The sequence below is a fragment of the Escherichia sp. E4930 genome, assembly GCF_005845405.1.
In the GTDB taxonomy this organism is placed as follows: domain Bacteria; phylum Pseudomonadota; class Gammaproteobacteria; order Enterobacterales; family Enterobacteriaceae; genus Escherichia.
In genome coordinates this window covers 57672-151379 of sequence record NZ_VCDZ01000030.1, presented here as the reverse complement: position 1 = coordinate 151379, position 93708 = coordinate 57672, and the positions used below count along the sequence as shown (strand labels likewise).

Here is a 93708-nt window from a genome sequence, read left to right as displayed (position 1 = left end):
CGTGTCGTGCGATTCATAAGCAGTTGAGTGATCTACATCGAAATTTTTGTTGCGCTCAAGTCTGAAATCAGTAATATATGCCGCCGTTGCCACGGGATATCAAACAAACCGAAAGCAACGAAAAAGTGGGTCGTTAGCTCAGTTGGTAGAGCAGTTGACTTTTAATCAATTGGTCGCAGGTTCGAATCCTGCACGACCCACCAATTTTAACATCAAACTCAGATGTTAAGCGTGAAGGATAACGTTGCGCTAGCAGCGGCCCGTAGGGCGAGCGAAGCGAGTCATCCTGCACGACCCACCAATCTTAAAGATTGGATTCGAGTAAAAATCATTCAGGTAACACCCATATGGGTCGTTAGCTCAGTTGGTAGAGCAGTTGACTTTTAATCAATTGGTCGCAGGTTCGAATCCTGCACGACCCACCATCCTGAAATGATTAAAGCAGCATAATCCCGCAAGGGGTCGTTAGCTCAGTTGGTAGAGCAGTTGACTTTTAATCAATTGGTCGCAGGTTCGAATCCTGCACGACCCACCAATGTAAAAAAGCGCCCTAAAGGCGCTTTTTTGCTATTCAGGCATCCCTCAATTTCAATTCTTGACCCTGATGACATACTCCGCGCTTGCTGCGTAAACAACTCTACGTCGGAGGAATAAGACGCAAAGTATGGCATTCGGCATCTCATACGTAATTCGAGTGACTTTTCCCCACCACTCGACTATCTTGTTTAGCATATAAAACAAATTACGCCGATAATAGCGAATATCACGCTTATGTCGGTTTTAACGTTAAGCCTGTAAAACGAGATGGCCAAATGAGCGTGATGTTTGATCCTGAAACGGCGATATATCCTTTCCCCCCGAAGCCAACGCCGTTAAGCATTGATGAAAAAGCGTATTATCGCGAGAAAATAAAACGTCTGCTGAAAGAACGTAATGCGGTGATGGTCGCCCACTACTATACCGATCCCGAAATTCAACAGCTGGCTGAAGAAACCGGCGGCTGTATTTCTGATTCTCTGGAAATGGCCCGCTTCGGTGCTAAGCATCCCGCTTCTACGCTGTTAGTTGCTGGGGTGAGATTTATGGGGGAAACCGCCAAAATTCTTAGCCCGGAAAAAACAATTCTGATGCCAACACTTCAGGCTGAATGTTCACTGGATCTCGGATGTCCGATTGAAGAATTTAACGCATTTTGCGATGCCCATCCCGATCGTACTGTCGTTGTCTACGCCAACACTTCGGCTGCGGTAAAAGCGCGTGCAGATTGGGTGGTAACTTCAAGCATTGCCGTCGAACTCGTTGACCATCTGGATAGTTTGGGCGAAAAAATCATCTGGGCACCAGACAAACATCTGGGGCGTTACGTGCAAAAACAGACAGGCGCAGACATCTTATGCTGGCAAGGTGCCTGTATCGTTCATGACGAGTTTAAGACTCAGGCGTTAACCCAATTACAAAAACAGTACCCTGATGCTGCCATACTGGTGCATCCGGAGTCACCACAAGCTATTGTCGATATGGCCGATGCTGTTGGTTCCACAAGTCAGTTGATTAACGCTGCAAAAACATTGCCGCATCAGCAACTGATTGTGGCGACTGACCGGGGCATTTTCTACAAAATGCAGCAGGCAGTGCCAGAAAAAGAATTGCTGGAAGCGCCAACCGCAGGCGAGGGCGCTACCTGTCGAAGTTGCGCTCATTGTCCGTGGATGGCAATGAATGGCCTTCAGGCCATCGCAGAGGCGCTGGAACAGGGAGGAAGCGATCACGAGGTTCATGTTGACGAAAATCTGCGAGAGAGGGCGCTGGTGCCGCTCAACCGCATGCTGGATTTTGCGGCTACACTACGTGGATAACTGACAATGAGGCGTCATGCTACGCATTGGGGGAAAGATGGATTTTTTTAGCACACAGAACATTCTGGTTCATATACCGATCGGTGCTGGCGGTTACGATCTCTCATGGATCGAAGCGGTGGGGACGATCGCTGGGTTACTGTGTATTGGCCTTGCCAGTCTGGAGAAGATCAGCAACTACTTTTTTGGCCTGATCAACGTTACCCTGTTTGGCATTATTTTCTTTCAGATTCAGCTGTATGCCAGCCTGCTGTTACAGGTGTTTTTCTTTGCCGCTAACATTTATGGCTGGTATGCCTGGTCGCGACAAACCAGTCAACATGAAACCGAGTTGAAAATTCGCTGGTTGCCATTGCCGAAGGCGCTAAGCTGGTTGGCGGTTTGCGTTGTTTCGATTGGTCTGATGACGGTATTTATCAATCCGGTGTTTGCATTTTTGACCCGCGTGGCAGTCACGATTATGCAAGCATTGGGTTTGCAGGTAGTGATGCCAGAATTGCAACCGGACGCCTTCCCATTCTGGGACTCCTGCATGATGGTACTCTCCATCGTGGCAATGATTCTGATGACGCGTAAATACGTCGAAAACTGGTTATTGTGGGTCATCATTAACGTGATTAGCGTGGTGATTTTCGCCTTGCAGGGCGTCTATGCCATGTCGCTGGAGTATCTGATCCTGACCTTTATTGCCCTCAACGGCAGCCGGATGTGGATCAACAGCGCACGCGAAAGAGGTTCACGCGCGCTGTCCCATTAATGGTGATGATGTGAATGGCCAGACACCCCTTCATTCAGGTGGCAGTCTGGCCCATGACAAGGTTGATATTCCATCTGGATGGTGGCGTGCTCAATCTGATAGTGATCCATCAGATAGTGTTGGATCTGATCTAACAAGGCATCGTGATCGTGTGGCGGGATCACCTGCACATGCAGCGTCATCACTGGCTTTTCGCCCACCATCCACACATGTACATGGTGCACATTGCGGACTTCCGGGATTTCCCGGCACATGCGGCGTTTCATTTCAGCAATATCCAGCGAAACGGGCGCACCTTCAAGTAATTCATTCACGCTGTCTTTCAATAATCGCCACGCGCTGCGTAGAACCAGAAGCGACACGAGTATCGAGAGAATGGGGTCCGCAGGTGTCCAGCCGGTCCAGATAATTATCAACGCGGCGACGATAGCACCAACGGAACCCAGCAGGTCCCCAAGCACATGCAGTGCCGCTGCTCGCACGTTGAGGTTTTTCTCTTCACTACCGTGATGAAGTAACCAGAAAGAAAGTATATTTGCCAGCAATCCCGCCACGGCAATCGCCATCATCATACCGCCTTCAACCGGACGCGGCGTGCGGAAACGTTCTATCGCCTCCCAGACAATCAAAATCGTAATCACCACCAGGGCGATGGCATTCACAAACGCCGCGAGCGTGGTCAATCTTAGCCAACCGAAAGTGTGGCGAATGGTGGGAGGACGACGTGAAAATTGCACGGCGAGTAGGGCGAAAAGCAGGGCGGCAGTATCGGTCAACATATGTCCGGCATCAGCCAGCAATGCCAGAGAACCGGAAAGAAAACCGCCAATGACTTCTACCAGCATAAACCCGGCAGTCACGCCGAAAGCATACAACAAGCGACGAGCATTATTATCTTCTGGCAGGTGTGGGGAAGTGTGTGAGTGCGCCATGACGAGTCATCCCTTAATTTATCTCACTTAACTTTATGACATCATACTTCTTTTAGAAGGGAAAAATTAAAAAGGAGAGCCTCCGCTCTCCCATTATCAGCTATATATCCTGGCTTACTGCGTAGTACCGTCGGTTTTGGTATCGACATCATTATTGATGCCATCACCGGTTTGTACCTTTTTATTGATGTCCGGGCAGCGACCGTCTTTGCACATGGTGTTTTTGTGCTCTTCGTCTTTGGTCATGCCGTCATTATTCATGGATGAACCATTCGGGTGCAGCATAGTCCCGCCCGAGTTGGTATTAACCCCGTTATTGTCGACGTTATTTGGTGCGACATTTTCACGAGCGTCCGGGGCAACCTGGCCCGCATCAGCTGCGGCGTTTGCCTGGCCGTTATTGGTTTGCGCTCCACTATCGGCAGCCAGTGCGGCACCGCTGGCAAGGCTTAGAGTGGCAGTCAGAAATAGTGTGGCCAGTTTTGTCATTTTCATAGGATGCTCCTGTTATGGGCGTTATGTCGGATAACCTCTTCCAACAGTGCATTTGCAGGTGAATATAAGGCAATGGTTGAAGATTTCAGCCAGAAGAAGAGATCCAGCAGAGAATCGTGAAAAAATTAATAAACAAAGAAGTTACAGTTAGAAATTGTAGGAGAGATCTCGTTTTTCGCGACAATCTGGCGTATTTCTTACCGATTCCAGGATTATTCCGTCCATAGTGTAAAACCCCGTTTACACATTCTGACGGAAGATATAGATTGGAAGGATTGCATTCACCAAGATAAGTATGGCAACACTGGAACAGACATGAATTATCAGAACGACGATTTACGCATCAAAGAAATCAAAGAGTTACTTCCTCCTGTCGCACTGCTGGAAAAATTCCCCGCTACTGAAAATGCCGCGAATACGGTTGCCCATGCCCGAAAAGCGATCCATAAGATCCTGAAAGGTAATGATGATCGCCTGTTAGTGGTGATTGGTCCGTGCTCAATTCATGATCCTGTCGCGGCTAAAGAGTATGCCACTCGCTTGCTGGCGCTGCGTGAAGAGCTAAAAGACGACCTGGAAATCGTAATGCGCGTTTATTTTGAAAAGCCGCGCACCACGGTGGGCTGGAAAGGGCTGATTAACGATCCGCATATGGACAACAGCTTCCAGATCAACGACGGTTTGCGAATTGCCCGTAAATTGCTGCTCGATATTAACGACAGCGGTCTGCCAGCGGCGGGCGAATTTCTCGACATGATCACCCCTCAGTATCTCGCTGACCTGATGAGCTGGGGCGCAATTGGGGCGCGAACAACCGAATCGCAGGTGCATCGCGAACTGGCGTCTGGTCTTTCTTGCCCGGTAGGTTTCAAAAATGGCACAGACGGTACGATTAAAGTGGCTATCGATGCCATTAATGCCGCCGGTGCGCCGCACTGCTTCCTTTCAGTGACCAAATGGGGTCATTCGGCGATTGTGAATACCAGCGGTAACGGCGATTGCCATATCATTCTGCGCGGCGGTAAAGAGCCTAACTACAGCGCGAAGCACGTTGCTGAAGTGAAAGAAGGGCTGAACAAAGCAGGCCTGCCAGCACAGGTGATGATCGATTTCAGCCATGCTAACTCGTCCAAACAATTCAAAAAGCAGATGGATGTGTGTGCTGACGTTTGCCAGCAGATTGCCGGTGGCGAAACAGCCATTATTGGCGTGATGGTGGAAAGCCATCTGGTGGAAGGCAATCAGAGCCTCGAGAGCGGCGAGCCGCTGGCCTACGGTAAGAGCATCACCGATGCCTGCATCGGCTGGGAAGATACCGATGCTCTGTTACGTCAACTGGCGAATGCAGTAAAAGCGCGTCGCGGGTAAGGTTTAATTGTCGGATGCACCGCCAGAGTGGCGTATCCGATGAATCACCATAGGCCTGATAAGATGCGCAGCGTCGCATCAGGCAATGTGCTCCATTGTTAGCAACAAAAAAGCCGACTCACTTGCAGTCGGCTTCCTCATTATTAAACGAATGACGTTTACTTCGCTTTACCCTGGTTAGCAACCGCCGCTGCTTTCGCTGCGATCTCGTCAGCATTACCCAGATAATAGCGTTTCAGCGGTTTGAAATTCTCGTCGAACTCATACACCAGCGGCACGCCAGTCGGGATATTCAGCTCAAGAATCTCTTCTTCGCTCATGTTATCAAGATATTTCACCAGCGCACGCAACGAGTTACCATGAGCGGCGATGATTACGCGCTCACCGCTCTTCATACGCGGCAGAATGGTTTCATTCCAGTAAGGGATCACGCGGTCAATGGTCAGCGCCAGGCTTTCAGTCAGCGGCAGCTCTTTCTCGCTCAGTTTCGCGTAACGCGGATCGTGGCCCGGATAACGCTCATCATCTTTAGTCAGTTCCGGCGGAGTCACCGCAAAACCACGACGCCACTGTTTCACCTGCTCGTCGCCATACTTTTCGGCGGTTTCTGCTTTGTTCAGACCCTGCAACGCACCGTAGTGACGTTCGTTCAGTTTCCAGGATTTCTCAACGGGCAGCCATGCCTGATCCAGTTCGTCCAGCACATTCCACAGGGTATGGATAGCGCGTTTCAGCACAGAGGTGTAAGCAAAGTCAAAGCTGTAACCTTCCTCTTTCAGCAGCTTACCTGCTGCTTTTGCTTCGCTTACGCCTTTCTCAGACAGATCCACGTCGTACCAACCGGTGAAACGGTTTTCTTTGTTCCACTGACTTTCGCCATGACGAACCAGAACCAGCTTAGTTACAGCCATATACTTACTCCTCAAATCATCTTTTAATGATAATAATTCTCATTATATTGCCGTGACGAAGCAACAGCAATGCTTACGCATAACCATAGCGAAAATAGTGTCGCAGTGTAAGGTTGTTGTGAATATTGAGTTGCAAATATGTCGGTATTTGCTGGTGATTTGAACAATATGAGGATAAAGCCCTCATGACGAGGGCTTAACATTACTCAGCAATAAACTGATATTCCGTCAGGCTGGAATACTCTTCGCCAGGACGCAGGAAGCAGTCCGGTTGCGGCCATTCAGGGTGGTTCGGGCTGTCCGGCAGAAACTCGCTTTCCAGCGCCAGCCCCTGCCAGTCGGCGTAAGGTTCAGTTCCTCTTGATGGCGTGCCGCCGAGGAAGTTGCCGGAGTAGAATTGCAGAGCCGGAGCGGTGGTGTAGACCTTCAGCTGTAATTTTTCATCTGCTGACCAGACATGCGCCGCCACTTTCTTGCCATCGCCTTTGGCCTGTAACAAGAACGCGTGATCGTAACCTTTCACTTTGCGCTGATCGTCGTCGGCAAGAAACTCACTGGCGATGATTTTGGCGCTGCGGAAATCAAAAGACGTTCCGGCGACAGATTTCAGGCCGTCGTGGGGAATGCCGCCTTCATCAACTGGCAGATATTCGTCCGCCAGAATCTGCAACTTGTGATTGCGCACGTCAGACTGCTCGCCGTCGAGGTTGAAATAGACGTGATTAGTCATATTCACCGGGCAAGGTTTATCAACTGTGGCGCGATAAGTAATAGAGATACGGTTATCGTCGGTCAGACGATATTGCACCGTCGCGCCGAGATTACCCGGGAAGCCCTGATCGCCATCATCTGAACTCAGGGCAAACAGCACCTGACGATCATTCTGGTTCACAATCTGCCAGCGGCGTTTGTCGAACCCTTCCGGGCCGCCGTGCAGTTGGTTGACGCCCTGACTTGGTAACAGCGTCACGGTTTCACCGTCAAAGGTATAACGACTATTGGCGATACGGTTGGCATAACGACCAATAGAGGCCCCAAGAAATGCGGCCTGATCCTGGTAGCATTCCGGGCTGGCGCAGCCGAGCAGCGCCTCGCGGACGCTGCCATCGGAAAGCGGAATACGGGCTGAAAGTAAAGTCGCACCCCAGTCCATCAGCGTGACTACCATCCCTGCGTTGTTACGCAAAGTTAACAGTCGGTACGGCTGACCATCGGGTGCCAGTGCGGGAGTTTCGTTCAGCACTGTCCTGCTCCTTGTGATGGTTTACACACGTAAAAAGTCTCTTTAATGCCTGTTTTTGCTTCATATTGTCCAGCGACAGCTTGCTGTACGGCAGGCACCAGCTCTTCCGGGAGCAGCGCGACGATACAGCCGCCAAATCCGCCGCCGGTCATGCGTACGCCACCTTTGTCGCCAATCACAGCTTTTACGATTTCGACCAGAGTGTCAATTTGCGGCACGGTGATTTCGAAATCATCGCGCATAGAGGCATGAGACTCCGCCATCAACTCGCCCATACGTTTCAGGTCGCCTTGCTCCAGCGCGCTGGCAGCTTCAACGGTGCGGGCGTTTTCAGTCAGGATATGACGCACGCGTTTCGCGACGATCGGGTCCAGTTCATGTGCAACAGCGTTGAACTCTTCAATGGTGACATCGCGCAGAGCTGGCTGCTGGAAGAAACGCGCACCGGTTTCACACTGCTCACGGCGAGTATTGTACTCACTGCCAACCAGGGTACGTTTGAAGTTACTGTTGATGATGACCACAGCTACGCCTTTCGGCATGGAAACTGCTTTGGTCCCCAGTGAGCGGCAGTCAATCAGCAAGGCATGATCTTTCTTGCCGAGTGCGGAAATTAGCTGATCCATGATCCCGCAGTTACAGCCTACAAACTGGTTTTCTGCTTCCTGACCATTAAGCGCGATTTGTGCGCCGTCCAGCGGCAGATGATAAAGCTGCTGCAATACGGTTCCGACCGCGACTTCCAGTGAAGCGGAAGAACTTAACCCGGCACCCTGCGGCACATTGCCGCTGATCACCATGTCCACGCCGCCGAAGTTGTTGTTACGCAGTTGCAGATGTTTCACCACGCCACGAACGTAGTTAGCCCATTGATAGTTTTCATGAGCGACAATGGGCGCATCAAGGGAAAACTCGTCAAGCTGATTTTCATAATCGGCTGCCATTACGCGAACTTTACGGTCATCGCGTGGCGCGCAGCTAATGACGGTTTGATAATCAATCGCGCAGGGTAGAACGAAACCGTCGTTGTAGTCGGTGTGTTCACCAATCAAATTCACGCGGCCAGGCGCCTGAATGGTGTGAGTGGCAGGGTAGCCAAATGCGTTGGCAAACAGAGATTGTGTTTTTTCTTTCAGACTCATTTCTTACACTCCGGATTCGCGAAAATGGATATCGCTGACTGCGCGCAAACGCTCTGCTGCCTGTTCTGCCGTCAGATCACGCTGGGTTTCTGCCAGCATTTCATAACCGACCATAAATTTACGTACGGTGGCGGAGCGCAACAGAGGCGGATAAAAGTGCGCGTGCAGCTGCCAGTGTTGATTCTCTTCGCCATTAAACGGTGCGCCGTGCCAGCCCATAGAGTAGGGGAAGGAGCACTGGAAGAGGTTGTCATAACGACTGGTCAGCTTTTTCAATGCCAGCGCCAAATCGCTGCGCTGGGCGTCGGTCAAATCGGTGATCCGCAAAACGTGGGCTTTGGGCAGCAGTAGCGTTTCGAACGGCCAGGCAGCCCAGTAAGGCACTACGGCTAACCAGTGTTCGGTTTCGACAACGGTACGGCTACCGTCTGCCAGCTCGCGCTGAACATAATCCACCAGCATTGGCGATTTCTGCTCGGCAAAATATTTTTTTTGCAGGCGGTCTTCGCGCTCAGCTTCGTTAGGCAGGAAGCTATTTGCCCAAATCTGTCCGTGCGGATGCGGGTTAGAGCAGCCCATCGCCGCGCCTTTGTTTTCAAAGACCTGCACCCATGGGTACGTTTCCCCCAGTTCTGCGGTTTGCTCCTGCCAGGTTTTGACGATTTCCGTCAATGCCGCAACGCTCAGTTCTGGCAACGTTTTACTGTGATCCGGTGAAAAGCAGATCACCCGGCTGGTACCGCGCGCGCTCTGGCAACGCATCAAAGGATCGTTGCTTTCTGGCGCATCTGGCGTGTCAGACATAAGGGCCGCAAAGTCATTGGTAAAAACGTAAGTCCCGGTGTAATCGGGGTTTTTATCGCCAGTCACCCGCACATTACCTGCGCAGAGGAAGCAATCTGGATCGTGCGCAGGTAACACCTGTTTGGCTGGCGTTTCCTGCGCCCCCTGCCAGGGGCGCTTAGCGCGGTGCGGTGAAACCAGAATCCATTGCCCGGTGAGCGGGTTGTAGCGGCGATGTGGATGATCAACGGGATTAAATTGCGTCATGGTCGTTCCTTAATCGGGATATCCCTGTGGATGGCGTGACTGCCAGTGCCAGGTGTCCTGCGCCATTTCATCGAGTGTGCGCGTTACGCGCCAGTTCAGTTCGCGATCGGCTTTGCTGGCGTCCGCCCAGTAGGCTGGAAGGTCGCCCTCGCGACGCGGTGCAAAATGATAGTTAACCGGTTTGCCGCAGGCTTTGCTGAAGGCATTAACCACGTCCAGCACGCTGCTGCCTACGCCTGCGCCGAGGTTGTAGATGTGTACGCCAGGCTTGTTCGCCAGTTTTTCCATCGCCACGACGTGACCGTCCGCCAGATCCATTACGTGGATGTAATCGCGTACGCCAGTACCATCTTCGGTCGGATAATCGTTACCAAAAATTGCCAGCGAGTCGCGACGGCCTACAGCAACCTGGGCAATGTACGGCATCAGGTTATTCGGAATGCCTTGCGGATCTTCGCCCATATCGCCCGACGGATGCGCGCCAACCGGGTTGAAGTAGCGCAGCAGGGCAATGCTCCAGTCCGGCTGGGCTTTTTGCAGGTCGGTGAGGATCTGTTCCACCATCAGCTTGCTTTTGCCGTAAGGGCTTTGCGGCGTGCCGGTCGGGAAGCTTTCAACGTATGGAATTTTGGGCTGATCGCCATAAACGGTGGCGGAGGAGCTGAAGATAAAGTTTTTGACGTTAGCGGCGCGCATGGCGCTAATCAGACGCAGAGTACCGTTGACGTTGTTGTCGTAATATTCCAGCGGTTTTTGTACCGATTCGCCAACGGCTTTTAACCCGGCGAAGTGGATCACGGTGTCGATAGCGTGATCGTGCAGGATCTCGGTCATCAACGCTTCGTTACGGATATCGCCTTCAACAAACGTTGGATGTTTGCCGCCTAAACGCTCGATAACAGGCAGTACGCTGCGCTTACTGTTACAGAGGTTATCAAGAATGATGACATCATGACCGTTTTGCAGTAATTGCACACAGGTATGACTTCCAATGTAACCGCTACCACCGGTAACCAGAACTCTCATAATTCGCTCCATTAGGCTTATGGTATGAAATAACCATAGCATAACAAAGATGCGAAAAGTGTGACATGGAATAAATTAGTGGAATCGTTTACACAAGAATTTAGCCGTTTTTTATGCGCGATTAAGTGATTATAAAACAGAGGGTTTATGAATGATTGCGCTTTTTATCTGAAAAAAAGATGCGGTTTCATGCCTGGATGCGTCGAACTGTGGGCCGGATAACGCGTTTACGCCGCATCCGGCACAGTCAGCATTACCGACTCAATTTATTTTTGTCAGCGCATAACGATAAAGGTCACCGTCCGGCACGAATTCCAGTCGATGGGTAATACAGGCAGGCGCATCTTCAGCATGGTGCGAAACAAACAATAATTGCGTTTCACCTTCGCTAATTAGCACGTCAACAAAACGGCGGATAAGCTGGCGATTGAGCGGATCCAGCCCCTGTAGTGGTTCATCGAGAATAAGCAAAGTCGGATGTTTCACCAGTGCGCGGACGATCAGCGCCAGGCGTTGTTGCCCCCAGGAAAGACTATGGAAAGGAGCGTCAGCCGTACGTTTATCAATGCCGAGAATATCCAGCCACTGCTGCACCAGCTTTTGCTGACGATCCGAAACGGCCTGATAAATGCCAATCGAATCAAAATAGCCAGAAAGGATCACATTACGCACGGTAGTGCTGACCCGGTAATCCAGATGCAAACTACTGCTGACGTAACCGATATGCTTTTTAATATCCCAGATGGTTTCGCCGCTGCCGCGACGTCGGCCGAAAAGCGTCAAATCGTTGCTGTAACCTTGCGGATGATCGCCAGTAATCAGGCTTAATAATGTCGATTTTCCCGCGCCATTTGGCCCGATAATTTGCCAGTGTTCGCCAGGATTCACCTGCCAGCTAAGGTTATTAAGAATGGGGCGATCGTTATAAGAAACCACGCCGTTGTTCAGCACAATGCGCGGTTCGTTGGCGGGTAAGGCGTGACGTGCTGAAGGTTCATCCGGCTCCGGCAGTTGCACACCTTCAAGCTGTTCGCTATGCGCCAGTTGCGCGACGAGTGCTTGTTGGAGCAGTTCCTCTTTAGCGCCCGTTTCCGCTAACGTGCAATCCGCCAGCACACCAGCAAACTGGACAAATTCCGGGATCTCATCGAAGCGATTGAGCACCAGTACCAGAGTAATACCGGACTGATGTAACGAGGCGAGTAATTCTGCCAGCTGCTGACGTGAGGCAACGTCAAGACCATCGAACGGTTCATCAAGAATCAATAAGTCAGGCTTCGACATCAGCGCCTGACAGAGCAGGGTTTTACGCGTCTCGCCAGTGGAAAGATATTTAAAACGTCGGTCGAGCAGGGCGGTAATGCCGAACTGCTGCGCCAGTTGCGCGCAACGCGGTGCATCCTTAACTTCATCCTGAATGATCTCAGCCGTGGTGCGCCCGGTGTCATCTTCGCCAGGGCCGAGCATATCGGTGTTATTCCGCTGCCATTCGTCGCTGACGAGCTTTTGCAATTGCTCGAAGGAGAGACGAGTGATGTGGGAAAACTGGCTGTGCCGTTCACCTTTCAAAAGCGGAAGTTCACCGGCCAGTGCGCGGGCCAGCGCCGACTTCCCACTTCCATTCGAACCGACAAACGCCCAACTATCGCCCGCGTTTAACGTTAGCTGAGGCAATTGCAGCGTTTTTGTGTCGCTAAGACGAAACGTGCCTTGCAAAATTTGCAACGATGACATTTTATATCCCATTTTTTGCAGCGATTACTGACAGGGATACGTGTTTCATAACAAATTGTCAACACGCTTAGCACAGTGTGGCGATAATCACGCTGTCGGCATTAAAGTAGGCCGTGACATTCTGTCCTTGCTCAAGAGAAGCCGCTTCATTTACCGGCACCGTGGCGCACAGGGTTTGCCCGTCGGGTAGCGCCATTAATACTTCGCACTGTTCTGCGCCGCGCTCTATATGGCGAATAATGCCCGGCAATTGGTTGTCGGCACTCTGGGCTACGGTGTCATCCTGGGTAATGTTCACCCACGGCGCTTTCAGCAGAATCAACACTTCTTTGCCTTCATCCAGCCCCAGACGCGCGCCACTTTGCGCGGTAATCGCGACTTTCAGACGTGTTTTACCATCGGCCAGTAAGACATCAACATGCTGTTGAACGTCATCATGATCGCGGGCGGTGATGGTGCCGAACCATTGGTTACGGGCGCTGGTTTGCAGTGAAAAACGTGAGATCGCGGCCAGCAGGCTGTTCAGCGGCAGGGCGTCATCGTCACTTAACACATCAAAGGCTTTTTGCTGGATCTGGGCGAGAAGATCGTAAAGCTGAATCAGTCGTTGGCCATAGCGGGTCAGCACAGCACCGCCACCGCCTTTTCCGCCCGTAGCTCGTTCAACCAGCGTATGCTCACTTAACTGATTCATTTCGTTAATGGCATCCCAGGCGCTTTTATAGCTGATACCAGCATCTTTCGCCCCCTGGCTGATGGAACCGGAAAGCGCGATGTGTTTTAGTAGCGAAATGCGGCGTGGGTCGGCAAAGAGCTTTTGTTGAAGCTTAAGGGTGAGAAGGATTTCGGCCTGCATAACAATGTCCTGGCAAAAATCTTATTGTGACGGAAAATGCGCGCCACGCAAAGCTGACCGCACAAAAGGGGAGTGCTTTTCTGTGCTTAACGGTTAGAATAGTCAAAGGACTACATCTGGAGTTGACCATGTTAGAGTTATTAAAAAGTCTGGTATTCGCCGTAATCATGGTACCTATCGTGATGGCCATCATCCTGGGTCTGATTTACGGTCTTGGTGAAGTATTCAACATCTTTTCTGGTGTTGGTAAAAAAGACCAGCCTGGACAAAATCATTGATTCCATGAATGCCCGCTGAGTCGGGCATTTTCTTTTTCTCAACTTCCTGCTTTTCCTGCCGATATTTTTTCTATCTACCTCTCAAAGGTTAACAATAACTGCTGGGAAAATTCTGAACTTACCGCTATATTGACGCCTACATAACGTTAAATAAAGGGGTTACAAATGGCTCGTAAATGGTTAAACCTGTTTGCCGGGGCGGCGCTCTCTTTCACTGTTGCTGGCAATGCGTTGGCGGATGAAGGAAAAATCACGGTTTTTGCTGCAGCATCACTGACCAACGCGATGCAGGATATCGCTACGCAGTATAAAAAAGAGAAAGGCGTAGACGTCGTTTCTTCTTTCGCCTCTTCTTCTACTCTGGCTCGTCAGATTGAAGCAGGTGCGCCTGCGGATCTGTTTATTTCTGCCGATCAGAAATGGATGGATTATGCAATTGATAAAAAAGGAATTGATACCGCCACGCGTCAAACATTGCTCGGCAATAGCCTGGTCGTTGTAGCACCGAAAGCCAGCGAGCAGAAAGATTTCACCATCGACAGCAAAACTAACTGGACCTCTCTGCTGAATGGCGGCCGCCTGGCGGTTGGCGATCCGGAACATGTTCCAGCTGGCATTTATGCGAAAGAAGCTCTGCAAAAACTGGGCGCATGGGATACGCTCTCCCCGAAACTGGCTCCGGCAGAAGATGTTCGTGGGGCGCTGGCGCTGGTCGAACGTAATGAAGCGCCGCTGGGTATTGTCTACGGTTCTGACGCAGTTGCCAGCAAAGGGGTAAAAGTGGTCGCCACTTTCCCGGAAGATTCGCATAAAAAAGTGGAATATCCGGTTGCCGTCGTGGAAGGGCATAACAACGCGACAGTGAAAGCATTTTACGATTATCTGAAGGGACCGCAGGCTGCGGAAATCTTTAAACGTTACGGATTTACAACTAAGTAATGATACTGACCGATCCAGAATGGCAGGCGGTTTTATTAAGCCTGAAAGTTTCTTCCCTGGCTGTGCTGTTTAGCCTGCCGTTTGGGATCTTTTTTGCCTGGTTACTGGTGCGTTGCACGTTTCCGGGCAAAGCTCTGCTCGACAGCGTACTGCATCTACCGCTGGTGTTACCGCCCGTGGTTGTCGGTTACTTGCTGTTAGTTTCTATGGGACGGCGCGGATTTATCGGCGAACGCCTGTATGACTGGTTTGGCATTACCTTCGCGTTTAGCTGGCGCGGCGCGGTTCTCGCTGCCGCCGTCATGTCTTTTCCGTTGATGGTGCGGGCGATTCGTCTGGCGCTGGAAGGGGTTGATGTCAAACTGGAACAGGCCGCAAGAACGCTGGGGGCCGGGCGCTGGCGCGTTTTCTTTACTATCACGTTACCGCTGACGTTGCCGGGAATTATCGTCGGTACAGTACTGGCTTTCGCCCGTTCGCTCGGTGAATTTGGCGCAACCATCACCTTTGTTTCTAACATTCCAGGTGAAACGCGAACCATTCCTTCTGCCATGTATACCCTGATCCAGACCCCAGGCGGTGAAAGCGGCGCAGCGAGACTGTGCATTATTTCTATTGCGCTGGCGATGATCTCCCTGTTGATTTCAGAATGGCTGGCCAGAATCAGCCGTGAACGGGCGGGGCGCTAATCATGCTGGAACTGAATTTTTCCCAGACCTTGGGCAACCATTGCCTGACCATTAATGAAACGCTGCCCGCCAATGGCATCACTGCTATCTTTGGCGTCTCCGGTGCCGGAAAAACTTCGCTGATTAACGCCATTAGTGGACTGACGCGCCCGCAAAAAGGGCGGATTGTCCTCAATGGTCGGGTACTAAATGATGCCGAAAAAGGTATCTGCCTGACGCCGGAAAAGCGTCGCGTTGGTTATGTGTTTCAGGATGCACGGCTGTTCCCGCATTACAAAGTGCGTGGCAATCTGCGCTACGGCATGTCGAAAAGTATGGTCGATCAGTTCGATAAGCTGGTGGCGCTTTTAGGCATTGAACCGTTGCTTGACCGTTTACCGGGCAGCCTGTCCGGAGGCGAAAAACAGCGTGTGGCAATTGGTCGGGCATTGCTGACGGCTCCGGAATTATTATTGCTGGATGAACCACTGGCGTCGCTGGATCTTCCGCGCAAACGCGAGCTATTGCCTTATCTGCAACGGCTGACGCGGGAAATCAACATTCCGATGCTGTATGTCAGTCATTCGCTGGATGAAATCCTCCATCTGGCGGACAAAGTGATGGTACTGGAAAACGGCCAGGTGAAAGCTTTCGGGGCGCTGGAAGAAGTGTGGGGCAGTAGCGTGATGAATCCGTGGCTGCCGAAAGAGCAACAAAGCAGCATTCTGAAAGTAACGGTACTGGAACATCATCCGCGTTACGCAATGACCGCGCTGGCGCTGGGCGATCAGCATTTATGGGTTAATAAGCTGGATGAACCGCTGCAAGCCGCGCTACGCATCCGCATCCAGGCTTCCGATGTTTCTCTGGTTTTACAACCGCCGCAACAAACCAGCATCCGCAATGTGCTGCGCGCAAAAGTCGTCAATAGCTATGACGATAACGGCCAGGTGGAAGTGGAACTGGAAGTCGGCGGTAAAACGCTGTGGGCGCGAATAAGCCCGTGGGCCAGGGATGAACTGGCGATCAAACCTGGCCTGTGGCTATACGCGCAAATTAAAAGTGTGTCGATAACCGCCTGATTAAATCAGGTGGCTATAAATAAACTGGGCGATGCTGTCGGTGGTATTGTCACCAATCACGATATTGGCGCGTGCTTTTACCGCATCATCGGCATTGCCCATCGCTACACCCGTTCCGGCAGCCTCCAGCATACTGATATCATTGAAGTTATCGCCGAATGCGACTACGTTTTCCATCGACCAGCCTTGCGCCTCAACCCATTTCGTCAGGCGTTTGCCTTTACTGTTGCCGCCGCGCGCAATATCAACCTGATCGTGCCAGGACCATTCACACTCCAGACCCAACTCATGTTCAACATGCTTACCAAAATGCTGTAACTGCGGCAGGTCATCGTGCGTCAGAGCGAACTTCCACACGGCGTTAACTTGTTGCGCCGTTTCAGCCAGAGAAGCGACTTGTGTGAAAGTCGGGCGCTGTTCCGGCGGCAAAGTCTGCGCCCAGTTAGACGTGCGAATGACATGTCCGGTCGGATGCTCATAGACCATTGCGTCATCCACATACATCAGACCGTGAATGTGGTGTTCATTCAGCATCTCAATGAGTTGCAGGGCTTTGTTAACGGGCATTGGATCGGCTTCAAGCACAGTTTTTGCATGATAATCATACAAATAGGTGCCATTACAGCAAATAGCAGGTGTATCCAGCGCCAGCGCCTGATAAAAAGGATGAATAGCGACGTGATGGCGACCCGTGACGATAATCAATTGGTAACCTGCTTCGCGAGCGCGAGCAAGGGCTTCAATTGATGAGGGAAGCAGAGTCTTTTTGGGTGTCAATAAGGTGCCGTCTAAGTCGAGAGCAATCACGCGTGTGGTCATGGCGTTTTCCAGATTAAGGTTAAGAATTTTCGTCTGCGCGAATGGTACACCGATACCACTATTGGACAAAATTCTGCGTTTTAATTCAGCATTCACCGCCAAAAGCGACTAATTTTAGCTGTTAAAGTCAGTTGCTAAATGCAAAGGAGCATTCATGAAGCAAACAGTTTATATCGCCAGCCCTGAGAGCCAGCAAATTCACGTCTGGAACCTGAATCATGAAGGCGTGCTGACGCTGACACAGGTTGTCGATGTGCCGGGGCAGGTGCAGCCAATGGTGGTCAGCCCGGATAAACGTTATCTCTATGTTGGCGTTCGCCCGGAGTTTCGTGTTCTGGCGTATCGCATTGCACCAGACGATGGCGCACTGACCTTTGCCGCAGAGTCTGCGCTGCCGGGTAGCCCGACGCATATTTCCACCGATCACCAGGGTCAGTTTGTCTTTGTCGGCTCTTACAATGCGGGTAACGTGAGCGTAACGCGTCTGGAAGATGGCCTGCCAGTGGGCGTTGTCGATGTGGTTGAGGGACTGGACGGCTGTCATTCCGCCAATATTTCACCAGATAACCGCACCCTGTGGGTTCCGGCATTAAAGCAGGATCGTATTTGCCTGTTTACGGTCAGCGATGACGGTCATCTGGTGGCGCAGGACCCCGCAGAAGTGACTATCGTTGAAGGGGCCGGTCCGCGTCATATGGTGTTCCATCCAAACGAACAATATGCATATTGCGTCAATGAGTTAAACAGCTCAGTGGATGTCTGGGAACTGAAAGATCCGCACGGCAATATCGAATGTGTCCAGACGCTGGATATGATGCCGGAAAACTTCTCCGACACCCGTTGGGCGGCAGATATTCATATCACCCCGGATGGTCGTCATTTATACGCCTGCGACCGTACCGCCAGTCTGATTACCGTTTTCAGCGTTTCGGAAGATGGCAGCGTGTTGAGTAAAGAAGGCTTCCAGCCAACGGAAACTCAGCCGCGCGGCTTTAATGTTGATCACAGTGGCAAATATCTGATTGCTGCCGGGCAAAAATCGCACCATATCTCGGTATACGAAATTGTCGGCGAGCAGGGGCTGCTGCATGAAAAAGGCCGCTATGCGGTAGGGCAGGGGCCAATGTGGGTTGTGGTGAACGCACACTAACCGCTGATTTACCCGGCGCTGAATCTCCTGCGCCGGGAGTATTAACCTATCTCTTGTAACGCGTGTCTCTGGCGTTCGACGATATTGGTCCACAAATTGTCTTTATCGTCAGTCCATAAATTAATCAGCAAGGCAAAAAAGCGTTCTGCTGCTGGAGAAAGTACGGCATCTTTACGGCGAATTATTCCCAATGTCCGACGTATAACGGGTTCCACCAATGGGATACCAATAATCGAAGAATAGGGCGCATGAGGCATTGCCAGGCCTGGAAGCGCCGAAATCCCCAGTCCCGCTTCCACCAATCCTAATGACGTCGAAAGATGACGCACTTCATAAAACCAGTCCAGTTTCCAGGGCTTATCGGACAATTTTTGCTCAATCAACAGTCGGTTGCCGCTGGAGGAACGCACGCCAATCATTTTGTAACCTACTAACTCCTGCCATTCCACCAGCTGCTTTTTGGCCAATGGGTGGTCACGCCGACAGGCCAGCACGAACGGCTCATTGACCAGTGGGGTAAAGTCAATGGATGAATTTGTGACATTGTTCATGTTTATGCCAAAGTCAGATTCATTGCACAGCACCGATTCCATGCAATTATTCGTGCCTTGTTCCAGAATCCGCACTTTAATATTGGGATACAGCTCATTAAATTTACCGATTGCCAGTGGTAAAAAATAAAATACCGCGGTCGGAATACACGCTAACGTCACCATACCACGATGATAAGCATTCATATCACGAATATTAAAAAGCGTTTCATCGAATTTCTTTATTAATTCCCGAGCTTCCGGGAGCAACCTTTTTCCTGCTTTTGTTAACGTAACCTTGCGAGTTGTACGCTCAAAAAGTTGAATGTGTAAATCTTCTTCCATCTTTTTTATTCTGCGCGTTAATGCAGGTTGCGTAATATTAAGTAATTTAGCAGCATTGTTAAATGAACTGGACTCTGCCAGCGTAACAAATGCCTTCATACTTGATAATTCATGCTTCATTATTACTCCGAAAAATGGAAGCGGTGCGTTTTAGTGATTTACAGTTAAACAGTTTAACTGCAATTTAATCACTTAAATTAATGAAAAAATGTTATTAATCGTGGAGCTAAAGTCATTAGAGATGCTTTGCCCTTAATGTAACCATATCGCAATAAGTTATGTTTTTAAATTGAGGGCATTATTATGAAAAAAATACCCTGCGTGATGATGCGAGGTGGAACCTCGAGGGGCGCGTTCCTGTTAGCGGAACATCTACCCGAAGATCAAACGCAGCGCGATAAAATATTGATGGCAATTATGGGTTCCGGTAACGATCTGGAAATAGACGGTATCGGCGGCGGTAATCCGCTGACCAGTAAAGTCGCCATTATTAGCCGCTCCAGCGATCCGCGTGCAGATGTCGATTATCTGTTTGCTCAGGTTATCGTCCATGAGCAGCGTGTCGATACCACACCTAACTGCGGCAATATGCTGTCTGGCGTTGGGGCATTCGCCATTGAAAATGGTTTGATTGCAGCGACTTCGCCAGTTACCCGCGTACGTATCCGCAACGTCAATACGGGTACGTTCATCGAAGCTGATGTGCAAACGCCAAATGGTGTTGTCGAGTACGAGGGTAGCGCCAGAATTGACGGCGTACCGGGTACTGCCGCACCGGTCGCTCTCACTTTCCTGAATGCCGCAGGAACAAAAACCGGAAAAGTCTTCCCGACTGATAATCAGATTGATTATTTTGACGATGTTCCAGTGACCTGTATTGATATGGCGATGCCAGTCGTCATTATTCCGGCTGAATATCTGGGCAAAACAGGCTATGAATTACCGGCGGAACTGGATGCCGACAAAGCATTATTAGCCCGCATTGAATCTATCCGTCTGCAAGCGGGTAAAGCAATGGGCTTAGGCGATGTCAGTAATATGGTTATCCCTAAACCTGTGCTTATTTCTCCAGCGCAGAAAGGCGGGGCAATTAATGTGCGTTATTTTATGCCGCATTCTTGCCATCGCGCGCTGGCGATAACTGGCGCTATTGCCATTTCCAGTAGCTGTGCATTGGAAGGCACCGTCACCCGACAAATCGTCCCTTCTGTGGGGTACGGCAATATCAATATTGAACACCCCAGTGGTGCGCTTGACGTTCATTTAAGTAATGACGGTCAGGATGCCACAACGTTACGTGCATCTGTTATTCGGACGACCAGAAAAATATTTTCCGGTGAAGTTTATCTTCCCTGAAAAATTTCGTTGTCGTGATAAGGACAATCAAAAAAGGACTTCTGTATGAGTCATACAGAAAGAACAGGATTTTAAATGAATAAGAAATCGTTATGGAAGCTAATTCTGATATTAGCGATCCCATGTATTATTGGCTTTATGCCAGCCCCGGCAGGATTAAGCGAACTGGCATGGGTACTTTTTGGTATTTACCTGGCGGCGATTGTGGGGCTGGTTATCAAGCCTTTCCCGGAACCTGTCGTACTGTTAATTGCCGTTGCTGCCTCGATGGTGGTGGTTGGTAACTTATCCGACGGTGCGTTTAAAACCACCGCCGTATTAAGCGGTTACTCTTCAGGTACCACCTGGCTGGTGTTCTCGGCGTTTACCTTAAGCGCCGCATTTGTGACCACCGGCTTAGGTAAACGTATTGCCTATTTGCTGATTGGTAAAATTGGTAGCACTACCCTGGGTCTGGGTTACGTTACGGTATTCCTCGATCTGGTACTGGCTCCGGCAACACCGTCTAACACCGCGCGTGCGGGCGGCATTGTATTACCGATCATCAACAGCGTGGCGGTGGCTTTGGGGTCAGAACCTGAAAAAAGCCCGCGTCGTGTCGGACATTACTTGATGATGTCCATTTACATGGTCACCAAAACCACCAGCTATATGTTCTTTACCGCAATGGCGGGAAACATTCTGGCGCTGAAAATGATCAACGACATTCTGCACCTGCAAATTAGCTGGGGGGGATGGGCGTTGGCCGCCGGTTTGCCGGGTATCATTATGCTGCTGGTCACTCCGCTGGTGATTTACACCATGTATCCGCCAGAAATTAAAAAGGTGGATAACAAAACCATCGCCAAAGCGGGCCTTGCTGAACTGGGACCGATGAAAATCCGTGAAAAAATGCTGCTCGGTGTCTTTGTGCTGGCGCTGCTGGGCTGGATTTTCAGTAAAACGCTCGGGGTTGATGAATCCACTGTGGCAATCGTTGTTATGGCGACCATGCTGCTGCTAGGAATCGTTACCTGGGAAGACGTGGTTAAAAATAAAGGCGGCTGGAATACATTAATCTGGTACGGCGGTATTATCGGCTTAAGCTCCTTATTATCGAAAGTTAAATTCTTCGAATGGTTAGCTGAAGTCTTTAAAAATAACCTGGCATTTGATGGTCACGGTAACGTTGCTTTCTTCGTTATTATTTTCCTTAGCATCATCGTGCGTTATTTCTTCGCTTCCGGTAGTGCCTATATCGTTGCCATGTTACCGGTATTTGCCATGCTGGCGAACGTCTCCGGTGCACCGTTAATGTTAACCGCGCTGGCACTGTTGTTCTCCAACTCCTACGGCGGCATGGTTACTCACTATGGTGGCGCGGCTGGTCCGGTCATCTTTGGTGTGGGTTACAACGATATTAAATCCTGGTGGTTGGTCGGTGCGGTACTGACGATATTAACCTTCCTGGTGCATATCACCCTCGGCGTATGGTGGTGGAATATGCTGATCGGCTGGAACATGCTGTAAATATACTCGTCATACTTCAAGTTGCATGTGCTGCGTCTGCGTTCGCTCACCCCAGTCACTTACTTAAGTAAGTGACTGGGGATTCACTCGCTTGTCGCCTTCCTGCAACTCGAATTATTTAGAGTATATCCATTTATTATCTTTCTGCGCACTTCACGGTGCGCAGATATCTGGAGCATTTGATGATCAAGTTATCTGAAAAAGGCGTGTTTCTCGCCAGTAATAACGAAATAATTGCCGAAGAACATTTCACCGGCGAAATAAAAAAAGAAGAAGCAAAAAAAGGCACCATTGCCTGGTCTATTCTCTCTTCTCATAATACGTCCGGAAATATGGATAAACTTAAAATTAAGTTTGATTCATTAGCCTCTCACGATATTACCTTTGTTGGTATTGTACAGACCGCTAAAGCGTCCGGTATGGAACGTTTCCCGCTGCCGTATGTGCTGACCAACTGCCATAACTCACTCTGTGCTGTGGGCGGCACCATTAACGGTGATGACCATATTTTTGGTTTATCGGCGGCCCAGCGTTATGGCGGTATTTTTGTGCCTCCGCATATTGCGGTCATCCATCAATATATGCGTGAAATGATGGCAGGCGGCGGCAAAATGATCCTCGGGTCAGACAGCCACACCCGTTACGGTGCATTAGGGACAATGGCAGTCGGTGAGGGCGGCGGCGAGCTGGTAAAACAACTGCTTAATGACACCTGGGATATCGACTATCCGGGCGTGGTTGCGGTGCATCTGACCGGAAAACCTGCGCCGTATGTGGGGCCGCAGGATGTGGCGCTGGCGATTATCGGCGCCGTGTTTAAAAACGGCTACGTCAAAAACAAAGTGATGGAATTCGTAGGTCCCGGTGTCGCTGCGTTCTCTACCGATTTCCGTAACAGCGTTGACGTAATGACTACCGAAACGACCTGTTTAAGTTCTGTCTGGCAAACTGATGAAGAAGTGCATAACTGGCTGGCGCTTCACGGTCGCGGCCAGGATTACTGCCAGCTTAACCCTCAACCGATGGCGTACTACGATGGCTGCATCAGCGTTGATTTAAGTGCCATCAAACCAATGATTGCGCTGCCGTTCCACCCGAGCAACGTGTATGAAATCGACACGCTGAACCAGAACCTGACCGACATTCTGCGTGAGATTGAAATTGAGTCCGAACGCGTGGCGCACGGTAAAGCCAAACTCTCGCTGCTGGATAAAGTGGAAAATGGTCGCCTGAAAGTGCAGCAGGGGATTATCGCGGGCTGTTCTGGCGGTAACTATGAAAACGTTATCGCCGCAGCAAATGCGCTGCGCGGTCAATCCTGTGGCAATGACACCTTCTCGCTGGCGGTTTACCCGTCATCACAGCCGGTGTTTATGGATCTCGCCAAAAAAGGTGTGGTAGCAGATTTGATTGGCGCAGGCGCAATCATCAGAACCGCGTTCTGCGGCCCATGCTTTGGCGCGGGCGATACGCCAATCAACAACGGTTTGAGTATTCGCCACACCACACGTAACTTCCCGAACCGCGAAGGCTCTAAGCCAGCCAATGGGCAGATGTCAGCGGTGGCGTTGATGGACGCTCGTTCTATCGCTGCGACTGCGGCAAACGGTGGCTATTTAACCTCTGCCAGCGAACTCGATTGCTGGGACAACGTGCCGGAGTACGCCTTCGATGTAACGCCGTATAAAAACCGTGTTTATCAGGGCTTTGTTAAAGGGGCGACTCAGCAACCGCTGATCTACGGACCGAACATCAAAGACTGGCCGGAATTGGGCGCGCTGACTGACAATATCGTCCTCAAAGTGTGCTCGAAGATCCTCGACGAAGTGACCACCACTGACGAATTGATTCCTTCCGGTGAAACCTCTTCGTATCGTTCAAATCCGATTGGTCTGGCGGAATTTACCCTGTCACGCCGTGATCCGGGTTATGTTGGCAGAAGTAAAGCCACTGCCGAGCTGGAAAATCAGCGTCTGGCGGGGAATGTCAGCGAACTGGCAGACGTTTTTGCGCGCATTAAGCAGATTGCTGGTCAGGAAAATATTGATCCGCTGCAAACTGAAATTGGCAGCATGGTCTATGCGGTCAAACCAGGCGATGGTTCTGCGCGTGAGCAGGCGGCGAGCTGCCAGCGAGTGATTGGCGGTCTGGCGAATATTGCCGAGGAGTACGCGACTAAACGCTACCGTTCCAACGTCATCAACTGGGGGATGTTACCGCTGCAAATGGCGGAAGCACCGAACTTTGACGTAGGTGATTACATTTACATCCCTGGCATTAAAGCGGCGCTGGATAATCCAGGTACGACATTTAAAGGTTATGTGATCCATAAAGATGCGCCGGTAACGGAGATTACGCTCTATATGGAAAGTCTGACTGCTGAAGAGCGCGAGATTATCAAAGCGGGTAGTTTGATTAACTTCAATAAAAACCGTCAGATATAAAAAGCGCCATGTGAATGTAGGTCGCATCCGGCACTTATTGTCGGATGCGATGCTGACGCATCTTATCCGACCTACGAATCGCATCGAACCGTAGGCCGGATAAAGCGTTTACGCAGTATTCGGCACTTATTGTCGGATGCGATGCTGGCGCATCTTATCCGACCTACAACTTGCATCGAACCGTAGGCCGGATAAGGCGTTTACGCCGGATCCGGCAAATAGTTAATAGCTCTTACTTCTTCGCTTCTGCAACCACTTTGCTACCCACGCCGCGGTTATTGTATTCCCACATGCGGTTGTAGTTAGTGTCATTCAGATTGCGCTGTACTTCGTCGCTATCGTCAACGCTGCCGGTATTACCCGCAAATGGACGATTGGAAATCACCGCATCGGCCCACGGTTTAGCCGTGTTAAAACCTTCGTTGATGGCGCTATCACGGATCACCACCTGACCGTTGGTATTAGCATCAACATCCAGCGAGCGGCCCAGTTGCGCCACGCCATCACCGGAAGCATTGAAACGGCTGTTTACGGCGAGGAAACCGTAATAGATGTTAGACAGCGTAGCCGGTGCAAACACATACGCTTCTTGCTGGGTACGGGAGTTCACCACGCGGAATTCGGTGTTATCGAACACCACCGCGCCGCGACCAGAAACGATATCCACATCCCCTTCAATGTAGCTGTTGGTCACCAGCGTACGCGGCTGACGGTTGGTTTCCAGACGGTTTTGCACACCGCTGTTGGTGACAAAAAAGGTGTTCTGACGACCGAGAATGTTGACGTTATTGATCTGCACTTTGTCGCCATCAGTACGCAGTGCCACCGCCGGATGGTTACCCGCATCTACGCTATCGCCCAGTGTGTTTTCGATGGTCAGGTTTTGCAGTTGCAGGCCATTGTTTTGTGACCAGAAGACCGCAGAACAGAGCACGCCGATACTGTCGCTGCGTTTGCTCTGGCAGCTATCGTACATATACCACGCTGGTTTACCTGGCATATATTTGCCGCGTGGGTTGACGTCGTGACGCCAGTCGGCAGGGCTCATGCCACCATCAAGGGAAAGCCCAATCTTCACATCAATCGGTTTTTCGCCTGTACCGTACAGAGTAATTCCACCCGGAGCGGCAGGGACATAGACCGTGCCTTCATACTCACCAGGCATCACGGCAATATACTGGCGCTTGTTGGTACGCTTGATAATTGCCGCATCCACCGCTGCCTGAATCGTGGTATGCGTTACACCTTGAGTACCCGCCGGGCCGACAACAAAGTCAGGTTGCGCAGGCAGGGTAATCGGGGAAGGATTCCACGCTGCCGCACCTGGTGTCAGGGATGCAAAATAGTGTTGAGCATCGAAATTCTGCGCTTCTTTTGCCGACAGAATCGGGCGAGAAGAGGTACCAGGCGCGGTTTGATCAGAAGGACGTTGATCGGGCGGTGTTGAGCTACAGGCGGTCAGCGTCACGCCAAAAGCCAATGCCAGCGCCAGACGGGAAACTGAAAATGTGTTCACAGGTTGCTCCGGGCTATGAAATAGAAAAATGAATCCGTTGAAGCCTGCTTTTTTATACTAACTTGAGCGAAACGGGAAGGTAAAAAGACAAAAAGTTGTTTTTAATACCTTTAAGTGATACCAGATGGCATTGCGCCATCTGGCAGAGTGATTAACTGAACATCGCGGTAATCGAGGCGCTGGCCAGAGAGTGGAAATGGACGTTAAACCCGACCATCGCGCCGCTGGCACCTTCATCGACATCAATACGTTCTACATCCAGCGCGTGAACGGTAAAAATGTAGCGATGGGTTTCGCCTTTCGGCGGCGCTGCACCATCGTACCCGGTTTTACCAAAGTCGGTACGCGTCTGCAAAACGCCGTCTGGCATTGCTACCAGACCAGAGCCAAACCCTTGCGGTAATACGCGGGTATCAGCGGGTAAGTTAACAACTACCCAGTGCCACCAGCCGGAGCCGGTTGGCGCGTCCGGGTCATAGCAGGTGACAACAAAACTTTTGGTTCCCGCAGGAACATCATCCCACGCCAGATGCGGTGAAATATTATCGCCATCGTAACCCATGCCGTTAAAGACATGACGATGCGGCAGCTTATCGCCATCGCGCAGATCGTTACTGATGAGTTTCATTAGAATGCCTCCGGGAAACCTCGGCCTTCAGGCCGGGGAGGAAAGGAGGCGGTTTTCCGACTAACTGTACTTTGCATAATCACATTTTCCTCTTTAGTATGTGAACACATGAAACGCGCATATAAATACCGGTTTTACCCGACAACTGAGCAGGCTGAGCTTTTAGCTCAGACGTTCGGCTGTGTGCGCTTCGTCTACAATTCCATCCTTCGTTGGCGTACCGATGCGTACTACGAGCGAAAGGAAAAGATCGGTTATCTACAGGCCAACGCTCGCCTTACGGCGCTCAAAAAAGAGCCTGAATACATATGGCTGAATGATGTTTCCTGCGTTCCCCTCCAGCAGTCGTTGCGCCACCAACAAGCCGCCTTTGCTAACTTCTTTGCCGGACGAGCTGCATATCCGGCTTTCAAAAGCAAACGGCACAAACAGGTGGCTGAGTTCACTGCCAGCGCGTTTAAACACCGTGACGGCGAGTTGTATATAGCAAAGAGCAAGTCGCCGCTGGATGTTCGCTGGAGTCGAGAATTACCATCTGCGCCGTCAACCGTTACCATTTCCAGAGATAGCGCTGGCAGGTACTTTGTTTCCTGCCTGTGTGAGTTTGAACCTGTATCAATGCCTGTTACCGCTAAAACGGTCGGCATTGATGTGGGCTTAAAAGATTTATTCGTTACCGATACCGGATTCAAAACCGACAATCCCCGCCACACAGCTAAATATGCGAAGCGATTAACGCTGCTACAACGACGTTTAAGCAGGAAGCAAAAAGGCTCAAGAAACCGTATTAAAGCCCGCTTAAAGGTCGCCCGACTCCACGCGAAAATCGCCGATTGCCGGATGGACAATCTGCACAAGTTGTCCCGCAAACTGATTAACGAAAACCAAGTTGTTTGCGTCGAATCCCTAAAGGTGAAAAACATGATCCGCAACCCGAAGCTGTCTAAAGCAATAGCTGACGCAGGCTGGAGCGAACTTGTTCGCCAGCTCCAGTACAAAGGCAAATGGGCCGAGCGGTCAGTGGTCGCCATTGACCAGTATTTACCGTCCTCAAAATGCTGTAGTTGCTGCGGTTTCACCATGCAAAAAATGCCTCTTAATGTTCGTAAATGGCACTGCCCTGAATGCAGCGCAGACCATGATCGCGACATTAACGCGGCACGTAATATTAAAGCTGCCGGGCTGGCAGTGTTAGCCCACGGAGAGCCTGTAAACCCTGAATCGCAGCACGCGGCTTAGGTTCGGCTCGTTGAAGTGGGAATCCCCGTCATTCAGGGCGGGGAGCCGTCAAGAACCCTCCTTTCTTGTTTGCAGAAAGTGTAGCCAGAAACCCTCACGCTGACTTCCCGTTATTGGCAAAAAAATGTTTCATCCTGCACCGCACGGTTAACTGCTGCGGTCAGGCGCTGCAACTGTTGCGGGCGAATAATATAGGGCGGCATCAGGTAAATCAGTTTGCCAAAAGGCCGGATCCAGACACCCTGTTCGACAAAGAATTTTTGCAGCGCCGCCATATTCACCGGGCGAGTGGTTTCGACCACACCAATTGCTCCCAGCACGCGCACATCGGCAACCATTTCGGCATCACGGGCGGGGGCAAGTTGCTCGCGCAGCTGTACTGCAATAGCCGCCACCTGCTGCTGCCAGTCGCCAGATTCGAGAATCGCCAGGCTGGCGTTTGCTGCCGCGCAGGCCAGCGGATTGCCCATAAAAGTTGGCCCATGCATAAAGCAACCGGCTTCGCCGTTACTGATGGTTTCTGCAACCTCGCGCGTGGTGAGCGTGGCGGAAAGGGTCATCGTGCCGCCGGTTAAGGCTTTGCCGAGACATAAAATATCTGGCGCGATCCCCGCGTGTTCACAGGCAAACAGTTTGCCGGTACGACCAAATCCGGTGGCTATCTCGTCGGCAATCAGCAAGATACCTTCGCGATCGCACATTTTGCGGATTCGTTTTAACCATTCCGGATGGTAGATGCGCATCCCGCCTGCGCCCTGGACAATCGGTTCAATGATCACCGCCGCGATTTCATGACGATGCGCCGCCATCAGGCGGGCAAAGCCCACCATATCGCGCTCATCCCATTCGCCATCCATGCGGCTTTGTGGAGCCGGAGCAAACAAGTTTTCCGGCAGATAGCCTTTCCACAGGCTGTGCATTGAGTTGTCCGGATCGCACACCGACATCGCGCCAAAGGTATCGCCATGATAACCATTGCGGAAGGTCAGAAAACGCTGGCGCGCTTCGCCTTTGGCCTGCCAGTACTGCAACGCCATTTTCATCGCGACTTCTACCGCTACGGAACCAGAGTCCGCGAGAAAAACGCACTCCAGCGGTTGCGGCGTCATTGCCACCAGTTTGCGGCACAGCTCAATGGCTGGCGCATGGGTGATACCGCCAAACATCACATGCGACATAGCATCAATTTGCGTCTTCATCGCCGCATTAAGCTGCGGGTGATTGTAGCCGTGGATCGCCGCCCACCAGGACGACATACCCTCAACCAGGCGTCTGCCGTCAGACAAAATCAGCTCGCAACCTTCGGCGCTCGCCACCGGATAAACCGGCAGCGGGGAGGTCATGGATGTGTATGGGTGCCAGATATGGCGTTGGTCAAAGGCAAGATCGTCCGTTGTCATAATCGACTTGTAAACCAAATTGAAAAGATTTAGGTTTACAAGTCTACACCGAATTAACAACAAAAAACACGTTTTGGAGAAGCCCCATGCTCACCGCCCACGCTGGACATTGTCGCAAGTCACAGAATTATTTGAAAAACCATTGCTGGATCTGCTGTTTGAAGCGCAGCAGGTGCATCGTCAGCATTTCGATCCTCGTCAGGTACAGGTCAGCACTTTGCTGTCGATTAAAACCGGAGCTTGTCCGGAAGATTGCAAATACTGCCCGCAAAGCTCGCGCTATAAAACCGGACTGGAAGCCGAGCGGTTGATGGAAGTTGAACAGGTGCTGGAGTCGGCGCGCAAAGCGAAAGCGGCGGGATCGACGCGTTTTTGCATGGGCGCGGCGTGGAAGAATCCCCACGAACGCGATATGCCGTACCTGGAACAAATGGTGCAGGGGGTAAAAGCGATGGGACTGGAGGCGTGCATGACGCTGGGCACGTTGAGTGAATCTCAGGCGCAGCGCCTGGCGAACGCCGGGCTGGATTACTACAACCACAACCTCGACACCTCGCCGGAGTTTTACGGCAATATCATCACCACACGCACTTATCAGGAACGCCTCGATACGCTGGAAAAAGTGCGCGATGCCGGGATCAAAGTCTGTTCAGGTGGCATTGTTGGCTTAGGCGAAACGGTGAACGATCGCGCCGGATTATTGCTGCAACTGGCAAACCTGCCGACGCCGCCGGAAAGCGTACCAATCAACATGCTGGTGAAGGTGAAAGGCACGCCGCTGGCGGATAACGATGATGTCGATGCCTTTGATTTTATTCGCACCATTGCCGTAGCGCGGATCATGATGCCGACCTCTTACGTACGCCTTTCTGCCGGACGCGAGCAGATGAACGAACAGACTCAAGCGATGTGCTTTATGGCAGGCGCAAACTCGATTTTCTACGGTTGCAAACTGCTGACTACGCCGAATCCGGAAGAAGATAAAGACCTGCAACTGTTCCGCAAACTGGGGCTGAATCCGCAGCAAACTGCCGTGCTGGCAGGCGATAACGAACAACAGCAGCGTCTGGAGCAGGCGCTGATGACCCCGGACACCGACGAATATTACAACGCGGCAGCACTATGAGCTGGCAGGAGAAAATCAACGCGGCGCTCGATGCGCGGCGTGCTGCCGATGCCCTGCGTCGCCGTTATCCGGTGGCGCAAGGAGCCGGACGCTGGCTGGTGGCGGACGAGCACCAGTATCTGAACTTTTCCAGCAATGATTACCTCGGTTTAAGCCATCATCCGCAAATTATCCGCGCCTGGCAGCAGGGCGCAGAAAAGTTTGGTGTAGGTAGCGGCGGTTCCGGGCATGTCAGCGGTTATAGCGTGGCGCATCAGGCGCTGGAAGAAGAACTGGCCGAGTGGCTTGGCTATTCGCGGGCGCTGCTGTTTATCTCTGGTTTTGCCGCGAATCAGGCCGTCATTGCCGCAATGATGGCAAAAGAGGACCGTATTGTTGCCGATCGGCTTAGCCATGCCTCCTTGCTGGAGGCTGCCAGTTTAAGCCCGTCGCCGCTTCGCCGTTTTGCTCATAACGATGTCGCTCATCTGGCGCGACTGCTTGCTTCCCCGTGTCCGGGGCAGCAACTGGTGGTGACAGAAGGCGTGTTCAGCATGGACGGCGATAGTGCGCCACTGGCGGAAATCCAGCAGGTCACGCAACAGCACAATGGCTGGTTGATGGTCGATGATGCCCACGGCACGGGTGTTATCGGGGAGCAGGGGCGCGGCAGCTGCTGGCTGCAAAAGGTAAAACCAGAATTGCTGGTAGTCACTTTTGGCAAAGGATTTGGCGTCAGCGGCGCGGCGGTGCTTTGTTCTGATAGCGTGGCGGATTATCTGCTGCAATTCGCCCGCCATCTTATCTACAGCACCAGTATGCCGCCCGCTCAGGCGCAGGCATTACATGCGTCGCTGGCGGTCATTCGCAGTGATGAGGGCGATGCACGGCGCGAAAAACTGGCGGCACTCATTACGCGTTTTCGTGCCGGAGTGCAGGGGCTGCCGTTTACTCTTGCGGATTCATGCAGCGCCATCCAGCCATTGATTGTCGGTGATAACAGCCGTGCGTTACAACTGGCAGAAAAACTGCGCCAGCAAGGTTGCTGGGTCACGGCGATTCGCCCGCCAACCGTACCCGTCGGCACTGCGCGACTGCGCCTGACGTTGACTGCGGCACATGAAACACAGGATATCGACCGTCTGCTGGAGGTGCTGCATGGCAACGGTCAATAAACAAGCCATTGCGGCGGCATTTGGTCGGGCAGCCGCGCAATACGAGGAACACGCAAATCTACAGCGCCAGAGTGCCGATGCCTTACTGGCAATGCTCCCACAGCGTAAATACCCCCACGTACTGGATGCTGGCTGTGGACCAGGCTGGATGAGCCGCCACTGGCGCGAACGTCACTCGCAGGTGACGGCGTTAGATCTCTCGCCACTTATGCTTGCGCAGGCACGCCAACAAGATGCCGCAGATCATTATCTGGCGGGCGATATCGAATCCTTACCGCTGGCGAACGCGACGTTCGATCTTGCATGGAGCAATCTCGCGGTGCAGTGGTGCGGTAATTTATCCACGGCACTCCGCGAGCTGTATCGGGTGGTGCGCTCCGGAGGCGTGGTCGCGTTTACCACGCTGGTGCAGGGATCGTTACCCGAACTGCATCAGGCGTGGCAGGCGGTGGACGAGCGGCCTCATGCCAATCGTTTTTTACCGCCAGATGAAATCGAACAGTCGCTGAAAGGTTTGCATTATCAACACCATATTCAGCCCGTCACACTGTGGTTTGATGACGCGCTCAGTGCCATGCGTTCGCTGAAAGGCATCGGTGCCACGCATCTTCATGAAGGACGCGACCAGCGAATATTAACGCGTTCGCAGTTGCAGCGATTGCAACTAGCCTGGCCGCAACAACAGGGGCGATATCCTCTGACGTATCATCTTTTTTTGGGAGTGATTGCTCGTGAGTAAACGTTATTTTGTCACCGGAACGGATACCGAAGTAGGGAAAACCGTCGCCAGCTGCGCACTTTTACAAGCCGCAAAGGCTGCAGGCTACCGGACGGCAGGTTACAAACCTGTTGCCTCCGGCAGCGAAATGACAGTAGAAGGCTTACGTAATAGCGACGCACTGGCGTTGCAACGCAACAGTAGCCTGCAACTGGATTACGCCACGGTAAACCCTTACACCTTCGCAGAACCGACCTCGCCGCATATCATCAGTACGGAAGAGGGCAGACCTATCGACCCCGTGGTTATGAGCGCCGGGTTACACGCGCTGGCACAGCAGGCAAACTGGATACTGGTAGAAGGTGCAGGAGGCTGGTTTACGCCGCTTTCTGAGTCTTTCACTTTCGCGGATTGGGTAACGCAAGAACAACTGCCAGTGATACTGGTTGTGGGCGTGAAACTCGGTTGTATTAATCACGCGATGCTGACCGCACAGGCTGTACAGCAAGCCGGACTTACCCTTGCAGGGTGGGTAGCGAACGATGTCACTCCACCGGGCAAACGTCACGCTGAATATATGGCCACGCTCAAGCGGATGATTTCCGCACCGTTGCTTGGCGAGATCCCATGGCTTGATGAACCCCCTGAAAACGCGCTAACCGGAAAGTACCTCAATCTCACCGCATTGTTGTAGCAATATATTTGGTTAAATTGCGAGCGAGATCGCGTCGTCTGCTGCCTGCAATTCAACCAATTAAATTTCAAAAGAATTGAGAAAAAATATTTACCCCCACAATATGCGGTTAGTGTGGGAATTGCCCAGGCGGCAGGGCATACGGGCTGCAGGCAGTTATCCACTATTCCTGTGGATAACCATGTGCATTAGAGTTAGAAAACGTGATGCAAGCGAGAGAATACGCGGCTTGCACGCGAATTGACGCGAAAGAAGGCTTAAGGAAATATTTGTTATTTTTCAATTAATTATATAAAAGCAATGGCAGTCATGAAAGTGACATCTCTTGCCATAAATCCGTCATCAGCCATCTTGACAATTGTTAAAAAAGCCGTTGCTTTGGGGATAACCCCGCAAGCCTGGAGTTTTATCTCGTCACTGAGCAAATTATGCTCATGATTGATACCTTCGTTGACGGTGTAACAGAAATAATGTGGCGTGAAACTGTTTTTTTATCCAGTATAATTTGTTGGCATTATTAAACACGACGAGTAAAATTACATACCTGCCCGCCCACTCCTTCAGGTAGCGACTCATGAGTAAACCGTTCAAACTGAATTCCTCTTTTAAACCTTCTGGCGATCAGCCTGAGGCAATTCGACGCCTCGAAGAAGGGCTTGAAGATGGCCTGGCTCACCAGACTCTACTCGGCGTAACGGGCTCCGGGAAAACATTTACCATTGCTAACGTCATTGCCGACCTTCAGCGCCCGACGATGGTGCTGGCGCCCAACAAAACGCTGGCAGCCCAGTTGTACGGCGAGATGAAAGAGTTTTTCCCGGAAAATGCGGTGGAATACTTCGTCTCTTACTACGACTACTATCAACCGGAAGCCTATGTGCCGAGCTCGGACACCTTCATTGAAAAAGATGCCTCGGTAAACGAACATATTGAACAGATGCGGCTTTCAGCGACCAAAGCTTTGCTGGAGCGGCGCGATGTGGTGGTGGTCGCCTCTGTTTCAGCCATCTACGGTCTGGGCGACCCTGACTTATATCTTAAGATGATGCTGCATCTGACGGTCGGCATGATTATCGATCAGCGCGCGATTCTGCGGCGCCTGGCGGAACTGCAATACACCCGTAACGACCAGGCGTTCCAGCGCGGGACTTTCCGTGTTCGCGGGGAAGTGATTGATATTTTTCCGGCGGAGTCCGACGACGTTGCGCTACGTGTCGAATTGTTCGACGAAGAGGTAGAGCGGTTGTCGCTTTTCGACCCGTTAACAGGGCAGATTATCTCAACCATTCCCCGCTTTACCATTTATCCGAAAACACACTACGTTACCCCGCGTGAACGTATTGTGCAGGCGATGGAAGAGATCAAAGAAGAGCTGGCCGATCGGCGCAAAGTGCTGCTGGCAAATAACAAGCTGCTGGAAGAACAACGCCTGACTCAGCGTACCCAGTTTGATCTGGAGATGATGAACGAGCTCGGTTATTGCTCAGGCATTGAAAACTATTCGCGCTTTCTTTCCGGTCGTGGACCCGGTGAGCCACCGCCGACGCTGTTTGATTATCTCCCCGCCGATGGCCTGTTGGTGGTCGATGAATCCCACGTGACTATTCCGCAAATTGGCGGCATGTATCGAGGCGACCGGGCGCGTAAAGAGACGCTGGTGGAGTACGGTTTCCGCCTGCCCTCGGCGCTGGATAACCGTCCGCTGAAATTCGAAGAGTTCGAAGCATTAGCGCCGCAAACCATCTATGTTTCTGCAACACCCGGTAATTACGAGCTGGAGAAATCCGGCGGCGATGTGGTGGATCAGGTCGTGCGTCCAACAGGGCTGCTGGACCCGATTATCGAAGTGCGCCCGGTAGCGACTCAGGTTGATGATCTTCTTTCAGAAATTCGCCTGCGGGCGGCAATTAACGAACGCGTACTGGTCACGACGTTGACTAAGCGGATGGCGGAAGATCTCACCGAATATCTGGAAGAACACGGTGAACGCGTGCGTTATCTCCACTCGGATATCGACACCGTCGAGCGTATGGAAATCATCCGCGACTTGCGCTTGGGCGAGTTTGATGTGCTGGTGGGGATCAACTTACTGCGCGAAGGTCTGGATATGCCAGAAGTTTCGCTGGTGGCGATCCTCGACGCTGACAAAGAAGGCTTCCTGCGTTCCGAACGTTCATTGATTCAGACCATTGGTCGCGCGGCGCGTAACGTCAACGGTAAAGCGATTCTCTACGGCGATAAGATCACCCCATCAATGGCGAAAGCGATTGGCGAAACCGAACGTCGCCGCGAGAAACAGCAGAAGTACAACGAGGAACACGGCATTACGCCGCAAGGGCTGAACAAGAAAGTGGTCGATATCCTGGCGCTGGGGCAGAACATTGCCAAAACCAAAGCGAAGGGCAGAGGAAAATCGCGCCCGATTGTTGAGCCGGATAATGTACCGATGGATATGTCGCCTAAAGCGTTGCAGCAGAAAATCCATGAACTGGAAGGGCTGATGATGCAACACGCGCAAAATCTGGAGTTCGAAGAGGCGGCGCAAATTCGTGACCAGTTACATCAGCTGCGTGAGTTGTTTATTGCGGCATCGTGACAGGATAACGAAGAAGAGAGATAGCAAAAGCAAAATTGCCTGATACGCTACGCTTATCAGGCCTACATTTTCTCTGCAATACATTGAATTTGCGCGGTTTGTAGGCCGGATAAGGGTTCACGCCGCCTCCGGCATGAACAACGTGTACTTTGTCTTCAATAGGAAGCCGGAATTTTCTTTCGGCTTCCCGTTAACCCAAAGCCTGTAATGCCTTTTCCAGTGCGTTATGTAACAACTGGCGGTCATGACGATAAGGGATATCGCTGGCCTCCAGTACGTCCTGAATGACTAATCTGTCGTTAACTGTAGAAACATCGACCTTCGGCCCAACAATCACCGCATCAATCACCTTTTTACCGACATACTGCTCCATAATCGCCAGCTTGTTTTCAAGCTTCAGATTCGCCGCAGGCAGGCTTAATTCTCTTCCCAAATTGCCAATATAAACCATAGGGGCTGGCGTGCGGCGTAGTGCCTGCGCCATTTCCTCAAGCAGCAGGATTGGCATCAGGCTGGTATAAAAACTGCCTGGCCCGATGATTATCAGGTCAGCCTCATTAATTGCCAGCACCGCTTCACGGGTGGCAGGTACGTTGGGGGTTAACAGTAGTTCCTGAATCGGCGTAGTTAGCTGGTCGATGTTGACCTCGCCGTAAACTTCATGTCCCTGATCGTCAATGGCCATCAGATCAACGGGATGCTCTGACATCGGAATTAATTGCGCGTCCACTTTCAACAGATTACGAATTAAATTGATGGCTTCCAGAGGCCGCACGCTAAGGTGATCCAGCGCCTTTAACATCAAGTTTCCGAGATTATGACCGGAAAGCTCGCCATTGCCGCCAAAACGGTATTCAAACATCGCGGAGGCGACGCTCGGTTCCGTTATCAGTTGGTTGAGACAGTTGCGCATATCGCCCCAGGCAATACCGCCTTCCGAGCGACGAATACGTCCCGTCGAGCCACCGTTATCCGTGGTGGTGACGATACCCGTTAAGCGAGAGCCTAAAGACGAAAGTGATGAGAGAACGCGTCCCAGTCCATGCCCCCCGCCGAGAGCAACGACACGATCAAGGTCAGCCAGCGTACGATTGCGCATATACATTCCTGAAGTCAGATTATCCGCGCTACAGTAGCGCAAATTACGGGGGAACAGCAATTAGCCTGCCAATATTGAGGATACAACTCATGGTTTTCTACCCCCAAAGGACAATATTCGCTCTGCATCCCTGATGATGTATATCAAAGTAAAACCGCCATTTTCCCTTATTCTGTAGCGAAATAGGCCGATCATGACGCTATATATATGATTACATAGCGAAAAGGGTGAATGGTAAAAATCTCATTTACGCGCTAGTATCGGCATAACCACTAAACACTCTAGCCTCTGCACCTGGGTCAACTGATATGGTGCTTTGGCCGTGACAATGCTTTGAAAGGTTGCCACCAGGGCGAAGGAAGAAATGACTTCGCCTCCCGTATCTGGAAAGGTGTACATGGCTTCACAACTGACTGATGCATTTGCGCGTAAGTTTTATTACTTGCGCCTGTCGATTACCGATGTGTGTAACTTTCGTTGCACATATTGCCTGCCGGATGGCTACAAGCCGAGCGGCGTCACCAATAAAGGCTTTCTGACCGTCGATGAAATTCGCCGGGTTACGCGCGCCTTTGCCAGTCTGGGCACCGAAAAAGTCCGTCTGACAGGCGGAGAGCCGTCTTTACGTCGCGACTTTACCGATATCATCGCCGCAGTGCGGGAAAATGACGCCATCCGTCAGATTGCGGTCACCACTAATGGTTACCGTCTGGAACGCGACGTAGCGAACTGGCGCGATGCCGGACTGACGGGCATTAACGTCAGTGTTGATAGTCTCGACGCTCGTCAGTTTCATGCCATTACCGGCCAGGATAAATTCAATCAGGTAATGGCTGGCATCGATGCTGCATTTGAGGCGGGCTTTGAGAAGGTCAAAGTCAATACCGTGCTGATGCGCGATGTCAACCATCACCAGCTCGACACCTTTCTGAACTGGATCCAACATCGTCCTATCCAGCTGCGTTTCATCGAACTGATGGAAACGGGAGAGGGCAGCGAGCTATTCCGTAAACATCACATCTCTGGTCAGGTTCTGCGTGACGAGCTACTGCGTCGCGGCTGGATCCACCAATTACGTCAACGTAGCGACGGTCCCGCGCAAGTCTTTTGTCATCCGGATTACGCCGGAGAGATTGGCCTAATTATGCCGTATGAAAAAGACTTCTGTGCCACCTGCAACCGTCTGCGCGTCTCCTCCATTGGTAAACTCCATCTCTGCCTGTTTGGTGAGGGCGGCGTTAACCTGCGCGATCTGCTGGAAGACGATACCCAGCAACAGGCGCTGGAAGCGCGTATTTCAGCGGCGCTGCGGGAGAAAAAACAGACCCATTTCCTGCATCAAAACAACACCGGTATTACGCAAAACTTATCGTACATTGGCGGCTAAAACGTCAAAAGGAGAGATCAGATGAGTCAGGTAAGCACTGAATTTATCCCGACCCGTATTGCTATTCTTACGGTTTCTAATCGTCGCGGTGAAGAAGACGATACCTCCGGTCACTATCTGCGCGATTCGGCGCAGGAAGCGGGCCATCAGGTTGTCGATAAAGCCATTGTCAAAGAAAACCGCTACGCTATTCGCGCTCAGGTATCTGCGTGGATCGCCAGCGACGATGTACAAGTGGTGTTGATTACGGGTGGCACTGGCCTGACGGAAGGTGATCAGGCTCCCGAAGCACTGCTGCCGCTGTTCGACCGTGAAGTCGAAGGTTTTGGTGAAGTGTTCCGTATGCTGTCGTTCGAAGAGATTGGCACCGCAACGTTGCAATCCCGTGCGGTAGCGGGCGTCGCTAACAAGACACTGATTTTCGCCATGCCGGGCTCGACCAAAGCGTGCCGTACCGCATGGGAAAATATCATCGCGCCGCAGCTGGATGCCCGTACGCGTCCGTGTAATTTCCATCCACATTTGAAGAAATAAGTATGTCGCAACTGACCCATATCAACGCCGCTGGCGAAGCGCACATGGTGGATGTCTCCGCCAAAGCGGAAACCGTGCGTGAAGCGCGGGCGGAAGCCTTTGTCACCATGCGCAGCGAGACGCTGGCGATGATTACTGATGGTCGCCACCACAAAGGCGACGTATTTGCCACTGCGCGTATTGCCGGTATTCAGGCGGCAAAACGCACCTGGGATCTGATCCCGCTGTGTCATCCGCTGATGCTCAGTAAAGTCGAAGTCAATTTACAGGCCGAGCCAGAGCACAATCGGGTGCGTATAGAAACCTTATGCCGCCTGACCGGGAAAACCGGCGTTGAAATGGAAGCGTTAACCGCGGCCTCCGTGGCGGCGCTGACCATTTATGACATGTGCAAAGCGGTGCAAAAAGATATGGTGATTGGTCCGGTACGTTTGCTGGCAAAGAGCGGCGGCAAATCAGGTGACTTTAAGGTGGAAGCGGATGATTAAAGTTCTTTTTTTCGCCCAGGTGCGCGAGTTGGTAGGAACAGATGCAACCGAAGTGGCTGCGGATTTCCCAACCGTAGAAGCGTTACGCCAGCACCTGGCCGCGCAGAGCGATCGCTGGGCGCTGGCGCTGGAAGATGGCAAATTGCTGGCTGCCGTCAACCAGACGCTGGTGAGTTTTGAGCATCCGCTGAATGACGGCGACGAAGTGGCTTTCTTCCCGCCGGTAACCGGAGGTTAAGATGGCAGAAACCAAAATTGTTGTCGGCCCGCAGCCGTTCAGTGTAGGGGAAGAGTACCCGTGGCTGGCGGAGCGTGACGAAGACGGTGCGGTAGTCACCTTTACCGGTAAGGTGCGCAACCATAACCTGGGAGACAGCGTCAAAGCATTGACCCTCGAACACTATCAGGGAATGACAGAAAAAGCACTGGTGGAAATCGTTGATGAAGCGCGTAACCGCTGGCCGCTGGGGCGCGTCACGGTAATTCACCGCATTGGTGAATTATGGCCGGGTGATGAAATCGTTTTTGTCGGTGTTACCAGTGCGCATCGCAGCAGTGCGTTTGAAGCCGGGCAGTTTATTATGGACTATCTCAAAACCCGCGCACCGTTCTGGAAGCGCGAAGCCACGCCGGAAGGCGACCGCTGGGTCGAAGCCCGGGAGAGCGATCAGCAGGCGGCAAAACGCTGGTAGTTTTTAGCAGGCCGGATACCGCACAGCTGCATCCGGCAATTTCACCGCTCAGTACATGCTTTCACGCTGCGTCGATGCACAGCCCCATCATTTGCAGTATCCTTAAGATATTCCTTATATCTTCAGGAGAAAGTCATGGACAGATTCCCACGTTCTGATTCAATTGTACAAACCCGAGCTGGCCTGCAAACCTATATGGCACAGGTCTATGGCTGGATGACGGTAGGCTTGCTGCTTACTGCGTTTGTTGCCTGGTATGCGGCTAATTCCGCCGCCGTTATGGAGCTGTTATTCACCAACCGCATCTTTTTAATTGGTCTGGTAATAGCACAATTAGCTCTGGTTATTGTGTTATCAGCGATGATTCAAAAGCTGAGTGCAGGTGTGACAACCATGCTCTTTATGCTTTATTCAGCGCTGACGGGCCTGACGCTTTCCAGTATTTTCATTGTCTATACCGCGGCCTCTATCGCCAGCACTTTCGTCGTTACTGCCGGGATGTTCGGCGCAATGAGCCTGTACGGTTACACCACCAAACGCGATTTAAGCGGCTTCGGCAATATGCTGTTTATGGCGTTGATCGGCATTGTGCTGGCATCGCTGGTCAACTTCTGGCTGAAAAGCGAAGCGTTGATGTGGGCGGTCACCTACATCGGCGTGATTGTCTTTGTCGGATTGACGGCGTATGACACTCAGAAATTGAAAAATATGGGTGAGCAGATTGATACCCGCGACACGTCAAACCTGCGTAAATACTCCATTCTTGGCGCGCTAACCTTGTATCTGGACTTCATCAACCTGTTCCTGATGTTGCTGCGAATTTTTGGCAATCGTCGTTAATTCTTTTTTCACCATCACTATCCCGGCCATGTGTCGGGATTTTTTTTCTTACTAAAAACGACACTTAACAAGTACCAGGTATAAAATACGCCTTATGGCCGAGCGGAAGTGTTTTTCGTATCCATAAATACAAAAGTATTTTGTATGCGTGGTTTTAAATTTATTCATGATGAATATTAATATTTTTCTATAAGGATAACTAAAAGAATGGAATCATACTCGCAAAACAGCAATAAATTCGATTTTCAGCACGAGGCCAGGATATTAAACGGTATATGGCTCATTACCGCTTTAGGTTTGGTGGCAACCGCAGGGCTGGCCTGGGGAGCTAAGTATCTCGAAATTACGGCAACCAAATATGATTCACCACCAATGTATGTCGCCATAGGGTTATTATTACTTTGTATGTATGGCTTAAGTAAAGATATCAACAAGATAAATGCGACCGTCGCAGGCGTAATATATCTGTTTTTACTCTCGTTGGTGGCGATTGTCGTTGCGAGTTTAGCGCCTGTATCTGCCATTATTGTCGTGTTCAGCACTGCGGGAGCGATGTTTTTAATCAGTATGCTGGCAGGTCTATTGTTTAAATTTGATCCTGGTTCTCACCGTTTCATCATTATGATGACGTTGACAGGGTTGGCCCTGGTAATCATCGTGAATGCGGCATTAATGAGTGAACGGCCCATTTGGGTAATAAGTTGCTTAATGATTGTGTTATGGTCAGGCATTATCTCACATGGACGAAATAAGCTCCTTGAACTGGCGGGGAAATGCCATAGTGAAGAATTGTGGAGTCCGGTTCGTTGCGCTTTTATAGGCGCATTAACACTCTATTACTATTTTATCGGCTTCTTTGGGATACTTGCAGCAATAGCGATAACGCTTGTCTGGCAAAGGCATACGCGGTTTTTTCATTAGTCGTAAAAAATAGGTAAGTTTCTTTTTTGGAAAAATGCGTGTTAATCGTTTTTATATAACCTCATGAATAAAATCGTGAAGAAATGTAATGAGGCTGATGCGCTATGCTTAGCTGGTACTGACTGGAATTGTAAACTATTAACTTAGTCCGGTTGTGTAGGGCGGATAAGGCGTTCACGCCGCATCCGCCATGAACAAATAGCACTTTGCTAACAATCTGCACAAACCAAAAGAACTTAACCGAACTTCACATCGCCGCGTCATTTTTCGCTCGTAGCTTCTTCGCCTGGCTTTCCAGCAACAGGTAACAGATCAGCGCCAGCAGCAGCGGGATAAAGTAATACAGCACACGGTAAGCGAGTAGGGCGGCGATAATTGTGCCTTTGGAGGTATGCTCCCCAGCCAGTAGCGCGATAAACACCGCTTCCAGCACACCAATTCCCGCCGGAATATGCACAATTACCCCAGCAATACTACTAACCAGCAACACGCCCAGTACAAAGAAATAGTTCACGCTTTGACCGAGTAACAGCCAGATAATCGCTCCCATTACCATCCAGTTAACGCTGGAAATCAGCATCTGGGCGAGGGCGAATTTCCATGAGGGCAGCACCAGCTTTTGCCCTTTGATGGTCATATGGCGGTGCTTCGCGAAAGCGCAAAACCACAAATAAACCGCGATAATCATCAGTAAGCCAATGCCGAGAATACGCAGCGTAGTTTGATCGACATACCAGTGATCCGGCAGCTCCACCACGCCCGCGGTAAAGATAATCCCTGCCAGCAAAATATAGCCCAGCCAGTTGGTGGTAATACTGAGCGAGAAAATTCGTGTAATAGTGCTGCCCGGTAATCCTAGCCGGGAGTACAAACGGTAGCGCATACCAATGCCGCCGACCCAGGTACTGAGCGTCAGGTTGAAGGCATAGCAGATAAACGACACCAGCATCACCTGGCGCTTCGCCAGTTTGTGACCGCAGTAGAAGCGGGCGAGCAGGTCATAGCAGCCGTAAATCAGATAACTGACGACCACCAGCCCGACCGCACTGAGCAGCGCAACGCGATTGTAGTCGCGGATGACCTTCCAGACCTCTTCCCAGTCCACTTTTTTGGCGTAGACCACCAGCAACACAATCACCGCGATAAAAAACAGCCATGTGAGGATCTTCTTTGCTAAGCGCCAGCGCGGATGTGATTTACTCATCAGGGCTTCATCCCCGAACTTTCAGTTTCGACCCGATCCTGCGTTTCCATTGTCGGTTGGGCGGGCGGATCAACCTGCGCCAGATGTGGCGTGTGCGCCGGAAGCCAGCCCACCAGCGCCGGGAAGTGGCGTAAAAAGTGGAACGCCAGCACGCTTTTGGTCAGGTTCCACCAGGTCCGTTTCGGCAGCATGGTCTCATCGACCTGCTGACAATCTGCGGCGATAATGCCGTTCAGATTATCGCGCAGCGTCTGGTTAAAATTACGATCGTGGATGATGACATTTGCTTCGAGATTCAGCGACAAACTGAGCGGATCGAGATTACTGGACCCTACCGTCGCCCAGTGGTCGTCCATCAATGCCACTTTGCCGTGGAGCGGGCGGCGACGGTACTCAAACACCTGAACGCCGCCTTTAACCAGATAGTTATACAGCAAGCGCGCACCGACTCTGACAATCGGCATATCCGGTTCGCCCTGAATGATCAGTTTGATCCGTACCCCGCGCCGCGCCGCTTTACGCAAGGCGTGTAAAAATCGATAGCCGGGGAAGAAGTAGGCGTTGGCAATAATCACTTCCCGCCGCGCCTGAGTGAGCATTTTCAAATAGTGGCGTTCGATATCACTGCGATGTTCTTCGTTATCGCGCCAGACCAGCAATACCTGCGCTTCTCCCGGCTGGCGGTTTTCTTCCGCTTTATGATGACGTCGCCACCAGCGCCGGGCCGCGCTCTGTCCTGGCAGGTTTTCCAGTTCAAATTGCAGAATATCTTCAACAATCGGCCCTTCGAGGCGTACCGCGTAATCCTGTTTAGCCTCTGGACCGTAGCTGGACATATGCTCGGCGGAGTAATTCAGCCCGCCAATAAAGGCGATACGCGCGTCGATCACCACAATTTTGCGATGCATCCGGCGAAACACATTGGTGCGCATACCAAAAAGGCGAGGGCGGGGATCGTAGTAGCGGAACACCACGCCAGCTGCCGTCAGTTCATTGACAAACTCATCGCTGAGATCCGGCGAACCGTAGCCATCCAGCAAGACTTCCGCTTTTACTCCGCGTTGCGCTGCTGCCAGTAGCGCCGCATGTAGCTGTTTGCCGACGTCATCCTCAAACCAGATAAACGTTTCAAGAATAATGCGTTCTTGCGCTTCGCCAATCGCTTTAAACACAGCGGGATAATATTGCTCGCCATTTTCCAGCAACTGGATCTTATTGCCTTCGCGCCAGCTACATTTCATAAATGAATCTCCGCACTTAAAGGGGCATGATCAGAAAGGTGTCGCCATGTCCGCAGCGGCAACGCGGTTGGCGCGCTGGCGCTGGCATTTTTGACGTAGATCCTGTCCAGTCGTAGTAGAGGAAATTGCACCGGAAACGTGCGCGCCGGGCGTCCGTGGGCGCGGGTAAAAATCTCATCCAGTCCGGCCTGCACTTTTAACGGATGATTAGCTTTTTGCCGCCAGTCGTTGAAATCACCCGCTACCAATACCGGTTCGCCGTCCGGCAGCTCATTCACCCATTCGGCGAGCATCGCAATCTGCGCCTGACGGTGCGCCTCACGCAGGCCCAGATGTACGCACATCACATGAATCGCTTTCCCGGTCATCGGCGGAACAATGCGGCAGTAGAGCACGCCGCGCTTTTCCGCACCATCGACCGAAACATCACGATTCTCATAATGTTCAATGGGATAGCGTGACAGTATGGCATTGCCGTGATGCCCTTCCGGATACACAGCATTGCGACCGTAGGCAAAATCGCTCCACATTGTGTCGGCGAGAAACTCGTAGTGCGAGGTATCGGGCCAGTTTTCCACATGCAGCGGATGAACTTCGTGCGCGCCCATCACTTCCTGCAGGCAAACTATATCGGCGCTGACGGTACGTACGGCGTCGCGAAGTTCCGGCAAAATGAAGCGTCGGTTAAACGCGGTAAAGCCTTTGTGAATATTGATGGTGAGTACCTTGAACGAAAAGTGTTGTGTTTGATCGGGCATAATTTTCCCGTTTTGGCCTCTTATCTCATTGAAATAGTGTAGTCGGCGTCACAAAAAGGTGCGGTCTTACGGAATTTTCCGTAAAGTTCGGTACTCTGAGTAAGTAGAGATAAATTCTTCAGGAGAGAAGCCATGAAGTGGCAACAACGTGTTCGTGTCGCAACTGGCCTAAGTTGCTGGCAGATTATGTTGCATTTACTGGTAGTGGCGCTGCTGGTGGTGGGCTGGATGAGTAAAACTCTGGTTCACGTCGGCGTGGGATTATGCGTGCTGTATTGCGTAACGGTAGTGATGATGCTGGTGTTTCAGCGCCACCCCGAGCAACGCTGGCGTGAGGTGGCGGATGTGCTGGAAGAGCTGACCACTACCTGGTATTTTGGCGCGGCGCTGATTGTGCTGTGGTTGCTGTCCCGCGTACTGGAAAATAACTATTTGTTGGCCGTTGCAGGGCTGGCGATCCTTGCCGGCCCGGCGGTGGTGTCGTTACTGGCGAAAGATAAAAAATTACATCACCTTACGTCTAAACATCGCGTACGCCGCTGACCCGGTTGTGGCCGTTATCACCAGTAGCGGCCACAAACTGTTCCACACAATATCCAGACTCGCATCCTTCAAATAAATCTGCTTGGTAATGTCCGTAAAGTGGCGAATAGGGTTAATCCACGTCAGGTTTTGCAGCCATACTGGCATGTTCTCCACCGGCGAAACGTAACCGGAAAGCAGAATGGCGGGCATCATAAAGACGAACACGCCGATAAACGCCTGCTGTTGAGTTGAACAGAGTGATGAAATCAACAGACCGAATCCCACCAGCGATAAACCATAAATCACCATCGTAAAGTAGAACAGCGCCAGCGATCCGGCGAAGGGGATTTGATACGCCCAGATACCAATCGCCAGCACAATGGTGGCCTGGAAGGTGGCGACAATTAACGCCGGTACGGCCTTGCCGATGAATATCTGCCAGGTGGTGAGCGGCGAAACCAGTAGCTGATCGAGCGTACCTTGTTCACGTTCGCGGGCGACGGAAAGTGAAGTGACGATCATTACGCCGATAGTGGTGATCATGGCGATCAGCGACGGCACCACAAACCATTTGTAGTCGAGATTCGGGTTATACCAGTTGCGTACCACCAGCTCGCTGTTGTTAGGTTTCGGTTTTCCTTCCAGCAGCTCCTGCTGATAATTTTTGACGATCTGTTGCAGGTAGTTGGCGGCAATTTGCGCACTGTTGGAGTTACGCCCGTCGAGGATCAACTGCAACGGCGCGGTCTGGAAGGTATCCAGTTTGCGCGAGAAGTCAGCCGGGAAACGCACCAGTAGTAACGCCTTTTGTGTGTCGATGGTTGGGCGGATCTCCTGTGGGCTTTTCAGCAGCAGCACATGAGTAAAGGCGCTGGCGCGGGCAAAACGTTGGGTCAGCTCCACCGAATGCTCGCCGTTATCTTCATCGTAGATGGCGATGGTGGCGTTAGTCACTTCCAGCGTGGCGGCGAACGGGAACAGGATCACCTGAATCAGCACGGGTAAAATAAGAATCGCACGGGTTTGCGGTTCGCGCAGCAGCGACTGCAACTCTTTGCGGATTAACGTCCATAAGCGATGAAACATGCTCTTCTCCCTAATCCAGCCGACGTTTGGTTTTAAGCCATGTCAGGCCAATAAACATCACCGCCGAAGCGATCAAAAACAGCACGTTTACCACCAGCACTACTGGAATATTCCCGGCGAGGAACAGGCTTTGCAGGGTGCTGACGAAATAACGTGCGGGAATAATGTACGTCACCGCGCGGATCACCGCGGGCATACTGTCTATCTGAAATATAAAGCCGGAAAGCATAATCGACGGCAGGAACGCGGCGTTCAGGGCGACCTGAGCGGCGTTGAACTGGTTGCGGGTAATCGTGGAAATCAGCAGCCCCATCCCCAGGGTACTGAGTAAAAACAGGCTGGAGATAAAAAACAGAATCAGCAGCGACCCGCGATACGGCACGCCGAGAATAAACACCGACACCAGCATACACAGCAACATCGCCAGCATACCGAGAAAGTAATAAGGGATCAGCTTACACAGCAGCAGTTCCGTGCGGGTAATCTCCGTAGAGAGCAAAGCCTCCATGGTGCCGCGTTCCCATTCTCGCGCCACCACCAACGAGGTGAGAATCGCGCCGATGACCGTCATGATAATGGTCACCGCACCGGGGATAATAAAGTGCTGGCTTATCGCCGCCGGGTTAAACCAGTAGCGGGTTTGTACATCAATAAGCGGTTCAAAAGTCTGCCCGTTATCCTCCGCTCGCTGCATTTGCCAGATCTGCCAGATCCCTTCGACATACCCCTGCACAAAGTTAGCGGTATTCGGCTCACTGCCGTCGGTGATCACCTGAATCGGTGCGGTGGCGTTGGTGCGCTCCATCTGTTCCGCAAAATCCACCGGAATTACCACCAGGCCGCGAATTTTCCCCGCCTGCATTTTGGCGATCAGTTCCTGACGGTTATCGCTGATGGTGGCGTCGATATAGGGCGAACCGGTCATGGTGTGGGTGAAATCCAGCGCCGCTTCGCTACGCTGTTCCAGTAAAATCCCGACCCGCAGCTTGCTGGAGTCGAGGTTAATGCCGTAACCAAAAATAAACAGCAGTAGCAGTGGGATCACTACCGCAATCAGCCAGCTACTCGGATCGCGAACGATCTGCCGCGTCTCTTTAACGCACAGCGCCCGCACGCGACGCCAGGAAAGGATCGGGTTACTCATTGCTATGCTCCTTATCCCAGTCGTGGATCAACTGAATAAAGGCTTGCTCCATGGTGGGATCGGGTTGCTCATCGTTGGCCGACTGCGCTTTCAAATCGTCCGGCGTGCCGCTGGCGATTAATTTCCCACGGTACACCAGGCCGATGCGGTCGCAATATTCCGCTTCATCCATGAAGTGGGTGGTGACCATCACCGTGACGCCTTTCTCTACCATGCTGTTGATGTGCAGCCAAAATTCACGGCGGGTGAGGGGATCAACGCCGGACGTCGGTTCGTCGAGAAACAGAATGTCCGGTTCATGCATCAGCGAACAGGCCAGCGCCAGCCGCTGTTTAAAACCTAATGGCAGTTCATCGGTCGCGTGGGAGGCGATACTTTTCAGGCCGAACGCCTCGCTCATACGGGAGATTTTTTCGTTCTGCGCCCGACCGCGTAAGCCATACACACCAGAGAAAAAGCGTAAATTCTGTTCGACCGTCAGGTTGCCATAGAGCGAAAATTTTTGCGCCATATAGCCGAGATGCTGGCGCGCTTTACCGGAACTCTCTTTCAGATCCATCCCCAGCACCAGCGCCTGGCCGGAAGTCGGCACCAGCAAACCGCACATCATCTTAAAGGTGGTCGATTTACCCGCGCCGTTTGGCCCGAGCAAACCAAAAATCTCCCCACGTTTAACGGCAAAGTTGACGTGATCGGTGGCGGCAAAATCACCAAATTTCTTGGTCAGCTCTTTCGCTTCGATCACCGTCTCGCCAGGTGTACCTTCTACCGTATGTAATATTGCGCCCAGCGGCGATTCCGAGGTTCCGGCACCGCCCAGCAAATCGATAAACGCATCTTCAAAGCGGGGCGTGGTTTGGCTGATGTCGATTTCCGGCATCCCGTCGGCGTGGCGAACATCGTCTGGCGTGGCCTCTTTTTTGAGGATCAGGCGTACCGATTTCCCTTGGATCATGCCGTCGCTGACCTGCGGTAGTTTCAAGGCGCGTTGCAACAGTTTGCGGTTGCCCTCGTGCGGGCTGGTCATCAGAAAGCTGCGTCCGGCCATGGTTTGCGTCAGGGCCGTCGGTTCTCCCTGATACAGCAGCTCGCCTTCGTTCATCAGTAACACGTCACGGCACTGCTCGGCTTCGTCGAGATACGAGGTGCTCCAGAGGATTAACATCCCTTCGCCTGCCAGCTCATGCACCATCTGCCACAGTTCGCGCCTTGAAATAGGGTCAACGCCGACGCCGGGTTCATCGAGCAGCAACACTTTCGGTTCGCCCACCAGGGTACAGGCCAGGCCGAGTTTTTGTTTCATCCCACCGGAGAGCTTGCCCGCCAGGCGTCCGGTAAACGGGCCAAGAGACGTAAACTCCAGCAGGCGAGCAAAAGTTTGCTTACGTGCCTCTCCGGTGACGCTGCGCAAATCCGCGTACAGATTGAGATTCTCCATCACCGTGAGATCTTCATACAGACCGAATTTCTGCGGCATATAGCCGAGCACGGCGTGCAGCGCAGCGTCGTTTTTGATCGGATCAAAGCCAATCACCGTGGCGCTGCCGCTGTCGGGTTTCAGTAATCCTGCCAGCATCCGCATCAGCGTGGTTTTGCCTGCGCCGTCCGGCCCCACCAACCCCGTCACATAACCTGCATGAATGGTACAATCGAGCGGCGCGACGGCGGGCTTGTCCATGCCCGGAAAGCGTTTTTCCAGGCCGTTTAGCGTGATAACGGCATCATTCATGTCCTGCCTCGTTACCGAATTGCACCGTTACCGGCATTCCCTGGCGTAACGCATCATCGGCGTCGGTCACCACAATACGCAGGCGATAGACGAGGTCGGTACGCAGATCCGGTGTTTCGACGGTTTTCGGGGTAAATTCAGCAGTCGGCGAAACGAAACCAATCTGCCCGTGATACGGTTTGTTCGGACGACCATCGGTATAAAGCAACACTTTGCGCCCCGGCTGGGCCTGGTCAAGGTTACGTTCATCAACATAAGCGCGTACCCACACCGGACGTGTTAGTGAAACGGTAAACACCGTGCCACCTTCATTGAGGACCGTGCCTGGCTCCACCGCGCGCGTTAACAGCGTGCCATCAGAGGGGGCTATCAACGTTGAGTCCTGTAAATTCAGCTCCGCCTGCGCCAGTTGCGCCTGCGCCTGTTCGAGGCTGGCTTTCGCCTGGGCGATGTCCTGTTCGCGGTTACCGGAACGGTACTGACGCAATTTATCCTGCGCTGATTTCAGCGTTGCCTGGGCCTGGTCGCGCGAGGAGCGGGCATTTTCCAGGTCGTTTGCCGAAATGGTGCGGCTTTTCCACAATCCTTGCTGACGAGCATAGAAGTTCTGTGCATAGTCATAGGCGGCTTGCGCCTGTTTCACCGCTGCGGCGGCCTGAGCGATTTCTTCATCGCGATAGCCGGCAAGCATCAGGTCATACTGCGCCTGCGCCACCGAAACGCCCGCTTTCGCCTGCATCAGGGCAATCTCATACGGCTTGTGATCCAGCTCGCCCAGCACCTGACCCGCTTTGATCGCATCACCTTCGTCCACCGCCAGCGATTCAACGCGACCACCGACACGGAAACTCAGATTTACGGTGCGAATATCCACATTGCCATACAGCGTCAGGCCGTTATCCTGGCGGCTTTGATACCACCAGTAGCCTCCGGCAATCACGGCGGCAAGTACCACTACCGCCAGTCCAATCACGACAGGTTTTTTCATCACTACAAACTCCTTTGCGATAATCCTTGCAAAATCAGGTCGATATGACAGGTTACCGTCTGGTTAATCAGTTCGGTCTTTTCTTCATCGAACGCAGTCCAGCCGGTACGTAACAGAATCGTTTCTTTGCCGAGACGAAACGCCAGAATCTCGCCAATCAGCGCATGGGTATGGAGGATCATGCGGGTATCGTTGGCGTCGCAGCCGGTCCAGGCGGCAATCAGGCGTGTCAGGTGGCTGTGTAGCGGGCTAATCACCTGTTCATGCACCAGATGGTAGGCCGCCGTGGGAGAGAGCTGTTCACGGGAGATAAACTTGCTGAGGTTGACGGTGTCATCCTGGGTGAGCAGTTGGATCATGTTCCTGCAGGCGCGAAGGATCAGTTCGCGGATAGCGGCGCGATCCGGCTGTGGTTGTGCGAACAAGCGTTCGGCTTCCTCGGCGTGCGGACGGAACTGCTCGCCAATAAAATCGGCAATCCACTGGGCGCAGGCGAGGTACAAATCTTCTTTCGAACCGAAGTAATAGGTAATGGCAGCGATATTCTGCCCGGCCTGGGCGGCGATATCGCGGGTGGTGGCGTTCATTCCATACTCACCAAACTGTGCCAGTGCCGCAGCAATCAGCTGTTTTTTCGCCTGTTCACCTTTGGTTGTCATGGCAGGACTATTCATAGCACAGCCCATTCTTAATCAAATGATTGATTAAGATTATGACTCATTTTTAGCGTTGTCCAGTATGGCCAGAAATTTTAGCAACGCCAGTCACAGGGATAATTTATGCGCTGCGTCACAAAAACTGCTACACTCCGCTCCCTCATGACATTGTGGTTTTTGTCATTTTCATTTTCAGTATCTCCCTGAAAACTACACCGGTAACGGTCGGGGCGGTCCGGAGTAGTTATGTCTTTCGATTCTTTGGGTTTAAGCCCTGATATCCTGCGCGCCGTTGCCGAGCAAGGTTACCGTGAACCCACCCCTATTCAGCAGCAGGCGATCCCTGCGGTGCTGGAAGGCCGCGACCTGATGGCCAGTGCCCAGACCGGCACGGGCAAAACAGCGGGCTTTACGTTGCCGCTACTACAACACCTGATTTCCCGCGAGCCGCACGCCAAAGGGCGTCGTCCGGTACGTGCGCTCATTCTTACCCCGACCCGTGAACTGGCGGCGCAGATTGGCGAAAACGTCCGTGATTACAGCAAATACCTGAACATTCGTTCGCTGGTGGTGTTTGGTGGTGTGAGCATTAACCCGCAGATGATGAAATTGCGTGGCGGCGTTGATGTTCTGGTGGCAACGCCGGGGCGTTTGCTGGACCTGGAACATCAGAATGCGGTGAAGCTGGACCAGATAGAAATCCTCGTCCTCGATGAAGCTGACCGCATGCTCGACATGGGCTTTATCCACGATATCCGTCGCGTGTTAACAAAACTGCCAGCGAAGCGCCAGAACCTGTTGTTCTCCGCGACCTTCTCTGACGATATTAAAGCCCTGGCGGAAAAACTGTTGCACAACCCGCTGGAAATCGAAGTGGCACGCCGCAATACTGCGTCTGATCAGGTGACCCAGCACGTTCACTTTGTTGATAAGAAACGCAAACGCGAATTGCTGTCGCATATGATTGGTAAAGGGAACTGGCAGCAGGTGCTGGTGTTTACCCGTACCAAACATGGCGCTAACCATCTGGCGGAACAGCTTAATAAAGATGGTATCCGTAGTGCGGCGATCCACGGTAATAAATCGCAAGGTGCGCGTACTCGTGCGCTGGCCGATTTTAAATCGGGCGATATTCGCGTGCTGGTGGCAACTGACATCGCTGCGCGCGGTCTGGATATCGAAGAGTTGCCGCACGTCGTCAACTATGAACTGCCAAACGTACCGGAAGATTATGTCCACCGTATCGGGCGTACCGGTCGCGCGGCTGCTACCGGTGAAGCGTTGTCGCTGGTGTGTGTTGATGAACACAAACTGCTGCGTGATATCGAAAAACTGCTGAAAAAAGAGATCCCGCGCATTGCGATTCCGGGCTATGAGCCGGACCCGTCAATCAAAGCCGAACCGATCCAGAACGGTCGCCAGCAACGTGGTGGCGGCGGCGGTCGTGGGCAAGGTGGTGGTCGCAGTCAACAGCAACCTCGCCGTGCTGAAGGTGGTGCGAAGTCTGGTAATGCGAAGCCCGCAGAAAAACCATCTCGTCGCCTCGGCGATGCCAAACCGGCAGGCGAGCAACAACGTCGTCGCCGTCCGCGTAAACCTGCCGCTGCGCAGTAATCTTTTGATGCCGGGCATAGCCCGGCATCAGGCTGATGACAAACGCAAAACTGCCTGATGCGCTACGCTTATCAGGCCTACGTGAACTCTGCAATATATTGAATTTGCATGCTTTTGTAGGCCGGATAAGGCGCTTGCGCCGCATCCGGCATTTCACAACAAGCACTTGTCAGCAATTTGAGAACGCGGAAAAAAGATTTCTCTGTTTTACCGCTCATAAGCCACCCGAGACGTTACTTCTCTATAGCCAATTGTTCGCGCAACTCCATTAAAAGGTAGCCCAGTCGATTCTTGCCCTTACCATTACCACCGTCTCCCCAGTAAGCATCATTTCCCGTATGCTCAACCAGTTTTGCGGACGCTGTTACCAGTAAGAGCGCGCGCAGTTCTGCATGCTGTTCGAATTTAGCGCGAAGTGCTTTACGCATCACCTGTTCTTTGACCGACTCCCAGTTTTTACGCAGAGGCTTAGAACGATCGCGACCCATGCGTGCGGCGACCATGGGGGAAGAAACCCGACGGATCTCTTCGCGGTATTTTTCATCAAGGAATTTTTGTGCCTGGAAATAGTGTTCTGAGGTGGGCCAGGTTTTCCCGTCAACCTTAATGGGCCAGGCGGCAAAGTTAGAAAAATCACCGTAGTCATCGCCGGTGCTGTAGAAATTTATGGTGGTGTCTTGCATGACGTGTTGGATCCTTTGTGTTCGAACGGGCATTAAACCGCATTATGTTGGTGGTTAATGCGAGCCGCTTTCCAGAAACAGAAAAACCATTACCCCTGAAAACCGAAAAATGCCACAATATTGGCTGTTTATACAGTATTTCAGGTTTTCTCATGGCATTAACCGCCGCGCTTAAAGCGCAAATTGCCGCCTGGTATAAGGCGCTTCAGGAACAGATCCCCGACTTTATTCCCCGTGCGCCGCAGCGGCAGATGATTGCGGACGTCGCCAAAACGCTGGCCGGAGAAGAAGGGCGGCATCTGGCGATTGAAGCCCCCACCGGCGTTGGGAAAACGCTCTCCTATTTGATTCCCGGCATCGCCATTGCCCGCGAAGAGCAAAAAACGCTGGTGGTGAGTACCGCCAACGTGGCGTTGCAGGATCAGATCTACAGCAAAGATTTACCGCTGCTGAAAAAGATCATTCCCGATCTTAAATTCACTGCCGCTTTTGGGCGTGGGCGCTACGTTTGTCCGCGTAACCTGACGGCGCTCGCCAGCACTGAACCCACGCAACAGGATCTGCTGGCGTTTCTTGACGACGAACTGACGCCGAACAATCAGGAAGAGCAAAAACGTTGTGCGAAGCTGAAGGGCGATCTCGACACTTATAAATGGGATGGTCTGCGCGATCATACGGATATCGCTATAGATGACGATCTCTGGCGTCGTTTGAGTACCGACAAAGCCAGTTGCCTCAACCGCAACTGTTACTACTATCGCGAATGCCCGTTTTTTGTTGCCCGTCGGGAGATTCAGGAAGCGGAAGTGGTGGTGGCAAACCATGCGCTGGTAATGGCGGCGATGGAAAGCGAAGCCGTATTGCCTGACCCGAAAAATTTACTGCTGGTGCTGGATGAAGGGCATCACCTGCCGGACGTGGCGCGGGATGCGCTGGAGATGAGCGCCGAAATCACCGCACCGTGGTATCGGCTACAGCTGGACTTGTTCACCAAACTGGTCGCTACCTGCATGGAGCAGTTTCGCCCGAAGACAATCCCACCGCTGGCGATCCCTGAACGTTTGAATGCGCATTGTGAAGAGTTGTATGAGCTTATCGCCTCGTTAAACAACATTCTCAATCTCTACATGCCTGCCGGGCAAGAGGCAGAGCACCGTTTCGCGATGGGCGAACTGCCTGATGAAGTGCTGGAGATCTGCCAGCGGCTGGCGAAACTCACCGAGATGCTACGCGGGCTGGCGGAGTTATTTCTTAACGATTTAAGTGAGAAAACTGGCAGCCATGACATTGTGCGTCTGCACCGTTTGATTTTGCAGATGAATCGCGCGTTGGGGATGTTCGAGGCGCAAAGCAAACTCTGGCGGCTGGCTTCTCTGGCGCAATCTTCCGGTGCGCCGGTGACTAAATGGGCGACGCGGGAAGAGCGCGACGGGCAGCTGCATCTCTGGTTTCACTGCGTGGGGATCCGCGTTAGCGATCAACTGGAAAGGCTGCTGTGGCGCAGCATTCCGCACATTATTGTCACCTCCGCGACCTTGCGATCGCTGAACAGTTTTTCGCGTTTGCAGGAGATGAGCGGGCTGAAAGAGAAAGCGGGCGACCGCTTTGTGGCGCTGGATTCCCCCTTCAACCACTGCGAACAGGGCAAAATTGTTATTCCCCGGATGCGCTTTGAGCCTTCCATTGACAACGAAGAACAGCACATTGCTGAAATGGCGGCGTTCTTCCGTGAGCAGGTGGAGAGCAAAAAACATCTCGGTATGTTGGTACTGTTTGCCAGCGGACGGGCGATGCAGCGGTTTCTCGACTATGTGACGGATTTACGGTTGATGTTGCTGGTGCAGGGCGATCAGCCACGTTACCGTTTAGTTGAACTGCACCGCAAACGCGTCGGCAACGGTGAGCGCAGTGTGCTGGTGGGCTTACAGTCATTTGCCGAGGGGCTTGATTTGAAAGGTGATCTGCTCAGCCAGGTGCATATCCACAAAATCGCTTTTCCGCCCATCGACAGCCCGGTGGTGATCACCGAAGGGGAATGGCTGAAAAGCCTCAATCGCTATCCGTTTGAGGTGCAAAGCCTGCCGAGCGCCTCGTTTAACCTGATCCAGCAGGTCGGGCGTTTGATCCGAAGCCACAGCTGCTGGGGGGAAGTGGTGATTTACGATAAACGCTTGCTGACCAAAAACTATGGCAAGCGACTACTGGATGCATTACCGGTATTTCCGATTGAGCAACCGGAAGTCCCTGAAGGTATAGTTAAAAAGAAAGAAAAAGCGAAATCCCCACGCCGTCGGCGGCGTTAATGATGTGAGTCAGGTAAGGAGTCGTAAATGGACTATCGCAAAATCATTAAAGAGATTGGGCGCGGGAAAAACCACGCGCGCGATTTAGACCGGGATACTGCGCGCGGTCTGTATGCCCATATGCTCAATGGTGAAGTCCCTGACCTTGAGTTGGGCGGTGTATTGATTGCGCTGCGTATCAAAGGGGAAGGGGAAGCAGAGATGCTCGGCTTTTACGAAGCCATGCAAAATCACACCATCAAGCTGACGCCGCCTGCAGGCAAGCCGATGCCGATTGTCATCCCCAGTTACAACGGCGCGCGTAAACAGGCCAACCTGACGCCGTTGTTGGCGATTCTGCTGCACAAACTCGGTTTTCCTGTGGTGGTTCACGGGGTTAGCGAAGATCCAACCCGCGTGCTGACAGAAACCATTTTCGAACTGATGGGGATAGCGCCAACGCTGCACGGCGGGCAGGCGCAGGCGAAGCTCGACGAACATCAACTGGTGTTTATGCCTGTGGGCGCGTTTTGCCCGCCGCTGGAAAAACAACTGGCGATGCGCTGGCGGATGGGCGTGCGTAACAGTGCGCATACCCTGGCGAAACTGGCGACGTCATTTGCCGAAGGTGAGGCGCTGCGTCTTTCCAGCGTTTCGCATCCGGAATACATCGGACGCGTCGCGAAGTTCTTTAGCGATATTGGCGGACGAGCGCTGTTAATGCATGGCACTGAAGGTGAAGTGTATGCTAATCCGCAACGCTGCCCGCAAATCAATCTGATCGACCGTGAAGGGATGCGGGTGCTGTATGAAAAACAGGACACTGCTGGCAGCGAGCTACTGCCACAAGCCAAAGACCCGGAAACCACGGCGCAGTGGATTGAACGTTGCCTGGCTGGCAGCGAACCGATCCCTCAGTCACTAAAAATCCAGATGGCTTGCTGCCTGCTGGCGGCAGGCGAAGTGGCAACCATTAGCGACGGCCTGGCGCGCGTTAATCAGGCATTTTAATTTTTCTCTCCGCCGGATGAGCACTGTCATCCGGCCTTTACCCCACCGCAATATGAAATTCCTGCATCTTTATTGACCTTCCCGCGTCTGGCGCGCAGCATAAAAAAGCAACAGGCATATAACATAAACAGGAGTTAACCATGGAAAGTGGTCATCGCTTTGATGCGCAGACGCTACACCGTTTTATTCAGGCTGTATTTCGTCAGATGGGGAGCGAGGAACAGGAAGCAAAATTAGTTGCCGATCATTTAATCGCGGCAAATCTGGCTGGGCATGATTCACATGGTATTGGCATGATCCCAAGCTATGTGCATTCCTGGCGCCTGGGTTCTTTGCAAATCAACCATCACGCCAAAATTATCAAAGAGGCGGGGGCTGTGGTCACGCTTGATGGCGATCGCGCATTTGGTCAGGTAGCGGCACACGAAGCGATGGCGCTGGGGATTGAGAAAGCGCATCAGCACGGCATTGCCGCCGTGGCGCTACATAACTCGCATCATATCGGCCGAATCGGTTATTGGGCGGAACAGTGCGCGGCGGCGGGGTTTGTCTCTATCCACTTTGTTAACGTGGTTGGTATTCCAATGGTTGCACCGTTCCACGGCCGCGACAGCCGCTTTGGCACCAATCCGTTCTGTGTGATTTTTCCACGTAAAGATAACTTCCCGCTGTTGCTTGATTACGCCACCAGCGCCATCGCATTTGGTAAAACTCGCGTCGCCTGGCATAAAGGTGTTCCCGTGCCGCCAGGCTGCCTGATTGATGTTAACGGCGTCCCGACGACAAATCCGGCGGTCATGCAGGAGTCGCCGTTGGGGTCGTTGTTGACCTTTGCTGAACATAAAGGCTACGCGCTGGCGGCGATGTGTGAAATTCTTGGCGGGGCGCTTTCTGGCGGTAAAACGACGCATCAGGAAACGTTACAAACCAGTCCCGATACCATTCTTAACTGCATGACCACTATCATCATCAACCCGGAACTGTTCGGCGCGCCGGATTGTAGCGCGCAGACCGACGCCTTTGCCGAGTGGGTGAAAGCTTCGCCGCATGATGAAGATAAGCCGATTTTGCTACCGGGTGAGTGGGAAGTGAACACGCGTCGCGAACGGCAGGAGTTGGGGATCCCATTGGATGCGGGAAGCTGGCAGGCCATTTGTGATGCGGCGCGACAGGTTGGTATGCCGGAAGAGACGTTGCAGGCTTTCTGTCAGCAGTTAGCCAGCTAAAAAAAAGCCCGTCCAGTGTCGGACGGGCAAACAAGGGTAACATAGGATCAATGAGGGTTAGAGCATATGCGTCTGTCGGCAAACAGACAGGGAAATACTTGTGCTGGACGTAGCGTAAACGCCTGATCCGGCTTACGAATTACTTATAAATTACCGCAGTACCGCTTAATTTATTGGTGTTGGTGGCGGAAGTGATGCTGTATCCACTCGCCCCAGCTGCCGCCGCTTTCTCAGCCAGTTTCGCTTCCAGGGCATCGAGGGTGGATGCGCCATCGGCAGAAACAACGCCGATTTTGTTCATGCTCTGTGCCTGGGATGCCGTTACCGGTTCCGCGGCAAACACGCCAAATGACAGAGTTGAAAGAGCCATAGCAGCAACAACAGTATTGATAGTTTTCATAATTAATCTCTCGCAGGTGATTTTTGTTTAAGTGACGTTGTTTCGTCGATGTGATGAGTATCACGTTTTTTTACGAGAGATAAAATCGAAGAGAATTGACCGCCTTGTTCAAATAAATTGATTGATATCTAACATATTGATAAATCATTTATTTGTTGTACTTATGGACCCGTTTTATATCGCGTGGCAGTCACGGCAGCGTTAAAGGCACGGAATGCCACGCAAAATACAAATTATACTCGCTATACATCCCGCCAGTTGTAGTTAACGTAACTGGCTGTCTTTCGAACCTCTGCGATTATATCCTGTATAAGCTGGTTTTTGTAAATCTTTCTCCTGCTGACAATGAATGCATAAGCGCACGCCAGGAATGGCTTCCCGACGGGCCTGTGGGATGGGGGCGCCACACTCTTCACATTCATACAGGCTTTCGCCACGCGGAATTTCACCCCGAGCGCGAGCGATCGCATCTTCAATTGTACTGTTGATCTGTTCGTTGACGGCGTCATCGTTAGCCCAACCGGATGCCATATCGTCCTCCCCATATCAATACTTGTACAGTTAAGTGTAGCTAATATAGGGACGAACCTGGGCAGTTCAAGCGTCAGATCTCCGACCATTCCCGCAGCAGATTATGATAAAGATTGAGCAGCGACAGGATCTCTTCACTTTCGCCATAGCGGCTTTTCAGCGACTGAATATTGTTGTCCAGTTCAAACAGCATGGCGCGCTTTTTATCATCGCGGATCATCGACTGGATCCACATAAATGATGCCACTCGCACGCCACGGGTTACGGGTGTCACGCAGTGCAGGCTGCTGGAGGGGTACAACACCAGATCGCCAGCCGGGAGTTTTACCCGATGTTGTCCGAAGGTATCATTTACGACCAGTTCGCCGCCGTCGTAGCTTTGTGGATCGCTCAAAAACAGCGTGGCAGAAAGGTCAGTGCGCATCCAGCCGTTTTGCGGGTGACTGCGTACTGCACCATCCACATGAAAACCATAGGTTTCATTGTTCTGATAGCGATTAAACAGCGGCGTGGAAAGGGTACGCGGCAAGGCAGTGGCAAAGAACAAAGCATGTTGGTTAACCGCGTTCAGCACCTCATTTTGCAATTCGGCGTACAGGGCGCTGCGGATATCAACTTGCTGATTGTTCTTAACTTGTGCGCCTTGTGCGCCGGTGGTGACGCGTCCATCAACCCATTCGGCTCGCTCCAGTTGTTCAAGAAAACGCGCGACGTCCTGTGGCGATAACACACCGGGAATGTGGTACATCATACAAGTTCTCCAAAAAGTGGGGCCTACGCCCCACACCGATTTTTAACAGTCATGCCGGATGCGGCGTGAACGCCTTATCTGCCCTACCAAATGATGTGAATTCAATGTATTGCACAACCTTGTAGGCCTGATAAGCGCAGCGCATCAGGCAATGGTACTCAGGTGCCGGATGCGGCGTGAACGCCTTATCCGGCCTACAAAATGATGTGAATTCAATGTGTTGCACAACCTTGTAGGCCTGATAAGCGCAGCGCATCAGGCAGTCCTGTTCTCGCCATCAACATTAGTGAGCCCTGCGCCCCACATCTGAATCAGAAATGCATATTGGCGGTGAACAGGAACGTTCTTGGTTCGCCCGGGTGGTAACGGTAGCCGCTCTTGTTGATTGAGGCGACGTAATCGGTATCAAACAGGTTGTAGACGTTTAGCTGGAAGTCGAGATTGCGATTAACCCGATATCCCAGTTTGGCATCGGCGACCCAATAACCTTCGGTAAATGCTGGCGTTCCCACCGCGCCGTCTGAACCTTTATGCATACTGCCGATGTAACGCGCGCCCGCGCCAACGGAAATATCATCGGTTGCCTGATATTGGCTCCATAAGGTAAAGGCGTGCTCCGGCGTATATGGCAGTGATGATGAACCATCCTGAGCCACGTCCGCGCCATTTTTAATGGTCGCTTTTTGCTGGGTATATCCGCCAATCACCTGCCACGCGGGCGTGATATTCCCGGCCACGGATATCTCATAGCCTTCGACGCGTTTCTTACCGTATTGTGAGTAAGTCCCGTCATCGTTTTGCTCAACTTCATTTTCGATATCAGTACGGAACAGCGCGGCGGTAAGCAACAGGCGTTTATCCAGCACCTGCCATTTGGTGCCAATCTCACTGGTGTTGGCTTTTTGCGGTTTAAAGTCGGTGCGGCTGGCGCTGTTACCGCTGCCAGACTGCGCAAGGGCGAAGTTGTTGCCGCCCGGCGGCTGCTGGGAAACGGCATAGTTAATATAGACATTGCCGTTTTCCGTCAGGTGATACAGCGCCCCGGCTTTCCAGTTGACCAGATTGCCCGACTTGGCAGTGTCGACGGTGGTGACCGGAGAACCGTTTGCCACGCCAGCAGGGCAGGTGACTGCGCCGCGTCCACTGCCGCCGCAGGCGGTGGCACTGTCATATTCAGTATGATAATTATCCAGACGGATCCCGCCGTTCAGCTCAAAATCACGGGTGATTTGCAGCGTATCGAAGGCATAAATTGCGAAGGTATCCGTCTGACCATTGGCGTTTGCGCCGTTGCGCGTCAGGCCGCCGGGATGAATGCTGCTGTCAGGATGATAAATATTCACCGCCGGTAACGTCACCGGATTAACGCCGTAGTTGGTCTGCGTTTCACGGGTAAATTCCACGCCAGTACTAACATCATGACCGATAGAGCCGGTATAAAACGTGGTAGTCAGGTTGGTCTGGTTGGTGAGAATTTTATTACTCACATCTTTGGTGTTCGCCGTACGTGACCAGGTCCAACTATTCACATCGCTGGTAGGCTGGGTAATATTCGACGCCCCGCCCATAATCGCCGTCATCAGGTAATCCTGCTTCACGCGCGACCATCGGGTCGTATTGCGAATGGTGGTGTTATCGTTGATGTCGTGCTCAAAACGCATGGTGGCGGTATCGGTGGTCGAATCGTCGTAATCGGAATCCGTGCCATAAAAGTTATGCGTATCAACTTTTCCGGAATGATTCAGTGCCGCCGTTCCCGCAGATGGGGCGGAATAGCCCGGCAAACCGATGGTCGGAATGCCGCCGTCTGGCGTGTTGTGCTGGGTGACATGCAGATAATTAAGATACAAACGATTCGCTGTGCCAAGGCCAAAAGCTACGGAAGGGGCGACGCCGTAACGCTCATTTTTGACTTTGTCGCGTCCGGCATCGTGCGTTTTTTCGCCCATCACATTCAGACGCACCGCGGAGGTATCGCCAATCACCTGATTGACGTCCAGCGTGCCGCGGCGGAACCAGGCGCTGCCAATACTGGCGGAGGCGTCAATGCCGGAATCATTGCGCGGCTGCTTGCTGATCATATTGATCGAGCCCGTCGGCGCGCTGCGCCCGTAGTCGGTGCCGGACGGACCTTTAATCACTTCGACCTGCTCAGTATTGAAGGTGTCGCGCGAGACGCTGCCGATATCGCGAATGCCATCAATATAAATACTGTTAGAGGTATCGGCACCGCGCATATAAATGGCGTCGCCAGTGGTGGAGTTACCGTTCTCACCAGCAAAAAATGCACCTACGCCGGGGACGTTTTTGAGCGCGTCGGTAAGGTTGGTCGCGCCCTGATCTTTAATCACTTGTTCAGAAATCACCGTCATCGTGCGGGTCGTATCCGCTACCGGACGCGAGAATTTCGGATCGGCAGATTGTTGTGGCGCATAAAGCGAAGGCGTTGATGCTTCGACAACCAGCGTGTCATCCGCGTTAGTTTGCCCTTCGGCGGCGAGTGCCTGTGCCACAGGCGTGATGCCAATACAAAGACCGGCAAAGAACGTGAGCGAGTGAAATTGTCTGGCAGGGAAATTGCGATTGTTTTCCATTTGGCAGGTGACTTTTTCTTATATGTTTAAGTTTTCACTGTCACGAGAAAGCATCTCTGCGGATGCGATGCCACTGTTAATCCCGTAATAGTGTTCGTGAAAGTGATAATAATTTTGATAAGCATTATCACTTAGCGCGATTTTCTATCACCCATTGCGCGAAAAAGAAATACATTTATTTACATTGCGTTCATATTTGATGTTTTTTGATTACAAAACAGGCGAAAACTGCATCCAGAGGCGAATGCAGTTACGTTGGTGGGGTTATTTGTAGATGGTTGCAGTACCGAACATCTGGTCATTTCCGCCCGCGGAATTAATGACATAACCTTTCGCGCCTTGTTCGCGCGCTTTTTCTGCCAGTTTATCCTCCAGATCGCTTAGGTTTGATGCGCCAGTTGCCGAAACGGTACCGGCGGGCCGTAGCTGACCGCTGTCCTGGTTACTCAGAGGCTGCGCGGCATAAGCCGTGAAGGTGATTCCGCTCAGGACGGTGGCAATCAGTAGTGCGAGGCACTTTTTCATAATGACATCCTCAGAAATACAACGAGTAGTGCCTGATAAGTGTAGGTCGCCTGTGCGATGCAAATGACGCAAAAAATTGACAGAGATGTGCTTATTTTTTGAACGATATATTTTTACAAAATAAGACAAATCAATGACATGCATGATGCTGATTTTTATGGTGAATTGCTATAAGCCATAGTCATGTTAAGGTCTTTCGAAACGATAAACGCAGCCAGATATTTACCCTGTCGCGTTATGCGGGTATCTTACGCCGCTGCTTAAAGGAGAATGCTATGTCCGCCCAGAAACCGGGGTTGCATCCGCGCAACCGTCATCACAGCCGCTACGATCTCGCCACGCTTTGTCAGGTGAATCCTGAACTCAGGCAATTCCTCACGCTTACACCCGCCGGGGAGCAAAGCGTAGACTTTGCCAATCCGCTGGCGGTGAAGGCGCTCAATAAGGCGTTGCTGGCCCATTTTTACGCCGTAGCGAACTGGGATATCCCCGACGGTTTTCTCTGCCCACCAGTACCGGGCCGGGCGGATTATATTCATCATCTTGCCGATTTACTGGCAGAAGCAAGCGGAACAATTCCAGCTAATGCCAGCATTCTGGATATCGGCGTTGGTGCGAACTGTATTTACCCGCTGATTGGCGTACATGAATATGGCTGGCGTTTTACTGGTAGTGAAACCAGCAGCCAGGCGTTAAGCAGTGCGCAGGCGATCATCAGTGCTAATCCGGGGCTTAACCGCGCCATTCGTCTGCGTCGGCAAAAAGAGAGTGGGGCGATTTTTAACGGCATCATCCATAAAAACGAGCAATACGACGCGACCTTGTGTAACCCGCCATTCCACGATTCCGCCGCTGCGGCACGGGCAGGTAGTGAACGTAAACGCCGTAACCTGGGGCTAAACAAAGACGATGCACTGAACTTTGGTGGTCAGCAACAGGAGTTGTGGTGTGAAGGCGGTGAAGTCGCCTTTATCAAAAAGATGATTGAAGAGAGTAAAGGCTTCGCGAAGCAGGTGATGTGGTTTACCTCGCTGGTATCTCGTGGCGAAAACTTACCGCCGTTGTATCGTGCTCTGACGGACGTGGGCGCGGTGAAAGTGGTCAAAAAAGAGATGGCCCAGGGGCAAAAGCAGAGCCGCTTTATAGCCTGGACCTTTATGAACGACGAGCAGCGCCGCCGTTTTGTCAATCGCCAGCGTTAAAGCGTTGGTTCCCCCGGCGGCAACGGTTCAGCCGGGGTCGCGCCCGGAGCAGGCAGCACCTGATAAGTCTGCACTGGCGCGCGAACGCCCGCCAGGTCGAAATGTTTTTTCACCTGGCTGTCGAGGGCAAAGCGTACCGTCCACTGTTTGAGTGGCAGCGTGGTGAACGAAACACGCAGTGTAAACGCGGTATTGCTTAAGCCGACAATCCCGGCAAAATTCGGTTCACCAATAATCAGCCCGCGAATTTCTTCGTTTTCCATTAATTCCGCTACCGCATCTTTCAGTGCCTGATTGGCTTTATCAGCATCTTCATGGCGATCAACATCATAATTTGCCACTACCGAACCAATGCCGCGGACAAAGTTAGCAAAGGTGGTAATCGAAGACCACGGAATGATGTGATACGCCCCGGTATCCTGACGCACGCCCACGGAGCGAATCGACATCCGTTCCACAGTGCCGGTCAACGGCCCGATAGTCACCAAATCTCCAGTGTTCATGCCGTTTTCAAACTGAATAAATACCCCGGTGATAATATCTTTCACCAGCGTTTGCGAACCAAACGAGATAGCCAGACCTAATGCCCCGGCACCTGCCAGCAATGGCGCGATATTGACGCCGATTTCCGACAACACAATCATGATGGTGATGGTACTGATAATCACCGCCAGCGCGTTACGAAACAGCGTCAGCAGGGTACGCGTGCGGGCGCTCGGTAGCGGGCGGCCATGAATATCCGAAGCCAGCCGGTTTTCGATCAAACTGGCGAGCACCGTCCAGCCAACCGCCGAGAAGAAAAGAATGAGTGCGATACGGATCAGGATATCTACGGTTTTCTGCCCCGCGCCGTTTTGCAGCCAGTTCCAGAAATCGAACAATCCCCATGCGCTCAACAGCAGCATTACCGCCACGCAGACGGTCAGAATACGCGCCGTTTTCAGCGCCGCCGAAAGCCAGCCATTCAGCCGTTTTTGCAGCTCCGGATAGTTACGCTGAGTATGTGGCGAGAGGGTGATGGTTTTCGCCAGCCAGCGGGAAAACATACCGGAAACAAACGCTGCGATACCAATAATCGCCAGGCTGCGCACCGTCGCGCCCATCATAAATTTCAGGCTGTTGCCCGGATCGAACAACGAAAAGAAAAACAGCACGATAAAATAGGCGCTTGCCAGCCAGTGCCACACCAGCGCAAAGGCGCGGATAAACAGGCTGAAAAAGGCCAGCGAATGCTCCGCAAAGTTGAGCAAATGTTGGGTAATCTCTTTTTTATTACGAAAGATCAGGTACAACGCCCAGACGGTCATGCACAGCATAATGATGACGTTCGCCAGCGCACCTATCTGTACATTCACCTGATTAGAGATAATCGGCACGGCCACAATCAGGCCATAGCCAATCAGGCTGCTTAACCAGCTCAGGCGACGGCTCCAGTAACGGGCGCTCTCGTCCTGAATCGTGAACGGGCGCAGCTCCGCCACGTTTGGGCAAAAAATCAGACGTAGTACGGCTTTGAAAAATTCAATCAGGGCAAAGGCGTTGAGAAACAAACTTTGTTGGAAAGCGATGGTGCGACTGCCCGCATTCAGGTTGTCGCTTAATACCTGGCCGACAAATAATGTCAGTGCCAGTAACAGCAGGTCGATAATAAACGCCCCGATAATCATCGCCGGAAGCTGCAACCAGTTACTGCGCTCACGATTTTTTTGCCGCGCCCACTGACCCATTTTGCGATACAGCGGCAGTGCGCACAGACGAATCAGCCAGTAAAAACCAAACACTAATACCGCTAACATTGAAAAATGGCTCAGCGCATTGCTGAAGGTTTGTGGATTAAATGGCTTATGCGGGGAGCCGGTGATATTGCGATAAAGTTGCCCGAAGCGGGCGGAAAGGGCTTCACCATAATGGCGGCTGACTTCGGTGACCTTTTGCAGCACGGTTTGCTCTTCAACCAGCGTCGGCGGCACGATCTTCGGGACCGGTTCCGCAGGGGGCGTAGCGGCGACGGTGCGCAACTGGTCGATCAACTCTTTACGCGAGGTGTCGTTATCCAGCACATCCGCCAGTGCGCCATAGGCCGCTTTTTTTTGTTCGATATCCGGTTCCGGGGCCGGTTCAGTCGTTGAGTCCGTTGTCGTTGTGGTTGTAACGCCGGGTATGGATACCGCGTGGGCAGGCGCGCCCAGCAGGCAGAAGAGGATGAACAGGATCCACCGCATGACTCCTCCAGTGAGAAAACAGAGCAAAAAGATAAGTATAGATGCTGGGGGAGGGGCGATTTTAAATGAGAGGAATCTGGTGTGCCTCCCTTTCGGGTGAAAGGGAGGAAGGGATATTAAGCAGGTTGCTGACAACGTGCGGGCTTTTTTGCCGGATGCGGCGTGAACGCCTTATCCGTCCTACACGTTCATGCAATTTTAATAAGTTGCCATATATCCTGTAGGCCTGATAAGCGTAGCGCATCAGGCAATGTGTCTTATTAAGAGACGTGCTGTAAAAATTCCTGCAAGCGCTGGCTCGGCGGATTCTTGATCAACGCCTGCGGATCGCCATCTTCCGCAATCCGGCCTTTGTCGATAAAGATCAGGCGCGAAGCTACTTTCTCGGCAAAACCGATTTCGTGGGTCACGATCACCATCGTCATCCCTTCTTCAGCCAGATCCTGCATAACCTTCAGCACTTCATGGCGCAGTTCCGGGTCAAGAGCGGAAGTCGGTTCATCAAACAGCATCATTTTCGGTTTCACCGCCAGCGCGCGGGCAATCGCTACACGCTGCTGCTGACCACCAGAAAGTTCGGAAGGGTAGTGATGGGCGCGTTCCGCCAGACCGACTTTCGCCAGCAGTTCACGTGCCAGTTTTTCCGCCTCTTCTTTGTTCGCGCCACGCACGCGTAGCGGGCCAAACATGACGTTTTCCAGCGCCGTCAGATGCGGGAAAAGGTAAAACTGCTGGAACACCATACCCGCTTCCTGGCGAATCAGGCGCTCGTCAACTTTCGGATCGTTAACCTTCAGACCATCGACAATCAGATCGCCGGAGGTGATTTCTTCCAGTTTGTTGATGCAGCGCAGCAGGGTCGATTTACCGGAACCGGACGGCCCGATAATCACCACGACTTCGCCCTGGGCAATATTCAAATCGATATTGTGCAGCACCTGGGTTGGGCCAAAGTGCTTGGAGACGTTTTTAAATTCAATCACAGGATTTTCATCCTTCTTTCCAGACGACGCAGAATAAAGCTCAGCACCAGGGTAATAATCAGATAGAACACCGCAACGGCGCTCCAGATCTCAAGGGCGCGGAAGTTACCGGCAATAATTTCTTGCCCCTGACGGGTCAGTTCCGCCACGCCGATAACAATAAACAGCGAGGTATCTTTAATGCTGATGATCCACTGGTTACCCAGCGGGGGCAGCATACGGCGCAGTGCCAGCGGTAAAATGACGTAGCGAATGGTTTCCCAACGTGAAAGGCCGAGCGCCAGTCCTGCTTCACGAAAACCTTTGTGGATTGACAGCACCGCACCACGCGTGATTTCCGCAATGTACGCGCCGGAGTTGATCATGATGGTGACCACCGCCGCAGTAAACGGGTCGATGCGTAAGTCGTTAAACGCCATCGGCAGGGCGAAGTAGATAAACATCACCTGGACGACGATAGGTGTGCCGCGGATCACTTCAATAAAGACCAGCGCGACGTGGTTGGCTATCCAACCACCGAAGGTGCGTGCAAAACCTGCCGCCAGTCCGATAACCAGGCCGCCAGCCAGACCGAGGACCGAAATCCACAGGGTCATTTTGGCGCCTTCAATCAGAAGCGGAATGGCAGGCCAGATGGCACTCCAGTCAAACTGCATATGTTGTTCCTGTTACCGTGGTGTAAATACCCGAGCCAGAAGGCTGGCGGGGCGAAACGCTGGCCCGGTATGCAAAAGGCCTCCGGGCCATAAATTAAAGGCAATCATTATTTCGGTTCAGTACCGAACCATTTTTTGTAGATTTCGTTGTATGTGCCGTTCTCGCGCAGGGTTTTCAACGCGCCGTTGATTTTGTCACGCAGCTCGTCGCTACCTTTCGGGAACGCAATACCGTATTGCTGTGCTTCCAGAGAGTCGCCTACCGCTTTGAACTGACCGTTACCGGCGGTTTTGATGAAGTACAGAATGTTTGGTGTGTCGTGCAGGACGGCGTCTGCGCGGTTGGTACCCAGTTCCATATAGGCGTTATCGATGTTCGGGAACTGACGCAGATCTTTGGTTTTGATGTTCGCTTTTGCGTAATCAACGGAGCCGGTGCCGCTCTTCACAGCAACCACTTTACCATCGAGATCTTTCACGCTTTTCACATCGTTATTGTTGGCTTTCACCATCACTAACAGGCCGCTTTTGTAGTAGCCGTCAGAGAAATCGATCGCTTTTTTACGCTCGTCGGTAATGGTAATGCCCGCCAGCGCCAGATCGATGTTTTTGGTTTGCAGTGCTGGGATGATGCCACTGAAATCCATTGGTTTCAGTTCGTAATCCAGCTTCAGTTCTTTGGCGATAGCAGCCCACAGATCCACATCAAAACCAACGTATTTGTCGCCCTGTTTAAATTCAAACGGAACGAAGGCGGTATCCGTCGCCACAACCAGTTTTTTATCCGCGGCATGAGAAGAAACCGCAAAAGCCAGGGTCAGTGCAGCCAGTGAAACTTTTAATACAGACTTCATAGCATTTCCTTTTTTCTATCCACGGGACGATCCCCTGCGTGACATTTACGTATATGAAAAAATCGTGCCAGTTTTACAACTCTTTGATTTTTATAGGAGCAGTAAAAACGGGTTGCACAATTTATGGGGCAACATCTCCGGTCTGCACCATATTGGGGCGCCAAAGTGGTGCGCAAAAATAGTGCACTCAACACAGAGGTTATTTAGCGTAAATTCTGATGAAAAAACAATCTTTATGTAACGATTGTGTGATGTTGTTGATACAAGTATTTTACTTTGACGGGCAAAGAAGGCGATGAGTTGCACTAAAAAAGTGCGTAGAGGCGGGCAGCAATACAAAACGGCCTCCTGTCAGGAAGCCGCTTTTATCGCTTACTTAAGTTTTGCACCATCTGCGATGGATTTATTCGATATTAGATTCGATAAACCACAAGAATTTATCCAGGTCGCGGGAAGCGGCGGTCAGGATATCTGCGGTGTCGTCATCTTTCGCTTCACCAATCGCTTTGCGCACGTCGTTGGCAACAATCGCGTAACGGTCAGCCAGCTCTTTCAGGTGATCCTGAACGCTGTGGATGTCCAGCGGGTAGCTTTTCAGCGGAGTTTTGCTGTTAATAACTTGAGTGGTACCAAGGGCAACGCCACCCAGCTGCACTGCGCGCTCTGCCATAGTATCCAGGTGATCGGTCAGTGCGGTACGGAAACCATCCAGCATCTCATGTACGGCAATGAAGTTAGCGCCGCGCATGTTCCAGTGCGCTTGTTTGGTAATCAAAGAGAGATCAATAAACTGGATAACCTGGCGATTCAGCAACTCAACTGTCGCTTTCTTCTCGCTGTCAGAGACATCGTTGCGGGTATAAAGCAGATTGGTCGCTTTTGCTTTGACTAATTTAGCGGTACTCATAATTTCATATCCTCTTGATGTTGTGTCCCAGTAATTAACGAGACTAAGTATAGCACCGCCCTGGTGTTCTGCTATTCTGGCTGTCCCTATCACACTAATAGCGGTAACAAGCGTGAAAAATAAAAACCATATAAATTCACATAGTTATGTATATTGCTGGAGACGATTCTTATTTTCTTTTTTACGCGAACTATTCACAGATAATAGGTTTTGGGATAACAAGATATATAAAAAAGGAAGGGATGAAGAGTCGTGTAATATTCTGCATGGTTATGCATAACCATGCAGAAAGGTAGGTTTAATTAATATCTAATTCTTTAATTTTAGTCTCTTTGCGCGCTGTCAGCGTTGAGCCCATTGAGGCGGCAATAATCGCGCCGAGGGCCAGCAGTTGTATTGGCGCCAATGTCTCACCGAGGAAAATCATTCCGGAAACGGCAGCCAGTGCTGGTTCCATACTCATTAGCGTACCAAATGTCCGGGTCGGCAGACGGGTGAGGGCAATCATCTCAAGCGAATAGGGCAGAGCGGTAGAGAGGATAGCGACAGCCAGACCCAATGGAACAACCGACCAGTGCCAGAGCGCCTCTCCAGCCTGGAATGCGCCAATCGGCACGAAAATAAGCGCTGCAATCAGCGAACCGATAGCCACCGTCGCCGGGCCGTGTTCCGCACCGGCGCGTTGCCCACTTAATATGTAGATAGCCCAACAAGCACCGGCACCGAGCGCCAGCGCACAGCCGGTTAGGTCGACATGCGAAACATCCTGCCCCAGCGGCAGCAGGAACCACAGGCCGAGTATCACCAGCACAACCCAAACAAAGTCTACGGGGCGACGAGAAGAGAACAGCGCCACTGCCAGTGGCCCGGTGAACTCCAGCGCCACCGCAATCCCAAGTGGTACGGTCTGAATAGCAAGATAAAAAAGATAGTTCATTCCACCCAGTGAGATGCCGTAAAACAACAGCGGCAAGCGCTGTTCTTTGGCAAACCGCAGTCGCCACGGTTTAAAGAATGCGATAAGAATCAGTGTTCCCAGCGCCAGACGCAGTGCAGTCACGCCCGGCGCGCCAACCAATGGAAAAAGCGACTTTGCTAATGAGGCCCCGCCCTGAATAGACGCCATGGCAACGAGCAATAATAATATCGGTAACCAGACCGGCATTTTACGTAATGTCCCTGGCATCCGTTCCCCCATAAATTTGTATAGTCAGGTAAAGCGAGGAGTGTACTGGATATAACTAAAACTGGTTGAGCATTTGTTGAAAAATTTTTCCCCGTTTTGACTAAAATGCGCCAGGATTGATTGATTCATCAGCTTGGTGATTAGGAATAATCTGGATGAACGGCAGTGAAAATATGCGTAATACTTACGCAGTTCACTGAAAAAATGATTTAAATTTAGATGGATAGCGGCATGTGGAAACGTTCTGTTACATGAAATGGCCCGTTAGACATCACAAATCGCGAAGAGTTTCCCATTAATTTTTGATATATTTAAAGCTTAGGACTTATTTGAATCACATTTGAGGTGGTTATGAAAAAAATTGCATGTCTTTCAGCACTGGCCGCAGTTCTGGCTTTCACCGCAGGTACTTCCGTAGCTGCTACTTCTACCGTAACTGGCGGTTACGCTCAGAGCGACGCTCAGGGCAAAATGAACAAAATGGGCGGTTTCAACCTGAAATACCGCTATGAAGAAGACAACAGCCCGCTGGGTGTGATCGGTTCTTTCACTTACACTGAAAAAAGTCGTACTAACAGTGCAGGCGATTACAACAAAACCCAGTACTACGGCATCACCGCTGGTCCGGCATACCGCATCAACGACTGGGCGAGCATCTACGGTGTTGTAGGTGTGGGCTACGGTAAATTCCAGGACACCAACTACCCGACCTATAAACACGACACCAGCGACTACGGTTTCTCCTACGGCGCAGGTCTGCAGTTCAACCCAATCGAAAACGTTGCGCTGGACTTCTCTTACGAGCAGAGCCGTATTCGTAGCGTTGACGTAGGCACCTGGATTGCCGGTGTTGGTTACCGCTTCTAATCACTTCGGTGATATAAAAAATCCGCCCCTCGGGGCGGATTTTTGTTTTTAAGGTTTCGGGTCGAAAATATCGGTTCCGAGATGGTTGTAATCCACCTTCTGTAACTGGAAGTTGGTGATGTATATCGGCCCGGCTTTCTTCTCGGAAATAAACGGGTAGTTGATGTTGATTTCCTGCGCTTTAATTCCCGTCCACTGTGAGAAAAAACCTAAGAAATCATTGGCTGAACGGCGGGCTTTAATCACCCGATGCGCTTTATCGTCGCTGGAAATGACCATAAATGGCACCTGGAAATTCTGCTGATATTTATCATCGTGGGCCAGGTATTGCACTTCTTTTCCGCGTTCTTTAAAGGCTAAACCGTGGTCTGAAAAATAAACCATGGAGAAACTGCTGCCGCTGTTGCGTAACTGGTCGTACAGTTTGCGCAGTAAATCGTCCGTCTGCGTCATGGTGTAGAGATAGCACGATGTTTCTTTCGATTGTACAAAGGTTTCGTATTTGCCTTGTGTCCGGTCACAGGCCTGAGGATGTGAACCCATCAGATGCAAAACAATCAGTTGCGGCTGCGAGTGTTCTTCCGCCAATACCTGAGCGGTCATTGTCAGTAGTTCTTCGTCTTTAGCGTTCTTATCTGCTTCAAAATTACCGTTTTTCAGGAAGTGAACTTCATCTGCACGTTTAGCGATGCTGGCGATAGCCGTATCGTATTCGCCTATTTGCCCCTGATTTGAAAACCACCAGGTCTGGAATCCTGCTCGGTTGGCCAGGGTCACAAAGTTATCCTGAAACTGTGGTTTGCCGTCGACCACGCGGTTAAGCGTTAATCCGAGAGATTTCTGCGTGGAGCCACTGGCAGCGATGTAATCAGCAAAAATCAGGCCGTTAACGCTGCTGGCAAACGGGGTATTGTTCCAGTGACCGCCAAAGGCTCCGAGGGCATCGCGACGTGCGCTTTCGCCAATGACCACCACATAAGTGTGATATTTTGGTTTAACCGCAGTGACTGTCCAGGTATCTTTCATCCCGGAAAGTTTCGCCATCCGTTCTTGCTCTTCAATCACCTCATTATTGTTAACGATAACATCCCTGGCAAAACGAAATACCGGATAACCGGTGTCTTTGAGTTTAAATACACCGCCCCAGGCGAGATTTTGAACCGGAGCGACAAAAAATGTCGCCACACTGAATACCAGACACAGGCTGTCGAATTTATTCCAGCGTGCTTTTTCATCCTCTTTTTTCCGCCTGATCGCAATCACGCCGAGCGCAAAAATAAATAAGCCGACCAGATAGCTATACCACGGGAAGATCGTAAGAATTTCGGTCGACTCTTCCATATTGGTGGAATGCAGCGCCAGCAATGTATTGAAGTTAGGCGCACCGTACGCCTGAGCAAAAGGAAAATAACAGGCCGCCACCAGCGAACAGACACCTATTAAGGTTTTTTGCACGCGCGGCAACATCCGCCATAACAAAAGCAAAATGGCAGTAAAAGCGACGGTATAGAGAAAACTAAAGGGATAACCTAAACCAAGGTTAATCAATAGCGACTGTAAAAAGTAGAACGCAGTCCACGGGCTAAAAACCCGGCTACGGGAAACAAGCGATTCTTTAAGGGTTAAGTTCATATGCCACTATCGTAACAAACGCCATGTGCTTACCCTGGCGTCAAGGGTCAATACCTGCAAGAGTGCGTGAAGAGGGGGAAGGGTCCGCATCTGCGAGCCGCAATATACGCAGGGCTGCAAGAAGATAGAGCGAGCTGCTGTTCAGGTCAACTACTGAGGAACAAATCTTTTGCGAAGAGAATAGCAAATCCGATAAAAAGTGGGGTTTTTCAATCCAGAACAATCTATGCCTGCAATAAAGCAGGAGTAAAGCGGCGTACCGCGACGCCGCTATTTATCGGAAGGTTTATCTTGCTGCGGTTTGTTGTTGACCATATCGCACAACATCGAGAGCAGCATTAACCGTACTTTAAAGGGAGAGTGACTAAACACGCGCATACACCTCTTGAACTCATTCATAAGACCTCCTGACTTGCTAATCCCGTCGATCCATGAGGGATGATTGCATTACATACAGATATAGCACAGGCTATATTATATAGCTATTGCTAAAACGTTAAATTTTTGTGCCTTAGCAACTCTGGTTTACAATGTGTGCACGAAATGAGAACGCTATCCATGCGTCACCATAATGAGGAAGCACAATGAGTCGTCGCGCAGGTACGCCAACAGCAAAAAAAGTGACGCAGTTAGTGAACGTGGAAGAGCACGTTGAAGGATTCCGCCAGGTCAGAGAGGCACATCGCCGTGAACTTATCGACGATTACGTTGAGCTGATTTCTGACCTGATGATGGAGGTGGGAGAAGCGCGCCAGGTTGACATGGCCGCCCGTCTGGGAGTCTCTCAACCTACGGTGGCTAAAATGCTTAAGCGCCTGGCAACAATGGGATTGATTGAAATGATCCCCTGGCGTGGCGTGTTTTTAACGGCGGAAGGAGAGAAGCTGGCACAGGAAAGCCGCGAGCGGCATCAGATAGTTGAAAACTTCTTGCTGGTATTGGGCGTTAGCCCGGAAATCGCCCGTCGCGACGCGGAAGGCATGGAGCACCATGTCAGTGAAGAGACGCTGGACGCCTTTCGTTTGTTTACCCAGAAACACGGTGCCAAATGAGTCTGCCTTTTTTACGCACGCTGCAAGGCGATCGCTTTTTTCAGTTATTAATTCTCGTTGGCATCGGATTAAGTTTTTTCGTTCCTTTCACACCTAAGTCCTGGCCTGGTGCTATTGACTGGCACACCATCATCACCTTAAGTGGCCTGATGCTGCTGACCAAAGGCGTCGAGTTAAGCGGTTATTTTGATGTGCTTGGGCGCAAAATGGTGCGCCGTTTTGCTACTGAGCGTCGACTGGCGATGTTTATGGTGCTGGCAGCGGCGCTGCTTTCTACGTTTCTGACCAACGACGTCGCGCTGTTTATTGTTGTTCCGCTGACCATCACGCTAAAAAGACTGTGTGAGATCCCGGTTAATCGGCTGATTATTTTCGAGGCGTTGGCGGTGAATGCCGGATCGTTGCTGACGCCAATTGGCAATCCGCAAAATATCCTAATCTGGGGACGCTCTGATCTTTCGTTTGTTGGTTTTATTGCCCAAATGGCCCCGCTGGCTGGTGCGATGATGCTGACACTACTGCTGCTGTGTTGGTGTTGTTTCCCTGGAAAGGCGCTGCAATACCATACTGGTTCGCAGATGCCGGAGTGGAAGCCTCGGCTGGTGTGGAGTTGTCTGGGGCTGTATATCGTCTTCCTTATGGCGCTGGAGTTGAAACAAGAGCTGTGGGGGCTGGTGATTGTGGCGGCGGGCTTTGCGCTGCTGGCGCGTCGCGTGGTGCTGAGCGTGGACTGGACGTTGCTGCTGGTGTTTATGGCGATGTTTATCGACGTCCATTTACTGACCCAACTTCCGGTATTACAGGGCGTGTTGAGCAACGTGAGTCATTTATCTGAACCTGGATTATGGCTGACGGCGATTGGTTTATCGCAGGTAATCAGTAACGTGCCGGGCACGATTTTGCTGCTCAATTATGTGCCACCGTCTTTACTACTGGCATGGGCGGTAAACGTAGGTGGCTTTGGTTTATTACCCGGATCGCTGGCAAATTTGATTGCGCTACGGATGGCGAACGATCGCCGTATCTGGTGGCGTTTCCATCTCTATTCAATACCGATGCTGTTGTGGGCGGCGCTGGTGGGATATGTTTTGTTGGTTATGATCCCGGCGAGGTAAGGTCGGGCAAATTAAAAAGGCGGATTATTAGTCCGCCTCTGATTGTTGGTAATACGCGCTTTGTTTATGCCGGATGCGGCCTACAAAAACTTGCGGATTCAATATATTGCAGGTTCTGCGTAGGCCTGATAAGCGTAGCGCATCAGGCAATTATGTATTGCCATCAGCAGCCTCAGGCGGATTATCACTCCGCCTTTTGCTTAAGTTTTAACTATTAATTCAGACGAACCGGCATCCCGGAACGGTTTTTAATCGCTTCATCCAGAACAACCTGATCAACGTCTGGCTGACCAGTCACTGTCTGCACGCTCTTCGTCAGAGTAATCGGTACAATTTCCTGACCTTCAAACTGGGCTTCGGTGGTAGACAGCGGGTTATGGACTTCAATATAACGGCTGCCGTCTGGCTCGGTAGTCGCTTTTACCGGCTCATCAATAAACTGCACGCGAGTACCGACTGGCACTTTCTCGAACAGGAATTTAATGTCTTCGTTACGCAGACGCACACAGCCGTGGCTTACGCGCAGACCGATACCGAAGTTAGCGTTGGTGCCGTGGATAGCGTACAGGCGACCGATGTACAGTGCATACAGCCCCATCGGGTTATCCGGGCCAGCAGGAACGACAGCCGGAAGCGGTTCGCCTGCTGCGCGGTACTCGGCGTGCATTTTTGCGGTCGGTGTCCAGGTCGGGCCTGCTTTCTTACGCTCTACTTTGGTGGTCCAGTTGATAGGTGTATCTTTACCTAACTGACCAATCCCGATCGGCAACACGATAACGGTGTTGGTCCCTTTCGGATAGTAGTACAAACGCATCTCTGCGCTGTTAATTACGATACCTTCATGTACGGTATCTGGCAGGATCAACTGCTGTGGAATGTTCAGTACGGTGCCGCCTTTCGGCAGGAAGGTATCCACACCAGGGTTAGCTTCCATCATGTTGGAAAGACCCATCTGGTACTCGGCAGCAAAATACTCCAGCGGCTGAGTGTTACCTTCAGGGATAGTGATCACCTGATTCTGACCAACCAGGCGACTCCCGTCGGTTGGCAGAGGATAAGTTACCGCAGAGGCGGTACTGCAAAAGCCGACAACAGCGAAGGCCGCTGCGAATAATGTTTTCAATTTCATATTCATGTTAAGCGAGATTTAGTGCCTGGCAGGCCATTAGGTTGAGAATATTAGAGTATTGGAAGCGCATTATATGTTCATTCCAGCTAACAGTGAAATCAGATGTGTACTAAATCACATTTTTTGCCTTTGGGAAGAGTGTAGACCTTAAGCGGGGGACGGGATCTTCTTTCAGACTTATGGCATAATACGCGGTTTGTCATATCTCTTTTCAGGATACGCCTGTGTTAGTTTCCAGTAACGTCACCATGCAGTTCGGCAGTAAGCCGTTGTTTGAAAACATTTCCGTCAAATTTGGCGGCGGCAACCGTTACGGCCTGATTGGCGCGAACGGTAGTGGTAAATCCACCTTTATGAAAATCCTCGGCGGCGACCTTGAGCCGACGCTGGGCAACGTTTCCCTCGATCCGAATGAGCGCATTGGTAAGCTGCGCCAGGATCAATTTGCCTTTGAAGAGTACACCGTGCTGGATACGGTGATCATGGGGCATAAAGAGTTGTGGGAAGTGAAGCAAGAGCGCGACCGCATCTATGCTTTGCCGGAAATGAGCGAAGAAGATGGCTACAAAGTGGCCGATCTGGAAGTGAAATACGGCGAAATGGACGGTTACTCTGCAGAATCGCGTGCGGGGGAATTGTTGCTTGGCGTCGGTATTCCACTGGAACAACACTACGGCCCGATGAGTGAAGTGGCGCCTGGCTGGAAGCTGCGTGTGCTGCTGGCGCAGGCGCTGTTTGCAGATCCGGACATTCTCCTGCTCGACGAACCGACCAACAACCTGGACATCGACACCATTCGCTGGCTGGAGCAGGTGCTGAACGAGCGTGACAGTACCATGATCATCATTTCGCACGACCGTCACTTCCTCAACATGGTTTGTACCCACATGGCGGATCTGGACTACGGCGAACTGCGCGTTTATCCGGGCAACTACGATGAGTACATGACGGCCGCGACCCAGGCGCGTGAACGTCTGCTGGCTGATAATGCCAAGAAGAAAGCGCAGATTGCTGAGCTGCAATCCTTCGTTAGCCGCTTTAGCGCCAACGCCTCGAAATCTCGCCAGGCGACTTCGCGCGCGCGTCAGATTGATAAAATCAAACTGGAAGAGGTGAAAGCCTCCAGCCGTCAGAACCCATTCATCCGTTTTGAACAGGATAAGAAACTGTTCCGTAACGCGCTGGAAGTGGAAGGTCTGACCAAAGGGTTTGATAACGGTCCGCTGTTTAAAAATCTTAACCTGCTGCTGGAAGTCGGTGAAAAACTGGCGGTACTGGGTACCAACGGCGTCGGTAAATCGACCCTGTTAAAAACGCTGGTGGGCGATCTGCAACCGGACAGCGGCACTGTAAAATGGTCTGAGAACGCGCGCATTGGTTACTATGCCCAGGACCACGAATATGAGTTCGAAAATGATCTGACCGTGTTCGAATGGATGAGCCAGTGGAAGCAGGAAGGCGATGATGAGCAAGCGGTGCGCAGCATTCTCGGTCGTTTACTGTTCAGCCAGGACGACATCAAAAAGCCAGCTAAAGTGCTTTCCGGTGGGGAAAAAGGGCGGATGCTGTTTGGTAAGTTAATGATGCAGAAACCGAACATTCTGATCATGGACGAACCGACCAACCACCTGGATATGGAATCCATCGAGTCACTGAACATGGCGCTGGAACTGTATCAGGGTACGCTGATCTTTGTTTCTCACGACCGTGAGTTTGTAAGCTCCCTGGCGACCCGCATTTTGGAAATCACTCCGGAACGCGTGATCGACTTTAGCGGTAATTACGAAGATTATCTGCGTAGCAGAGGGATCGAGTAAGTTATTGCCCGTCACCCCGATACAGTCGGGGTGACGGCTGCTGAGGACAAACGCAAGATTGCCTGATGCGCTACGCTTATCAGGCCTACGCAGTCCCTGCAATATATTGAATCTGCAAGACTTTGTAGGCCGCATCCGGCATGAACAAAGCGCACTTTGTCAGCAATCTGAGCAACATCGAACCTACTTCCTTAACCTCACTTCCAATAATCCATCAACTCTTACACGTCCATGCCCAGTGCGCGCTTACCGTGAATGTTCAGATCATCCAGCGTAAAGCGGTCTTCCCAGTTTGCTTCATAATCTTCCCGCGGGAAGTCGCCCGGTGATGCGCCTTTTTCCAGCGCCATTTTGACTTTGTGTGCATAAGCCCGATTTTTCTCGCACATTGGCGCAGCAGGGATATACATCACGTTGCCCCAACCCTGTTGATTGTCTACTGGCGCGACGGAGTGAATCACATCGCAGTGCCACCAGACGGAATCCCCTGCTGTTATCGCGGGAATGGATGTCAGCGCTTTAATCAGTAGCGGATGCCATTTCTCTGAAATGGGCAGAACTTTGCCAGGTGCAACTCCGCACAGTTCATCGTCCGGTACGTCATCCAGCAGCGGGCGCAATAAAACATACGCCAGCGCTTCCGGGATAGGCACCACATGCAACAATCCCTGACCCGATAACATATCAGAGAGCGCAGTCCAGCCTTGAAACGTGCGGAACACTGAACATTTGGTCGTGTTATCCACCGTGTACTCTTCGACATCGGTCCGGTGTGCAGCATCCCAGGGATCGTAATCATCGAAATTACCATTGAACACATTGGCAAAAACGCGCTGATAAGCGGGTAATAACCACCGTTCCAGCGCACCAGAATCGGTATGTGCGCCCAGGCCTTTAGATGTAGTACCTGGAGGACGACGACGGATCCTGTCCGGGTAAATCACACTGATATCAGGATCAAACCACTGTTTGCCGTTGCTTTCAGACTTCCACAGGCGGTTCAGGAAAGATTGCACAGCAGCCATATTTTCGCTCTGCCGCGCTTGCATTTGTGCTTGTGACCAGTAAATGGGATAGATTTCGGGACGAGAAGCCTCCAGTGAGCCGAAAAAACTGTCGCCAGGGCCTTTATAAACATCATCAAAATGATTGATATCGAGATAATCGAGCATGGCACGATCCCACGCCAGCGCCTGCTCGCGAGGGAAATGACCTTTTATTACTGCACAGCCGCGACGTTTAATTTCATTGCGAGTGGTATCGCTTACTGTACCTGCGGCAATATCGCTATAAGAAACTTCTGGCCAAACCGGCAACCCTTGCGCTTTTAGGGCATCGATTTCAGCAACACGCGTTTCGATTTTTGCAGAGAGTGTATCGAAAACCTGTTGTACATCACCGAGCTGTTCCCGCAGCGCAGCTTTCATTTCTCGGATAGCCGCTTTCGCATCTGTGGGCAGCGTCTCACAGGAAAAAGTCATATCAACCTCTCATCTTTCGTTCGAAAGTAAAATGATTACGATTGATACTTTAAGTTAAAAATAAGTTAACGCAAGATAAAGATCTTGAGTCACCGCACAAAGCGAGCAAAAAGGCGAGAGGCCGAAGTGGTCACTCCGGCCCGGGGGAAAATCAACTATTGAAAGGAGCGATGTTATCCAGCACCGCCTGAATTACATTCAGCGCGCCTTCATGATTATTGTCATCCGTAGCGTAATGAGCGATTTGTTTAATACTTTCAGCAGCATTGCCCATTGCAAAAGAGTAATGCGCCATTTTTAACATTTCGGCGTCGTTACCGCTGTCACCAATTGCCACTACATTTTGCGGCGACAAATCCCAGCGTTTTATCAACCGTGAAATACCGTTCGCTTTATGCAGGCCAGGTATAATCAGGTCAATAAACCCAAAACCACTGGTCACCGGTTTCATAATGCCGTCGAGTGCAATGTGCAGTTTGTCTATCACCTGTGGGATCTGTTCATCCGGCAGGTTCAGAGAAAACTTGAACAGTACGTCGTCAATGTCCTGGTAATCCTTTACAGGTTTCAGGCGATGGTAGTGTTTTGCCATCAATGCAACGAATGATTCCGGGGCATTTTCACTGATGTAAGCACTTTGCAGACCGCAGGCAACAAAATTCAGTTGTTTATCTTTCAATAACTCGCCAATAACAATCCGCGATTCATGTCGGGTCAGTTCGCCGTGAAAAAGCTGCTTGCCGTGTTCGTAAACCAGAGCGCCGTTTTCTGCAACAAAAGAGATTTCATCTTTTAGCTCAGGGAAGAAGGAAATGAGCTGGTAATATTGGTTACCGCTGGCGACAACGAACTCAATATCGCGCTTTTTCAGTTCCTGATACTGCGCCATAAAACGCTCATGATTGTACGTTTTGGCGTCGTTTAGAAAAGTACCGTCCATGTCTGTGACGATAACTTTTACGCTCATAGAAGTGCTCCTGGCAATGAATGCAAACCGCCACAGTGTAATAACAATGTGACGCAGGGCACAAATTTATTTCGAATGTAATTGAGCGAGAAATTGATACCATGAATGATATGGCCCGGCGACGCCGCCGCCGGGCTGAGGGGATTACAGCATATGTTCGGTACGGGCGATGATATCGTCCTGTGCGTCTGGAGAGAGCGCGGTGAAGAAGGCGGAATAACCTGCTACGCGCACCACCAGATCGCGGTATTGATCCGGATGTTTTTTCGCTTCCAGCAATGTTTCGCGGGAAACGATGTTGTACTGAATGTGCCAGCCTTTATGTACTTCGAAGAAGGTGCGCAGCAGGATCATCAGTTTCTGCTTGTCAGATTCGTTCTCCAGCGTCGCCGGGTTCAGTTTCTGGTTGAGCAACACACCGCCGAGAATCGCTGCGGTAGGCAGTTTACCCACCGAGCCAATGACCGCCGTTGGGCCGAGATGGTCGGTACCGGAGGCCGGGCTTGCGCCTTCTGCCAGCGGGGTATGCGCTTTACGCCCGTCCGGCGTTGCCATGGTCTGTGCGCCGAATGGTACGTTGGCGGAAATAGATGATGTACCTGCGTAATAATTGCCGCCGATCGGGCCACGACCGTAGCGTGGGTTATGGTACTGCTTCAGTTCGTCGATATAGGTCTGATAAGCACGAGCCAGCAGCGTATCGACAGTATCGTCATCATTGCCGTACTTCGGCGCGCCGTTAATCAGACGCTGACGCAACTGCTCGTGAGTCAGACCGTCGAAGTCTTCCGCCAGTGCGGCAGCCAGTTGTTGCTGACCAATCGTGCCCTGTTCAAATACCAGTTTCTTCACTGCCGCCAGGCTGTTGCCGAGGTTAGCAATTCCGACCTGTAAGCCAGATACCCAGTCATATTTCGCGCCGCCTTGCTTGATACTTTTCGCTCGCTCAATACAGTCATCCACCAGCGCCGAGCAGAGAATATCGTGCACGTTCTCTTCCAGCATGGTGTCGACCACATATTCGATTTCGATTGATTTGCGGGTGTAGTAACGGATTTGCGTATCCCACGCGTCCATGACTTCATCGAAGTTGTCGAAGTTACCCGCTGACAACGCTTTTTCTTGTGGCAGGAACACTTTGCCGCTGGTGGCATCACGACCACCTTCCAGCGCCGCCAGCATCACGCGAGCGAAGTTGATAAAGCTCATGCCGGTGCAGCGATAGCCCCATTTACCGCCGACGGCGGTTTCGATACAACCAATCGCTGCGTAGTCGTAAGCGTCCTGCGGTTCAATACCGAGTTTAATAAATTCCGGAATCACGATTTCGTCGTTGTTGAACGCAGGCATCCCGAAGCCGCAGCGGATCACCTGCACACAGGCATCGAGGAAATCGTTGCTCATTCCCGCATGGTAACGCACGCTGAGGTTAGGCTGAGTCGAACGCAGGCGACCGCAAGATTCGAGGATTGCGTAAGAGAGTGGATTCACTGCGTCCATCGGCTGACCATCAACCAGATTTTGCCCGCCAATGGTGACGTTCTGATACAGCGGACTTCCCGCAGAGGCTTTTGAGTGCGAGCCGGAGCGGATCTTGTTCACTTCCAGCAGTTTCAGCCAGCAGCTATGCAGCATCTCGATAGCGTGTTCGCGATCCAGCGTCTGGTTGAGTTCAACGTCGTGGCGATAGTACGGATAGAGATACTGATCCATACGACCAAACGACACCGAGTGACCGTTAGATTCGATCTGCAAAATCAACTGGATGAAGTAGCACAGTTGCAGCGCCTGCCAGAAAGTTTGCGGCGGCTGGTGGGCGATGATGTCGCAGTTTTCTGCCATCGCCAGCAGTTCATCACGACGACTTTCGCGAGATTCGGTGGCGGCCATTTCACGCGCCAGGGCAGCGAAACGTTCAATGTGTTCACTGACTGCCACCAGTACGATATCAATCGCTTTCAGGAACTGCTCGCCGTGCAAATCTTCCAGCACTGTCAAGTTGATGCGCGAGCGACGCTCTGCCACTTTCTCGCGCAGACCATCAAGCCCTTTTTCCAGCAGCAGCGGGAAATTCACCGCCAGGTGCGCATCGCCGGAGGTCATATTGCCCTCCGCTTTAATGATGCCGGTCGCCAGCAGGCCTTTTTGCTCATCGGTAAACATGCCATAGCAGCGATCCTGTACGGTCTGACCGCGCCACCACGGGCACACTTCATGCAGAACACGTTTGTTCTCTTCGCTCACCGCAAAACCAGCACCCGGACGATCCGCCAGATCATCAATCTCTTTTTCGATCCAGGAGACGGTATATTCCGGGAAGATCGGCGCGGCACGGACTTCACTGGCCTGGTTGCCGATGATTAACTCATCGTGTTTGATCCAGATGGTGCGATTAGCCAGGTGGTGCGCCAGCGCCAGCGCGCGACGTACCGGGATTGGCTTGTCGAGATGTTGTTGATACATCTCAGTATAGTGCTGTGCGCGCTCGGTACAGACCGGCGGTTTCACAATATGCACCAGCGCATTTTTGTGCGCTTTAATGCGGTCGCTGAGGGTGTCCAGTTTCAGTGTTGTCATGATTGTTATCCTCGTAAGGTCGCGGTTAACCCTTTCTGGCAGGCATACTGCTGGGCAAAGTCGAGCAGTTCTGGCGCATCAAGCGGTTTTTCCGGGGCGTCATAGGGCAGATTAAGTAAGTGATATTTGTTGATGCCCAGCGTGTGGTAGGGCAGGAAATGGATTTCGTTAACGTGCAGTTCACTGGCGGCAAAATCGGTAATGGCTTTTACAGAGGTTTCGTCGGCATTAAAGCCCTGAATCAGCGGCACGCGAATGATGATTTTTTTGCCCGCTGCGGCGAGTTTTTTCAGGTTATCCAGCACTCTGGCGGCGCTGCCGTCGGTCCACTGTTTAAACGGCGCGTCGGCAACGTGTTTTAAATCGGCAAGAAACAGATCGATATAGGGCAGAGAAGGGGCGATATATTTCCACGGCACATGCAGACAGGTTTCTACCGCAGTATGAATACCGGCCTCGTGGCTGGCTTGCAGCAGCGCCGTCGCCATTTCCGGCTGCATAAACGGCTCACCACCAGAAAGCGTTAAGCCGCCGCCGCTGCGATCGTAAAACGGTTTATCGCGCAGAACGGTCGCCATGATCTCCTCAACGCTTTTCGCTTCACCACACACGGTTAATGCCTGAGTCGGACAGCAGTCGGTCAGCACCGTCAGATGTTCAGGCGTTAACTTTTCCCTGTGAATGAGTAAACCATTCAGCGCGCGCTCAATCACTTCCGGCGCGGTCTTTGAGCATAGTTCGCAGCCTTCCAGGCACAGACGCGCGTCATATAGCAGGTCCTGCGTGCGGGCGCGGCTTTCCGGGTTCTGACACCAGCGGCAGCCCAGCGAGCACCCCTTAAGGAAAACTACCGTGCGGATACCGGGACCGTCGTGGGTCGAATAGCGCTGAATGTTGAAAATCATAGATGCCCCTCTTTTTCGTTCAAACATTAAAATACTTTCGAATGAAAGTTAGATTGATGTGCATCAACTGTTCAGAGAGTTTTTTCGTGATAGTCTGATTTCATACAAAAGTAGATTTAGAGGATGACTATGGAACTGTATCTGGATACTTCAGACGTCGCCGCAGTGAAGACGCTGGCTCGTGTTTTTCCGTTGGCGGGTGTGACCACTAATCCAAGTATTGTGGCGGCAGGTAAGAAGCCTCTGGAAGTTTTACTTCCTGAGTTACATGAGGCGATGGGCGGACAGGGGCGTTTGTTTGCCCAGGTCATGTCTACTACTGCTGAAGGTATGGTGAACGATGCGCGTAAACTGCGTTCTATTATTGCGGATATCGTGGTTAAAGTACCTGTGACTGCCGAGGGGTTGGCAGCGATTAAGCTATTAAAAGCGGAAGGTATTCCGACGCTGGGTACGGCGGTGTATGGCGCGGCGCAAGGGCTGCTGTCGGCGCTGGCGGGTGCGGAGTATGTTGCGCCTTACGTCAACCGAATTGATGCTCAGGGCGGAAGTGGTATTCAGACGGTGACCGACTTACACCAGTTACTGAAAATGCATGCGCCACAGGCGAAAGTGCTGGCAGCCAGTTTCAAAACCCCGCGTCAGGCGCTGGACTGCTTACTGGCAGGATGCGAATCAATCACACTGCCGCTGGATGTCGCGCAACAGATGATTAGCTATCCGGCAGTTGATGCCGCAGTGGCGAAGTTTGAGCAGGACTGGCAGGGGGCGTTTGGCAGAACATCGATTTAACCGGGCGCTTGTCATCCTCATAACTTGCTGATGACGTGGCAGAGTGCACCGATGCCTGCCGTGTCTTATCAGGCCTGGAAATGCGTACCCGAACCGTAGGCCAGATAAGGCGTTCACGCCGCATCTGGCGTCTGGAGTAAATGCCTGATACGACGCCTACCGCGTCTATGGCGACAATTAATGCCCGCACACCTCACACCCCGGATTACGCATCAGTTTCATTTCGCGAAACTGACAGGTCATCGCATCGTACATTACGATTTTACCGCTGGCGGGTTTGCCATAACCTGCCAGCAGTTTTATCGCTTCCATTGCCTGCAACGAACCAATCACCCCAATCAACGGTGCCATTACGCCTGCTTCCACGCAGGTTAGCGCGTTCTCGCCAAACAAACGGCTAAGGCAGCGATAGCACGGCTCACCGTCCTGATAAGTAAAGACCGTGATTTGCCCTTCCATACGAATTGCCGCGCCGGAAACCAGCGGCACCTTCGCGGCAAAACAGCCCGAGTTCAGTTGATTACGTACCGAAACGTTATCCGTACAGTCGAGCACCAGATTGTGTTCAGCAATCATCGCAGCAAGTTCAGCGTCATCAAGCAACGCGTTTACCGGCGTAATCGCGATATGTGGATTGATCCGTGCCAGTGCGTCACGGGCTGATTCTACCTTCGGTTGCCCGACCGTAGCATCACTGTGCAGCGTCTGGCGCTGTAAATTTGAGAGCGAAACCGTGTCGAAGTCGAGCAGCGTCAGGTTGCCGACACCGGCGCTTGCCAGATATTGCGAGGCCGCACAGCCGAGGCCGCCCAGGCCCACTACCAGCACACGAGAATCTTTTAGCGCCTCCTGACCGTCAAAATCAAAACCACGCAGGATGATTTGCCGATTGTAGCGCAGCATCTCCTGATCGCTGAGTTCCGCCATTACAGGCCTCCGAACAACGCGTTAAATGGCTCGACTTCCACCCATTCGCCCGCTTCAACATTGCCGCGATCGCGCTCCAGCACGATAAAGCAGTTGCCGAGGCTAAAGGAGCTAAATATATGTGAACCCTGATGCCCGGTGGTCGTGACTTCCAGCTCGCCGTCGGCGTTGCGTTGCAGCACGCCGCGCTGGAAATCAAGACGTCCAGGGGATTTCTTGAGACGCGATGCCGTGCGTACGCGCTGGCGCGCGGGCAGGCCACTGGCGGTATTGCCGCTTAATTTGGCCAGCAAAGGTTGTACCAATTGATAGAAGGTCAGCGTCGCTGAAACCGGGTTGCCCGGCAGGCCGCAGAACCAGCTATTGCTGAGTTTACCGAACGCGAACGGTTTACCTGGTTTAATCGCCAGCTTCCAGAAAGCAATTTCGCCCAGTTCTTCGAGAATGGTTTTGGTGTAATCCGCCTCACCAACCGAAACACCCCCGGAACTGATCACCACATCCGCCTGGCTGTCGGCTTCAATAAATGCGGCGCGCAGGGCATGTGGATCGTCGCGAATAATCCCTAGGTTGATTACTTCACAACCCAGCTGTTCTAACATCAAATGCACCGCGAGGCGGTTGGTATCGTAAATTTGCCCGTCGCCCAGAGGCTGACCGGGTAACTGTAACTCATCACCCGTGGAAAATAGCGCCACTCGCACTTTACGAATCACCGGAACGTCGGCAATCCCTAGCGAAGCAATCACTGGCAGTTCAGCGGTAGTCAGGCGAGTCCCCGCCGGGAAAACAACCGCGCCCGCAGAGATATCTTCACCGCGACGGCGAATATTTTGCCCGCTACGCACTTCAGCAGTAAAACGCACGCCATTATCCGTTTGTTCAGTCTGTTCCTGCATCACCACCGCTTCGCAGCCTTCCGGTACTGGTGCGCCAGTCATAATGCGGATGCAGGTGCCAGCGGGCCACTCGCCATGATAAGGCTGACCGGCAAACGACTTCCCGGCAACGGGCAGCGGTTGCCCGGAGGTGATATCGGCCAAACGTACCGCGTAACCGTCCATTGCGGAGTTATCAAACCCTGGGACATCCAGCGGCGAAACCACATCGCTCGCCAGAATACGACCAAAACACTGTACCAGTGGTAGCGTTTCCTGGGCGGTCAGTGGGGTAACGCGAGAAAGCATCTCATTAAGCGCGGTGTCGAGCGACATCAATCCGGTGGTAAATTCCATGAAAACACTCCTGCGGAGGCAAAATCGAATTTGCCTATTATGTCAGAAAAACGCCACAGACTGTATGCCACCTCGGTCGTAGAGCAGACGCTCGCCTTTACATGCCATATACATCTTTCTATATTCAAAAATTGAATGAGTAATTCATAAAAATTCTGATATTTATAGCAAAAGTGGCGAGCCACCCTTAATGGACGAAGACTATGGGCAAAGCAGTCATTGCAATCCACGGCGGCGCAGGCGCAATTAGCCGCGCACAGATGAGTCTGCAACAGGAATTACGCTACATTGAGGCGCTGTCTGCCATTGTTGAAACCGGACAGCAAATGCTCGAAGCGGGTGAAAGCGCGCTGGATGTGGTGACAGAAGCGGTGCGCTTGCTGGAAGAGTGTCCGCTCTTTAACGCCGGAATTGGCGCCGTCTTTACGCGTGATGAAACGCATGAACTGGACGCCTGCGTGATGGATGGCAACACACTGAAAGCGGGGGCGGTGGCGGGCATTAATCATCTGCGTAATCCGGTTCTTGCCGCCCGGCTGGTGATGGAGCAAAGCCCGCATGTGATGATGATTGGCGAGGGGGCGGAAAACTTTGCTTTTTCTCATGGCATGGAGCGCGTCTCGCCGGAGATTTTCTCCACGCCTTTGCGTTATGAACAACTACTGGCAGCGCGCGAGGAAGGGGAAACCGTCCTCGACCATAGCGGCGCTCCGCTGGATGAAAAACAAAAAATGGGCACCGTGGGGGCCGTGGCTTTGGATTTACACGGCAATCTGGCGGCCGCCACGTCCACGGGCGGAATGACCAATAAATTACCCGGACGAGTGGGCGATAGTCCCTTAGTGGGTGCCGGATGCTACGCCAATAACGCCAGTGTGGCGGTTTCTTGTACCGGTACGGGCGAAGTCTTCATCCGCGCGCTGGCGGCATATGACATCAGTGCGTTAATGGATTATGGCGGTCTAAGCCTCGCGGAAGCCTGCGAGCGGGTGGTGATGGAAAAACTCCCTGCGCTTGGCGGCAGCGGTGGCTTAATCGCTATCGACCACGAAGGTAACGTCGCACTACCGTTTAACACCGAAGGAATGTATCGCGCCTGGGGCTATGCAGGCGATACACCAACCACTGGTATCTACCGCGAAAAAGGGGACACCGTTGCCACACAGTGATGAACTTGATGCCGGTGATGTCCTGGCGGTCGATAATCTCAACATTGCCTTTATGCAGGACCAGCAGAAAGTGGCTGCGGTGCGCAATCTTTCTTTTCGGCTGCGACGCGGCGAGACGCTGGCCATTGTCGGGGAATCCGGGTCCGGTAAATCTGTCACAGCACTGGCATTGATGCGTCTGTTAGAACAGGCGGGGGGGCTGGTGCAGTGCGATAAAATGCTGTTGCGGCGCCGCAGTCGTGAGGTGATTGAGCTTAGTGAGCAGAACTCCCGGCAAATGCAGCATATACGCGGTGCGGATATGGCGATGATTTTCCAGGAGCCAATGACGTCGCTAAATCCGGTATTTACCGTGGGTGAACAGATTGCCGAGTCTATCCGTTTGCATCAAAACGCCAGTCGTGAACAGGCGATGGTAGAGGCGAAGCGGATGCTGGATCAGGTTCGCATCCCGGAAGCCCAAACCATTCTTTCCCGTTATCCGCATCAACTCTCCGGCGGGATGCGCCAGCGAGTGATGATTGCAATGGCGCTGTCATGTCGTCCGGCGGTGCTGATTGCGGATGAACCGACCACCGCACTGGATGTCACCATTCAGGCGCAGATCCTGCAATTAATCAAAGTATTGCAAAAAGAGATGTCGATGGGCGTCATCTTTATCACTCACGACATGGGCGTGGTGGCAGAGATTGCCGATCGGGTGCTGGTGATGTATCAGGGCGAAGCGGTCGAAACGGGCAGCGTTGAAGAGATTTTTCATGCGCCACAGCATCCTTATACCCGCGCGCTGTTGGCTGCCGTGCCGCAGTTGGGGGCGATGAAAGGGCAAGATTATCCTCGCCGTTTCCCGCTGATATCGCTTGAAGATCCGGCTAAACAGGAACGACCTGTCGAGCAGAAAACGGTGGTTGATGGCGACCCTGTTTTACAGGTGCGTAATCTGGTGACCCGTTTCCCTTTACGTAGTGGCTTACTGAATCGCGTTACGCGAGAAGTGCATGCGGTTGAGAAGGTCAGTTTTGATCTCTGGCCGGGCGAAACGTTGTCGCTGGTGGGAGAGTCCGGGAGTGGCAAATCAACCACCGGTAGGGCGTTGCTGCGCCTGGTTGAATCCCTGGGCGGCGAAATCATCTTCAAAGGGCAGCGAATCGATACCCTTTCACCAGGCAAACTTCAGGCATTGCGTCGCGACATCCAGTTTATTTTTCAGGATCCTTACGCCTCGCTGGATCCACGACAGACCATTGGTGATTCGATTGTTGAACCGCTGCGCGTACACGGTTTATTGCAAGGTAAAGAAGCTGCTGCACGCGTTGCGTGGTTGCTGGAACGCGTTGGCCTGTTACCTGAACATGCGTGGCGTTACCCGCATGAGTTTTCCGGTGGTCAGCGTCAGCGCATCTGCATTGCTCGCGCGTTGGCATTGAATCCAAAAGTGATCATTGCCGATGAAGCCGTCTCGGCGCTGGATGTTTCTATCCGTGGGCAAATCATCAACTTGTTGCTCGATCTCCAGCGTGATTTGGGCATCGCCTTTCTGTTTATCTCCCACGATATGGCCGTGGTGGAGCGGATTAGTCATCGTGTGGCGGTGATGTATCTCGGGCAAATCGTTGAAATTGGTCCACGGCGCGCGGTCTTTGAAAATCCGCAGCACCCTTATACACGTAAATTACTGGCGGCAGTTCCGGTTGCTGAACCGTCCCGACTGCGGCCACAGCGCGTACTGCTATCGGACGATCTTCCCAGCAATATTCATCTGCGTGGAGAAGAGGTTGCAGCCGTCTCGTTGCAATGCGTCGGGCCAGGGCATTACGTCGCACAACCACAATCAGAGTACGCATTTTTGCGTAGATAACATTCAGGCGGAGAATAAAATGGCAAGAGCTGTACACCGTAGTGGGTTAGTGGCGCTGAGCATTGCCGCAGCGTTGATGGCACCTTGTGCATTCGCTGCCAAAGATGTGGTTGTGGCAGTGGGATCGAACTTCACTACGCTCGATCCCTATGATGCGAATGACACGTTATCTCAGGCCGTAGCGAAATCTTTTTATCAGGGGCTGTTCGGTCTGGATAAAGAGATGAAACTGAAAAACGTGCTGGCGGAGAGTTATACCGTTTCCGATGACGGCCTCACTTACACCGTGAAATTGCGCGAAGGGATTAAGTTCCAGGACGGCACCGACTTTAACGCCGCAGCCGTCAAAGCGAATCTGGACCGAGCCAGCGATCCGGCAAATCATCTAAAACGCTATAACCTGTACAAAAATATTGCCAAAACTGAAGCGGTCGATCCGACAACGGTGAAGATTACGCTCAAGCAACCGTTCTCCGCGTTTATTAACATCCTCGCTCACCCGGCGACCGCGATGATTTCACCGGCGGCGCTGGAAAAATATGGCAAGGAGATTGGTTTTCATCCGGTCGGAACTGGACCGTATGAACTGGATACCTGGAACCAGACCGATTTTGTGAAGGTTAAAAAATTCGCGGGTTACTGGCAGCCAGGCTTGCCCAAACTGGACAGCATCACCTGGCGTCCGGTGGCGGACAACAATACCCGCGCGGCAATGCTGCAAACCGGTGAAGCGCAGTTTGCTTTCCCCATCCCTTATGAACAAGCTGCGCTACTGGACAAGAACAAAAATATCGAGCTGATGGCCAGCCCGTCGATTATGCAGCGTTATATCAGTATGAACGTGACGCAGAAACCATTTGATAACCCAAAAGTGCGTGAGGCGCTGAATTACGCCATCAACCGTCAGGCACTGGTGAAAGTGGCCTTCGCGGGGTATGCAGTTCCTGCCACTGGTGTGGTGCCACCGAGTATTGCTTACGCGCAAAGTTATAAACCGTGGCCTTACGATCCGGCTAAAGCGCGCGAACTATTAAAAGAGGCGGGATATCCCAACGGTTTCAGTACCACCTTGTGGTCATCACATAATCACAGTACCGCGCAGAAAGTGCTGCAATTTACCCAGCAACAGCTAGCGCAGGTGGGGATTAAAGCCCAGGTGACGGCGATGGATGCCGGGCAGCGGGCGGCAGAAGTGGAAGGTAAAGGGCAGAAAGAGAGCGGCGTGCGAATGTTCTATACTGGCTGGTCGGCCTCGACCGGTGAAGCTGACTGGGCGCTATCGCCACTGTTCGCCTCGCAGAACTGGCCACCGACGCTGTTTAATACTGCGTTTTACAGCAATAAGCAGGTGGATGACGAGCTTGCCCTGGCGCTGAAAACCAACGATCCGGCGGAAAAGGCGCGCTTGTATAAGGCGGCGCAGGATACCATCTGGCAAGAGTCGCCGTGGATCCCGCTGGTGGTAGAAAAACTGGTGTCGGCACACAGCAAAAAACTGAGCGGTTTTTGGATTATGCCGGACACTGGCTTTAGCTTTGAAGATGCGGATTTGCAATAAGCAACGCAGGGAGAGGAATGCTTAATTACGTTATCAAACGCTTGCTGGGGCTGATTCCGACGCTGTTTATTGTCTCAGTGCTGGTGTTTTTGTTTGTCCATATGCTACCCGGCGACCCGGCGCGATTGATTGCCGGTCCAGAAGCCGATGCGCAGGTCATCGAACTGGTGCGTCAGCAACTGGGGCTGGATCAGCCGCTGTATCACCAGTTCTGGCACTATATCAGCAATGCCGTGCAGGGGGATTTTGGTCTGTCGATGGTGTCGCGTCGTCCGGTTGCCGAGGAGATCGCCAGCCGTTTCATGCCTACGCTGTGGTTGACCATAACCAGTATGGTCTGGGCGGTGCTGTTCGGCATGGCGGCGGGTATTATCGCCGCCGTCTGGCGTAACCGTTGGCCGGATCGATTAAGTATGACCATCGCGGTATCAGGGATTTCATTTCCGGCATTTGCGCTCGGAATACTGCTGATTCAGGTTTTCTCTGTTGAACTGGGCTGGTTGCCTACCGTAGGTGCAGACAGTTGGCAGCACTACATATTACCTTCTCTGACGCTCGGCGCGGCGGTGGCGGCAGTGATGGCGCGTTTTACCCGTGCCTCGTTTGTTGACGTTTTAAATGAAGATTATATGCGTACCGCGAGGGCAAAAGGGGTAAGCGAAACCTGGGTTGTCCTCAAGCATGGTTTACGCAACGCCATGATCCCGGTGGTCACCATGATGGGATTGCAGTTTGGCTTTTTGCTCGGTGGCTCTATCGTGGTGGAGAAAGTATTTAACTGGCCCGGACTTGGGCGTTTACTGGTCGATTCGGTAGAAATGCGTGATTACCCGGTGATTCAGGCAGAAATTCTGCTCTTCTCGCTGGAGTTTATTCTTATCAACTTAGTGGTGGATGTGCTTTATGCCGCCATTAACCCGGCTATCAGGTACAAGTAAGGATGCGACTATTTAACTGGCGACGTCAGGCGGTGTTAAACGCTATGCCACTGGTAAAACCTGATCAGGTACGTACACCGTGGCATGAGTTCTGGCGACGTTTTCGTCGTCAGCATATGGCGATGGCCGCCGCACTGTTCGTCATTTTGCTGATTGTGGTGGCAATTTTTGCCCGTTGGATCGCCCCCTATGATGCCGAAAATTTTTTCGATTATGACAACCTGAATAACGGCCCTTCTTTGCAACACTGGTTTGGTGTCGACTCGCTGGGGCGTGATATTTTCAGCCGTGTTCTGGTCGGCGCGCAAATCTCGCTGGCGGCGGGTGTGTTTGCTGTCTTTATTGGCGCGGCGATCGGTACGCTATTGGGTTTACTGGCGGGATATTACGAAGGCTGGTGGGACCGATTGATTATGCGTATTTGCGATGTGCTGTTTGCTTTCCCTGGCATATTACTGGCGATTGCTGTCGTTGCGGTGTTAGGAAGCGGTATTGCCAACGTAATTATCGCAGTCGCCATCTTTTCCATTCCGGCTTTTGCCCGTCTGGTGCGTGGCAACACGCTGGTGTTGAAACAGCAAACTTTTATTGAATCAGCGCGCAGTATTGGTGCCAGCGACATGACCATCTTGTTGCGCCATATCTTGCCCGGGACTGTCTCTTCCATTGTCGTCTTTTTCACAATGCGTATTGGCACTTCGATCATCTCGGCTGCCAGCCTTTCATTTCTCGGCCTGGGGGCGCAGCCGCCGACACCAGAATGGGGGGCTATGCTCAATGAAGCGCGAGCGGATATGGTCATCGCGCCGCATGTGGCGGTTTTCCCGGCACTCGCTATCTTCCTGACAGTGCTGGCTTTCAACTTGCTGGGCGATGGCTTACGCGACGCGCTGGACCCGAAAATTAAAGCATAGCCACGGCAGAATATTGCTTAAAAATGTAATGGCGTCATAGGAAATTATTGCTATACGCAAATGTTGTAACTTTCTGTCGATTTTGTAGAATCAGGTAATTGGGTAAATATGCTGCTGTAAAAGTCTATTTATGCAGCGAAGTAGCGTACTGATAGTTATTTTGTTACGTGTATTAACATGCTTAGTTTATACGAAAAAATAAAGATAAGACTGATTATTTTATTTTTGTTGGCTACGCTGTCATTTATTGGTCTTTTTTTCATCATTAACTATCAGTTGGTATCGGAAAGGGCGG

The 93708-nt window shown here is 51.9% G+C and carries 88 protein-coding genes, 3 tRNA genes and 1 riboswitch (1 of these 92 cut by a window edge); of the genes, 46 read left to right on the top strand and 45 right to left on the bottom strand.

All coding sequences use genetic code 11. From position 1 onward, the window contains the following. Nucleotides 1-127: 127 nt before the first annotated feature. From FFT88_RS22885 to pnuC, 5 genes are all read left to right on the top strand, one after another. A tRNA-Lys gene (locus tag FFT88_RS22885) sits at nt 128-203 on the top strand. A gap of 146 nt (nt 204-349) precedes the next feature. Then, nucleotides 350-425 (top strand) — tRNA-Lys (locus FFT88_RS22880). Nucleotides 426-459: 34 nt separating this feature from the next. Next, nucleotides 460-535, top strand: a tRNA-Lys gene (locus FFT88_RS22875). A gap of 277 nt (nt 536-812) precedes the next feature. Further along, entirely contained in the window at nt 813-1856 is a 1044-nt protein-coding gene (gene nadA, locus FFT88_RS22870; protein ID WP_135405779.1) for a quinolinate synthase NadA, read from the top strand. A gap of 37 nt (nt 1857-1893) precedes the next feature. Next, nucleotides 1894-2613 (top strand): nicotinamide riboside transporter PnuC, encoded by a 720-nt coding sequence (pnuC, locus tag FFT88_RS22865; RefSeq protein ID WP_130214942.1) that lies wholly within the window; start codon nt 1894-1896, stop codon nt 2611-2613. Here the strand turns inward: pnuC and zitB are convergent. Both zitB and FFT88_RS22855 read right to left on the bottom strand, forming a co-directional pair. Beyond that, nucleotides 2610-3545, bottom strand: coding sequence for a CDF family zinc transporter ZitB (gene zitB / locus FFT88_RS22860; protein WP_130214939.1), 936 nt, complete (start codon nt 3543-3545; stop codon nt 2610-2612). The two genes, pnuC and zitB, sit on opposite strands and share 4 nt — an antisense overlap. A 114-nt stretch (nt 3546-3659) precedes the next feature. Next, a complete protein-coding gene (locus tag FFT88_RS22855; RefSeq protein WP_064530615.1) occupies nt 3660-4040 on the bottom strand; it encodes a YbgS-like family protein in 381 nt (126 codons plus the stop codon). A 315-nt stretch (nt 4041-4355) separates the two neighbouring features. Between FFT88_RS22855 and aroG the strand changes: the two genes are divergently transcribed. Then, the gene (gene aroG / locus FFT88_RS22850) at nt 4356-5408 is read left to right on the top strand and encodes a 3-deoxy-7-phosphoheptulonate synthase AroG (protein ID WP_130222224.1); all 1053 of its coding nucleotides are present in this window, start codon (nt 4356-4358) and stop codon (nt 5406-5408) included. Nucleotides 5409-5566: 158 nt separating this feature from the next. Here the strand turns inward: aroG and gpmA are convergent, their stop codons facing one another. From gpmA to modE, 7 genes are all read right to left on the bottom strand, one after another. Continuing rightward, nucleotides 5567-6319 (bottom strand): 2,3-diphosphoglycerate-dependent phosphoglycerate mutase, encoded by a 753-nt coding sequence (gene gpmA, locus FFT88_RS22845; protein WP_001295305.1) that lies wholly within the window; start codon nt 6317-6319, stop codon nt 5567-5569. Nucleotides 6320-6521: 202 nt separating this feature from the next. Beyond that, nucleotides 6522-7562 (bottom strand): galactose-1-epimerase, encoded by a 1041-nt coding sequence (gene galM, locus FFT88_RS22840; RefSeq protein ID WP_059321515.1) that lies wholly within the window; start codon nt 7560-7562, stop codon nt 6522-6524. After that, the gene (gene galK, locus FFT88_RS22835) at nt 7556-8704 is read right to left on the bottom strand and encodes a galactokinase (protein WP_135405778.1); all 1149 of its coding nucleotides are present in this window, start codon (nt 8702-8704) and stop codon (nt 7556-7558) included. Before galK ends, galM begins: the two co-directional genes overlap by 7 nt. Nucleotides 8705-8707: 3 nt before the next feature. Beyond that, nucleotides 8708-9754, bottom strand: coding sequence for a galactose-1-phosphate uridylyltransferase (galT, locus tag FFT88_RS22830; RefSeq protein ID WP_130258667.1), 1047 nt, complete (start codon nt 9752-9754; stop codon nt 8708-8710). Between the two features lie 9 nt (nt 9755-9763). After that, complete coding sequence (gene galE, locus FFT88_RS22825; RefSeq protein WP_001265443.1) at nt 9764-10780, bottom strand: UDP-glucose 4-epimerase GalE; 1017 nt, start codon at nt 10778-10780, stop codon at nt 9764-9766. Between the two features lie 261 nt (nt 10781-11041). Then, on the bottom strand, nt 11042-12514 hold the full coding sequence (gene modF, locus FFT88_RS22820; protein ID WP_135405777.1) for a molybdate ABC transporter ATP-binding protein ModF: 1473 nt from the start codon (nt 12512-12514) through the stop codon (nt 11042-11044). A 67-nt stretch (nt 12515-12581) separates the two neighbouring features. Continuing rightward, nucleotides 12582-13370, bottom strand: coding sequence for a molybdenum-dependent transcriptional regulator (gene modE, locus FFT88_RS22815; protein ID WP_130214929.1), 789 nt, complete (start codon nt 13368-13370; stop codon nt 12582-12584). A gap of 128 nt (nt 13371-13498) precedes the next feature. Between modE and acrZ the strand changes: the two genes are divergently transcribed. The 4 genes from acrZ to modC all read left to right on the top strand — a co-directional run bounded on the left by acrZ (nt 13499) and on the right by modC (nt 16337). Continuing rightward, complete coding sequence (gene acrZ / locus FFT88_RS22810) at nt 13499-13648, top strand: multidrug efflux pump accessory protein AcrZ (protein ID WP_032302722.1); 150 nt, start codon at nt 13499-13501, stop codon at nt 13646-13648. 165 nt (nt 13649-13813) lie between these two features. Then, a complete protein-coding gene (modA, locus tag FFT88_RS22805; RefSeq protein ID WP_130258664.1) occupies nt 13814-14587 on the top strand; it encodes a molybdate ABC transporter substrate-binding protein in 774 nt (257 codons plus the stop codon). After that, complete coding sequence (gene modB / locus FFT88_RS22800; RefSeq protein WP_000604034.1) at nt 14587-15276, top strand: molybdate ABC transporter permease subunit; 690 nt, start codon at nt 14587-14589, stop codon at nt 15274-15276. The genes modA and modB overlap by 1 nt, the downstream gene beginning before the upstream one ends. A gap of 2 nt (nt 15277-15278) precedes the next feature. Continuing rightward, on the top strand, nt 15279-16337 hold the full coding sequence (modC, locus tag FFT88_RS22795; protein ID WP_130209932.1) for a molybdenum ABC transporter ATP-binding protein ModC: 1059 nt from the start codon (nt 15279-15281) through the stop codon (nt 16335-16337). Here modC and ybhA read toward each other — a convergent pair whose 3' ends face one another. Next, nucleotides 16338-17156, bottom strand: a complete 819-nt coding sequence (gene ybhA / locus FFT88_RS22790) for a bifunctional pyridoxal phosphate/fructose-1,6-bisphosphate phosphatase (RefSeq protein ID WP_000213425.1) — start codon at nt 17154-17156, stop codon at nt 16338-16340. 154 nt (nt 17157-17310) lie between these two features. Between ybhA and pgl the strand changes: the two genes are divergently transcribed. Then, a complete protein-coding gene (gene pgl / locus FFT88_RS22785; protein ID WP_135405776.1) occupies nt 17311-18306 on the top strand; it encodes a 6-phosphogluconolactonase in 996 nt (331 codons plus the stop codon). A gap of 41 nt (nt 18307-18347) precedes the next feature. Here the strand turns inward: pgl and FFT88_RS22780 are convergent, their stop codons facing one another. Then, the gene (locus tag FFT88_RS22780; RefSeq protein ID WP_135405775.1) at nt 18348-19301 is read right to left on the bottom strand and encodes a LysR family transcriptional regulator; all 954 of its coding nucleotides are present in this window, start codon (nt 19299-19301) and stop codon (nt 18348-18350) included. Nucleotides 19302-19484: 183 nt separating this feature from the next. On the opposite strand from FFT88_RS22780, the gene FFT88_RS22775 reads away from it, so the two are divergent. From FFT88_RS22775 to FFT88_RS22765, 3 genes are all read left to right on the top strand, one after another. Then, nucleotides 19485-20537: a 4-oxalomesaconate tautomerase gene (locus FFT88_RS22775; RefSeq protein ID WP_135405774.1), complete on the top strand. Its 1053-nt coding sequence runs from the start codon at nt 19485-19487 to the stop codon at nt 20535-20537. 75 nt (nt 20538-20612) lie between these two features. Next, nucleotides 20613-22046, top strand: coding sequence for an anion permease (locus FFT88_RS22770; RefSeq protein WP_001036488.1), 1434 nt, complete (start codon nt 20613-20615; stop codon nt 22044-22046). A gap of 182 nt (nt 22047-22228) precedes the next feature. Continuing rightward, on the top strand, nt 22229-24490 hold the full coding sequence (locus tag FFT88_RS22765) for a hydratase (RefSeq protein WP_135405773.1): 2262 nt from the start codon (nt 22229-22231) through the stop codon (nt 24488-24490). Between the two features lie 232 nt (nt 24491-24722). Here FFT88_RS22765 and FFT88_RS22760 read toward each other — a convergent pair whose 3' ends face one another. Together FFT88_RS22760 and FFT88_RS22755 are read right to left on the bottom strand one after the other, a co-directional pair. After that, nucleotides 24723-26006 (bottom strand): putative acyl-CoA thioester hydrolase, encoded by a 1284-nt coding sequence (locus tag FFT88_RS22760; protein ID WP_130214915.1) that lies wholly within the window; start codon nt 26004-26006, stop codon nt 24723-24725. 151 nt (nt 26007-26157) lie between these two features. Then, a complete protein-coding gene (locus tag FFT88_RS22755) occupies nt 26158-26634 on the bottom strand; it encodes a kinase inhibitor (protein WP_000767391.1) in 477 nt (158 codons plus the stop codon). 108 nt (nt 26635-26742) lie between these two features. On the opposite strand from FFT88_RS22755, the gene FFT88_RS22750 reads away from it, so the two are divergent. Continuing rightward, nucleotides 26743-27873, top strand: a complete 1131-nt coding sequence (locus FFT88_RS22750) for an RNA-guided endonuclease TnpB family protein (RefSeq protein WP_135405772.1) — start codon at nt 26743-26745, stop codon at nt 27871-27873. A gap of 110 nt (nt 27874-27983) precedes the next feature. Here FFT88_RS22750 and bioA read toward each other — a convergent pair whose 3' ends face one another. Beyond that, nucleotides 27984-29273, bottom strand: a complete 1290-nt coding sequence (gene bioA / locus FFT88_RS22745; RefSeq protein WP_135405771.1) for an adenosylmethionine--8-amino-7-oxononanoate transaminase — start codon at nt 29271-29273, stop codon at nt 27984-27986. Nucleotides 29274-29346: 73 nt separating this feature from the next. Here bioA and bioB point away from each other — a divergent pair, with 73 nt between their 5' ends. From bioB to uvrB, 5 genes are all read left to right on the top strand, one after another. Beyond that, nucleotides 29347-30399 (top strand): biotin synthase BioB, encoded by a 1053-nt coding sequence (gene bioB / locus FFT88_RS22740; protein ID WP_135405770.1) that lies wholly within the window; start codon nt 29347-29349, stop codon nt 30397-30399. Further along, nucleotides 30396-31553 (top strand): 8-amino-7-oxononanoate synthase, encoded by a 1158-nt coding sequence (bioF, locus tag FFT88_RS22735; protein WP_135405769.1) that lies wholly within the window; start codon nt 30396-30398, stop codon nt 31551-31553. Before bioB ends, bioF begins: the two co-directional genes overlap by 4 nt. Next, nucleotides 31537-32292 carry a malonyl-ACP O-methyltransferase BioC gene (gene bioC, locus FFT88_RS22730; RefSeq protein ID WP_135405768.1) on the top strand — a complete coding sequence of 252 codons (756 nt, stop codon included), beginning with the start codon at nt 31537-31539 and terminating at the stop codon, nt 32290-32292. The genes bioF and bioC overlap by 17 nt, the downstream gene beginning before the upstream one ends. Next, the gene (gene bioD, locus FFT88_RS22725; protein ID WP_135405767.1) at nt 32285-32965 is read left to right on the top strand and encodes a dethiobiotin synthase; all 681 of its coding nucleotides are present in this window, start codon (nt 32285-32287) and stop codon (nt 32963-32965) included. Before bioC ends, bioD begins: the two co-directional genes overlap by 8 nt. A 574-nt stretch (nt 32966-33539) precedes the next feature. Further along, nucleotides 33540-35561 carry an excinuclease ABC subunit UvrB gene (gene uvrB / locus FFT88_RS22720; protein WP_130205097.1) on the top strand — a complete coding sequence of 674 codons (2022 nt, stop codon included), beginning with the start codon at nt 33540-33542 and terminating at the stop codon, nt 35559-35561. A 190-nt stretch (nt 35562-35751) separates the two neighbouring features. Here the strand turns inward: uvrB and yvcK are convergent, their stop codons facing one another. Next, complete coding sequence (gene yvcK / locus FFT88_RS22715; protein WP_130214903.1) at nt 35752-36660, bottom strand: uridine diphosphate-N-acetylglucosamine-binding protein YvcK; 909 nt, start codon at nt 36658-36660, stop codon at nt 35752-35754. Nucleotides 36661-36925: 265 nt separating this feature from the next. Continuing rightward, a riboswitch (molybdenum cofactor riboswitch) is annotated at nt 36926-37070 on the top strand. Here yvcK and moaA point away from each other — a divergent pair. The 7 genes from moaA (at nt 37058) to FFT88_RS22680 (ending at nt 41522) form a co-directional block, all read left to right on the top strand. Continuing rightward, nucleotides 37058-38047 (top strand): GTP 3',8-cyclase MoaA, encoded by a 990-nt coding sequence (moaA, locus tag FFT88_RS22710; protein WP_001295301.1) that lies wholly within the window; start codon nt 37058-37060, stop codon nt 38045-38047. Its footprint overlaps the riboswitch before it by 13 nt. A 21-nt stretch (nt 38048-38068) precedes the next feature. After that, nucleotides 38069-38581: a molybdenum cofactor biosynthesis protein B gene (gene moaB, locus FFT88_RS22705; RefSeq protein WP_135405766.1), complete on the top strand. Its 513-nt coding sequence runs from the start codon at nt 38069-38071 to the stop codon at nt 38579-38581. 2 nt (nt 38582-38583) lie between these two features. Further along, entirely contained in the window at nt 38584-39069 is a 486-nt protein-coding gene (gene moaC / locus FFT88_RS22700) for a cyclic pyranopterin monophosphate synthase MoaC (protein ID WP_135405765.1), read from the top strand. Further along, entirely contained in the window at nt 39062-39307 is a 246-nt protein-coding gene (gene moaD, locus FFT88_RS22695) for a molybdopterin synthase sulfur carrier subunit (RefSeq protein ID WP_130214901.1), read from the top strand. Before moaC ends, moaD begins: the two co-directional genes overlap by 8 nt. A 1-nt stretch (nt 39308) precedes the next feature. Then, nucleotides 39309-39761, top strand: coding sequence for a molybdopterin synthase catalytic subunit MoaE (gene moaE, locus FFT88_RS22690; protein ID WP_135405764.1), 453 nt, complete (start codon nt 39309-39311; stop codon nt 39759-39761). A gap of 135 nt (nt 39762-39896) precedes the next feature. After that, entirely contained in the window at nt 39897-40601 is a 705-nt protein-coding gene (locus FFT88_RS22685; protein WP_088541618.1) for a Bax inhibitor-1/YccA family protein, read from the top strand. 207 nt (nt 40602-40808) lie between these two features. Beyond that, nucleotides 40809-41522: a Bax inhibitor-1/YccA family protein gene (locus tag FFT88_RS22680; protein WP_130222208.1), complete on the top strand. Its 714-nt coding sequence runs from the start codon at nt 40809-40811 to the stop codon at nt 41520-41522. A 247-nt stretch (nt 41523-41769) separates the two neighbouring features. Here the strand turns inward: FFT88_RS22680 and FFT88_RS22675 are convergent, their stop codons facing one another. From FFT88_RS22675 to FFT88_RS22665, 3 genes are read right to left on the bottom strand one after another with little or no spacing between them, the layout of a single operon-like run. Further along, on the bottom strand, nt 41770-42726 hold the full coding sequence (locus FFT88_RS22675; protein ID WP_135405763.1) for a YbhN family protein: 957 nt from the start codon (nt 42724-42726) through the stop codon (nt 41770-41772). Continuing rightward, a complete protein-coding gene (gene clsB, locus FFT88_RS22670; RefSeq protein WP_130214895.1) occupies nt 42726-43967 on the bottom strand; it encodes a cardiolipin synthase ClsB in 1242 nt (413 codons plus the stop codon). Before clsB ends, FFT88_RS22675 begins: the two co-directional genes overlap by 1 nt. Then, the gene (locus FFT88_RS22665) at nt 43964-44725 is read right to left on the bottom strand and encodes an endonuclease/exonuclease/phosphatase family protein (RefSeq protein ID WP_130214893.1); all 762 of its coding nucleotides are present in this window, start codon (nt 44723-44725) and stop codon (nt 43964-43966) included. The genes clsB and FFT88_RS22665 overlap by 4 nt, the downstream gene beginning before the upstream one ends. A 132-nt stretch (nt 44726-44857) precedes the next feature. Here FFT88_RS22665 and FFT88_RS22660 point away from each other — a divergent pair, with 132 nt between their 5' ends. Continuing rightward, nucleotides 44858-45268: a YbhQ family protein gene (locus FFT88_RS22660; protein ID WP_025237330.1), complete on the top strand. Its 411-nt coding sequence runs from the start codon at nt 44858-44860 to the stop codon at nt 45266-45268. Here the strand turns inward: FFT88_RS22660 and FFT88_RS22655 are convergent. The 5 genes from FFT88_RS22655 to cecR are packed head-to-tail and all read right to left on the bottom strand — an operon-like array spanning nt 45230 to nt 50871. Next, on the bottom strand, nt 45230-46336 hold the full coding sequence (locus tag FFT88_RS22655) for an ABC transporter permease (protein ID WP_000469031.1): 1107 nt from the start codon (nt 46334-46336) through the stop codon (nt 45230-45232). The genes FFT88_RS22660 and FFT88_RS22655 overlap by 39 nt on opposite strands. A gap of 10 nt (nt 46337-46346) precedes the next feature. Beyond that, nucleotides 46347-47480: an ABC transporter permease gene (locus tag FFT88_RS22650; protein ID WP_073507423.1), complete on the bottom strand. Its 1134-nt coding sequence runs from the start codon at nt 47478-47480 to the stop codon at nt 46347-46349. Further along, nucleotides 47473-49209 carry an ATP-binding cassette domain-containing protein gene (locus FFT88_RS22645; protein ID WP_130258153.1) on the bottom strand — a complete coding sequence of 579 codons (1737 nt, stop codon included), beginning with the start codon at nt 49207-49209 and terminating at the stop codon, nt 47473-47475. Before FFT88_RS22645 ends, FFT88_RS22650 begins: the two co-directional genes overlap by 8 nt. Beyond that, a complete protein-coding gene (gene hlyD, locus FFT88_RS22640; protein ID WP_130214887.1) occupies nt 49202-50197 on the bottom strand; it encodes a secretion protein HlyD in 996 nt (331 codons plus the stop codon). The genes FFT88_RS22645 and hlyD overlap by 8 nt, the downstream gene beginning before the upstream one ends. Nucleotides 50198-50199: 2 nt before the next feature. Beyond that, on the bottom strand, nt 50200-50871 hold the full coding sequence (gene cecR / locus FFT88_RS22635; RefSeq protein ID WP_024191852.1) for a DNA-binding transcriptional regulator CecR: 672 nt from the start codon (nt 50869-50871) through the stop codon (nt 50200-50202). Nucleotides 50872-51099: 228 nt separating this feature from the next. Between cecR and rhlE the strand changes: the two genes are divergently transcribed. Beyond that, complete coding sequence (rhlE, locus tag FFT88_RS22630; RefSeq protein WP_135405762.1) at nt 51100-52467, top strand: ATP-dependent RNA helicase RhlE; 1368 nt, start codon at nt 51100-51102, stop codon at nt 52465-52467. A gap of 77 nt (nt 52468-52544) precedes the next feature. Here the strand turns inward: rhlE and FFT88_RS25335 are convergent, their stop codons facing one another. Together FFT88_RS25335 and ybiA are read right to left on the bottom strand one after the other, a co-directional pair. Further along, entirely contained in the window at nt 52545-52685 is a 141-nt protein-coding gene (locus FFT88_RS25335) for a hypothetical protein (protein ID WP_165383153.1), read from the bottom strand. A gap of 15 nt (nt 52686-52700) precedes the next feature. Further along, nucleotides 52701-53183 (bottom strand): N-glycosidase YbiA, encoded by a 483-nt coding sequence (ybiA, locus tag FFT88_RS22625; protein ID WP_135405761.1) that lies wholly within the window; start codon nt 53181-53183, stop codon nt 52701-52703. A gap of 119 nt (nt 53184-53302) precedes the next feature. On the opposite strand from ybiA, the gene dinG reads away from it, so the two are divergent. The 4 genes from dinG (at nt 53303) to ybiE (ending at nt 57795) form a co-directional block, all read left to right on the top strand. Next, nucleotides 53303-55453 carry an ATP-dependent DNA helicase DinG gene (gene dinG, locus FFT88_RS22620; protein ID WP_135405760.1) on the top strand — a complete coding sequence of 717 codons (2151 nt, stop codon included), beginning with the start codon at nt 53303-53305 and terminating at the stop codon, nt 55451-55453. A gap of 27 nt (nt 55454-55480) precedes the next feature. Further along, nucleotides 55481-56443, top strand: coding sequence for a DNA-binding protein YbiB (ybiB, locus tag FFT88_RS22615; protein ID WP_135405759.1), 963 nt, complete (start codon nt 55481-55483; stop codon nt 56441-56443). Nucleotides 56444-56583: 140 nt separating this feature from the next. Further along, on the top strand, nt 56584-57669 hold the full coding sequence (gene hcxB / locus FFT88_RS22610) for a hydroxycarboxylate dehydrogenase HcXB (RefSeq protein ID WP_135405758.1): 1086 nt from the start codon (nt 56584-56586) through the stop codon (nt 57667-57669). Nucleotides 57670-57735: 66 nt separating this feature from the next. Further along, nucleotides 57736-57795, top strand: coding sequence for a protein YbiE (gene ybiE / locus FFT88_RS25710; RefSeq protein WP_211180490.1), 60 nt, complete (start codon nt 57736-57738; stop codon nt 57793-57795). A 13-nt stretch (nt 57796-57808) separates the two neighbouring features. On the opposite strand, the gene ybiJ is transcribed toward ybiE, so the two are convergent. The 5 genes from ybiJ to mcbA form a co-directional block, all read right to left on the bottom strand. Then, the gene (ybiJ, locus tag FFT88_RS22605) at nt 57809-58069 is read right to left on the bottom strand and encodes a DUF1471 family protein YbiJ (RefSeq protein ID WP_130259773.1); all 261 of its coding nucleotides are present in this window, start codon (nt 58067-58069) and stop codon (nt 57809-57811) included. A 264-nt stretch (nt 58070-58333) separates the two neighbouring features. Continuing rightward, nucleotides 58334-58600 carry a C4-type zinc finger protein YbiI gene (gene ybiI, locus FFT88_RS22600; protein ID WP_000146357.1) on the bottom strand — a complete coding sequence of 89 codons (267 nt, stop codon included), beginning with the start codon at nt 58598-58600 and terminating at the stop codon, nt 58334-58336. A gap of 73 nt (nt 58601-58673) precedes the next feature. Continuing rightward, nucleotides 58674-59351 (bottom strand): PKHD-type hydroxylase YbiX, encoded by a 678-nt coding sequence (gene ybiX / locus FFT88_RS22595; protein ID WP_135405757.1) that lies wholly within the window; start codon nt 59349-59351, stop codon nt 58674-58676. Nucleotides 59352-59662: 311 nt separating this feature from the next. Further along, on the bottom strand, nt 59663-61945 hold the full coding sequence (locus FFT88_RS22590; protein ID WP_135405756.1) for a catecholate siderophore receptor Fiu: 2283 nt from the start codon (nt 61943-61945) through the stop codon (nt 59663-59665). Nucleotides 61946-62209: 264 nt separating this feature from the next. Beyond that, complete coding sequence (mcbA, locus tag FFT88_RS22585; protein ID WP_010347475.1) at nt 62210-62470, bottom strand: DUF1471 family periplasmic protein McbA; 261 nt, start codon at nt 62468-62470, stop codon at nt 62210-62212. Between the two features lie 275 nt (nt 62471-62745). Here mcbA and rlmF point away from each other — a divergent pair, with 275 nt between their 5' ends. Beyond that, the gene (gene rlmF / locus FFT88_RS22580) at nt 62746-63672 is read left to right on the top strand and encodes a 23S rRNA (adenine(1618)-N(6))-methyltransferase RlmF (RefSeq protein WP_001275941.1); all 927 of its coding nucleotides are present in this window, start codon (nt 62746-62748) and stop codon (nt 63670-63672) included. On the opposite strand, the gene ybiO is transcribed toward rlmF, so the two are convergent. The 6 genes from ybiO to rhtA form a co-directional block, all read right to left on the bottom strand. After that, nucleotides 63669-65894 carry a mechanosensitive channel protein gene (gene ybiO / locus FFT88_RS22575; protein WP_001267216.1) on the bottom strand — a complete coding sequence of 742 codons (2226 nt, stop codon included), beginning with the start codon at nt 65892-65894 and terminating at the stop codon, nt 63669-63671. The two genes, rlmF and ybiO, sit on opposite strands and share 4 nt — an antisense overlap. Nucleotides 65895-66154: 260 nt before the next feature. Further along, a complete protein-coding gene (gene glnQ, locus FFT88_RS22570) occupies nt 66155-66877 on the bottom strand; it encodes a glutamine ABC transporter ATP-binding protein GlnQ (protein WP_032302757.1) in 723 nt (240 codons plus the stop codon). Continuing rightward, on the bottom strand, nt 66874-67533 hold the full coding sequence (gene glnP, locus FFT88_RS22565; RefSeq protein ID WP_061090926.1) for a glutamine ABC transporter permease GlnP: 660 nt from the start codon (nt 67531-67533) through the stop codon (nt 66874-66876). Before glnP ends, glnQ begins: the two co-directional genes overlap by 4 nt. A 107-nt stretch (nt 67534-67640) precedes the next feature. Then, on the bottom strand, nt 67641-68387 hold the full coding sequence (gene glnH / locus FFT88_RS22560; RefSeq protein ID WP_130205139.1) for a glutamine ABC transporter substrate-binding protein GlnH: 747 nt from the start codon (nt 68385-68387) through the stop codon (nt 67641-67643). Between the two features lie 403 nt (nt 68388-68790). After that, nucleotides 68791-69294, bottom strand: coding sequence for a DNA starvation/stationary phase protection protein Dps (dps, locus tag FFT88_RS22550; protein ID WP_064530112.1), 504 nt, complete (start codon nt 69292-69294; stop codon nt 68791-68793). A 298-nt stretch (nt 69295-69592) separates the two neighbouring features. Next, nucleotides 69593-70480: a threonine/homoserine exporter RhtA gene (gene rhtA / locus FFT88_RS22545; RefSeq protein ID WP_135405755.1), complete on the bottom strand. Its 888-nt coding sequence runs from the start codon at nt 70478-70480 to the stop codon at nt 69593-69595. Nucleotides 70481-70713: 233 nt separating this feature from the next. On the opposite strand from rhtA, the gene FFT88_RS22540 reads away from it, so the two are divergent. Both FFT88_RS22540 and ompX read left to right on the top strand, forming a co-directional pair. Further along, complete coding sequence (locus FFT88_RS22540; protein WP_120795379.1) at nt 70714-70779, top strand: protein YliM; 66 nt, start codon at nt 70714-70716, stop codon at nt 70777-70779. Between the two features lie 52 nt (nt 70780-70831). Then, the gene (gene ompX, locus FFT88_RS22535) at nt 70832-71347 is read left to right on the top strand and encodes an outer membrane protein OmpX (RefSeq protein ID WP_105289445.1); all 516 of its coding nucleotides are present in this window, start codon (nt 70832-70834) and stop codon (nt 71345-71347) included. Nucleotides 71348-71395: 48 nt separating this feature from the next. Here ompX and opgE read toward each other — a convergent pair whose 3' ends face one another. Beyond that, nucleotides 71396-72979, bottom strand: coding sequence for a phosphoethanolamine transferase (opgE, locus tag FFT88_RS22530; protein WP_135405754.1), 1584 nt, complete (start codon nt 72977-72979; stop codon nt 71396-71398). Nucleotides 72980-73249: 270 nt separating this feature from the next. Then, nucleotides 73250-73378: a manganase accumulation protein MntS gene (gene mntS, locus FFT88_RS22525; RefSeq protein WP_001001761.1), complete on the bottom strand. Its 129-nt coding sequence runs from the start codon at nt 73376-73378 to the stop codon at nt 73250-73252. A 185-nt stretch (nt 73379-73563) separates the two neighbouring features. Here mntS and mntR point away from each other — a divergent pair, with 185 nt between their 5' ends. Together mntR and FFT88_RS22515 are read left to right on the top strand one after the other, a co-directional pair. Continuing rightward, nucleotides 73564-74031, top strand: a complete 468-nt coding sequence (mntR, locus tag FFT88_RS22520; RefSeq protein ID WP_130214798.1) for a manganese-binding transcriptional regulator MntR — start codon at nt 73564-73566, stop codon at nt 74029-74031. Further along, a complete protein-coding gene (locus tag FFT88_RS22515; RefSeq protein ID WP_135405753.1) occupies nt 74028-75146 on the top strand; it encodes an anion transporter in 1119 nt (372 codons plus the stop codon). The genes mntR and FFT88_RS22515 overlap by 4 nt, the downstream gene beginning before the upstream one ends. 214 nt (nt 75147-75360) lie before the next feature. On the opposite strand, the gene ldtB is transcribed toward FFT88_RS22515, so the two are convergent. Then, nucleotides 75361-76281: a L,D-transpeptidase gene (gene ldtB, locus FFT88_RS22510; protein ID WP_001056384.1), complete on the bottom strand. Its 921-nt coding sequence runs from the start codon at nt 76279-76281 to the stop codon at nt 75361-75363. A gap of 218 nt (nt 76282-76499) precedes the next feature. Here ldtB and FFT88_RS22505 point away from each other — a divergent pair, with 218 nt between their 5' ends. Continuing rightward, nucleotides 76500-78092 (top strand): ABC-F family ATPase, encoded by a 1593-nt coding sequence (locus tag FFT88_RS22505; protein WP_130205149.1) that lies wholly within the window; start codon nt 76500-76502, stop codon nt 78090-78092. 221 nt (nt 78093-78313) lie between these two features. On the opposite strand, the gene FFT88_RS22500 is transcribed toward FFT88_RS22505, so the two are convergent. The 4 genes from FFT88_RS22500 to FFT88_RS22485 all read right to left on the bottom strand — a co-directional run bounded on the left by FFT88_RS22500 (nt 78314) and on the right by FFT88_RS22485 (nt 84022). Next, on the bottom strand, nt 78314-79573 hold the full coding sequence (locus FFT88_RS22500; protein ID WP_135405752.1) for a DUF1479 domain-containing protein: 1260 nt from the start codon (nt 79571-79573) through the stop codon (nt 78314-78316). A 151-nt stretch (nt 79574-79724) separates the two neighbouring features. Continuing rightward, nucleotides 79725-80540 carry a sugar-phosphatase YbiV gene (gene ybiV, locus FFT88_RS22495; protein WP_135405751.1) on the bottom strand — a complete coding sequence of 272 codons (816 nt, stop codon included), beginning with the start codon at nt 80538-80540 and terminating at the stop codon, nt 79725-79727. A 144-nt stretch (nt 80541-80684) separates the two neighbouring features. Continuing rightward, nucleotides 80685-83117 (bottom strand): glycyl radical protein, encoded by a 2433-nt coding sequence (locus tag FFT88_RS22490; protein WP_135405750.1) that lies wholly within the window; start codon nt 83115-83117, stop codon nt 80685-80687. Nucleotides 83118-83122: 5 nt separating this feature from the next. Continuing rightward, nucleotides 83123-84022, bottom strand: a complete 900-nt coding sequence (locus FFT88_RS22485) for a glycyl-radical enzyme activating protein (RefSeq protein WP_135405749.1) — start codon at nt 84020-84022, stop codon at nt 83123-83125. Nucleotides 84023-84151: 129 nt separating this feature from the next. On the opposite strand from FFT88_RS22485, the gene fsa reads away from it, so the two are divergent. Beyond that, complete coding sequence (gene fsa / locus FFT88_RS22480) at nt 84152-84814, top strand: fructose-6-phosphate aldolase (RefSeq protein ID WP_130214784.1); 663 nt, start codon at nt 84152-84154, stop codon at nt 84812-84814. 177 nt (nt 84815-84991) lie between these two features. Here the strand turns inward: fsa and moeB are convergent, their stop codons facing one another. Further along, nucleotides 84992-85741, bottom strand: a complete 750-nt coding sequence (gene moeB, locus FFT88_RS22475; RefSeq protein ID WP_135405748.1) for a molybdopterin-synthase adenylyltransferase MoeB — start codon at nt 85739-85741, stop codon at nt 84992-84994. Then, a complete protein-coding gene (moeA, locus tag FFT88_RS22470; RefSeq protein ID WP_130222165.1) occupies nt 85741-86976 on the bottom strand; it encodes a molybdopterin molybdotransferase MoeA in 1236 nt (411 codons plus the stop codon). Before moeA ends, moeB begins: the two co-directional genes overlap by 1 nt. 203 nt (nt 86977-87179) lie before the next feature. On the opposite strand from moeA, the gene iaaA reads away from it, so the two are divergent. From iaaA to FFT88_RS22440, 6 genes are all read left to right on the top strand, one after another. Continuing rightward, entirely contained in the window at nt 87180-88145 is a 966-nt protein-coding gene (iaaA, locus tag FFT88_RS22465) for a beta-aspartyl-peptidase (protein ID WP_135405747.1), read from the top strand. Beyond that, nucleotides 88132-90003 carry a glutathione ABC transporter ATP-binding protein GsiA gene (gene gsiA / locus FFT88_RS22460; protein WP_135405746.1) on the top strand — a complete coding sequence of 624 codons (1872 nt, stop codon included), beginning with the start codon at nt 88132-88134 and terminating at the stop codon, nt 90001-90003. Before iaaA ends, gsiA begins: the two co-directional genes overlap by 14 nt. 19 nt (nt 90004-90022) lie before the next feature. Then, the gene (gsiB, locus tag FFT88_RS22455; RefSeq protein ID WP_135405745.1) at nt 90023-91561 is read left to right on the top strand and encodes a glutathione ABC transporter substrate-binding protein GsiB; all 1539 of its coding nucleotides are present in this window, start codon (nt 90023-90025) and stop codon (nt 91559-91561) included. 17 nt (nt 91562-91578) lie between these two features. Then, nucleotides 91579-92499, top strand: coding sequence for a glutathione ABC transporter permease GsiC (gene gsiC / locus FFT88_RS22450; RefSeq protein WP_135405744.1), 921 nt, complete (start codon nt 91579-91581; stop codon nt 92497-92499). A gap of 2 nt (nt 92500-92501) precedes the next feature. After that, nucleotides 92502-93413: a glutathione ABC transporter permease GsiD gene (gene gsiD / locus FFT88_RS22445; RefSeq protein WP_130205171.1), complete on the top strand. Its 912-nt coding sequence runs from the start codon at nt 92502-92504 to the stop codon at nt 93411-93413. A 177-nt stretch (nt 93414-93590) separates the two neighbouring features. Further along, on the top strand, nt 93591-93708 hold the start of the coding sequence (locus FFT88_RS22440; protein ID WP_135405743.1) for an EAL domain-containing protein. It continues 2231 nt past the right edge of the window; 118 of the gene's 2349 nt are visible here — the first part of the coding sequence; it begins with the start codon at nt 93591-93593; the stop codon falls past the right edge of the window.

What these genes read in the sequence shown, in the direction of transcription:
- clsB (WP_130214895.1), bottom strand. Translation starts at nt 43,967, where the DNA reads ATGAAATGTAGCTGGCGCGAAGGCAATAAGATCCAGTTGCTGGAAAAT.
- modC (WP_130209932.1), top strand. Translation starts at nt 15,279, where the DNA reads ATGCTGGAACTGAATTTTTCCCAGACCTTGGGCAACCATTGCCTGACC.
- FFT88_RS22770 (WP_001036488.1), top strand. Translation starts at nt 20,613, where the DNA reads ATGAATAAGAAATCGTTATGGAAGCTAATTCTGATATTAGCGATCCCA.
- moaE (WP_135405764.1), top strand. Translation starts at nt 39,309, where the DNA reads ATGGCAGAAACCAAAATTGTTGTCGGCCCGCAGCCGTTCAGTGTAGGG.
- acrZ (WP_032302722.1), top strand. Translation starts at nt 13,499, where the DNA reads ATGTTAGAGTTATTAAAAAGTCTGGTATTCGCCGTAATCATGGTACCT.
- FFT88_RS22650 (WP_073507423.1), bottom strand. Translation starts at nt 47,480, where the DNA reads ATGAGTAACCCGATCCTTTCCTGGCGTCGCGTGCGGGCGCTGTGCGTT.
- ybiO (WP_001267216.1), bottom strand. Translation starts at nt 65,894, where the DNA reads ATGCGGTGGATCCTGTTCATCCTCTTCTGCCTGCTGGGCGCGCCTGCC.
- dinG (WP_135405760.1), top strand. Translation starts at nt 53,303, where the DNA reads ATGGCATTAACCGCCGCGCTTAAAGCGCAAATTGCCGCCTGGTATAAG.
- glnP (WP_061090926.1), bottom strand. Translation starts at nt 67,533, where the DNA reads ATGCAGTTTGACTGGAGTGCCATCTGGCCTGCCATTCCGCTTCTGATT.
- ybiI (WP_000146357.1), bottom strand. Translation starts at nt 58,600, where the DNA reads ATGGCATCCGGTTGGGCTAACGATGACGCCGTCAACGAACAGATCAAC.
- moaB (WP_135405766.1), top strand. Translation starts at nt 38,069, where the DNA reads ATGAGTCAGGTAAGCACTGAATTTATCCCGACCCGTATTGCTATTCTT.
- FFT88_RS22655 (WP_000469031.1), bottom strand. Translation starts at nt 46,336, where the DNA reads ATGTTTCATCGCTTATGGACGTTAATCCGCAAAGAGTTGCAGTCGCTG.
- FFT88_RS22780 (WP_135405775.1), bottom strand. Translation starts at nt 19,301, where the DNA reads ATGAAGCATGAATTATCAAGTATGAAGGCATTTGTTACGCTGGCAGAG.
- gsiC (WP_135405744.1), top strand. Translation starts at nt 91,579, where the DNA reads ATGCTTAATTACGTTATCAAACGCTTGCTGGGGCTGATTCCGACGCTG.
- ldtB (WP_001056384.1), bottom strand. Translation starts at nt 76,281, where the DNA reads ATGAATATGAAATTGAAAACATTATTCGCAGCGGCCTTCGCTGTTGTC.
- uvrB (WP_130205097.1), top strand. Translation starts at nt 33,540, where the DNA reads ATGAGTAAACCGTTCAAACTGAATTCCTCTTTTAAACCTTCTGGCGAT.
- glnH (WP_130205139.1), bottom strand. Translation starts at nt 68,387, where the DNA reads ATGAAGTCTGTATTAAAAGTTTCACTGGCTGCACTGACCCTGGCTTTT.
- rhlE (WP_135405762.1), top strand. Translation starts at nt 51,100, where the DNA reads ATGTCTTTCGATTCTTTGGGTTTAAGCCCTGATATCCTGCGCGCCGTT.
- ybiA (WP_135405761.1), bottom strand. Translation starts at nt 53,183, where the DNA reads ATGCCCGTTCGAACACAAAGGATCCAACACGTCATGCAAGACACCACC.
- gsiD (WP_130205171.1), top strand. Translation starts at nt 92,502, where the DNA reads ATGCGACTATTTAACTGGCGACGTCAGGCGGTGTTAAACGCTATGCCA.
- ybiX (WP_135405757.1), bottom strand. Translation starts at nt 59,351, where the DNA reads ATGATGTACCACATTCCCGGTGTGTTATCGCCACAGGACGTCGCGCGT.
- FFT88_RS22685 (WP_088541618.1), top strand. Translation starts at nt 39,897, where the DNA reads ATGGACAGATTCCCACGTTCTGATTCAATTGTACAAACCCGAGCTGGC.
- hcxB (WP_135405758.1), top strand. Translation starts at nt 56,584, where the DNA reads ATGGAAAGTGGTCATCGCTTTGATGCGCAGACGCTACACCGTTTTATT.
- FFT88_RS22765 (WP_135405773.1), top strand. Translation starts at nt 22,229, where the DNA reads ATGATCAAGTTATCTGAAAAAGGCGTGTTTCTCGCCAGTAATAACGAA.
- galK (WP_135405778.1), bottom strand. Translation starts at nt 8,704, where the DNA reads ATGAGTCTGAAAGAAAAAACACAATCTCTGTTTGCCAACGCATTTGGC.
- moaA (WP_001295301.1), top strand. Translation starts at nt 37,058, where the DNA reads ATGGCTTCACAACTGACTGATGCATTTGCGCGTAAGTTTTATTACTTG.
- hlyD (WP_130214887.1), bottom strand. Translation starts at nt 50,197, where the DNA reads ATGAAAAAACCTGTCGTGATTGGACTGGCGGTAGTGGTACTTGCCGCC.
- bioC (WP_135405768.1), top strand. Translation starts at nt 31,537, where the DNA reads ATGGCAACGGTCAATAAACAAGCCATTGCGGCGGCATTTGGTCGGGCA.
- fsa (WP_130214784.1), top strand. Translation starts at nt 84,152, where the DNA reads ATGGAACTGTATCTGGATACTTCAGACGTCGCCGCAGTGAAGACGCTG.
- ompX (WP_105289445.1), top strand. Translation starts at nt 70,832, where the DNA reads ATGAAAAAAATTGCATGTCTTTCAGCACTGGCCGCAGTTCTGGCTTTC.
- FFT88_RS22500 (WP_135405752.1), bottom strand. Translation starts at nt 79,573, where the DNA reads ATGACTTTTTCCTGTGAGACGCTGCCCACAGATGCGAAAGCGGCTATC.
- FFT88_RS22485 (WP_135405749.1), bottom strand. Translation starts at nt 84,022, where the DNA reads ATGATTTTCAACATTCAGCGCTATTCGACCCACGACGGTCCCGGTATC.
- FFT88_RS22645 (WP_130258153.1), bottom strand. Translation starts at nt 49,209, where the DNA reads ATGAATGATGCCGTTATCACGCTAAACGGCCTGGAAAAACGCTTTCCG.
- moeA (WP_130222165.1), bottom strand. Translation starts at nt 86,976, where the DNA reads ATGGAATTTACCACCGGATTGATGTCGCTCGACACCGCGCTTAATGAG.
- rlmF (WP_001275941.1), top strand. Translation starts at nt 62,746, where the DNA reads ATGTCCGCCCAGAAACCGGGGTTGCATCCGCGCAACCGTCATCACAGC.
- moaD (WP_130214901.1), top strand. Translation starts at nt 39,062, where the DNA reads ATGATTAAAGTTCTTTTTTTCGCCCAGGTGCGCGAGTTGGTAGGAACA.
- galT (WP_130258667.1), bottom strand. Translation starts at nt 9,754, where the DNA reads ATGACGCAATTTAATCCCGTTGATCATCCACATCGCCGCTACAACCCG.
- opgE (WP_135405754.1), bottom strand. Translation starts at nt 72,979, where the DNA reads ATGAACTTAACCCTTAAAGAATCGCTTGTTTCCCGTAGCCGGGTTTTT.
- yvcK (WP_130214903.1), bottom strand. Translation starts at nt 36,660, where the DNA reads ATGCGCAATCGTACGCTGGCTGACCTTGATCGTGTCGTTGCTCTCGGC.
- galE (WP_001265443.1), bottom strand. Translation starts at nt 10,780, where the DNA reads ATGAGAGTTCTGGTTACCGGTGGTAGCGGTTACATTGGAAGTCATACC.
- FFT88_RS22675 (WP_135405763.1), bottom strand. Translation starts at nt 42,726, where the DNA reads ATGAGTAAATCACATCCGCGCTGGCGCTTAGCAAAGAAGATCCTCACA.
- modF (WP_135405777.1), bottom strand. Translation starts at nt 12,514, where the DNA reads ATGTCATCGTTGCAAATTTTGCAAGGCACGTTTCGTCTTAGCGACACA.
- FFT88_RS22490 (WP_135405750.1), bottom strand. Translation starts at nt 83,117, where the DNA reads ATGACAACACTGAAACTGGACACCCTCAGCGACCGCATTAAAGCGCAC.
- modB (WP_000604034.1), top strand. Translation starts at nt 14,587, where the DNA reads ATGATACTGACCGATCCAGAATGGCAGGCGGTTTTATTAAGCCTGAAA.
- FFT88_RS25335 (WP_165383153.1), bottom strand. Translation starts at nt 52,685, where the DNA reads ATGAGCGGTAAAACAGAGAAATCTTTTTTCCGCGTTCTCAAATTGCTG.
- bioA (WP_135405771.1), bottom strand. Translation starts at nt 29,273, where the DNA reads ATGACAACGGACGATCTTGCCTTTGACCAACGCCATATCTGGCACCCA.
- FFT88_RS22775 (WP_135405774.1), top strand. Translation starts at nt 19,485, where the DNA reads ATGAAAAAAATACCCTGCGTGATGATGCGAGGTGGAACCTCGAGGGGC.
- ybhA (WP_000213425.1), bottom strand. Translation starts at nt 17,156, where the DNA reads ATGACCACACGCGTGATTGCTCTCGACTTAGACGGCACCTTATTGACA.
- zitB (WP_130214939.1), bottom strand. Translation starts at nt 3,545, where the DNA reads ATGGCGCACTCACACACTTCCCCACACCTGCCAGAAGATAATAATGCT.
- FFT88_RS22590 (WP_135405756.1), bottom strand. Translation starts at nt 61,945, where the DNA reads ATGGAAAACAATCGCAATTTCCCTGCCAGACAATTTCACTCGCTCACG.
- FFT88_RS22750 (WP_135405772.1), top strand. Translation starts at nt 26,743, where the DNA reads ATGAAACGCGCATATAAATACCGGTTTTACCCGACAACTGAGCAGGCT.
- aroG (WP_130222224.1), top strand. Translation starts at nt 4,356, where the DNA reads ATGAATTATCAGAACGACGATTTACGCATCAAAGAAATCAAAGAGTTA.
- mntS (WP_001001761.1), bottom strand. Translation starts at nt 73,378, where the DNA reads ATGAATGAGTTCAAGAGGTGTATGCGCGTGTTTAGTCACTCTCCCTTT.
- rhtA (WP_135405755.1), bottom strand. Translation starts at nt 70,480, where the DNA reads ATGCCAGGGACATTACGTAAAATGCCGGTCTGGTTACCGATATTATTA.
- FFT88_RS22680 (WP_130222208.1), top strand. Translation starts at nt 40,809, where the DNA reads ATGGAATCATACTCGCAAAACAGCAATAAATTCGATTTTCAGCACGAG.
- FFT88_RS22660 (WP_025237330.1), top strand. Translation starts at nt 44,858, where the DNA reads ATGAAGTGGCAACAACGTGTTCGTGTCGCAACTGGCCTAAGTTGCTGG.
- dps (WP_064530112.1), bottom strand. Translation starts at nt 69,294, where the DNA reads ATGAGTACCGCTAAATTAGTCAAAGCAAAAGCGACCAATCTGCTTTAT.
- ybiV (WP_135405751.1), bottom strand. Translation starts at nt 80,540, where the DNA reads ATGAGCGTAAAAGTTATCGTCACAGACATGGACGGTACTTTTCTAAAC.
- ybiB (WP_135405759.1), top strand. Translation starts at nt 55,481, where the DNA reads ATGGACTATCGCAAAATCATTAAAGAGATTGGGCGCGGGAAAAACCAC.
- modA (WP_130258664.1), top strand. Translation starts at nt 13,814, where the DNA reads ATGGCTCGTAAATGGTTAAACCTGTTTGCCGGGGCGGCGCTCTCTTTC.
- gsiB (WP_135405745.1), top strand. Translation starts at nt 90,023, where the DNA reads ATGGCAAGAGCTGTACACCGTAGTGGGTTAGTGGCGCTGAGCATTGCC.
- FFT88_RS22855 (WP_064530615.1), bottom strand. Translation starts at nt 4,040, where the DNA reads ATGAAAATGACAAAACTGGCCACACTATTTCTGACTGCCACTCTAAGC.
- iaaA (WP_135405747.1), top strand. Translation starts at nt 87,180, where the DNA reads ATGGGCAAAGCAGTCATTGCAATCCACGGCGGCGCAGGCGCAATTAGC.
- nadA (WP_135405779.1), top strand. Translation starts at nt 813, where the DNA reads ATGAGCGTGATGTTTGATCCTGAAACGGCGATATATCCTTTCCCCCCG.
- pnuC (WP_130214942.1), top strand. Translation starts at nt 1,894, where the DNA reads ATGGATTTTTTTAGCACACAGAACATTCTGGTTCATATACCGATCGGT.
- mcbA (WP_010347475.1), bottom strand. Translation starts at nt 62,470, where the DNA reads ATGAAAAAGTGCCTCGCACTACTGATTGCCACCGTCCTGAGCGGAATC.
- moeB (WP_135405748.1), bottom strand. Translation starts at nt 85,741, where the DNA reads ATGGCGGAACTCAGCGATCAGGAGATGCTGCGCTACAATCGGCAAATC.
- FFT88_RS22665 (WP_130214893.1), bottom strand. Translation starts at nt 44,725, where the DNA reads ATGCCCGATCAAACACAACACTTTTCGTTCAAGGTACTCACCATCAAT.
- cecR (WP_024191852.1), bottom strand. Translation starts at nt 50,871, where the DNA reads ATGAATAGTCCTGCCATGACAACCAAAGGTGAACAGGCGAAAAAACAG.
- bioF (WP_135405769.1), top strand. Translation starts at nt 30,396, where the DNA reads ATGAGCTGGCAGGAGAAAATCAACGCGGCGCTCGATGCGCGGCGTGCT.
- modE (WP_130214929.1), bottom strand. Translation starts at nt 13,370, where the DNA reads ATGCAGGCCGAAATCCTTCTCACCCTTAAGCTTCAACAAAAGCTCTTT.
- pgl (WP_135405776.1), top strand. Translation starts at nt 17,311, where the DNA reads ATGAAGCAAACAGTTTATATCGCCAGCCCTGAGAGCCAGCAAATTCAC.
- moaC (WP_135405765.1), top strand. Translation starts at nt 38,584, where the DNA reads ATGTCGCAACTGACCCATATCAACGCCGCTGGCGAAGCGCACATGGTG.
- gpmA (WP_001295305.1), bottom strand. Translation starts at nt 6,319, where the DNA reads ATGGCTGTAACTAAGCTGGTTCTGGTTCGTCATGGCGAAAGTCAGTGG.
- mntR (WP_130214798.1), top strand. Translation starts at nt 73,564, where the DNA reads ATGAGTCGTCGCGCAGGTACGCCAACAGCAAAAAAAGTGACGCAGTTA.
- FFT88_RS22515 (WP_135405753.1), top strand. Translation starts at nt 74,028, where the DNA reads ATGAGTCTGCCTTTTTTACGCACGCTGCAAGGCGATCGCTTTTTTCAG.
- ybiJ (WP_130259773.1), bottom strand. Translation starts at nt 58,069, where the DNA reads ATGAAAACTATCAATACTGTTGTTGCTGCTATGGCTCTTTCAACTCTG.
- FFT88_RS22755 (WP_000767391.1), bottom strand. Translation starts at nt 26,634, where the DNA reads ATGAAACTCATCAGTAACGATCTGCGCGATGGCGATAAGCTGCCGCAT.